The sequence below is a fragment of the Pontibacter beigongshangensis genome, assembly GCF_014332515.1.
In the GTDB taxonomy this organism is placed as follows: Bacteria; Bacteroidota; Bacteroidia; order Cytophagales; family Hymenobacteraceae; genus Pontibacter; species Pontibacter beigongshangensis.
In genome coordinates this window covers 1-115,343 of the sequence record NZ_VFSD01000005.1, presented here as the reverse complement: position 1 = coordinate 115,343, position 115,343 = coordinate 1, and the positions used below count along the sequence as shown (strand labels likewise).

86 protein-coding genes, 1 tRNA gene, 1 pseudogene and 1 riboswitch (1 of these 89 running past the window's edge) are annotated in these 115,343 nt (G+C 48.3%); of the genes and pseudogenes, 54 read left to right on the top strand and 34 right to left on the bottom strand.

Annotated elements, in window-relative coordinates:
- The 13 genes and pseudogenes from FJM74_RS06420 to FJM74_RS06365 form a co-directional block, all read left to right on the top strand.
- Window positions 1-492, top strand: partial view of an AAA domain-containing protein gene (locus FJM74_RS06420; protein WP_187261750.1) — the 3' end only. 2,871 nt of this gene lie to the left of the window's left edge; only the last 492 of its 3,363 coding nucleotides appear in the window; its start codon lies off the left edge, out of view; the stop codon is at window positions 490-492.
- Window positions 493-1,271: 779 nt separating this feature from the next.
- Window positions 1,272-1,703: a very short patch repair endonuclease gene (locus tag FJM74_RS06415; RefSeq protein ID WP_187261749.1), complete on the top strand. Its 432-nt coding sequence runs from the start codon at window positions 1,272-1,274 to the stop codon at window positions 1,701-1,703.
- Window positions 1,684-3,291, top strand: a complete 1,608-nt coding sequence (locus FJM74_RS06410; RefSeq protein ID WP_187261748.1) for a DNA cytosine methyltransferase — start codon at window positions 1,684-1,686, stop codon at window positions 3,289-3,291. Before FJM74_RS06415 ends, FJM74_RS06410 begins: the two co-directional genes overlap by 20 nt.
- A gap of 12 nt (window positions 3,292-3,303) precedes the next feature.
- Window positions 3,304-4,827, top strand: coding sequence for an ATP-binding protein (locus FJM74_RS06405; protein WP_187261747.1), 1,524 nt, complete (start codon window positions 3,304-3,306; stop codon window positions 4,825-4,827).
- 2 nt (window positions 4,828-4,829) lie between these two features.
- A complete protein-coding gene (locus FJM74_RS06400) occupies window positions 4,830-7,961 on the top strand; it encodes a Z1 domain-containing protein (RefSeq protein WP_187261746.1) in 3,132 nt (1,043 codons plus the stop codon).
- 2 nt (window positions 7,962-7,963) lie between these two features.
- Window positions 7,964-8,926, top strand: coding sequence for a PD-(D/E)XK motif protein (locus FJM74_RS06395; RefSeq protein ID WP_187261745.1), 963 nt, complete (start codon window positions 7,964-7,966; stop codon window positions 8,924-8,926).
- Window positions 8,926-11,319, top strand: a complete 2,394-nt coding sequence (locus FJM74_RS06390) for an AIPR family protein (RefSeq protein WP_187261744.1) — start codon at window positions 8,926-8,928, stop codon at window positions 11,317-11,319. Before FJM74_RS06395 ends, FJM74_RS06390 begins: the two co-directional genes overlap by 1 nt.
- A gap of 63 nt (window positions 11,320-11,382) precedes the next feature.
- Window positions 11,383-12,621, top strand: coding sequence for a hypothetical protein (locus FJM74_RS06385; protein WP_187261743.1), 1,239 nt, complete (start codon window positions 11,383-11,385; stop codon window positions 12,619-12,621).
- Window positions 12,615-14,006 carry a hypothetical protein gene (locus FJM74_RS06380; RefSeq protein WP_187261742.1) on the top strand — a complete coding sequence of 464 codons (1,392 nt, stop codon included), beginning with the start codon at window positions 12,615-12,617 and terminating at the stop codon, window positions 14,004-14,006. The genes FJM74_RS06385 and FJM74_RS06380 overlap by 7 nt, the downstream gene beginning before the upstream one ends.
- Before the next feature lie 90 nt (window positions 14,007-14,096).
- The gene (locus FJM74_RS22520; RefSeq protein WP_262890426.1) at window positions 14,097-14,225 is read left to right on the top strand and encodes a hypothetical protein; all 129 of its coding nucleotides are present in this window, start codon (window positions 14,097-14,099) and stop codon (window positions 14,223-14,225) included.
- 102 nt (window positions 14,226-14,327) lie between these two features.
- Window positions 14,328-15,448 (top strand): annotated as a pseudogene (locus FJM74_RS06375) (IS3 family transposase).
- Between the two features lie 816 nt (window positions 15,449-16,264).
- Window positions 16,265-17,020, top strand: a complete 756-nt coding sequence (locus tag FJM74_RS06370; RefSeq protein ID WP_187261741.1) for a ParA family protein — start codon at window positions 16,265-16,267, stop codon at window positions 17,018-17,020.
- 247 nt (window positions 17,021-17,267) lie between these two features.
- A complete protein-coding gene (locus FJM74_RS06365) occupies window positions 17,268-17,633 on the top strand; it encodes a hypothetical protein (RefSeq protein ID WP_187261740.1) in 366 nt (121 codons plus the stop codon).
- Between the two features lie 39 nt (window positions 17,634-17,672).
- Here the strand turns inward: FJM74_RS06365 and FJM74_RS06360 are convergent, their stop codons facing one another.
- Window positions 17,673-19,412 carry a phytanoyl-CoA dioxygenase family protein gene (locus FJM74_RS06360; RefSeq protein ID WP_187261739.1) on the bottom strand — a complete coding sequence of 580 codons (1,740 nt, stop codon included), beginning with the start codon at window positions 19,410-19,412 and terminating at the stop codon, window positions 17,673-17,675.
- A 94-nt stretch (window positions 19,413-19,506) separates the two neighbouring features.
- On the opposite strand from FJM74_RS06360, the gene FJM74_RS06355 reads away from it, so the two are divergent.
- From FJM74_RS06355 to FJM74_RS06320, 8 genes are all read left to right on the top strand, one after another.
- Window positions 19,507-20,268, top strand: a complete 762-nt coding sequence (locus FJM74_RS06355) for a nucleotidyltransferase domain-containing protein (RefSeq protein WP_187261738.1) — start codon at window positions 19,507-19,509, stop codon at window positions 20,266-20,268.
- Entirely contained in the window at window positions 20,259-21,323 is a 1,065-nt protein-coding gene (locus FJM74_RS06350) for a nucleotidyltransferase domain-containing protein (RefSeq protein ID WP_187261737.1), read from the top strand. The genes FJM74_RS06355 and FJM74_RS06350 overlap by 10 nt, the downstream gene beginning before the upstream one ends.
- Before the next feature lie 60 nt (window positions 21,324-21,383).
- The gene (locus tag FJM74_RS06345; protein WP_187261736.1) at window positions 21,384-22,802 is read left to right on the top strand and encodes an RtcB family protein; all 1,419 of its coding nucleotides are present in this window, start codon (window positions 21,384-21,386) and stop codon (window positions 22,800-22,802) included.
- 300 nt (window positions 22,803-23,102) lie between these two features.
- Window positions 23,103-26,774 (top strand): anti-phage defense-associated sirtuin Dsr2, encoded by a 3,672-nt coding sequence (dsr2, locus tag FJM74_RS06340; protein ID WP_187261735.1) that lies wholly within the window; start codon window positions 23,103-23,105, stop codon window positions 26,772-26,774.
- A 132-nt stretch (window positions 26,775-26,906) separates the two neighbouring features.
- A complete protein-coding gene (locus tag FJM74_RS06335; protein ID WP_187261734.1) occupies window positions 26,907-28,424 on the top strand; it encodes a TROVE domain-containing protein in 1,518 nt (505 codons plus the stop codon).
- A 400-nt stretch (window positions 28,425-28,824) separates the two neighbouring features.
- A protein-coding gene (locus FJM74_RS06330; RefSeq protein ID WP_206684007.1) for an IS5 family transposase occupies window positions 28,825-29,576 on the top strand; the annotation gives its coding sequence in 2 pieces (ribosomal slippage) (window positions 28,825-29,163 and window positions 29,166-29,576; 750 coding nt in all).
- A 606-nt stretch (window positions 29,577-30,182) separates the two neighbouring features.
- Window positions 30,183-31,559, top strand: a complete 1,377-nt coding sequence (locus FJM74_RS06325) for a 3' terminal RNA ribose 2'-O-methyltransferase Hen1 (RefSeq protein ID WP_187261732.1) — start codon at window positions 30,183-30,185, stop codon at window positions 31,557-31,559.
- Window positions 31,556-34,102, top strand: coding sequence for a polynucleotide kinase-phosphatase (locus FJM74_RS06320; protein WP_187261731.1), 2,547 nt, complete (start codon window positions 31,556-31,558; stop codon window positions 34,100-34,102). The genes FJM74_RS06325 and FJM74_RS06320 overlap by 4 nt, the downstream gene beginning before the upstream one ends.
- Before the next feature lie 142 nt (window positions 34,103-34,244).
- Here FJM74_RS06320 and FJM74_RS06315 read toward each other — a convergent pair whose 3' ends face one another.
- From FJM74_RS06315 to FJM74_RS22190, 3 genes are all read right to left on the bottom strand, one after another.
- The gene (locus tag FJM74_RS06315; RefSeq protein WP_187261730.1) at window positions 34,245-34,511 is read right to left on the bottom strand and encodes a hypothetical protein; all 267 of its coding nucleotides are present in this window, start codon (window positions 34,509-34,511) and stop codon (window positions 34,245-34,247) included.
- 23 nt (window positions 34,512-34,534) lie between these two features.
- Window positions 34,535-35,959 carry a DUF3987 domain-containing protein gene (locus FJM74_RS06310; RefSeq protein WP_187261729.1) on the bottom strand — a complete coding sequence of 475 codons (1,425 nt, stop codon included), beginning with the start codon at window positions 35,957-35,959 and terminating at the stop codon, window positions 34,535-34,537.
- A gap of 252 nt (window positions 35,960-36,211) precedes the next feature.
- On the bottom strand, window positions 36,212-36,682 hold the full coding sequence (locus FJM74_RS22190) for a helix-turn-helix domain-containing protein (protein WP_206684006.1): 471 nt from the start codon (window positions 36,680-36,682) through the stop codon (window positions 36,212-36,214).
- 462 nt (window positions 36,683-37,144) lie between these two features.
- Here FJM74_RS22190 and FJM74_RS06300 point away from each other — a divergent pair, with 462 nt between their 5' ends.
- Both FJM74_RS06300 and recD2 read left to right on the top strand, forming a co-directional pair.
- The gene (locus FJM74_RS06300) at window positions 37,145-38,254 is read left to right on the top strand and encodes an ISAs1 family transposase (protein WP_241738970.1); all 1,110 of its coding nucleotides are present in this window, start codon (window positions 37,145-37,147) and stop codon (window positions 38,252-38,254) included.
- A 109-nt stretch (window positions 38,255-38,363) separates the two neighbouring features.
- A complete protein-coding gene (gene recD2, locus FJM74_RS06295) occupies window positions 38,364-40,808 on the top strand; it encodes an SF1B family DNA helicase RecD2 (protein WP_241738969.1) in 2,445 nt (814 codons plus the stop codon).
- Window positions 40,809-41,186: 378 nt separating this feature from the next.
- On the opposite strand, the gene FJM74_RS06290 is transcribed toward recD2, so the two are convergent.
- Complete coding sequence (locus FJM74_RS06290) at window positions 41,187-42,083, bottom strand: helix-turn-helix domain-containing protein (protein WP_187261726.1); 897 nt, start codon at window positions 42,081-42,083, stop codon at window positions 41,187-41,189.
- A gap of 172 nt (window positions 42,084-42,255) precedes the next feature.
- On the opposite strand from FJM74_RS06290, the gene FJM74_RS06285 reads away from it, so the two are divergent.
- From FJM74_RS06285 to FJM74_RS06200, 18 genes are all read left to right on the top strand, one after another.
- Window positions 42,256-43,089, top strand: coding sequence for an SDR family oxidoreductase (locus tag FJM74_RS06285; protein ID WP_187261725.1), 834 nt, complete (start codon window positions 42,256-42,258; stop codon window positions 43,087-43,089).
- A 58-nt stretch (window positions 43,090-43,147) separates the two neighbouring features.
- Window positions 43,148-43,999 carry an aldo/keto reductase gene (locus FJM74_RS06280; protein WP_187261724.1) on the top strand — a complete coding sequence of 284 codons (852 nt, stop codon included), beginning with the start codon at window positions 43,148-43,150 and terminating at the stop codon, window positions 43,997-43,999.
- A gap of 52 nt (window positions 44,000-44,051) precedes the next feature.
- On the top strand, window positions 44,052-44,543 hold the full coding sequence (locus FJM74_RS06275; RefSeq protein WP_187261723.1) for a hypothetical protein: 492 nt from the start codon (window positions 44,052-44,054) through the stop codon (window positions 44,541-44,543).
- Window positions 44,544-44,727: 184 nt separating this feature from the next.
- A complete protein-coding gene (locus FJM74_RS06270) occupies window positions 44,728-45,186 on the top strand; it encodes a cupin domain-containing protein (RefSeq protein WP_187261722.1) in 459 nt (152 codons plus the stop codon).
- Window positions 45,187-45,303: 117 nt separating this feature from the next.
- Window positions 45,304-46,290 carry an aldo/keto reductase gene (locus tag FJM74_RS06265; RefSeq protein WP_187261721.1) on the top strand — a complete coding sequence of 329 codons (987 nt, stop codon included), beginning with the start codon at window positions 45,304-45,306 and terminating at the stop codon, window positions 46,288-46,290.
- A gap of 69 nt (window positions 46,291-46,359) precedes the next feature.
- Window positions 46,360-46,857 (top strand): nuclear transport factor 2 family protein, encoded by a 498-nt coding sequence (locus FJM74_RS06260; protein ID WP_187261720.1) that lies wholly within the window; start codon window positions 46,360-46,362, stop codon window positions 46,855-46,857.
- 307 nt (window positions 46,858-47,164) lie between these two features.
- Window positions 47,165-48,274, top strand: coding sequence for an alpha/beta hydrolase (locus FJM74_RS06255; protein WP_187261719.1), 1,110 nt, complete (start codon window positions 47,165-47,167; stop codon window positions 48,272-48,274).
- Between the two features lie 80 nt (window positions 48,275-48,354).
- Window positions 48,355-48,984 (top strand): flavodoxin family protein, encoded by a 630-nt coding sequence (locus FJM74_RS06250; RefSeq protein ID WP_187261718.1) that lies wholly within the window; start codon window positions 48,355-48,357, stop codon window positions 48,982-48,984.
- Window positions 48,985-49,063: 79 nt separating this feature from the next.
- A complete protein-coding gene (locus FJM74_RS06245) occupies window positions 49,064-50,302 on the top strand; it encodes a PQQ-dependent sugar dehydrogenase (protein ID WP_187261717.1) in 1,239 nt (412 codons plus the stop codon).
- A 122-nt stretch (window positions 50,303-50,424) separates the two neighbouring features.
- Window positions 50,425-51,468, top strand: a complete 1,044-nt coding sequence (locus FJM74_RS06240; protein WP_187261716.1) for an alpha/beta hydrolase — start codon at window positions 50,425-50,427, stop codon at window positions 51,466-51,468.
- 74 nt (window positions 51,469-51,542) lie between these two features.
- The gene (locus FJM74_RS06235) at window positions 51,543-52,724 is read left to right on the top strand and encodes an aldo/keto reductase (protein ID WP_206684005.1); all 1,182 of its coding nucleotides are present in this window, start codon (window positions 51,543-51,545) and stop codon (window positions 52,722-52,724) included.
- A 49-nt stretch (window positions 52,725-52,773) separates the two neighbouring features.
- A complete protein-coding gene (locus tag FJM74_RS06230) occupies window positions 52,774-53,514 on the top strand; it encodes a carboxymuconolactone decarboxylase family protein (RefSeq protein WP_206684004.1) in 741 nt (246 codons plus the stop codon).
- Between the two features lie 53 nt (window positions 53,515-53,567).
- On the top strand, window positions 53,568-54,053 hold the full coding sequence (locus FJM74_RS06225; protein ID WP_187261715.1) for a (R)-mandelonitrile lyase: 486 nt from the start codon (window positions 53,568-53,570) through the stop codon (window positions 54,051-54,053).
- 186 nt (window positions 54,054-54,239) lie between these two features.
- Entirely contained in the window at window positions 54,240-56,501 is a 2,262-nt protein-coding gene (locus FJM74_RS06220; RefSeq protein ID WP_187261714.1) for a xanthine dehydrogenase family protein molybdopterin-binding subunit, read from the top strand.
- Between the two features lie 26 nt (window positions 56,502-56,527).
- On the top strand, window positions 56,528-57,004 hold the full coding sequence (locus tag FJM74_RS06215) for a (2Fe-2S)-binding protein (RefSeq protein ID WP_317175538.1): 477 nt from the start codon (window positions 56,528-56,530) through the stop codon (window positions 57,002-57,004).
- Between the two features lie 427 nt (window positions 57,005-57,431).
- Window positions 57,432-57,797, top strand: coding sequence for a hypothetical protein (locus FJM74_RS22345; protein ID WP_241738968.1), 366 nt, complete (start codon window positions 57,432-57,434; stop codon window positions 57,795-57,797).
- 290 nt (window positions 57,798-58,087) lie between these two features.
- Complete coding sequence (locus FJM74_RS06205) at window positions 58,088-58,426, top strand: hypothetical protein (protein WP_187261711.1); 339 nt, start codon at window positions 58,088-58,090, stop codon at window positions 58,424-58,426.
- Window positions 58,427-58,473: 47 nt separating this feature from the next.
- Window positions 58,474-59,109 (top strand): DDE-type integrase/transposase/recombinase, encoded by a 636-nt coding sequence (locus tag FJM74_RS06200; protein ID WP_187261710.1) that lies wholly within the window; start codon window positions 58,474-58,476, stop codon window positions 59,107-59,109.
- On the opposite strand, the gene FJM74_RS06195 is transcribed toward FJM74_RS06200, so the two are convergent.
- The 5 genes from FJM74_RS06195 to FJM74_RS06175 form a co-directional block, all read right to left on the bottom strand.
- A complete protein-coding gene (locus FJM74_RS06195) occupies window positions 59,083-59,901 on the bottom strand; it encodes an IS3 family transposase (RefSeq protein WP_262890428.1) in 819 nt (272 codons plus the stop codon). The two genes, FJM74_RS06200 and FJM74_RS06195, sit on opposite strands and share 27 nt — an antisense overlap.
- A 369-nt stretch (window positions 59,902-60,270) precedes the next feature.
- Window positions 60,271-60,570, bottom strand: coding sequence for a transposase (locus tag FJM74_RS06190; RefSeq protein ID WP_187261708.1), 300 nt, complete (start codon window positions 60,568-60,570; stop codon window positions 60,271-60,273).
- 528 nt (window positions 60,571-61,098) lie between these two features.
- Window positions 61,099-62,058 carry a hypothetical protein gene (locus FJM74_RS06185; protein ID WP_187261707.1) on the bottom strand — a complete coding sequence of 320 codons (960 nt, stop codon included), beginning with the start codon at window positions 62,056-62,058 and terminating at the stop codon, window positions 61,099-61,101.
- Between the two features lie 163 nt (window positions 62,059-62,221).
- Window positions 62,222-62,295: transfer RNA gene (locus tag FJM74_RS06180), tRNA-Arg, on the bottom strand.
- A 66-nt stretch (window positions 62,296-62,361) separates the two neighbouring features.
- Window positions 62,362-63,084 carry a TVP38/TMEM64 family protein gene (locus tag FJM74_RS06175; protein WP_187261706.1) on the bottom strand — a complete coding sequence of 241 codons (723 nt, stop codon included), beginning with the start codon at window positions 63,082-63,084 and terminating at the stop codon, window positions 62,362-62,364.
- A gap of 183 nt (window positions 63,085-63,267) precedes the next feature.
- Here FJM74_RS06175 and FJM74_RS06170 point away from each other — a divergent pair, with 183 nt between their 5' ends.
- Both FJM74_RS06170 and FJM74_RS06165 read left to right on the top strand, forming a co-directional pair.
- Entirely contained in the window at window positions 63,268-64,407 is a 1,140-nt protein-coding gene (locus tag FJM74_RS06170) for a cystathionine gamma-synthase (RefSeq protein WP_187261705.1), read from the top strand.
- A gap of 229 nt (window positions 64,408-64,636) precedes the next feature.
- Entirely contained in the window at window positions 64,637-65,143 is a 507-nt protein-coding gene (locus FJM74_RS06165; RefSeq protein ID WP_187261704.1) for a DUF6141 family protein, read from the top strand.
- Window positions 65,144-65,373: 230 nt separating this feature from the next.
- On the opposite strand, the gene FJM74_RS06160 is transcribed toward FJM74_RS06165, so the two are convergent.
- The gene (locus tag FJM74_RS06160; RefSeq protein WP_187261703.1) at window positions 65,374-66,084 is read right to left on the bottom strand and encodes an OmpA family protein; all 711 of its coding nucleotides are present in this window, start codon (window positions 66,082-66,084) and stop codon (window positions 65,374-65,376) included.
- Window positions 66,085-66,660: 576 nt separating this feature from the next.
- Between FJM74_RS06160 and FJM74_RS06155 the strand changes: the two genes are divergently transcribed.
- Window positions 66,661-67,695: an isoaspartyl peptidase/L-asparaginase family protein gene (locus FJM74_RS06155; protein WP_187261702.1), complete on the top strand. Its 1,035-nt coding sequence runs from the start codon at window positions 66,661-66,663 to the stop codon at window positions 67,693-67,695.
- Between the two features lie 213 nt (window positions 67,696-67,908).
- Here the strand turns inward: FJM74_RS06155 and FJM74_RS06150 are convergent, their stop codons facing one another.
- Together FJM74_RS06150 and FJM74_RS06145 are read right to left on the bottom strand one after the other, a co-directional pair.
- Window positions 67,909-68,277, bottom strand: coding sequence for a SpoIIAA family protein (locus FJM74_RS06150; protein ID WP_187261701.1), 369 nt, complete (start codon window positions 68,275-68,277; stop codon window positions 67,909-67,911).
- A gap of 109 nt (window positions 68,278-68,386) precedes the next feature.
- Entirely contained in the window at window positions 68,387-68,761 is a 375-nt protein-coding gene (locus tag FJM74_RS06145) for a DUF5329 family protein (protein ID WP_187261700.1), read from the bottom strand.
- Between the two features lie 194 nt (window positions 68,762-68,955).
- Here FJM74_RS06145 and FJM74_RS06140 point away from each other — a divergent pair, with 194 nt between their 5' ends.
- Window positions 68,956-70,890: a hypothetical protein gene (locus FJM74_RS06140; RefSeq protein ID WP_187261699.1), complete on the top strand. Its 1,935-nt coding sequence runs from the start codon at window positions 68,956-68,958 to the stop codon at window positions 70,888-70,890.
- A gap of 81 nt (window positions 70,891-70,971) precedes the next feature.
- Here the strand turns inward: FJM74_RS06140 and trxA are convergent, their stop codons facing one another.
- Window positions 70,972-71,298 carry a thioredoxin gene (trxA, locus tag FJM74_RS06135; protein WP_187261698.1) on the bottom strand — a complete coding sequence of 109 codons (327 nt, stop codon included), beginning with the start codon at window positions 71,296-71,298 and terminating at the stop codon, window positions 70,972-70,974.
- Between the two features lie 655 nt (window positions 71,299-71,953).
- Between trxA and FJM74_RS06130 the strand changes: the two genes are divergently transcribed.
- The gene (locus tag FJM74_RS06130) at window positions 71,954-74,386 is read left to right on the top strand and encodes an outer membrane beta-barrel family protein (protein ID WP_187261697.1); all 2,433 of its coding nucleotides are present in this window, start codon (window positions 71,954-71,956) and stop codon (window positions 74,384-74,386) included.
- Window positions 74,387-74,977: 591 nt separating this feature from the next.
- Here FJM74_RS06130 and dnaE read toward each other — a convergent pair.
- Window positions 74,978-78,601 (bottom strand): DNA polymerase III subunit alpha, encoded by a 3,624-nt coding sequence (dnaE, locus tag FJM74_RS06125; protein ID WP_187261696.1) that lies wholly within the window; start codon window positions 78,599-78,601, stop codon window positions 74,978-74,980.
- A gap of 249 nt (window positions 78,602-78,850) precedes the next feature.
- Here dnaE and FJM74_RS06120 point away from each other — a divergent pair, with 249 nt between their 5' ends.
- Window positions 78,851-79,435: a thiamine phosphate synthase gene (locus FJM74_RS06120; protein WP_187261695.1), complete on the top strand. Its 585-nt coding sequence runs from the start codon at window positions 78,851-78,853 to the stop codon at window positions 79,433-79,435.
- A gap of 367 nt (window positions 79,436-79,802) precedes the next feature.
- Here FJM74_RS06120 and moeB read toward each other — a convergent pair whose 3' ends face one another.
- The 6 genes from moeB to thiS form a co-directional block, all read right to left on the bottom strand.
- Complete coding sequence (moeB, locus tag FJM74_RS06115; RefSeq protein ID WP_187261694.1) at window positions 79,803-80,894, bottom strand: molybdopterin-synthase adenylyltransferase MoeB; 1,092 nt, start codon at window positions 80,892-80,894, stop codon at window positions 79,803-79,805.
- Window positions 80,895-81,227: 333 nt separating this feature from the next.
- The gene (gene thiH / locus FJM74_RS06110) at window positions 81,228-82,340 is read right to left on the bottom strand and encodes a 2-iminoacetate synthase ThiH (RefSeq protein ID WP_394353896.1); all 1,113 of its coding nucleotides are present in this window, start codon (window positions 82,338-82,340) and stop codon (window positions 81,228-81,230) included.
- A gap of 523 nt (window positions 82,341-82,863) precedes the next feature.
- Complete coding sequence (locus FJM74_RS06105) at window positions 82,864-83,637, bottom strand: thiazole synthase (protein ID WP_187261692.1); 774 nt, start codon at window positions 83,635-83,637, stop codon at window positions 82,864-82,866.
- 182 nt (window positions 83,638-83,819) lie between these two features.
- Complete coding sequence (locus FJM74_RS06100; protein ID WP_187261691.1) at window positions 83,820-84,482, bottom strand: thiamine phosphate synthase; 663 nt, start codon at window positions 84,480-84,482, stop codon at window positions 83,820-83,822.
- 10 nt (window positions 84,483-84,492) lie between these two features.
- Window positions 84,493-86,355, bottom strand: coding sequence for a phosphomethylpyrimidine synthase ThiC (thiC, locus tag FJM74_RS06095; protein ID WP_187261690.1), 1,863 nt, complete (start codon window positions 86,353-86,355; stop codon window positions 84,493-84,495).
- A 302-nt stretch (window positions 86,356-86,657) separates the two neighbouring features.
- Window positions 86,658-86,861, bottom strand: coding sequence for a sulfur carrier protein ThiS (thiS, locus tag FJM74_RS06090; protein ID WP_187261689.1), 204 nt, complete (start codon window positions 86,859-86,861; stop codon window positions 86,658-86,660).
- A gap of 79 nt (window positions 86,862-86,940) precedes the next feature.
- A riboswitch (TPP riboswitch) is annotated at window positions 86,941-87,047 on the bottom strand.
- A 409-nt stretch (window positions 87,048-87,456) separates the two neighbouring features.
- Here thiS and FJM74_RS06085 point away from each other — a divergent pair.
- Entirely contained in the window at window positions 87,457-88,800 is a 1,344-nt protein-coding gene (locus FJM74_RS06085) for an MFS transporter (RefSeq protein ID WP_187261688.1), read from the top strand.
- A gap of 184 nt (window positions 88,801-88,984) precedes the next feature.
- On the opposite strand, the gene FJM74_RS06080 is transcribed toward FJM74_RS06085, so the two are convergent.
- From FJM74_RS06080 to FJM74_RS06065, 4 genes are all read right to left on the bottom strand, one after another.
- Window positions 88,985-91,489, bottom strand: a complete 2,505-nt coding sequence (locus FJM74_RS06080) for a LysM peptidoglycan-binding domain-containing protein (RefSeq protein ID WP_187261687.1) — start codon at window positions 91,487-91,489, stop codon at window positions 88,985-88,987.
- Window positions 91,490-92,040: 551 nt separating this feature from the next.
- Entirely contained in the window at window positions 92,041-92,685 is a 645-nt protein-coding gene (locus FJM74_RS06075; RefSeq protein ID WP_187261686.1) for an O-methyltransferase, read from the bottom strand.
- A 157-nt stretch (window positions 92,686-92,842) separates the two neighbouring features.
- Window positions 92,843-94,075: a M16 family metallopeptidase gene (locus tag FJM74_RS06070; RefSeq protein WP_187261685.1), complete on the bottom strand. Its 1,233-nt coding sequence runs from the start codon at window positions 94,073-94,075 to the stop codon at window positions 92,843-92,845.
- Between the two features lie 59 nt (window positions 94,076-94,134).
- A complete protein-coding gene (locus FJM74_RS06065) occupies window positions 94,135-95,274 on the bottom strand; it encodes a glycosyltransferase family 4 protein (RefSeq protein WP_187261684.1) in 1,140 nt (379 codons plus the stop codon).
- A 197-nt stretch (window positions 95,275-95,471) separates the two neighbouring features.
- Here FJM74_RS06065 and FJM74_RS06060 point away from each other — a divergent pair, with 197 nt between their 5' ends.
- Window positions 95,472-96,770: an aminopeptidase P N-terminal domain-containing protein gene (locus FJM74_RS06060; RefSeq protein WP_187261683.1), complete on the top strand. Its 1,299-nt coding sequence runs from the start codon at window positions 95,472-95,474 to the stop codon at window positions 96,768-96,770.
- Window positions 96,771-97,166: 396 nt separating this feature from the next.
- On the top strand, window positions 97,167-98,633 hold the full coding sequence (locus FJM74_RS22650) for an OmpA family protein (protein ID WP_187261682.1): 1,467 nt from the start codon (window positions 97,167-97,169) through the stop codon (window positions 98,631-98,633).
- Between the two features lie 480 nt (window positions 98,634-99,113).
- Here FJM74_RS22650 and FJM74_RS06050 read toward each other — a convergent pair whose 3' ends face one another.
- From FJM74_RS06050 to FJM74_RS06025, 6 genes are all read right to left on the bottom strand, one after another.
- Window positions 99,114-99,485 (bottom strand): hypothetical protein, encoded by a 372-nt coding sequence (locus FJM74_RS06050; RefSeq protein ID WP_187261681.1) that lies wholly within the window; start codon window positions 99,483-99,485, stop codon window positions 99,114-99,116.
- Between the two features lie 177 nt (window positions 99,486-99,662).
- Entirely contained in the window at window positions 99,663-100,586 is a 924-nt protein-coding gene (locus FJM74_RS06045; RefSeq protein ID WP_187261680.1) for an aspartate carbamoyltransferase catalytic subunit, read from the bottom strand.
- Window positions 100,587-100,593: 7 nt separating this feature from the next.
- Window positions 100,594-101,142, bottom strand: a complete 549-nt coding sequence (gene pyrR, locus FJM74_RS06040; protein ID WP_187261679.1) for a bifunctional pyr operon transcriptional regulator/uracil phosphoribosyltransferase PyrR — start codon at window positions 101,140-101,142, stop codon at window positions 100,594-100,596.
- Window positions 101,143-101,462: 320 nt separating this feature from the next.
- The gene (locus FJM74_RS06035) at window positions 101,463-102,977 is read right to left on the bottom strand and encodes a hypothetical protein (RefSeq protein WP_187261678.1); all 1,515 of its coding nucleotides are present in this window, start codon (window positions 102,975-102,977) and stop codon (window positions 101,463-101,465) included.
- Window positions 102,978-103,128: 151 nt separating this feature from the next.
- Window positions 103,129-103,533, bottom strand: a complete 405-nt coding sequence (locus tag FJM74_RS06030) for an EVE domain-containing protein (protein WP_187261677.1) — start codon at window positions 103,531-103,533, stop codon at window positions 103,129-103,131.
- Window positions 103,534-103,705: 172 nt separating this feature from the next.
- Entirely contained in the window at window positions 103,706-104,110 is a 405-nt protein-coding gene (locus tag FJM74_RS06025) for a hypothetical protein (RefSeq protein ID WP_187261676.1), read from the bottom strand.
- A gap of 660 nt (window positions 104,111-104,770) precedes the next feature.
- Here FJM74_RS06025 and FJM74_RS06020 point away from each other — a divergent pair.
- Entirely contained in the window at window positions 104,771-106,474 is a 1,704-nt protein-coding gene (locus tag FJM74_RS06020) for a DNA polymerase/3'-5' exonuclease PolX (RefSeq protein WP_187261675.1), read from the top strand.
- Window positions 106,475-106,737: 263 nt separating this feature from the next.
- Window positions 106,738-107,709 carry a glycosyltransferase family 9 protein gene (locus FJM74_RS06015; RefSeq protein WP_187261674.1) on the top strand — a complete coding sequence of 324 codons (972 nt, stop codon included), beginning with the start codon at window positions 106,738-106,740 and terminating at the stop codon, window positions 107,707-107,709.
- On the opposite strand, the gene FJM74_RS06010 is transcribed toward FJM74_RS06015, so the two are convergent.
- Both FJM74_RS06010 and FJM74_RS06005 read right to left on the bottom strand, forming a co-directional pair.
- On the bottom strand, window positions 107,710-109,332 hold the full coding sequence (locus tag FJM74_RS06010) for an IPT/TIG domain-containing protein (protein WP_187261673.1): 1,623 nt from the start codon (window positions 109,330-109,332) through the stop codon (window positions 107,710-107,712). It lies immediately after the preceding gene.
- A gap of 74 nt (window positions 109,333-109,406) precedes the next feature.
- Entirely contained in the window at window positions 109,407-110,549 is a 1,143-nt protein-coding gene (locus FJM74_RS06005; RefSeq protein ID WP_187261672.1) for an outer membrane beta-barrel protein, read from the bottom strand.
- A gap of 104 nt (window positions 110,550-110,653) precedes the next feature.
- Here FJM74_RS06005 and FJM74_RS06000 point away from each other — a divergent pair, with 104 nt between their 5' ends.
- On the top strand, window positions 110,654-111,067 hold the full coding sequence (locus FJM74_RS06000) for a hypothetical protein (RefSeq protein ID WP_187261671.1): 414 nt from the start codon (window positions 110,654-110,656) through the stop codon (window positions 111,065-111,067).
- A gap of 326 nt (window positions 111,068-111,393) precedes the next feature.
- Here FJM74_RS06000 and serS read toward each other — a convergent pair whose 3' ends face one another.
- Window positions 111,394-112,668 (bottom strand): serine--tRNA ligase, encoded by a 1,275-nt coding sequence (gene serS, locus FJM74_RS05995; RefSeq protein ID WP_187261670.1) that lies wholly within the window; start codon window positions 112,666-112,668, stop codon window positions 111,394-111,396.
- 283 nt (window positions 112,669-112,951) lie between these two features.
- Between serS and rho the strand changes: the two genes are divergently transcribed.
- Complete coding sequence (gene rho / locus FJM74_RS05990; RefSeq protein WP_187261669.1) at window positions 112,952-114,805, top strand: transcription termination factor Rho; 1,854 nt, start codon at window positions 112,952-112,954, stop codon at window positions 114,803-114,805.
- Window positions 114,806-115,343: the final 538 nt, after the last annotated feature.

The following is a 115,343-nucleotide window of genomic DNA, read 5'->3' as shown; positions in this document are numbered from 1 at the left end:
AGTGAACTGTTTAAGTTTGGCAGACTTGGGTTAAATTGGGTCCAGGTTGAAGGTGAGATGTCAAATGATAAGAACTTAAATATAGCAGAGGCTACAGCTTGTATAGACTTGGCTAAGAAGTTGAGAAAAGAATTCCAGGATGCTTCCATAGGTATTGTTACACCATTTAGAGATCAGAAGAGGTTTATCTTTGATTCTCTTTCACCTGACCTGCGGGAGGAGATAAAGGTTGATACTGTTCACCAGTATCAAGGAGATGAGAAAGACATCATGATCCTAAGTTTAGTAGTCACTAATAATAGTCCTGAAAGTAAAGCAAGATTCCTGAACAGAAATGAATTCCTGATAAATGTGGCTATAACCAGGGCAAAAAGTAGTCTTTACATAATTGGGAACTGGAATTACTGCATAGGATTGAATGAGACAGGTAGACTGAAATCACCTTTATACCGACTAGCTAATTATGCTAAACAGCTAAATAAGATATATTAATAACAATAAACAGGATGTAATATAAAACTAACAAATAGTAGTCTATATTTAGCAAAGAGAAAAAGCCTGTATCTAAGCTGAATTAAAAAACTATTACTCTTCAGATGCAAAATACATGTGGTTTTACTTTGTTCCCTTCTAAGACATACTTAGTAAAGAGATTATTATCTTTGAAAGAAGCTAACTATGTATATATCCTAAGCCGGTCCAAGCTTGCGTATTACTGATTCCTTAGGTGGTTAGGGTAAAAGGGGATCTAGATTAAGTCTACAGGAAATTATAAACGTTTAAACTTATCAGATGTGGACCAAAATAAATAATTGGCTGCCCAGTACCAAGCCTTTACAGGTGGTCTAGACAGAAATAGCTTGTAAGGAGCGCTCATGTAGAAAGAGCCAGTTGCCTAGGTCTGGCAGGTGTGGAGAGCTGTTCTCACCTCTTCTGGAATTATTTGTATGCTGGAAGACGGAAGATTCATACTGTCTATTTGCTCAACGACACCATTAACTATTACCAGTATTTCGACGCTAGCCTACAGGTGGGATCCCTTTTTGGATGCGTAGCCCAATATATAGAGATCATCGGGGAGATGTACATGCGGGTGTAGGGCGGATCGTATGTGACTTGTATAAACCTCTGGAGCGATAACCACACTCTTTAGAATCTGTGTTTGTTGCAACTTCAACGCGTCCTGCGAGTTAGATACGACTTAATATTAAGATGTAAGACGTATAAATCATATAGTTACGTTTAATTGATTATAACAATCTAAATGCCTTATGTCAGACGTCCACTCTAAAGAAACTCGCAGCTATAATATGAGCAGGATCAAGGGCAAAGACACTAAACCCGAAATTCTGCTAAGAAAATTTCTTTTTTCTAAAGGGTTCAGATATCGTTTACATGATAAAAAACTTTTCGGGAAGCCGGATATTGTCCTTCCAAAATATAAAACCATAATAAATGTACATGGCTGTTTCTGGCATGGCCATACTGGATGCCGTTATTTTGTAATTCCTAAAACAAGGACGGAATGGTGGATGCGAAAAATCGAAAGAAATAAAGAATTGGATAAGATAAATTATTTGAAAAATCACCAAGCAGGCTGGAAAGTTTTGACGATATTTGAATGCGAGCTTAAACCAAAAAGCAGAGACGAGACCTTACAATTTATTTTAGATACATTAAAAAATGGTAATACCAATAGTTGATATTTTTGCGGGCCCGGGTGGACTAGGGGAAGGATTTTCCGCATTTATCAATGAAGAAAATGAGCATCCTTTTAGGATTGCTTTGTCTATTGAAAAAGATCCGCTTGCACACCAAACGCTTCGCCTCCGAAGCTTTTTCAGACAGTTTCCTCATAGTGAGGTACCAGAAGATTACTACAAATTTGTTAGGGGTAACATTAGTATTGATGAACTTTATCGGAGGTGGCCTGAACAAGCAGAGCATTCAGCAGCTGAAGCATGGTGCGGAACCCTTGGTGATCCGGATGAGCAAGATATGAACGCCATTTCCGATTCTGAGGTTGACGAACGTATCAGAACTGTTTTGAATGGTGAAAGAAATTGGGTCCTTATAGGGGGGCCGCCATGTCAAGCATATTCGATTGCTGGCAGATCTAGAAGACAGGAGAAAATCTTAAATGAACAGACTGATAAACGAGTAGGGCTTTATAAACAATACTTACGAATTCTTGCTGTGCATAGTCCGGCGATATTTGTGATGGAGAATGTTAAAGGAATTTTATCTGCTGAAACTTCCGAGAACCAAGTATTTACGAAAATACTTAACGATCTCTCTGACCCTGCATCTTCTTACCTATCTGAGAGTGAAAATGATACAGCAACCATACAGTACCCAAGTTACAGGATTTATTCGTTAGTTAATCCTCCGGATCGAATTGACTTATATGGCAATCCTGAGTACAAGCACAAGAAGTTCATTATCAAAGCTGAAAACCATGGTGTGCCTCAAACTCGGCACCGTGTAATTTTGCTCGGTATAAGAAGTGATATCGATATTCCGCCAGGAGTCATTCCACCTAGGCCAGAGATTCCTGTGGCTGACGTTCTTACAGGGTTGCCGTCGCTACGAAGTGGTCTTTCGAAGTCTAAAGATGATTTCACTTCTTGGGTGGCGGCTTTAAATGACATACTGTCTAACGGTTCTCTTGACGGTGCAGATGCAGCAGTAATCAACCACATCCGCTCCAATTTTAAAGAAATTGCTGAGCCTGCATCAGGAACCGGAGGAGATTTTCTGCCATTTAAAGAGACTGCGGTTAATTACCAAGAAAAATGGTATTTGGATAATCGGATTGGTGGCGTACTAAATCATGCATCACGCACTCACATGCAAAGTGATCTTCACCGTTATCTTTTTGCATCTACGTTTGGCAAAGTAAAGGGTATATCACCAAAGCTGTGTGATTTTCCTGTAAAGTTACTTCCTGCACATGGCAATGTGAAGCAAGGCGTTGAAGAGCAAAAGTTTGCCGATCGTTTCCGTGTGCAACTGGCTGAAAAAGCGTCCAAAACAATTACCAGCCATATATCTAAAGATGGGCACTATTATATACATCCTGATCCTGCGCAATGCCGTAGCTTGACAGTGCGTGAAGCAGCCCGTCTGCAGACATTTCCTGATAATTACTTCTTCTGTGGACCAAAAACATCACAATTTCATCAGGTCGGTAATGCAGTTCCGCCCTTACTCGCTTGGCAAATTGCTGGAATAGTTAATAAAGTTTTTGAAAGAGCATTAGCTCATATTCACGAAGACCTTCGTGTTTGATTCTTTCTATTTATGACCAAACCTAACCTGCGAATTGAATCTGCTGAACCTAACCCAGAATACCTGATTAAGTCAATTGCTGAACAAGGGTATAGCCTTGAAACTGCTTTGGCAGATCTGATGGATAACTCGGTATCAGCAGGTGCTAATAGTATTGAAGTAATGATACGAATGGATAAAGAACCATTTACATTGTTCCTCGCAGATAATGGTTTGGGCATGGATGAAAATGAACTCCGTCAGAACATGCAGTTCCCAAGCAGTTCACCAGAAAGTAACCGGGAGCGAATTGATCTTGGGCGTTTCGGCCTCGGTATGAAAACCGCATCATTTTCCCAAACTCGAAAGTTTTCCGTTATCTCTAGGAAAAAAGGCACAAGTGATTACTTCGGTAGAACATGGGATGTAGAATATCTTAAAAAGGAAGGTTGGAAGCTTATTGTAAATACCGAAGAGGAAGTTTCGGTGATGCTGGCTTCATGGCAGCGTCTTTCCGAAGCTCACCTCAACCGCTTCGAAGACTTTCAACCAAATACACTTATAGTTTGGCACGGATTATTTAAGTTTGAAAGTTACCTTGAGTGCGACAACCGTCAGAGGGCGCTCAAAAAAGAAATTACTGAAGTAACAAGTGAATATCTAGCTCTTGTTTTTCACCGATTCATGGAGCGTACCAGTAATCCACTTCGTATCCGTATTAACAACAGTTTGATAACTCCTTTCAATCCATTCCCCGCAGCCGAAAAGGATTTCCGGCCCATGGAATTCCGGCAGAAGAACTTTCGTAGTGATACAATTAAAATGGAAGGTTTTATATTACCTGCACGGAGTATCGATGAAAGTCAAAACAACCTCAATATTTGGACGACAAAAAATCTTGGTCTTATGGATATGGAAGGTATTTACCTATATCGTGCAGACAGGGTAATCCTTTTTGGTGGCTGGAACGGACTAATACGAAAAGCACCTCGTCTTCAACTGGCTCGATTACGCGTTGAGGTAGGAAACAGTGTTGATCATCTGCTTCATTTGAATGTGGCAAAATCTCAGATTGTAATTCCGCATGACCTTAAAGGTGCATTTGAAAACTATATTACCGAACTTAAAACAGAAGCAGCAAGAGAATTTTACAACCGCGGCGTCCGCAATTTCTCTGGCTACGGCAAGAAAGACAAAGTTCAGCTATTCCAGCGCAGGTCATCTAGTAAAGGCGTTTTACTTGAACTGAATGCTGACTTTACACTTATTAATAACTTATTGTCTTCTCTGAATACGCAACAGCAAACACAATTTCGGCTCATCATGCGCATGATTAATACAGCGGTTAACAACATCAGACAGTCCCATCAGGATGTTGCATTTAATGCGAACAATGTATCGGGTCCTATTGTAAGCAACAGCGATATTAGACTGTTTATTGAAGAACTTAAGGCTTCCGGTATCAATTCAGAACAGATAAAAAAAGAAATACTTCCCGGATTAGGCTTTACGCTCAGTTCTCTTCCGACCGAAATACTAAACCTCTTAAAACTCTAATAATGGCGAAGAATAACAGGGATTTTATTGACCATATGAAGCTGCTTGTCAATGGTAAGGCTGAAAGCTACAAGGTAAATAATGGGGCTATTACCCGAGATTTTTTTGAGGCTTCCGGGTTGCGTGATGAGATTAAATCAAATATGGCCACATTGGCTACCATGGGTATTCCTGTTCCAAGCGATGATAAATTTGATGAGTTATATGATGTGGCGTTAAAGGAAACCCGACTCGCACATACACTTGGTATGACACCAAGTGTATCTCTTATTAGTAAAGAAGCGAGAACGCGCACCTGGCTCACGCCTGAAAGAATGGCTGCACTTAAATGGGACAACGACGAACTGGTTACTTACCGTGCGCGATACATTGGTTATCTAAAGAAAATGAGCCGTCCAAAAGCATATATAAAGGAAACGGAAAGATCAAGTCTGGAAATTGTGAAAAAAATGGGTGATCCAGCTTCAGATGAACCTTTCTTTGTGAGGGGACTTGTGGTCGGTAGTGTTCAATCAGGCAAGACTGCAAATTTCAACGCTGTGATCAATAGTTCTATTGATGCCGGCTACGATCTAATTATTGTGTTATCGGGAATTATGGAAGACCTGCGCAGCCAGACGCAAAAACGTATTGAAAAAGAAGTTGAAGGGAAATACAGGGCAGGGAGTTTTATTGGTGTTGGCGAGGTGTCATCATTTGGCTCTCTCGGTGCATATCCGGAAGTAAAACAAATAATCGTTCCTACATCACCGGATACGGATTTCAGCAAGACAATAAAAGAAGCAGATTTCTCACTGAACAACAAAAATATCCTGATATGTAAAAAGAATACCAGTGTATTAAAAAATTTACTCCTTTGGCTACACAGTTACCTTAATAAAAATAAAGACAAAATTAACATTCCTTTCCTGATCATAGATGATGAAGCAGATAATGCTTCACTGAATAACCTAGGGGAGAAAGGCAAGGAATATGCTTCTGTCATTAATGGACACATCAGGGCCCTACTTGCCTTGTTTAACAGGAAGACATATCTTGGATACACTGCTACACCATTCGGAAACGTCCTTCAAGATCGTAACGATGCACCGGACACAAAATGGACCATTGACGAAAAGGTTAATGGCGAAACAGTTACCACAGAATTCGATCTGGAAAAGAGTCTGTTTCCAGATGATTTTATCGAGTTGCTATTCCCACCACCAAATTACCTGGGACCAAAACATTTCTTCAGAACCCGACTGGAAGAAATCCGCAAAATTGAGCCACTTATCTCACCACCGGTTAGAGACTACATGATGTCCTTTCCTGAGCGGGTTTGGAAGTATGACGCACACTCCGGGCAACCAGGCCAACCGACCTCGGTGCGCAGCAAAGAAACTCGGGCCACGACAAAATCTGATCCTTTTCCAGCAGTTCTGCCTGATTCGCTGAAAGATGCTATAATGTGCTTCTTTGTTTCTACTGCAATCCGCATTAGCCGTAAACCTGATATGGTCGAAGCAGCTGCCTATCAGCCGCACAATACGATGCTGATCCATATTTCCAGGTTTACAGACTGGCAAACCAGAACTAAAAAGCTGGTGCAGGACTTTGTTAATGAACTGACAGAGAATCTCAACTCAGATTTGCCGTCCGATAAAAAGTCCGTTTATGGTATCTTTGAACGTATATGGTATAATTATTATGCCTATATAATGGAAAATATAAAAGGTTATCTGCCTGAAGGATATGATGACCCCTTTCTTGTTCCTAAAACCTTTAAGGAGATTAAACCCCTACTAATGACCGCTGTTACTGGCGTGGAAGTAAAAGCAATCAACAGTGAAACTCAAGATAAGCTCGACTATCCTGATAATATAGAAAAAAAATATATCGCTGTTGGCGGTAACCGCCTATCAAGGGGTTTTACGCTGGAGGGACTGACGATTAATTACTTCATCCGTAATACCAATTTTGCTGATACGCTTCTTCAGATGGGCCGCTGGTTTGGTTATCGTCCAGGTTATCTTGATTGCTGCAAACTCTTCTCTACATCCGATTCGCTGGAGAAATTCGACCAGACTACTTTTACGATGGAAGATTTGGAACAAAAATTCATCGATATGAATCGTGATCCAGAAAACACACCTTCTAAATATGCACTGTTGGTTTTAAAACATCCAGGTACGCTTAAAATCACCCGTCCAGCTATTCTAAAAAATGCTAAGGAAGTGAACTGGTCATATTCTGATCAGTTAGAACAAACTACTTGGTTCAGCCTTGATGCTATTCGTTTGAAGTCGTCTTGGGATGCCTTTCGTGAACATATAATTGCACACAATGAGAAGTTTACCGTTGACAAGAAAGGTTATATGATAATTAAAGATGCCACAACGGAAGACTTAATAAACATCCTGAATCTGCCGAATACTTTTTTGAACGATAGCAAAAAACCAGATGAGACTTATTTTGCTGATTTGATTGCCTTTATTAAGTTAGCAAACCAACACGGTAAACTCACGGACTGGACTATAGGCGTTAAACTTAAGGGAGCTAGTGGTACAATTCTTAAAAAAGATGAAACCGGTTTCCTTGAAGATATTCAGCTAACCCAGCGTAGCGGACCCAATCCGGGTCAACCTAGCCGCTGGCTCGACTACATCAAAAATGAAAATATTTTCAGAGCAGGGGGGAGTTCAGCCAATATTGTAACCGGATCTAATGACATGGCTGTTGCGCTCTCTGATGAAGAAGAAGAAAGAGCAAAAAAAGCATGGCGCGATAATCTTTATGACTCGCTGAAACTTGAAAATCCTGAATGGACTAAGGATCAGTTGCAAAAAGCGGTAAATCGGAAAAATATTCCTGAAAAGGCATTCCGGCAAAAAATGAATGAACGTCAGGCTGTTCTCATGATTTATCTGATCGATCCTGCTGAAGTCTTTAGGTACGATAACAAGGATATCGAGGAGCTCTTGGAAGTGCGTGACAGAGTTGGCACCAAAACGCCATTGATAGGTTATGCCATTGGTATTCCACCTATTAAAGGAAACGTTGGCGGCACCTATCTTCAAAGCAAATACCATATAGAACCAGAACCGTCCTCACCTGATGATGATACTTATGAAGATTACGAAACAGTTCTGGAATAGCTATGACCAACGCACGACTTGAAAAGCTTTGGATCGGACTGAATCATAGCGGCCAATCTGAATTTGAGTTTAAAAGAGTAGACAGTATTTGCATACCGGAACTGAATGTGGGGCTGAGTTCTAATCTTCAACGCTGCCTTATTTTAGAGTTGCCGAAAGGGTTTTCTGGAAATTGGCCGGAAGTCGTTAAAGATAATCTTTCCCTTTTTTGGTATCCAGAAACTGGCTATATTATCATTCAACTATTAGATGCCAACTATAATGATTTGTTCGACGATTTGATACTTTCCATTTATCGGAATATATCGGGGTTGTCCCAACCAAGTGATTACATCACCAATATGATCCGGATCTTCAACAAATGGAGTGGATTCTTTATTGACAGTCAGACTGGCAGAATGCAGACTAATGTCTTGCGTGGGTTAATTGGAGAACTGCTTGTATTAAGAGACATGCTTACTCAAGCAAGTTATGCCACAGTTAATAATGTTTTGTCATCATGGCGGGGGCCTTATGACCAAGCTCGGGACTTTATCTCTGATCGCATAGACACTGAAGTAAAGACAACCGATGGTAATTCCGACATCCACATCTCTAGTGAGTTTCAGCTGCAGCCTGAGCCAGACAAAGAGCTTCATCTGGCCGTTGTCGAACTGGAACTGGATCTAGCCGATGGAATATCACTGCGAATTTTAGTCAATGAGCTTCGTCATATAATCGACAATTTGCTTGGTGATACTTCATTGCTACTCAGGGCGCTTTTTCAAAAAGGGTTGACATACCATAATCTTTTTGAATATGATAATTTAAGGTTCAAAGCCCGCCGGATTATCATTTATGATTGCTTGCAATCTGCATTTCCGGTTCTTATAAATTCTGAACTTCCAGCGCCGATCTATCAGGTATCATACCGACTTCGCTTGGCATCGCTAACTGATTTCATCATTCAAGTAAAGGAGTTGTAATGGAAATTGATGAGTTTCTAATTTATCGCAAAGAGCTGTTGTCAGAATCCACAAATTCGGATGGGTTTGTACAACAGAGCCTGTTACTTTCCGAGGTGTTACCACTGATGGCTGACGCGCGCTTAATTGATTCAGAGGAATGCAATGACGCTTATTACGTATATCCTGCAGAGAACCTGAAAATAAACGGGTATTTGGTTAATGAGTCAGGGGAGCGTCTGCAGCTTTTCCTAGTAGATGAAACATCAATAGACTTACGGGTTACAGACGATAGTCTCAAGATATCGCTGAAATCCCATTACGAGAACCAGTTCCGGCGCGCAGTGCGATTTGTTTCAAAAGCGATAAAGGGTCATCTGACCGAAGAACTGCAGTTATCTAGTCCGGTTCGAGCACTGGCTACCCAGCTTGCTTCTGCTTGTGGTGCCGAGCAATATGATGTGATCGAGGTTTTCCTGATTTCAGCAACTGCAACCGTAGAAACACGCGGGAGTTTACCGCAACCTAAAAGACTCGAATTTGAGGACGAGAAACTGTCGGTAACCTTCAGCCGTGGCCGTGAACGGAAAAGTAAGGAAGTGCTTATTCTCAAAAATCTCATTGATCTCAATTTTATGTACAATGTGGTCATTTCTCAAGGAAGCCGCGAACCATTGGTCATTGATTTTGAGAAAACTTTCAATTACAGGATTGAAGCAATACAGGCGGCGAGCGAAGAAAATTTTGAATCCTATCTTTGCGTGTTACCTGCATTTGTTCTGGCAGACCTATACAAACGCTACAGCTCAAGACTGCTTGAAAAGAACGTCAGGTCTTTTCTTCAGTTTAAGGGTGCGAATGCCGGTATCAGGGATACGATCCGGAAAAGTCCTGAAAAGTTTATTGCTTTCAACAACGGCATTACGGTTACTGCAACCGGAATGGAAAGCGTAGAGGAAGATGGCCGTACATATATACAGACACTTCGTGATTTCCAGATCGTTAATGGGGGCCAGACCACTGCAAGTATTTTTTTCACCAAGAAGGATGGCTATCCGGTTGATAAAGTAAGGGTGATGGCCAAAATTAATGTGGCAAAGAATGTTACAGAGGAAAAGCTTGACGAACTGATATCAAACATCAGTAAGTTTTCTAATTCGCAATCGAAAGTATCTTCAGTAGATCTTGACTCCAGGAACCCTCAACTTACCCGTATAAAGGCCTTGTCCGACAGTGTGATCACGCCATCAGGTAAACGTTGGTTCTTCGAAAAAGCAAAAGGCGATTTTAACACCCGGCTGCGTATTGCCGGTAACAACCGAGGACGACTCGAGCGAGAATATCCGAAGGATATGCGGTTTAGTAAAGAACAATTAGGTAAGTATTTCACTGCTTGGGGAGATCAGCCATATGTCGTAAAGAAAGGTGGCGACAAAGTCTTCCGTTATTTTATTAATACGATATCAGGAGAGGAAACTAAAATTAAGCCGGAAATAGACCGTAATTTTTTTGAAATGCTGATTGCCCGGGTAATATTGTTCAAGTCTTTTGAAAATATCTATGGGCAAGGCAAAAATTCATTAGGTCAGATACGATCTGCCGTTGTTCCTTATGCGCTTTCAGTATTGTATGGAGCAACTGACGGGCTCCGCGGCGGCAAGCCTTTTGACTTGGCAAGAATCTGGCAGCGTGAAGGTCTTGAGGACGACTTTGCTAATTTTTCTCGTGAGCTTATGGTAACAATGAATGCCCTTATAAAAAAGTATGCTCAGAGCGATGATCCTGCTGAATATTCAAAAAGGAAAGACTTATGGGATAACATTTCTGGGAGCCCCGAATTGAGGGCATTCATGAACTCACCAACCGCTAAAACAATTTTGACAAAATATACGGTGTCAAAAGATGGAGCTGGAAGTAAAGAACGGGTAGCGAGAAAGGCAAAAATTAAAGAAGTAGATTTTGCTTTGCTCAGCGATAACATTCAGATCTATTCAAGATCGGCCAACTTTTACAGAAAGCTTGGCTCAGCATTGGCTAACTGGTTACCCCCAGGTCAACGGCAGAAGGTCGATCACCTTATCCATTGCATTGTCGCAAAACTGGATATCACAGCTGAGTATGTAGAATTTGAACGTGAGCTTATCCATAAAGTACGTGCTGCTTGGCCTGAAGTATTGAATAGTTGTATAGATGAAACACAGGAGCGCTGGCTAAACGCATTTGATAAGGTTACTAGCCTGTATAATCAATGTGTTTCCGAATCACTGGATATTTTATCCGAGTTTCAAAAGCAGCGTGAGGTAGCAAAACTCAAAGGTTTAAAGTATTATTCTGTATATGATGAAATAGGGAAGATGCTCACTGCTGGTAAAGCGCCAACTATGCACCAGTTGGATATTATGACTGCGGCCTGAAACAAATAAATGTGTTTAGCGATTAGGTACTTTTTAAAATCTACTAAGAATTGAAATTTGGTAATGAAGGCTGAAGTTAAAGATGTGATAACTGAAGGTAGCTCGTACTGTTATCTGGTGAGTATCAAACTATCCGATTATATTAAAAATCTTCCTGATAACTACATGAACTATGAAGTCCAGCGGGAAATTGTAAACAATACTTACCTCGATAATCTTATTCAGACCATCATAGATAATCGTCACATACCGCTCATGGTGCTTGTAGCGGAAAATAGCGACCTGAAGCCCATCAATAAAATCATAGATTTAGGTGCATTTAAAGTATTAGATGGTTTACAAAGAACTTACAGGCTTAAAGTAATTTATGATACTATTGCTTTGGCAGCAGATGAACTTGCAGTCAATCCTGACATAACAGATGTGGGAAGGTTACAGCTTTCTAGGCAATTTAATGTGAAGCTAGCCTTAATTAATAGTTCGGTACTTATACTAGAAAAATTACTGGCATATGTGAAAAGACAGGAAGTTTCCGTCTCAGAATCCCTTAATAAATTGTATGACCGTCGGCAATGGTTTGAGCTCTGGGTCGGTCTGGAACCCCGTGAGGAAGTTAATAAAATGCTTATTCTAAATGCTGGTCACAAAGCTGTAAAGAATCAACATCAGCTTGAATTGTTGTTTAGCAATATGCTTCCGCTGTTCAAGCAGCTCGGATTCAAAGGATTCACAGTAATTCGGGAAAAAGAGGTTCCTTCAATCACCTACTCAAAGAACCGCATTCCTGGGCAATTCCATTTTTCGCACCTGATAACGGCTATTTTGTCCTTCAATGCCGGAAAGCCAATAACGAATAATGTAAACCTGATTCAAAAAACTCAGGCGGAGGATTTCGATGATTCTATCTTTGACCATTTAATTAATTATAATTTCTTCTATCAGTTTATTGGTACGCTGATGGGTCTGGATAAAAAACTTACCGCTAGGTATGACGGGGCTGCAGTGAAGTGGTTGGGCCGTGAAACATCACTTACGGGTCTGTTTGCCGCCTGCGGTAAGTATGCACAGGAGCACGAAATTTCATCGGTTGAATCGCTGCAAATTCTTGAAAAAAAAATAGGTGATCATCCGGATGTTCTGCGCCTCGATACATTCGAAATTGTTCGCAACTCAATGGACCTTGCTAAGATTAACATCGGTTCGGTAAATAAGCGTGCTGTTTTCCTAGCGACCAACGACATTCTCAATGATATAACTACAGCGGCAGATTGGCTTGCTTATTTCAAAAAGGAACAATGGTAAGCAGGTTAAATATAATCTATACCAATCTGCTGCAACGACTTGCAGATTATACCATTGCTTATGCCGGCTTTCAGTCTTATTACGACAGTTTTTCGACGCAGGCAAAAATGAACAGGCTGTTCGAACTGGCTGAAATCGTAGCCAACAATCAGGCGGCTGTTATCCAGTCAAGGGACGATAACGTTATTCATAATGATTTTCAGCCACTTTCCATTGCTTTGACTGAATTGGCAACAGAGTTTCCAGACTATCCTGCTGGCCGGATTACTGAAACCCTGTTGATGATTAAAATTATTAACGTGATTGAGCAGGAAGTATCTGGAAGCGGCAACCCGTTCAATCTGTCGGTACAGGTTGATGAAAATCTATTTTGCCTTGAGCCTATAACACGCATGATGAAGCCTTCAAATTTTTTGTTTGAAGATGGTACTTCTACTGAAAATTCACTTGTTCTGATTAACCTCTCCGACTTGCAGGAATTGCAGGACTTTTTAGACAATAATCCATTTAGCGTCGAATTGCGGCTGCATTTACTGATCCAACTTGGCCGTCCTGCATTCCCACTGATAGCTGGGCAATATGCTCTTATAAGATTTGCTCAGAAAGGGCACAGCGATGCCATCTATTCCTGTGCGGCATTGCACCTCGTGAAGGCAGGATACCTTATACACCAACCTGTATCTTATTCGGGCGTACCAACAGTAAGTGCTGCGCGCCGTATTTTGTCTGATAAAGAATTTCAGCAATTTTCAGATTCGCTGATGATTTTAAGCGAGTATAACAGTCAACAGGACATACTTGATAAATACCTGAGGATTTACCATTTAATAGAACATTTCATGTTCCGCAAACCTATTGTAGAACTTGAACGCAGAAGGAATAACCGGCCGTTTTCTATTCGTGACTTTCGTAATCTTTATCGCAGTGTTGAGCAAAGTGAAGCTGAGGCGCTGAAAGCTCTTCTAAAGACAGTGATGATTTTGGAGATTGAGCCGGGTATCAGCTTTATCAATAAAATGTTCGTTGAATGGCAGGCTTTACATCCTGTCCTAATTGCTGACGTCAGTCATATTAACCGGCTGTTTGACTTACTGCAAATCAACAAAAATGCCTTTTCTTACACAGCTGTGACCGCTGACAAATTAACCGAAATTTTTCAAAAATTGGTGTATGCTTTCAGAAACTCTATTGTACATAACAAGGCGACAGAGTTTCACCTAAACCATGAGACAATGACAAGTCACCATGAGACCGGTAATGCAGCACAAGTTGTAATTGAAAAATTCCTGCTACCGTGGCTCGAACAAATATCATTTTATCTCATAATTGAGGATAATGACCTTGTTTGGTACCATAACCCGCATCTAATTTTGTTTAATACTTAATTAAAATGTTAATAGTATAGTGCCCCAAAAACTAGACTGTAAAACCCGGTAAGATTAGGATGCTAAACTCAACTACCTAAAATTAGCATCATGACATATTACAAGAAGCACAGCACCAAGCAGAAGATCTCTCTGGCGGCAGTCAAAGAGAACAAGATTTTAAGCCAGTTCAGCTCAAAGTATGGCGTTACCTCTTCACAGATCTCTGCCTACAAATAGCAACTGGTTCAAGGGGCAGAGGAACTGACCTCCCCCCGAAAAACCGGACCGTTGTAAAGTAGAGAAAACGGGCAATATCGTATAGTTTAAAAACGAATTGCCATGAAGAAATCAAAGTTTACCGAGGCGCAGATCATCTTCGCCCTCAAGCAGGCAGAGACAGGTGTCAAAGTGGAGGAGGTGTGCCGCAAGATGGGCATCTCGGATGCCACCTTCTACAATTGGAAGAAAAAGTACGGTGGTTTAGGAGTGTCGGAACTCAGGAAGCTCCGGCAGTTAGAGGAGGAGAACCGTCAGTTAAAGCAGTTGGAGGCAGACCTGAGCCTAGACAAGCAGATGCTACAGGATGTGCTGCGAAAAAAGCTCTGAGACTAGCCCAGTCAAAGCGGCTGGTCTCAGAGCTACAGCAAGACTACCGAGTTTCCATCACCAGGGCTTGTAAGGTGGTGCTATGCCAATGCTCCGGCTGGTATTACCGCTCCAGAGCCAGAGACAGTTCGGTGATCCGGAAGCGGATGCAGGAGATCGCCCAGGTGCGGGTCCGCTACGGCTTCTAGCGTATCTTTATCCTGCTCCGGCGGGAAGGCTGGAGAGACAACCATAAGCGCATGTACCGCCTCTACAAGGAAGAGGGGCTGAACCTGAGGGCAAAGCGCCCGAAAAGAAACAAGGCCGCCGCACACCGGCTGGGGCGCCCAGAACTCTCTACTCACCAAGAGTGCTGGAGTATGGATTTTGTGGCCGATCAGCTCTTCGACGGCAGAAAATTCCGCTGCTTAACTATAGTGGATAATTATAGCCGCCAGTGCCCGGGTATTTTGGTGGGGCAGTCCCTGAAGGGAGAAGATGTGGTAGCCGCTTTGGAAAAATTAAAACAGGAATACAGTGCTGTGCCCAAGCGTATACAGGTGGATAACGGGAGTGAGTTTATCTCCAGGGCACTGGATAAATGGGCATATGACAACACGGTGACGCTGGACTTCTCCAGGCCCGGGAAACCCACAGATAACGCCTTTATCGAATCCTTCAATGGTAGTTTCCGGGATGAGTGCCTAAACGTGAACTGGTTCCTTAGTCTGGAAGATGCAAGGGAGAAGATAGAAGCATGGCGGCAGGAATATAATGGCTTCCGTCCTCATAGTTCATTAGGTGACAGAACACCGGAGGAGTGGGTAGAATATAATATAGTAAAACCCGAATTCTCTACTTTTCACATGTCCTAAAAATGGGAGGAGCTCATCAGAATACATTAGAAGAAATTTTTACACCCCTAAGGTGAGGAAAACTCTAAGAGAGCATCTAAGAGAGCAGGTAATCATAATGGCAGTCTGTCATGATCAATCATGTACTTGTGGTTTTCAGTTAACTGTAATATGTATTAGATGGCTAACGGCAACTCTACATTCAAGTATTAGACATCTGTATTCAATCACGAGACAGGTACCTCATCAACCCTCCCCCCATATTAAATTGTAATTACCCTACCCCCCCTTGTCAGCTCCTCAGTTTTAAAACTGGCGGAGAATAAAAAAATTAAATAAGTTTTAAATCTGGGTGTTCAGGTGCTGCCGGTTCAGCATCTACTGCTATTTAAAGAAACCTTTATCTCCGTCACTTGTTCTAGAGAAAGGAGGGGTAATACGCTCTATATTGTGCATAACGTACATCAATACCTTATCCGGCAAACATTCAAAAATTGTAGAGCTTTTGTAGAGCTTCCGTAGTTCTAAGACTATCCTCAGTAGTTTTAATTCATTAGAACGAGCCTTGCCCACCTCCTGTAATGATTTTCGTTGTTCGCATTCAGTTATTTTTCGATAGACTATTCAGTCATGTTTATGGTGCAAAATCTGTTTTTAGAGGTTTTTATACTTATTGGTGCGAGAAAATAAGCAATGCTGAAATCTATACTTCAAAAAGTCTTGCATTTAAAATTAAACAATACTAAATTGATTTATTAAAATATGATTTTTTGTAGAGGTTGTGCAGGATTTGTAGACCTGGCAAATGTGATATAGTATAAATCTTATAATTCCTGTATGAGTAAAATTGTTTGTATCATTAGTAGTAAAAGTGGTGTAGGAAGAACCACTACAACGCTCAATCTTGGTGCCGCTATAAGTAAACAAGGAAATAAAGTATTGCTTGTCGACATGTGTTGGGAGGCGAATATGACGTTACATTTTAATATCGACTCTAGTACTAATACAGCCGATCTGCTAACTAAGAGGTCGAGATTTGAAGATATTGTCACAACCGTAAAAGACGGATTGGATATTTTGCCTTCAGGAGGTAGTGAAATGTTTAATGCTCTTGAGTTGATTTCTAATGGAAAGAACAGAGAACATGTTCTTAATTACGCACTCAAGGCTCATGCACGATGTTATGACTACATACTAATTAATACTTCTCCTATTTTAAATCTGCTTGCTGATAATGCCTTATATGCTGCGGATTACTACATGATAGTTCAACAGCCTGAGGTATATGCTTATAAAAGTATGGACAGGTTAAATAAATACATAAAGTTTATAAGCAGCGAGACAGGGTTAAAAAATGGCGGTGTGGTAATAACACGGTTTAATGAAAAGCAGTGTAGTAATCTTCACCGTCATATATATGAAGTAGTTCGTGATGATCCGTCCAATAAAATTTTCTCCACTACGATCCGTACAAACATAGAAGTTGTAGAGGCCGCTACATGTAACTTGAGTGTCATTGATTATGCCCCCGCATCTACTGGGGCCAAAGATTATATGCAGCTCGGGTTAGAAGTGCTTGATCGATTTAAATGATCTTAAAATTTGTAGTTGCATCAAACTAAGAAGGTTTAAACTTCAAAGGTTTAACCTTCTTGAATTTTCGAGCCCTAGACTTTTGAAAAGCTAATAATTTATGATGCTGCCAAATGACCATTATTAGCTTTGTGTTCACTTAATCTAACTAAGGAATATATGTTAAAGAATTGCCATGGGGCTGGTATAGCCTTGATTTAATTATCACCTTAATTTAATTAACATTCATTATAAGCACCCAAAAACTATGAGTTATAGAAGGCTTAATAAAGAAGAAGTGATAAAGCTAAAAGAGCTTGTTATGAGAGGAGTTCTTCCAAAAGACATTGCAAACTTTTTTAAAATAGCTATAAGTTCAGTACACAATCATAAAAGATCATTAAGGGAGCAGGGACTAAATATTCCAATAGCGCGGAAGGGGGCATTTGAAAGGTATCACTCTAAGGAGCCTCCACAAGTACATGTTCAAGGTAACCAGTTAGAAGTAGGGGCACAATATTATTTTGATAAAGAAGGTAATGTACATCTTATAATAAATGATGCGTCTATTATTATTGGTTTTATGGCTAACAAGGTTTGTATAACAAATAATCAAGTCATTATAGAAGTATGATGACTTCTATTAAACCCTACAAACAATAATGCGCGTCAACTATATATTCTCTCGCTCCAGCCACTCCAGTTCTCCAGGCAGTTCCTTGTTGTTAAATTCCAGATGAATTACCCGGCGGTGCTTATTATTTTCAGTTTTGGATGAGGCATGCATCGTAAGGGGTTTCATGAGGTGGACACCGCCCTTCTGCACCTTGCAGCACTTACTTTCTGCAGAATCTCTTATCTCAGCTATCTCAGCATCTGAAAGGATATTAAAATGTGTTCTAGGCATCACTTTCAGAGCCCCATTCTGCTCGTCCGTGTCATCCAGATGGATGCGCACCGTGAAGGCGCTCTGCAGGTATTCCACCGGCGGCCGCACGCTCACCAGCCCTGCCTTGTTTGTCCAGCCGCTGAAACCATCTACCTCCTTTTTCTCCACTACATTGATGGGTACATCCTGATGCCAGGTCACGTACCAGTTCGACTTCGGCGGTTTGTCAAAGAAAATGGCCTTGGTCAGGAAGTAGTCTTCTTCGAAACCCTCCCGGATGAGCTTGCACAGATTATCGTTGAAGATGTGCTGCTTCAAATTCGGGATTTCCTTCAGCAGCCCCCGAATGGCGAACAGATCATCGGTTCTGCGGAAGCGCTCCTCGTTCTCAGTCGCCCTGCTAATGGTGGAGAGAATCTTTCCCACTTCCTTGCTGGTGTAGATGTTTTCCAACACGGCATAGCCCCGGCGCTGTACTTTTGTGATGCTGTGGCTGAGTTCCGTCAGATTCAGCTCCTTCTCATACTGTTCGGCCGCATGGCACATCTTCTCATGGATCCTTCGCTTTAGCCTGTGCGGCTTTAGTACTTTAATGCAGTCGCCAAAGCCAAGGATCTCCCGCTCCAGCTCGAAGTTGAGCTGGACGTGCAGCCGAATGATGATGCCGCTGCTGGTTCGCTCCACCAATTGCTGTGAATGGTGCATGGGCTTAGTGAGCACGTAAGGCGCGTTCTCCCTATTGATGTAGAGCTCCACCTCTTCCGGTCCCTCATGAGGGTTCACCGAAACACCGATTACATGCTTAAAATAGTCTCCCAGATTCAAGGTCTCATTCTCCAGGAATGGCTCGTGTGACTCCTCAAGATTCATTACTCGATCCAGCGCCAACACCAGCACAGGCAAGCTTCTCTTTTTGATACCCAACACGAACCAGCGGTTGCGGTACTCTTTTAGCAGGTATGGGTGAAAGACAAAGTCCTGCGCCTCCCGCGCCTTGAAAGACTGGTAGGACATCAGCACGGGCCGCCTCCTGATAATAGCTTGGTAAAGCGCGTCAAGGTGCTCCAATCCCTTCAGGTGATCATTCTTTTCCAGATCAATAACTGATAACTGCTTGGTCTTGGCCGTGTGAATCCTGTCCTCCAAGCGTTGCACCATACCATTCAGCTCATGGAAGTGCGTAAAGCCCTTGAACTGCCGCAGAATACCTGCTACCTCTGTCAGCTTGCCCAGGTCCTGCTCCGTAAGCGGTATATTAGTTATGGAATAATCCGGGTCTTCGTAGCTATAGTATTTCTTGTCGATGACCACAATTGGGGCGTTGTACCCTAGCTTGTCGCTACGCATGAGCTGCAGGTCCATCTGCACGGTGCGGCGGCTCACGCCCTTGTCTATGCCTTCGTACTCGTACAAAGCATCGGAGCAGGCATCGATAAGATCCTCCAGCGTCCATTTCCTGTACCTGTTTCGAAGGCAGTTATCAAGGGTGCGGTAGCGGACAAGGGCGTTGCGGTTAACGGGCATAAGAATATATTTTTTTAAATATAGAAAATAATTTCTGCTGCGCAAAAACACTGCGCAGTGCACCCTTAGCTTTGACGCTTAAACTAACAGGGCCATGCAAGAACTGATACACCAGAAGCTAAGAGATGTGGAGCGGCAATACAACGTGAGCATCCTGCTTGCCTGTGAGACGGGCAGCCGCGCCTGGGGCTTTCCCTCCCCGGACAGCGATTACGATGTGCGCTTTATCTACCGTCACCCGAAGGACTGGTATCTTTCCATAGATGAAAGCCGGGATACCATCGAATACCTGAACGGTGACCTGGATTTGGTGGGCTGGGATATCCGCAAGGGCCTGCGCCTGCTGCGGAAATCCAATGCCGCTATGTTTGAGCGCCTGCAGTCCCCCATCATCTACCTGGAGCGGACAGATTTCCGGCAGCAACTTAGTGTCCTGTTACCAGATTATTTTTCCTGCCGTGCCGGGCTTCACCACTACTTGGGCATGGCCCATAACTACTACAAAGTATGCGAGCCGGCAGATGAGGTGAAACTTAAAAGCTATTTTTACCTGATGCGCACGGCACTTGCCAGCCTTTGGATAGTAGAGAGAAAAAGTATTCCACCGCTACGCTTCCAGGAACTGCTGGTGCTGGTAAAGGATGAGCAAACACTGGCTACCATCGGCAGCCTGCTGGAACTGAAGGCAAAAGTAGACGAGAGATACCTGCACCCCAAGGAGACGGCGCTGGAGGCGTACCTGAAAAGTGTGCTGGACTTCTGCGAGAGCAAAGCTAATGAACTGGAGAAACAGCAGGGCGAGACAGCGCCGCTGAATACTCTCTTTAGAGAAACAATAGACAAACCATGGCACTAACCATAGAAGACCTGAAGGAGAAGAACCTGCTGCTGCTGGAGTGCATCAGCGGCAGCAGGGCCTACGGCCTGAGCACACCTACTTCCGACACGGACATCAGGGGCGTGTTTGTGCTGCCGGAGGAGGAGTTCTTTGGGCTGGACTACGTGGAGCAGATCAGCAACGAGAGCAACGACATCGTCTATTATGAGCTAAAGCGCTTTGTGGAGCTGCTGGCGAAAAACAACCCCAACATGCTCGAGCTCCTGGCCATGCCCAAAGACTGCGTGCTCTACCGGCACCCGCTCTACGAGAGGTTCAGACCGGAAGTCTTCCTCTCCAGGCTCTGCAGGAACACTTTTGCAGGCTATGCGCTTACGCAGGTGAAGAAGGCGCGAGGGCTTAACAAGAAGATCGTGAACCCGGTGGAGCCTGAGCGAAGGGATGTGCTGGATTTCTGCTATGTCGCGCAGGGGCAAGGATCGGTACCGGTTCGGGAGTTCCTGCAGCAACAAGGGCTACAGCAGGAAGCCTGTGGCCTGGCTAGGATTCCGCACATGCTGGATCTGTACGCGCTGTTTCATGCCCCGGACACGCCCCTTAAGGGGATCGTGCGGAGTGAGAAGGCAAATGACGTATCACTGAGTTCCATACCTAAAGGGCTGCCCCCTATAGCGGTGATGGCCTTCAATAAAAACGCCTACTCTACCTACTGCAAGGAATACAAGGAATATTGGGAGTGGGTGGAGAAGCGCAGCCAGACGCGGTATGAGAACACGCTCTCACACGGCAAGAACTACGATGCCAAGAACCTGATGCACACCTTCCGCCTGCTCGACATGGCGGAAGAGATCGCTTCGCAGGGCCAGATCATCGTGCGGCGCCCTAACCGGGACTTCCTGCTACAGATAAAATCTGGAGCGTTTGAGTATGCCGAGCTGCTGGCTATTGCCGAGGAACGCATTGCCGGAATGGATGCGCTGTACGAAACATCTGCCTTGCCGGAAGAACCTGATCTGGAGAGGTTGAATAGGCTGCTTGTAGAGGTGCGAAAAGAATTTTACAAAACAGATTAACTGCGCAGAAAGGCTGCGGACTAGCCCTTTTTCTTTGTCGCATTACTATGAACAAGAAAGATGACGACACATAAACTTTCAGGAAAAGAACTCAAAGGCATCGGTTACGCACCGGGCAAAGCAATAGGCATAGCCCTGGCTATAATGGATATCACTTACAAGCATGTAGCACCAGAAGAGCAGCTGGCCTTGCTGGCGAAGGTGCTGGCCACTCCATCCGATTACCAGGACCACGAGCACCTGGCACCATTGGCAGAGGTCCTTTTGCCTCCAAAAGAGGACGAGACCATTCCGCTCCTTTCTGAGGGGAAAGCCTACAAGATTTATGGTGCGGAAGGCATAGAAGCCGGGGCATTAAACCAGATGGACGTTGCCATGCGCCTGCCTGTCACGGTTGCGGGCGCGCTGATGCCGGATGCCCACCAGGGCTATGGCCTGCCGATCGGTGGTGTGCTGGCAACACAAAATACCGTGATCCCTTATGCCGTGGGAGTAGACATCGGGTGCCGCATGAGCATGAGCGTGTATGCCATGCAGCCGGATATCCTGAAAAAGCAGGCAGAGCAGATGAAACGCCTGCTGCTGGACAACACGCGCTTTGGCACAGCTACTTTTAAAAAGCCAAAGGACCATGCGATTATGGACCGGCCTGAGTTCTCCTATATTGAGATCGTGAAGAACCTGCGGGATCGCGCTTACAGCCAACTAGGTTCCTCGGGCGGCGGCAATCACTTTGTGGAGTTTGGGACAGTGGAGCTGCACGATGCGGAAAATGAGTTCGGTCTGCCGGTAGGGAATTACCTGGCCGTACTCTCCCACTCCGGTTCCCGCGGACTAGGCGCCAGCATTGCCGGGCACTATACCAAAGTGGCGATGGCGAATTGCCGGCTGCCACAGGAGGCAAATCACCTGGCCTGGCTGGACCTGAACACGCAGGAAGGGCACGAGTACTGGCTGGCAATGAACCTTGCCGGCGACTATGCCTCCGCCTGCCACCACCAGATACACGAGCGCCTGGCCATTGCGCTGGGTGAGCAGCCGATCGCGGTGGTGGAGAACCACCACAACTTCGCTTGGAAAGAAAAAGATGCCAAGGGCAACGACGTGATTGTGCATCGTAAGGGAGCAACGCCTGCAGGCAAAGGTGTACTAGGTATTATACCTGGCTCTATGGCCACACCAGGCTTTATTGTGCGCGGCAAAGGAGACGTAAGCTCCTTAAGCTCTGCTTCGCACGGTGCAGGAAGAGTCATGTCCCGCACAAAGGCCAAACAGATGCTTTCGCTGCCACAGGTGCAGCGGTATTTGCAAGAAGCGGGCGTGGAAGTGATCGGATCAGGATTGGATGAGTCGCCTATGGTTTACAAGGACATCCGGCAGGTGATGAACTCCCAAAAAGAGCTGGTGGATGTGGTGGGCACCTTCACTCCGAAGATCGTCCGCATGTGCGGAGATGAGAAGTATATGGGGAAGGATTAGGGTACATAAATCATTGTAAAAAAGCCCCTGCCATAGTAAGGTAGGGGCTTTTGATTTAGAAGATATTGATAATCTATGTGGAATAGATCAATAAAACTGAAAAATGAATAAGGCCTTGACCCTGGCTCAGGAGCCTGATATTGAACCCCTAATAAGTTGCTGATGGAGCGAGAATTTTAGCAGTACTATATACAATAAGTTTTCCTATAGTTTTTGATACAAACAATAAATATTACCTTTAATATATATTGTTTCCAATGTTTACGATGCTCAATAAATACCTTCAATTACTAAATTAATATGACTGATATACCAGTAGAAAATATACCTATTGAAATTAGAAGTTATCTACTAGAAATAGCACAAAGGTTATGGTCAGGTCATGCTGCTGTGATGGTAGGAGCGGGATTTAGCAAAAATGGATTGAAAAGTGACCCTACTAAACGAGATATTCCGAATTGGAACCAATTAGGTGATATTTTTTATGAGAAGATATATGGTTGTAAACCGAGTGTTGATAAACATTACTTAAATGTAATGAAATTGGCGAATGAAGTACAGGCTGCCTTTGGGCGACCTGTTCTAGATCAGATCATGAAGGATTATATTCCTGACAAAGAGTATGAACCCTCAACTTTACATATTCAATTACTAGAATTACCTTGGACAGATATTTTCACAACTAATTACGACACTCTCCTAGAGCGAGCCAGTGTAAATGTAATTAACCAGCGCTTTGATGTAGTTGTTAATAAACAAGATCTTATTTATTCAAAAAAACCAAGAATTATTAAACTACATGGAAGCTTCCCTTATGAACGCCCCTTGATTGTCACAGAAGAAGATTATCGTACTTACCCCAAATTTTTTGCTCCTTTTGTCAATACAGTACAACAGTCATTATTAGAAAATACACTCTGTTTACTTGGATTCTCAGGCGATGATCCTAATTTTTTACAATGGATAGGATGGATCAATGATAATTTAGGTAAAGAAAATTCTCCTAAAATCTATTTGGTAGGTTTATTAGGTTTATCCGATGCTCAGAAAAAACTTTTAGAGTCTAAAAATATTGTACTGGTTGATTTAGCTCTTTGTAAAGAGACAGAAGGTAACCATGGTAAGGCACTATCTCTATTTTTAAATTTTCTTAAATCTGAGAAAAAAAAAGGTAATAATCTTGAATGGCCAGGTAATAAAAGGCTTATTTCAAGCTTTTCTGATGACTTTGATTTTTCAGCAATTATTGAAGAATGGGAAAGCGATAGGCTAAAATACCCTAATTGGTTAATTCTACCTGAAGAACAAAGGGAGGTGTTGTGGAGATCTACAGAAAGTCACATCAATAGATTAAGCGATTTAGAAAAGGTAGACACTCTTACAGATATTAATTTTTGTTATGAATTGAACTGGCGCCTTGAAAGATGTTTATGTCCACTCTTTGATGATTTAGTTCCTACAATTGAAAGGATTCTTCATAAGTATGATCCACAACAAGATGAAATCACTATAGATAAAAATACTTCTAGTAAGGAAAACGTAATTTGGAATAGCATAAAATATAAATGGCTGGATTTACAACTTTCATTACTTCGTTTCTACCGTGAAGAAAACTTTAAGGATAGATGGCACAACACAACTCAAATACTTAAGGAATATTTTCAACATTTTTCTCCAGAACAAATAGCTAAATTTTACTACGAACAATCGCTGTTTGAGCTATTCCAATTAGATGTTTCTGCATTGCAACGAAAACTAGCTGAGTGGCCTCATAACATATCCTTACCCTACTGGGAGGCAAAACGTGCAGCTTTACTCGGTGAGATAGGTAAAGGAGAGGAAGCAGAAAAGCTTTTAGAAACCGCTCTCACTTTTATTAGAGCTCGTTTAAATCTTTCACCTGTTTCGAATGATTATACTTGGGTTTCTCAAGAAGCATATGTAATTGTATTACTAAAAAACATTAGATCCAGCCTCAGATTTGCTTCCACTGAATATAAATCTGAAAATGAAGAAGCTAAAAAGTTAAATCAAGAACGTTTAAGTGATCTTGTTCAGTATAAATGTGATCCTTGGAACGAATTTAAACTTTTTCGGATAAAGCTAGACCGGGAACCTATAGATAAACCTGAACAGTATAGACAGAGCACTTTTGATATCGGCAGAACAACTACTACTTATAACCTTGCCAACAATGAAAACGATACTTTTATAGCTTACTCTTTTTTACGCTTTGTAGAAGAAGCAGGCATTCCCTTTAAAATATCGAATGTTACTTACGAGAAGAAAACAGCAGAGGCTGCAGCTAAGAGAATATCTTCACATTCCCCAAACTGGGCACTAGTTGTTTTATTAAGGCTAGGCGATGCCAAGGTTGTTGATAATATTTTCACACGGCTATTTGTGTTCAAGATGAATACAGGAGAAGCTGACGAATTAATAGATCATTATATCACGGCTTATCATCAAATACAACAAAAGCAACTTTTCAATTTATCTTCTTCAATACCAGAGATATTATCACGTCTTACCGTTAGATGCTCCGATCAAAGTAAGATTAAAATTCTTGAATTTTTAAAGCAACTTTATCTATCAAACCAGAAAAGAAATTTAACAGGAATACCTAATTTGCTGAAAAGGGTGCTAGCCTCAAGCTCATCTGAATTACAGGCTAGTATACTTGTTTCATTATTAGATTTTCCACTTCTGGATCAAGATATTATAGGATTCCCTGAACCTTTTTATTATATAAATTTTGCTAGTGGAGAAATCGATTCAAGCAAAGTCAGAATAAATAAAGATATCATTAATTCCTTGTTGATAGAAACTTCGCAAATAGGTTTTAAAAGGAAAATAGCCCTACTCAGATTAGGTAAGCTAAATGAGTTTAAGTTGCTTGATAAAAATCAGTCAAAATCTTTTGGTAAAGCTTTATGGATGTTTAAAGATGTAGAGTCTGAACTTCCAAGTGACTCGCCTTTTTACGTATCAGCCTACCTACATTTCCCCCATCCTAAAAACATCAATTTAAAAAATATCATTAAAAATTACCTCTTAAATCATCCATTCCCATTAGAAAACACAGAGTCTAAAAAAGGTAAAGGTATTACTATTACTCATGGATATATTCAGATCTTAGAGGAATTTAGAAGAGGCTTATCTACTACAGAATTACAATGGACTGATGAAGAGGTCATAAGTCTATATAATAAAATCATCGAATGGTGGGAGTGTGATAAGAGCTATCTTAAAAAAGAAGATACGAACCCTTTTTTCTCAATATATGAAGAATTTGTCGATAGGTTCGAACATATTAATACCCTCATTGCGACTATAATTAAACTATACCACAAATCACTTATTAATAGTGAAAGTCAAGTTAACTTAGCCCAGTTTATTGATGACTTACAACATCATCAAGTTTCTAACTTATTAGCAAAAACAGCATATACTGCTTTCTTTGATAAAGACAAGGAAAGTTTAATCAATGACATTGAAAAATCATTTGCATCCAAGCAAAATCGTCTCTTTAATGATGCTGCAGAAGCTACCTTAAGCATAGTTGAATTTTATAAGCTTGGTTACTTTACTAATGCTGAGATGATAAAGCCTCTGAGTGTAGTAAGTCATCAAATCAAGTGGCGTATTACTAATACCTTAACTATTTCACTAGAGATAATGAGTAATATTTTAGATAATTATCCTCAAATACTAAACGGGGGAATTCTATCTGATTTGCTTTTAGGCCTTGAACATTTACTAGTGGAAACTGACCTAGGAAACGCCTCTGTAGATGAAAGCTCAGAAAGAAAATTACTCTTTAGGAAGTATGGAGCACGTTTAGCTGCAAAGCTACAGAAGCATTACAATCAAGAAAATTTACCGCTCCCTCAAGTAGTTACTAATTGGCAGACAGCTTGCTGCAACACTCAGGAGTTTGAGGACATAAAAAAAGAATGGGTTCTCCTTTAGGTTTTTAAACACATTAATTATAGAATTAGCATTAGATAATTTTAGTACATATATAAACTAAAAAAATCTTACCTGCGCAAAAAGACTGCGCACCAGCCCCTGAACTTTGGTCTATCATAAAAGAAAAAGGCCATGAAGTTCAACATTCTCTCCTCTAAAAAGCACCAAACCATGAACCACGAAGGGGCGCTGGCTTGGAACATGGGGCCAGCCGCAGAGCTGTATGCAGCTGTTGTTACGGCATCGCTCAGCGACAAATTCTATGAGAGCGGCAACAAGCGACTGGAGCGCATCCGGGAGCTGATCGCCCAGAACGAACCGCTGTTTGTGGCAAAGCTGGCAGTGTATACCCGCACGCAGATGCACCTGCGCAGCGTGCCGTTGGTGTTGCTGGTAGAACTGGCTAAGCTGCACGCCGGCGATGACCTGGTGAGCCGAACGGTTTCCCGTGTGGTGCAGCGTGCCGACGAAATTACGGAGCTCCTTGCCTACTACAGCGTGAGCAACGGGCGCACCGGCACTAAAAAGCTGGGGCGCCTCTCCAAGCAGCTGCAGAAAGGACTGGCCATGGCCTTCAACAACTTCGACGAATACCAATTCGCCAAGTACAACCGAGCCACCGACGTAAAGCTGCGCGATGCGCTGTTCCTGGTGCACCCGAAGTCCAAAGACGAAACACAGAAAGCACTATTCGATAAAATAGCCGCTGACACGCTCGCTACGCCCTATACCTGGGAGACAGAGCTGTCGGCCGTGGGGCAGCAGCCATTCGAAAGTGAAGAGGCGAAAGCCGCCGCCATGCGGGCGAAATGGGAAAAGTTGATCGAGAGCGGCCGGCTGGGCTATATGGCGCTGCTGCGTAACCTGCGCAACATTATTCTGGCAGAAGTATCTGCTGGTCACATGAAGCAGGTATGCGCACTCCTGTCGGATGCTCGTGCCGTGCAGCAGGCAAAGCAGCTGCCGTTCCGTTACCTGGCTGCCTACCGCGAATTGCTTCCCCTTAAATCCGGGTATACCGCCAGGGTGCTGGATGCGCTGGAGAAGGCGGTGCAGGTGAGTGTGCGGAACATGAAGGGCTTCGGTGAAGAGGTGCGCGTGGTAGTAGCCTGCGACGTTTCAGGCTCTATGCAGCGCCCTATCTCCGAGAGAAGCAAGATTCTGAACTACGACATCGGGCTGATGCTGGGCATGCTGTTGCAGCACCGCTGTCAGCATGTGATTACAGGTATGTTCGGCGACAGATGGAATGTGATCAACCTGCCACATAAGCAGGTGCTGGCCAACGTTCAGGAGTTCTACCGCCGCGAAGGGGAAGTAGGCTACGCCACCAATAGTTACCTGGTCATACGTGACCTGATAAACCGCCGTGTGCAGGCAGACAAGGTCATGCTCTTTACGGACTGCCAACTCTGGGATAACACAGGCTATAACCACAGCCTGACACAGGAGTGGAAGAAGTACAAGGCCATCGCACCTAACGCGCGCCTATACCTCTTCGACTTAGCCGGTTATGGCAGCTCACCGCTCAACCTGGTGCAGGAAGACGCGTTCCTGATCGGGGGCTGGAGCGATAAGGTGTTCGATGTGCTGGAGGCGATAGAGAACGGAGGCGCAGCCCTGGACGCTATCGAAAAAGTAGAACTATAAACAAGCAGGAGGTGCCGTAGGTACGTGTTACTTCGGTGAAGTCTTCTAAAGACGAGCAGGTTCAAATCCTGCACGCTGCCAGCAGCGTTGTCACGGGCCGGATTTCGCCCTCCTGCCTAATTACTTGGGTTATAAATGAGCGGTGCCGTAGGCAGGAGTTACTTCGTCAGGGTGCTGGAATTGCAGGTTCGAGTCCTGCTTTCCGCTTCTACCGGAAGTGGAAATAGTGAAAGGGCAACACGCCAGCGAGTACAATTATAAGTCTCCGGCCGCCAGTCGCCTGCTCATTTTACTGAACAAATTACACAGGAAGTTTTGTGTCCGCTTTTGAAGGGGACTAGGTTGTGTTGACAATTACTGAATGAATTACGGCGGTACTTGTTTATAGCTTAAAAAGCTTATGCGACGCTACGAAATCAGCGACCAGGCCTGGCATCGTATCAGTGATTTATTGCCGGGCAAATCCACTGATGTGGGCCGTACGGCCAGAGACAACCGCCAGTTTATCAACGCCGTGCTCTGGATTGCCCGCAGCGGAGCGCCCTGGCGCGACCTGCCCGAACGCTTCGGCCCCTGGAACTCGGTCTACCAACGCTTCCGCCGCTGGGCCCGCAAAGGCGTATGGCAGCAGGTCTTTGAGGCCCTGCAGGAACCGGACTTGGATTGGCTCCTGCTCGACTCGACCACCGTCCGAGCGCACCAGCACGCGGCAGGGCAAAAAAAACAACGGCAGCGGCAGAGTCCTTAGGCCGCAGCCGCGGTGGCTTCAGCACCAAGGTACACGCCTGCTGCGATGCCCTGGGCAACCCTCGCCGGTTTGTGCTCTCAGTGGGGCAGCAGTCCGACCACCAGCAGGCAGATGCCTTATTAGCAGAAGACAACCCTGGGGCAGTCGTGGCAGACAAAGGCTATGACAGCAAATGCTTCGCTCAAGGCATCGCTGCGCGTGGCGCTGAGGTCGTTATTCCTTCCAGAGCCAAGGCCAAAGAGCCTCGTTTGATTGACGAGAACCTCTACAAGGACAGAAACAAAATCGAGCGCTTCTTCAACAGAATCAAACATTACAGACGCATCGCTACTCGATACGATAAAACAGCTGCTTCTTACCTAGCATTTGTGCATGTAGCTGCAGCTATGACGCTTTTACTTTAATTGTCAACACAACCTAGTGGATGATTTACACCTGCGTATAATTTATTGAAATTTCTAAAATGCCTGTGTTATTCTCCTTACACCCTTTAAAGGGGGCATTTCCTGCTATTGATACTTTGTGTGCAACAGCAGTTACTAAGTAATACATAACACAGTGGTGCCGTAAACAGGAGTTACTTCGTGTGCCGCAGGTTCGATTCCTGCCTGTGCCCAAGGGCATGGTAGCTCAGCTGGTAGAGCAACGCCTGTAACAGGTATAGTCTCCTGTTGCCTGTCGCCCACTTATAAATTAGAGTGCCGTAGATTGGAGTTACTTCGCCTGTCACGCAAATCACAGCTCCATTCGTCTGTCGCCTCTATGCTATTGGAACAGGTGCCGTAGACAAGCGTTACTTCGACTCCTAATCGGCAGGTCGCGGGTTCGAGTCCCGTCACCCTAACTAAAAAGACACATTAGGGTGTAGCTCAGTTGGTAGAGCAGCGTCGCTTGCCGCCTGTCGCCCTGTTCATTTTTTACCTGCGGATGCCTTTGGCTGAAAAGCTATGGGTGTCTCAGGCAAAAAAACTATATTGAATTTTGTGCATAGCTGAAGAAGAAAACAAATCATGATAGTAGAAATTACCACTACCCACACGCCGGCCACAGACCTAGGCTACCTGCTGCACAAGCACCCGGACAAAGTACAGTCGGTGGAGCTGGCCGCTGGCAAAGCACATGTCTTCTACACCGAGGCGACAATTGAACGCTGCACCGCCTGCCTGATGCTCGACATCAACCCGGTGGACCTGGTGCGTGTGCGCAAAGGAAACTACGTGCTGCAGGACCAGTATGTGAACGATAGGCCCTATACCACCAATTCGTTCCTAAGCACAGCTATCTCCAAGGCATTCGGGTCTGCCCTGAACGGGAGGTGCAACACAAAGCCGGAGCTGCCGGAGACACAGATGCCCTTCACCTGCAGGCTCACGTCGCTGCGCGTAGATGCAGAACTCGAAGCAGTAGAACGTCTGTTCCACCCGCTTGGCTATGAACTGGAAATAGAGACCATTCAACTGGATTCAGACTTTCCGGGCTGGGGGCTGAGTAAGTATATCAATCTGACAATTCATAAATGCTGTACGCTGCAGGAGCTGCTCTCCCACCTGTATGTGCTCATCCCGGTGCTCGACAACAGCCGCCACAGCTACGTTTCGCAGAACGACATCGAGATCCTGATGCAGAAAGGCCAGGGCTGGCTGGAGCAGCACCCGGAGCGGGACTGGATCACCAGAAGGTTCCTTCGCAACATCCGCGCCATCGCCAACGAAGCTATTTTGCGCCTGGCAGGTGAAGAAGCAGTTACTGCTGAAGGACACAAGTCCCCGCTGCAGGAGAGCCTGCACCAGCAGCGCCTGAACCTGGTCTTTGAGCGGTTGCGCGAAAGCGGAGCGCAAAACGTGCTTGATCTAGGCTGTGGCTCTGGCAAACTGCTGAAGCTGCTGCTAAAGGATGGCCAGTTCCAAAAGATCGCGGGCATGGATGTCTCTTTTTCGGAGCTGCAGCAGGCTAGGGAGAACCTGCACCTGGAGGAGGCTTCTCCCGCCTTGCGTGAACGTCTTTCAATTTTCCAAGGCTCCGTCACTTACCTGGACGAAAGGTTAAAAGGCTATGGCGCCGTGGCCCTGGTGGAGGTGATCGAGCACCTGGACGAGGAAAGGGTGCCTGCTATGGAGAAGGTGGTGTTCGGCTATGCCCAACCGGACACTGTAGTGCTTTCAACCCCTAACTCCGAATACAACGTGGTGTTCGAACGGCTGGAGGCGGAGGCTTTCCGCCACGAGGACCATCGGTTCGAATGGACGCGGGAGGAGTTCCGGAGGTGGTGCCAGCAGGTGTGTGAGCGCTACGGGTATGAGGTATGCATAGAGCCCGTGGGGCAGGAGGAGCCAGCATTAGGCGCTCCCTCTCAACTAGCGGTATTCAATAAGAAAGTAACAGCATGAAAGATATAAAATTACCAGAGTTAGCCCTTGTATTGCTGGTTGGCCCTAGCAGCTCGGGCAAGAGTACCTTCGCTAAGAAATACTTCCTCGGTACAGAGGTCATCTCCTCCGACTATTGCCGTGCCTTGGTGTCGGATGACGAGAACAACCTGGATGCTACAAGTGATGCCTTTGATGTGCTGAACTTCCTGGCTGCCAAGCGGCTGAAGCGAGGAAAGCTGACGGTAGTCGATGCACTCAACCTGCATAAGAACGACCGGGCGAAACTGGTGCGGCTGGCAAAGGACAATTACGTACTGGCAGCCGCTATCGTGCTTGACACCCCTATAAGGAGGCTGCACGAGCGCCACGTGTTGCGAGCCGACCGAAATTTCGGTGGGCAGGTGCTGGAGAAGCACTACGACATGTACCGCCGCACGCTAAAGAGCATCAAGCGCGAGGGATTCAGTTATACTTATGTTGTGAACCCTGAGGAGGAGGTGCGCATAGTACGCCAGCCGCTCTTCAATAACCGGAAGGAAGAGACAGGCCCCTTTGATATCATTGGGGATGTGCACGGCTGCTTTGATGAGTTGGAGGAGCTAATGACGAGCCTAGGCTACAAGGTTATCTTGCTGCCTGACGGGCATTATGACGTGCAGGCGCCAATGGGAAGAAAAGCCATTTTCCTGGGGGACCTGACGGACCGCGGTCCGAAATCGGTGGAGGTGCTGCGCCTGGTAATGGACATGGTGCAGGCAGGTATTGGGATCTGCATCAGGGGCAACCATGATGACAAACTACTGCGTTACCTGCAGGGAAAGAGTGTGAGCCTGGACCATGGGCTGGACAAAACCGTACAGCAATTGGCAGTCACCTCTGATGGTTTCGGAGAGGAGGTTAAGGTTTTCCTTGACGGTCTTATCGCGCATTATGTGCTGGATGAAGGAAAGCTGGTAGTGGCACACGCGGGGCTGCCGGAGGAGATGCATGGCAGGGCCGCTTCCGCAGTGCGAGCCTTCTGCCTCTATGGCGAAACCACAGGCGAAATAGATGAGTTTGGCTTGCCCGTTCGCCACGACTGGGCCCGAAACTACAGGGGAAAGGCCACGGTGGTATATGGCCACACGCCCGTGCCTGTCCTGGACTGGCTTAACAATACGCTCAACTTAGATACTGGCTGTGTGTTCGGAGGCAGGCTTACGGCGTTGCGCTACCCGGAGCGGGAGACGGTGTCGGTGGTCAGCCGCAAGGTATACTGTGAGCCAGTACGGCCTGTGCAATCTCAATCTGAGATAAGGGCCGACGAGAACGCGTATGAAGACATGCTTGATCTCAGCCTGTTACGGGAGAAATACATTGTGGAGACGGGGCTTGGAAAGCGTGTAATCGTGCGGGAGGAGAACGCCGTGGCGGCTCTGGAGGTGATGAGCCGCTTTGCCATCGACCCAAAGTGGCTGGCATATCTACCTCCTACCATGTCGCCACCAGAAACAAGCCAGTTGCCAGACTATCTGGAGCACCCGCTGGAGGTGTTTAGCTACTACCGCAGGCATGGTGTGAGGAACCTGATCTGTGAAGAGAAACACATGGGCTCCCGTGCTATTGCGGTTGTGTGTAAAAAGCCAGAGGTGGCAGTAAAAAGATTTGGCTTGCAGCGTGCCGCCCCTGGTGTGATCTACACACGTACGGGCCGCAGGTTCTTTAATAATATTGGTACAGAGACAGCTTTTCTGGAGGTATTGCACCGTGCCTTGACCGCGGCGGGCTTCTGGGACCGCTTCGATACGGAGTGGGTGATTCTGGACGGGGAGCTCCTACCATGGTCCTCCAAGGCAAAGGACTTGATAGTCAACCAATACGCGGCGGTGGGCGCCTCGGCTTCCAATAGCCTGAGAAGGGCGGGAGAAGCACTGCAGCAGGCTTTGTCACGTGGATTGGATGTAGCGGCTATGCTTCAGACTGTTAATGAGCGGGCGCAGGCTATCAATAAATACATCTCCTCCTATCGTAATTATACTAGTGAAACAGAGGGTATAGAAGGCATGTGCTTTGCCCCTTTCCATGTGCTGGCCACGGAAGGCAAGGTGCATGCGGATCAGCCGCACACCTGGCACATGGAGCAGATCGCCGCTTTGTGCCACCAGGACGAGCGCTATCTGCTGATGACCAACCTCAAATTTGTGGACCTGGAGGACGAGGAAAGCATTCATTCAGCTGTAAACTGGTGGACGGAACTCACAGCGGCTGGCGGTGAAGGCATGGTGGTGAAACCGCTGGAATTTGTGCCGACTCATAAAGACAGGCTGATACAGCCTGCCATGAAGTGCCGCGGCAGCGAGTACCTGCGCATCATCTACGGTCCTGAATATGACCTTTCAGGAAACTTAGAGCGACTGAAGCAGCGCCACGTGAAGGCGAAACGGGAACTGGCCCTGCAGGAGTTTGCCCTTGGGTTGGAGTCTCTGGAGCGGTTTGTGCGAAAGGAGCCACTGAGGCGTGTGCATGAATGTGTGTTTGGAGTACTGGCGATGGAGAGTGAGGCTGTGGACCCCCGACTGTAACCGCTAAAACGTGCCAGTGTTTATGATACCAGATGAAGAAATTTAAAGCTATAATTGGTAAATTAGCTATCAGTCGCATTGTCAAGTAAAATGCCACGCTATAAAAAAATATAGCGTGGCATAAGTGGCATTGGCAGTTATGTTAATAATGATATTCTATAAATTCTCTCGTCTCCTCCCAATCCATCTTACTGTCCGGTGCCTCCAACTTCATTATTTCGAAAAGCTGAATTAACATAGGTTTTGTTGCCCATTTTTTTGCAACTAATTCATATATCCAAAAACTAATTTGCCCTTCAGGATAGTTGTATGATTCTCCCAAATCGCATTTCCGAATGTCATAGATAATGTTGTCATCGGCATCTCTGAAAGAAATATATTTTTCTTCAATTGTAAGAGTAATATTCATTTGTTTGAAATTTCTATTGGTTGTTAAATAGTTGAATTTTCTTTTTTCTCTGCCACTGCCATTACTGCCACAGGGCTTTTTTTGTATAAACCTCTTCCTAATTTTTCCAAAGCACCAGTCTGCACGAACTCACTAAGCCAGCGATCTTTCGTTCGAGTGGGAATCTTCAGCTTTTGTGCTACCGAAACTGCCTCGACCATATTGAAGTCTGACGGAAGGGCTTCGAAAAAATTGAATTGGCGAGTACTGTTTGTTTTAATGGGCGAGGAACTTGGCATTCTTTGAAAGAGCTCCAAAGCCTTTTGGAATGAATATGCCGTAAGTTCCAGACTGATCTTGAAATCAGTCTCAGATGGATACAGTGCTCCAGCAATGTGCGGAACAACACATGCGGCTGGATCAATTTGTCTGAAGAAGGTAATGATGGTACACAATCTGGTAGCCATCAGCACATGTCGTCGTGCCAAGCTAATAGCATAAGCCCCTCCAGCCAAATGAGCAAGCTTCTGAAGATGCTTTCCTTTGTTGTCTAACTCATCCCATTGCTCGTCAGTGAATTTCACCTCTATTGCCAGATTTTGAGTCTGGTGCCATAGCTTTAAAAATTTGTTAGCATAATCTGAATAATGATTTTCTAGTGGCAACTCTCCGGTTCTAGGTCTTGGTGAGACCCATTGCATGCTGCCAACCAAATCTAGAACAAGAAACCGAGAAAGAAGACCATCCTCATTTCCTTTAAAGAGTGCACTTACTTGGTTTTCAGTACCTGAAAGGAGTAAGGCTAATTTGGGCCTTTCCGCAGTTAGTGTCTCTTTGTCTGCTTTGCGTGCGCTTGAAGTAGTTTCGTTATGGAATGCCTGCCTAAGAATAACCGAATTCTGAGCTCCCATTTCGCCTGAAAGCATGCCCGAAACAACGTCAATTTCAGTCTCGGATATGACTAATGGGATGTTTTCACCATTCTCTGCGAGCTGAAGAATTAGTCTTGCACTGGTCGCATTTCCAGCCAAGATAATCTGCTGTAGTTTTGGCGGAGTCGGAGGCAAACCAGATGCTCCGGCCTTCACCCCCTTTTTGTAGATTATCGAATCATGCTGAAATCTCTTCAATGCTTCATCATATTCTTTAGTAAGTTTTTTGTTAATCTCCAATAACAAATTTCTGCTCAGGCTCAAGGCTGATTTTCCATTTGCAGGTGGGAGTAATAGCATCAGAAATAAAAATGGGTATGAACGCTTGCTTCCATAGTGCACAAATACATTGGGTATCAATGCCGCGGAAGTGGTAATGACAGCGAATGTTGCTATCAATACTTCTTGCGGGTCTCGGTGGTGCTTTAGCAATGATTTGTAAAATTCGGGGAGGCCCTCATAAATATCCGCGAGGTTTAAATTGTCATAAGTTTCAGGCAAATCAGGTTTAGAATTAAATATATTTTTCTGTACCATATTATGTGTAGTTGCTTTGATCAAAGGAAATCGGTGTACTACTATACCCTTAGTAGGAAATGATCCATGCGGTCAAGGCTGTTACTTTTGCCATCATCCTGGCAGTGGCGACAGTAAGGTCAGGATCATGTGTATAATGAGTTAAAGTTTATTGAATAAAAAATTCAGTTTAGTTAATCTCCGTCAGAGAGATTGGAAGGTTATGGTCAATCAGGTGATTGTATGTTGTCAATTTGGGTTCACAGTAGTGAACTACCTCCTGCGGCTGGTTGAGGTATTGGTCACTGCCGTATTTTTAATTTCTTCAAAAGTTGCTTTTCGGAAGCGTAGCATCCACTCTGATAAGTCAGCCTTCAAAAAGTAGCATTTTTTACCATTGGGGCAGTAGTAAGGAATTTGCCTGGTGCTAGTAAGTTTATAGACCTGGGATTTGCTCAACCCTAAAAAATATGCTGCTTCATCTAAAGTAAGGATCTCATTTGTCTGTGCACGTTGCAGTGTGAGCATTTTAGTTAGTTCGTCAAGTTTCTCCAAGATTAAAGTTTCCATTATTTTATTCGTTGTTGCTGATACAAACTTAAGGTGAAAAGCGGGTGATTTTTTTGTGTACAATCTCACCTCAGCTTTCACCTCAGGGTTGTCAACATTTAAAAATGCGGCTGTTGGGCTATTAAATTGGTTTTTTAGATTCTGTGTGGCTGTTTTGATTTTGTTGAAATTCATTTTTCCAGAAGTTTTGCGAATAAGGATTCTATGAAATTAAGCTAAAAGGGCATTCCCCCATTTCCTTGATTATGCTTTTCTGAGCTTCTGTAATACTAAAATTTTAAATCAAAACAGCCTTTAAGAAACGAATAGTAAGCATTAGAGGGTTTTAAACCATCTTGACTACTATATGCTAACTTTGTTAATGGCTTGAGTTCGTATTTATCTAATGCCATCATGCATTGTACACCACAGCTATTTTTGAGATAGATGTGCTCCCTGTATGATTATTACTGAAGCATTGTAAGAATATGTTTAACATAATAGTTGTTAAAGATTTACCTCCATTTTTTATTCACTTCTTAAGACATCAGGGCCTATTAACCGTCCCTCTTGCTTTGTGAAGAACTGAAACAGGTCAAACGCATTAAAAAGTAGCGGTTAATGAGCTAAAATGATTTTGTTTGGTGTTAGCCTTGCATGGATTTAACTACCTTTTTTGCTGGAGTTCCTGATTTTGGTTTGAACCGGCGCAAGAAGCATTCAATTGTTGACATTTTAGTTATTGCTCTTCTAGCTATCGTGAGTGGGGCGGATGATTTTAAGGAGATAGCGGCCTACCGCAAGAGGAAGGAGCCTTTTTTGCGCACTTTCCTGGATCTTCCCAACGGCATTCCCTCCCACGACACCTTTAACCGGGTCTTCAAGTTCATGGACAAGGAGGCCTTCGGTGCCTGTCTCTACACCTGGTCCAGGGAGCTTCTCTCTTTTCTGGAGGAGAGGATGTCCCAGATAAACCTGGATGGCAAAGTGTTGCGGGCCACAGCAAAGGTGGGGGCTAAAAAGAGTGGCATCTGCATCGTGAGCGCCTGGGTGGCCGAGCAGCAGCTGGTGCTGGGGCAGGAGACAGTGGCGGCCAAGAGCAACGAGAAGACAGCCATCCCCGAGCTGCTAAAGTCTTTGGACCTGCCGGGGGCGCTGGTAAGCTGCGATGCAGCAGGCTGCCAGACGAGTAACGCCGAGTTGATAGTAGCTGGGCAGGGGGACTATCTGGTAGCTGTCAAAAAGGACCAGAAGAATGCCTATGAGCAGCTCTCCGAGTGGATGGAGAAAAGGGAAGGGGCCCTGCCTGTGGACGAGTGGGGCGATTTTGGCAGCGGCAGGATAGAGAAGCGGCGCTGCTATGTGGAGAACCAGCTGGAACTGCTCGATGGCCTTGCCGGCTGGCCTAAGCTTAAGTCGGTGGTGATGGTAGAGAGCCAGCGCGAGAAGAATAGCCATACAACTACTGAAACCCGCTTCTACCTGAGCAGCCTGGAGGCCAGGCCAGCGCAGTTCAACAAACTGGTGCGCAACCACTGGAGCATTGAAAACAGGCTGCACTGGCGGCTGGACGTCGTGTTCCGGGAGGACATGTCCCGCACCAGGCAGGGAAATGCTCCACAAAACATGGCCACTGCCAGGAAAATGGCGCTGCAGCTGCTAGGCCAGGTACAGGACAAGCAGAGCATGAAGAACAGAAGAAAAATGGCAGGATGGGACGATGAATACCTCCTAGAGGTAGTAAAGGGAATAGTTAAATACGTTTAACCTGGAACTGAAAAGAACTATACCCTTTTTCAATCTTGTTCAGGCATTATATCTTTGGTTTCACCTTTCTTTGTACATGCAGGCACTTGACAGACAAACTTCAGCGGAGTTGGAAAAGTTATCTGGTATTGTAAAGCGCGTGACCTTCCATAGCGCAGAGACCGGCTATACCGTACTCAAAGTAAACAGCTTTCAAAGGCCAAATGAGGAGTTCATTGTTATCGTTCACCAGTCCAAGGTCTTTGCCGGGGCCACCATGGATTTCTACGGGGAGTGGACAAACCACCCCAGCTATGGCTTGCAGTTCAAAGCCAGCAAGGTCATCGAGAGAAAGCCCGCAACAGCCAATGCCCTGGAGAAATACCTGGGCTCCGGCCTGATCAAAGGCGTCGGCCCGGTGACGGCCAAAAGGATCGTCCGGCATTTCGGAGACAAGACTCTGGACGTGTTTAATTCCTGCATCGGAAGGCTCACCGAGGTGGAAGGCATTGCCCGGCTCAAGCTGGAGATGATCAGCAAAGCCTGGGTGGAACACCAGGAGATAAGGAACGTGATGCTCTTCCTGCAGTCCCACGGCATCTCTACTCTGTTTGCTGTCAAGATCTACAAGTCCTATGGCAATGATGCCACTGAGATCGTCCAAGACAATCCCTATCGCTTGGCGACAGACATCTATGGCATCGGCTTCTTCTCTGCCGATAAAGTGGCCTTGAGCCTGGGGCTTGCGGAGGACTCTCCACAGCGTATCCAGGCCGCCATTGGGCATGTGCTGCAAAATGCCCGGGAAGAGGGGCATTGCTACCTCACCCAGGAGCAGATCCTCCGGGCGGTGGCGGAGCTGCTGTCCCTGGTCGATTTTGCGGCCCTGGAGGCTAGTCTCCGAGAGATGGAGAAAAAGGAAGAGCTGAAAGTGAGGCTACTGCCGGATGAGAAGGGGGAGGCGCAAAAGTGCTTCTATGCCCATTCCCTGTATTACGATGAGCAGTACATCGCCACCAAGGTCAAAGAGCTGGCCAGCCAGCAAATAAAGCTTAACAGGGAGCATCTGCAGCAAGACCTGGCGGTTTACTGTCAGCTGCATCATATCTCCCTGAGCGAGGAACAGTGGCAGAGTGTGCTCCAGATAGCTGCCGAGCGCCTCTCCATCCTCACCGGTGGGCCTGGGTGCGGCAAGACCACCACCACCCGCGCCCTGGTGGGCGTGCTGCAGCAGATGGCCAGGAAAGTCATGCTGGCAGCTCCTACAGGCAGGGCAGCCCAGCGCATGAGTGAGGTGATTGGCGTGGAAGCCAAGACCATTCACCGCCTGCTGGAATGGGACCCTGGCAAGGGAGGCTTCAAACGCAATGAGCTGGACCCGCTGCAAACGGATACCCTCATCGTCGATGAGTGCTCGATGCTGGACGTGCATCTTGCTGCCGCCTTACTCCGAGCCATGCCTGCCGCTTGCCAGGTGGTGCTGATAGGGGATGCCGACCAGCTCCCGGCGGTGGGGGCGGGCAATGTGCTCAAAGACATGATCGCCTCCGGAGTAGTCTCTTGCCTGCGGCTGACCAAAGTGTTCCGGCAAGCCCAGGAATCGCTCATCATCTCCTATGCCCATCAGATCAACCGAGGAGAGGTACCCAGGATAGAGTCACCCTTTCACAGGCCCCCTGTCTGGCAGGAGAGAAAGGACTGCTTGTTTATCGACTCAGAGGAAGCCACCACCGAAGAGCTGCGGTTTATTTCCAAGGTGAGGAGACTGGCAGGGGAGGAGACGGCCAAGGCAGCGGAGCCACCGGCCGAATACTATAGCCAGGGCAGTAACTTGTCCATTCCAGCCAAATTTGCTCATGTGGATGTGGAGGCACTGCTGCAGGCCAACAGCCACAGCGAGGAACTTAAAGAGGTCCTCCAGAGGGTTCATCCCTGGTCGTCCCTTCATTATGGCCTTTCAGCCGTGGGGATGGTAGAGAAGCTGTATGAGGCCATCATTCCCAAATACTACGGCAACGGAACGGAGATACAGATACTCTCACCTATGACCAAGGGCAGTTTGGGCACCTCCAACCTCAACAAAGTAATTCAAGAGAAAATAAATCCGGCAGGATTAGGGAAAGCACAGCTGACAGTAGGAGGGAGGCTGTTCCGGGAAGGGGACCGGGTGATCCAGAAGCGGAACAACTATGACCTGAACGTGTTCAACGGTGACATCGGTACGGTCACGGGAGTGGACAATGAAGAAATGGAGCTGATGGTGAGCTTTAAAGCGGGTAAGGAGGAAAAGGAGGTAAGGTATCAAAAGGAGCATCTGCTGGAGCTGGACCTGGCCTATGCCATTACGATCCACAAGTCACAGGGCAGTGAGTTTGAGACGGTCATTATTCCTATCGTCACGCAGCACTTTGGGATGCTGTTCCGGAACCTGGTGTACACAGGCATCACCAGGGCAAAGAAACTGATCGTGTTCGTGGGGACAAGGAAGGCACTGGCCTTGGCCGTAAACAAGCAGAATACCGCCATCAGGCAGACTGCTTTGGCCTACTTACTAAAGCAAAATGGGCCATCTTAATCTTTGCCAGTAGCTCTTACCACAGCTTTTTTTGCGTTGAACCTACGCTGATAGCTTGTCCTATAAAGCGCCTTATGGCCAGTAACACCTGCTTAAACTGAAAAGTTACTGAACATAAAATGTGTTATTAGATAAAGTAGACTACACAGCAGTTGCCATGACATACATTTGTTAATTTCAATTGATGATGAATAGTCTCCTGAAGGACTTCTTAAAGGCTGCAGATGGAACGACAATGGGCCTTTACCTAACTAAGTAGGATAAGAGTCCATTGCCTGCCGGTTACATTTGTGGAATGTCTGCCTATATGTCTAGGATTAGCAACACAACAGTGTCTAGCTCCCTCCCTGTCATTAACTGCATTATTAAATTTAATTATCAATTAAGAATCCGGTAGTCGTTAGGTGATAATCCAACCCGCTGTTTGAACAGCCTTGTGAAATGCTGAGGGTACTTAAAGCCTAGCTCATAAGCGATCTGGCTAACGGATTTGCTTTGGTCAAAGATCCTTTCCTTCGCCACATCAATCACCTTGGACTGGATATATACCTGGGCTGACTGGCCGGTCTCCTTCTTGATCAGGTCCCCGAAATAGTTGGCCGACAGATTCAACTCTCCCGCACAGTATGCTACGGAGGGCAAACCAATCGTCTGGGGTTTTTCCGTCTGGAAGTACTCATTGAGTAAATTTTCGAACCTCTCTAAAACCCCTTTATGGGCATTGTCGCGGGTGATGAACTGCCGGTCATAGAAGCGGACGCAATAGTTGAGCAGCAGCTCGATGTTGGAGGCGATCAACCTTTTGCTGTGCTTGTCAACGGCATGCTCCAGCTCATACTCGATCTTAGAGAGACAATCCATAACAATCCTTCTTTCCCGCTCGGACAGATGAAGCGCCTCGTTGGATTGGTAGCCGAAGAAGGTATAATCCTGAATATGCCGCCCAAGGGCAGTGCCATGAATCAGGTCAGGATGGAAGACAAGGGCGTAACCCTTGGGCTGGTAAACCTCGCCACTGCTGTCAACACTAACCACCTGGCCGGGCGCGATGAACACGAGCGTTCCTTCCTGATAGTCATAAGTTGCCCGGCCGTACCTCAAATCTCCGCATTTCACATCTTTTAAAAAAACGGTATAGCAGCCGAAATACATGTTGGAAGCTGCCCTGGGGTTTGCCTTTGACAAATCGAGCACACTTACCAGCGGGTGCAGCGTCTCCTGGTTGTTGAAGGCGTTGTATTCGCTCACTGTATCAAATCTCCTTAGATTATCCATAATCACAATTGTTTTAAGCATTCAAAAATACTGCTTTCGCCGCCACTTACCTGATGGAATTTCCTGAATCAGTAATAATGGTATGAATACCTGTAATCTATATAACTACCAGGGATATACGACCCTTTACCTTTGCAATAGAAATACAATTGTAGTATAAAGATTAAAGACTATGGTTACTCAAAAAGTTTGGTTGATCACCGGAGCCGGCCGCGGTATGGGGGTAGATATTGCAAAAGCGGCATTGGCTTCAGGTCATAAAGTAGTAGCAACCGCTCGCAATATAGAAAATGTAAGGAAGGCACTTGGTGAGACAGAGAATCTTTTCGTGGTAAAGCTGGACGTAACCAGTTCAGCAGATGCTGCGGCCGCTGCCAGAGCTGCTGTAGATAAGTTTGGGGGCATAGATGTCTTAGTCAACAACGCGGCCAATTTCATTGGTGGTTACTTTGAGGAGTTGACACAGGAACAAATAATACAGCAGCTTCAGACAAGTTTGTATGGGCCGATGATTGTGACCCGTGCCGTGTTGCCAGTTATGCGTAACCAAGGCTCAGGCCACATTATTTCTATCTCATCTACTGCGGGCCTTACCAGCTATGAGTTCTGCAGCGCATATTCATCAGCAAAGTTCGGTTTAGAAGGGTGGATGCTCGCTTTACAGGCAGAAGTAGCTCCATTTGGTATCAATACCACTATTGTCAACCCAGGCTTCTTCCGCACAGAACTTCTCACTGAACAATCCTCGCAATACGCTGACAACCCGATAAAGGACTATAATGAGCGTAGGGCTCAGCAGATGGAATTCTGGAAAGGAGCCAATGGGCAGCAGTCAGGTGATCCTGCAAAGCTTGGACATGCGCTTGTAAAAATTGCCGGCGAAGAAAAACCACCAGTACGTTTCATTGCCGGGGCTGATGCTGTGGGTGCAGCAGAGCAGGTAGCCGCCACGCTTCAGCAGCAAACTGATGCCTATCGTGAGCTATCATCATCACTTGCCTATTAAGGCGAAGAGACAAATTTAAAAATCATAATAGCAAACCTTCATAGAAATACAAAAGACAATGGAAAATGTCAAGTTAAATAATGGTGTGGAAATGCCCCTACTGGGTTTCGGCGTTTTTCAGATACCCGACGCTGAGGAGTGCGAGAGAAGTGTGTACGATGCCATACAGACCGGTTACCGCCTGATTGACACAGCCGCGGTTTACCTGAATGAGGAAGCGGTTGGTAAAGCCATCAAGAGAAGCGGTGTTCCCCGGGAGGAGCTGTTTATCACGACCAAGCTATGGGTGCAGGACGCCGGTTACGAACAGGCGAAAAAGGCGTTCGAGAGGTCGCTGCAGCGACTGGGCTTGGATTACCTTGACCTGTATCTCATTCACCAGCCCTACGGCGATGTCCACGGCGCGTGGCGGGCCATGGAGGAACTCTACCGTGAGGGCAGAATAAGAGCCATCGGCGTGAGTAACTTCCACCCTGACAGGGTGATGGATTTGATCGTTCATAACGAGATCGTGCCTGCTATAAACCAGATCGAAACACACCCTTTTCTCCAGCAAACCGATACGCAGCAGTTCCTGCAGGAGAACAACGTGCAGATCCAGTCCTGGGGACCGTTCGCGGAAGGAAAGAACGATCTTTTCACGAATGAATTGCTGCTCTCCATAGGGCAGAAGCACGGAAAGACAGTGGCCCAGGTGGTTCTGCGGTGGCTTACCCAAAGGGGCGTGATCGCTATTCCCAAGTCTGTGCGCAAGGAGCGCATGGAGGAGAACTTCAGGGTTTTTGATTTTCAACTCACCCAGGAAGACATGGATGCCATAATTGCCTTGGATCAGCAGACAAGCCTCTTCTTTGACCACCGAAATCCAGTTATGGTGAAATTGATTGGCCAGAAAAGGGTTGATATTTGATTTGTTCTTTCACGCGAGCAGCAATCCCTAATATCAGACTAACACAATGGAAATGACAGAATACATCAAGCAGTACTACCATAGCGAAAGGAGCATGGCATTACTTGCTGCTGCGATTGGATTAGCCTTTCTAATTATTGCCTGGGTTGCTTTTCGCCAACCCGGGAGTGGCCAGCTCTATAGAGGGCTTACCTACACGCTTGTTGTTTCCGGGCTTTTGTTTCTGTCTGGTTTAGGTGCCCTGCTCCAGAGTGATAAAAAAATGGAAGAGGTTTCTAACTACACGCAATCGAACAGGGAGTTGCAGGTATCTGAACTACAAAGAATTGAAAAAGTTTTAGCAACAGGTTACAGGATATCAACCATACTGGCGTCAATCGCAGTCCTAGCCGGAGTTGTCTTGTTACTATTTAACTCCGGGAATTTGCACCGGGGAATTGGATTGGGAATCCTACTCTTCGGAACGGCGTTGCACGCCTTAGATTTCTTCTCTATCAATAAACATAAAATATATTATGAATCCATAAAGGCATTGAAGCTCTAAAATACCCCCATCAAAGTATAAAGGGTAGGATTAGTTGAAAAGCAGGGCCAGCGGATCGCATGGATATGGGGTATCTCCCGTAATGATCAACATATAAACCATGTGCCGGCGTACTGCGATTTGAACGGCTTCTTCAGCTCACATGGCAATAGAAATTGAAATAAAATACCTTACAAAGTATAGCATGAAAAAAATATTGTATTTAACCACAGTATTCTTTGCCGCACTGTCTGGTCAGGCAGTGGCGCAGGATGCCCCTATTTTCCCGAAAGGTGAAAAAGCTCCCAATGTAAACCACGTGGGAAATGTTTGGCTCCATGAGTTAAGTGAGCCGGACAGCACTTTCAATTACGGCACCTCTGTTGCCACCTTCGACCCTGGTGCCAGATTAAACTGGCATACCCATCCTGGTGGACAAATTCTATTGATATTGGCAGGCACCGGTTATTACCAGGAAAAAGGCAAGCCGAAGCAAACGGTTCGCAAAGGGGAGGTCGTGAAATGTGCCCCAGGCGTAGTGCATTGGCACGGCGCAACACCGGAAAGCGGGGTTACCTACCTGTCCACTACACCTGCTCAAAATGGCAAAACCATCTGGATGGAAAAGCTGACCGAACAGGAATACCTTGGCGGCAAAAAATAAGCCACCGCAGCTTTCCATACCCTGGATGCCACGGCGAGCTGCTTTGTGATCCGGCAAGGGGACGCTGTGTCAGGCAGGAATAAAATACATTCATCAAATACTTTCATAAGGGAGATTATGCAAAAACGAACGTTAGGCACCAGCGGCCTGGAAGTATCAGCTCTTGGCCTTGGCTGCATGGGCCTGAGTTTTGGATATGGTCCTGCAACAGAAAAGAAAGACGCTGTCAAACTCATCCGAAGAGCTTATGAACTCGGCGTCACTTTCTTTGATACTGCCGAAGCATACGGCCCCTTCGCAAACGAAGAGCTGCTTGGTGAAGCTTTAGAGCCGCTTCGTGATCAGGTTGTCATCGCCACCAAGTTTGGTTTCAGGCTGGAGAACGGTGCTATGACAGGCTTGGATAGTAGACCGGAGCACATCAGGGCTGTAGCGGAGGCTTCTCTCAAGCGGTTAAAAACAGAGGCAATTGATTTATTCTATCAGCATCGTGTAGATCCCCATGTTCCCATTGAAGAGGTGGCAGGAACGGTGAGGGAACTGATCAAAGAGGGGAAAGTAAAGCACTTTGGGCTTTCAGAAGCAGGCGTCCAAACCATACGAGATGCACATGCTGTTCAGCCAATAGCTGCTCTGCAAAGCGAATACTCCCTTTGGTGGCGGGAGCCTGAACAGGAAATACTTCCTGCTTTGGAAGAACTCGGAATCGGCTTTGTACCCTTCAGCCCGCTTGGCAAAGGATTTCTTACAGGCAAGATTGATGGAACTACCGCTTTCGATAAAAATGACTTTCGAAACACGGTTCCCCGTTTCTCGGAGGAAAATCGAAAAGCCAACCAGGCTTTGGTGGATCTACTCGGAAAGATTGCAAAAGAAAAGGGAGCGACATCCGCGCAAATAGCCCTCGCATGGCTGTTGGCGCAAAAGCCATGGATTGTGCCAATTCCCGGCACAACAAAACTGCACCGCCTGGAGGAGAACCTCGGGACGGCTGCTGTTGGGTTAGCCGCGCATGAGCTTCAGGAGATCAATGCAGCCCTGTCAAATATTGAAATTCAAGGTCATCGGTATTCAGAGCAAGCACAGAAAATGATTAACCGTTAAAAAAGAGGGAAAACCGCCCTGTAACAAGGTAAAATACCTCAAAGTAAACAAACACTAAAATTTAGACACATGAAAAAAGTAATTTTTGGATTGTTCTTGTGCATTGCCAGTATGCAGCTATTACATGCCCAGGCGAAACTACCGAATTCAACCACGACCAACACTACAAAAGCAGAGCAGGAAATCCTCCAACTCTCGAAAGACAAGTGGCGCTGGATGGCAGATAAGAAGGTGGATTCTTTGAAGACCTTATTCGATGAAAAATCCGTGTTTGTTCACATGGGGGGAAGCTGGGGGAAGGATCAGGAACTTGGTGTTATTGAAAGCGGGCGGATTCATTATAAGAAAGCCGAAGTATATTCAGCGGCAGTAAATTTCATTGGCAACACGGCCATCCTGCTGAATGACATCGACTTAGTGGCCGTGGTAGGCGGGAACGAAGTTACGAATCCCTTTATGGTGACGGAGGTTTACATAAAGGAAAACGGCAAATGGAAGATGGGCTCACTCACTTTCTCAAGGCTTAGCAGGCCCGTTAAGGATAATAATCAGCCGCCGCAAAACTAACACCAGCCTCTATAGGTATGAATCGACGTGCCTTTTAGAACCTGCCTGACCTTAGCCGGGGTGGACTTTGCTGGCCTCACATACGACAGCTTTCGACTGTGGCCTCACTATTTACGATGCGGCCTATGCTGACGGCCCTCATGAGGTGGAACGGGCCTTCGGTTAAGGTATCGCCTTCTTCCGCGTCAAAGTAGTGATCGCATCGAAGTTCGTGCCCGAGTTTTCTAATGTTGAAGCACCACCCGCAAGCTAAAAGAGGAAAAGTAAACTATTTATTCTGTCAATCAGACGAAATCATACAGTGAAAATGCTCAACTATAAAACACACCTGATTCTATTATGGAGTGCCGCCGCTGTGCTCATGACTGCCTGTAACTCCCAGAAAGAGGGCAACAGCAGCGGACAGCTAGTGATTCAGGAACAAGGCAGCTTTGCAGTGGGCGGTACGGTGGTCACTGCTCCCGGCACCTTCGACCCTCTTGCGCACGGGGCATTCAACCCAGCCGACCAGGCTTCGGAGGGGCAGACACTGCATGGTGACCATGCCTATGTTTTTTACCAGATACCGGAGAAGGCCCGTGAACTCCCGCTGGTGTTTTGGCACGGGTTCGGGCAGTCTGCCAAGACCTGGGAAACCACGCCGGATGGGCGTGAGGGCTTTCAGAACATTTTCCTGCGACGCGGCTTCCCAGTCTATCTGCTTGACCAGCCACGGCGTGGCAGGGCAGCCCGCAGCACTGAGCCTACCGCCATTTCAGCAGCGCCGGACGATCAGCTTTGGTTCGGTATTTTCCGTCTCGGCATCGGTTCTGAATTCTTTCCCGGTGTTCAATTCTCAAAAGACCCGGAAGCCCTGGACCAGTTCTACCGCCAGATGGTACCCAACACAGGCCCTTTTGATATGGAGGTCAGTACCGACGCGGTATCGGCACTGTTCGACAAGACCGGGCCCGGCGTTCTGATTACCCACTCACATAGTGGAGGGCAGGGATGGCGCACGGCGATCAAAAACAGCAACATAAAAGCCATTGCCTCTTATGAGCCTGGAAGTGGTTTCTTATTTCCCGAAGGCGAAGTGCCTGAGCCCATTCCGTATGTAGGTGGCCGTTTGCAGGCTGCGGGTGTTCCAATGGATGAATTTATAAAGCTGACAAAAATCCCTATTATCATCTACTATGGCGATTATATCCCTGAGCAGCCAACACCAAACCCTGGCCAGGAGCAGTGGCGTGCTGCGCTGGCTATGGCTAAACGGTGGAGAGATGCCGTGAACAGGCATGGCGGGGATGTTACGCTTGTTTATCTTCCTGATGTCGGCCTTAAAGGCAACACGCACTTCCCTATGTCAGATTTGAATAATGTAGCGGTAGCGGATTTACTGTCTGAATGGCTAAAGGAAAAAGGTCTGGATCAGTAATATTGGTAGTAACACCAGTAATCCATCTACCATAAAATCCTTTTGATGTTCGGAACTTTGCATAGTGTAAAGAGATGAAAATGAAAAGGATAATAAAACTATGGGTACTGGTGAGCATGGTAGTTTGTATGCTACCGGCTTGTTCAAAAGCACAAAACCCACCCCCTGAAAAAGAGGAAACACCAAAAGATAGAAATGTGCTTATCGTGTACTTGTCCCGAACTAAGAACACGAAAGCCATTGCCGAGATGATACATCAGAAGGTAGGCGGCACCCTGGTAGCGCTCGAGCTGGAAACGCCTTACCCGGAAGATTACCAAGCCATCGTGCAGCAGGTAGCGCAGGAGAACGAGTCAGGTTTTCTTCCCCCTTTAAAAACAAGGATAGACACCATTCAAAACTATGATGTAGTCTTTGTAGGGTTCCCTACCTGGGGTATGCAGCTTCCCCCGCCCATGAAAAGTTTCTTAACGCAACATGACCTTAGCGGGAAAACCATCGTGCCTTTCAACACCAATGCCGGCTACGGAATAGGAAGCAGTTTCGAGACAGTAAAAGCACTGGCACCCAACAGCAAGCTACTGGAAGGATTCACTACCAGAGGGGGCGTGGAAAGAGACGGGGTTTATTTTGTGATGGAGGGAGAAAAAGAAAAGCAGGCCCAGGAGGAGATAACAAAATGGCTTAGGAGAGTTGGTCTGATCAAATAGGCAACCACCCTGTTTATGCGGGGAAAGCTTCTAAGGAGTCAATTAGCGCACATATTTTAAAATACTCAGACTAAACTCAATGAAACAGAGCCTGATTTTCCTCATTAGTTGTTCACTCGCCTTTATGTCGTGCTCTGGCGATAAGGACTTAGAGCCAGATTCAAATCCAGCTCCTACTCCTAATCCTTCAGCGGCACCGGTAGAAACAAACGCCTCGAATACGAATTACCGGCCTGCCTTTACAGGTCAAACCCGGGTGAATGGTGTTACCACCTTAGCCAGATATAAAGTAGATGTGGTTACTACCTCGCTGGCAAGGCCCTGGGGCATATCCAGTCTGCCGGACGGCCGGTTGCTGGTAACGGAGAAGGCCGGCCTTATGCGTATCGTTTCCAATGGCGGCAATATAAGTGAACCCCTCACTGGAGTCCCGCAGGTCAACTCCTCTGGGCAGGGCGGATTGCTGGGGGTATGCCTCGACCCAGATTTTGCGACCAACCGGATGATCTATTGGGCTTTTTCGGAACCAAGCCCGGCAGGTAATCAAACGGCAATTGCAAAAGGCAGTTTGTCTGCTGACGAACGGGCCCTGGAAGGGGTAGCTGTTATTTACCGGGCCGGGCCGGCTTATGCAGGGAATAACCATTACGGGGCCAGGGTTGTCTTTGACCGAATGGGGAACCTGTTGGTCAGCTCTGGAGAGCGCGCAGACCCTGGCATCCGGCAACAGGCCCAATCGACTGATTCCGCTCTGGGCAAGATCATAAGAATTACCACCGATGGGCAACCTGCTCCGGCCAATCCCTTTCTGAGTCAATCAGGTGTCCGTCCCGAACTGTATTCTATGGGGCATCGGAATCCGCAAGGGCTGGCTATCCACCCGGTAACAGGTGATATATGGCAAAGTGAGCACGGCCCCAGAGGCGGCGATGAACTGAACCGGGTCCTGGCAGGGGCAAACTATGGCTGGCCAATCATTACGTACGGTATCGATTACGGGGGACAGCCAGTGGGAAGCGGGATCCAGCAAAGAGAGGGAATGGAGCAACCGGTCTACTATTGGGACCCGGTGGTATCCCCCGGCGGAATGACCTTCTATAGCGGCAGCCGTATGGCGGAGTGGCAAAACAACCTGTTTATAGGTTGCCTGAGCGGAATGCATATTATACGACTGGTTATGGAGAACAACCGGGTGGTAGGGGAAGAGAGGCTGCTGGCAAATGAACGGCAGCGCTTCAGGGATATTACCCAGGGAGCCGATGGCGCTCTCTATGCCATCACGGATGGCGGCAGGTTATATCGGATAGACAGAGACTAAAATTCACCGATCAGCAATACCAGTAAGTAAATCTGTAAGTAATAAGGAAGAAAATCTAAACCTCTTTCTATTCATACAATAACACATCAGCTGCTTGAAAAAGAGAACATAATTACAATAAAATGATACAGATAAGATTAATTATAGTGGCAATGTTTATGACAACAAGTATCCTGTCTTCCGCCCAGACCAAATCGAAAAATCCCTTCGGTCTGGTCTATGGGGATGCGATCACAGAAAATATAAAGGGAAAAGTCAATATCCATCCGGTGGCATATAAACTGAATGGGATTGATATCGCTGCCAATGTTTATACCCCTGCAGGTTATGACCCGTCAAAGAAATATCCGGCAGTGGTGGTTGCTCACCCTAATGGTGGTGTGAAAGAGCAGGCAGCCGGCTTATATGCGCAGCGTTTGGCAGAAGCGGGTTATATTACCGTTGCTGCTGATGCTGCCTATCAGGGTGCAAGTGGCGGACAGCCACGTCATACAGATAAACCAGCTTTCCGAACGGATGATATCCGTGGTATGGCTGACTTTATCACGCAATACAAAGGGGTTGACGCAAACCGTTTGGGTGTTTTAGGTATCTGTGGCGGCGGCGGCTATACTTTGAAAGCAGCGCAGAGCGATAAACGTTTCAAAGCAGTCGCAACCTTGAGCATGTTCAACTCAGGTGAGGTAAGACGTAATGGCTTTCAGGATTCTCAGTTAAATACCATCCACGAACGCCTAAAACAAGCTTCGGATGCCCGTGCGCAGGAAGCAGAGGGCGGTAAGATAATTTATGCAGGTGTGGCGAGCATAACCGATGAAGAAATCGCTAAAACCCCGACCGATCTATACCGTGAAGGATACGAATACTATTACAGAACCCATGCACATCCCAATTCAACCTTTTTATATACCATGAGCAGCCTGCTCGACTTAATGACCTGGGATGCCGCCACTGATATGGATTTGATCAACCAGCCCCTGTTGATGATTGCCGGAAGCAAAGCGGATACAAAATATATGACAGATGAAGCCTTTAGTAAAGCAACTAATGCCAAAACTAAGGAGCTTTTTCTGCTTGATGGAGCCACTCATATACAAAGCTACTGGAAACCCGCTTATGTAAATAAGGCCGTGACTAAATTGGTTGACTTCTATTCTAACCTTTAAAGGTTAGAATAGAAGTCAACCAATACCTGAAAGAGGCAGGGAATAGCAACCTTTCACCACCATACAAATCAACTATGGCTAATCAGACAAATAACGACACGAATAGCGGAATGAAGCGCCGCGAACTGCTTAAGACCGGTTTGGTGCTGGCCGGAGCGGCCATGCTGCCCAGCGCCTGCACAACACTGGCGGCAAGTTCAACCGGTGGTAACGCCCAGGCCTCCGATCAGCAATCCGCTACCGTCACGGGCCGGCGTAAACTTGGGACTCTGGAAGTTTCCAGCGTTGGCCTTGGCGTCCAGAATATGAGCCGCAAGTATACAACGGAGGTTCCCTATCGGCCCGAGATGCATAACATCATTCGGACAGCTTTCGACCGTGGTGTCACCTTTTACGACGCAGCCGAGGCCTACGGTCCTCATGAAGTGGAGCGAATACTTGGGGAGGGAGTCGCACCCTTCCGGGACAAAGTAGTGATCTGCTCGAAGTTCGGCTGGAACATAGACCAGGAGACGGGAGCACGGCGACCCGGGCTTAACAGTCGACCGGAACATGTTAGAAAAGTGGTGGAAGGCATGCTGAAGCGCCTCCAAACCGACCGTATTGATTTATTGTACCAGCACCGTGTAGACCCGGATGTTCCAATTGAAGATGTTGCCGGGTTGATGAAAGACCTTATCAACGAAGGGAAGGTGCTGCATTACGGGCTTTCTGAACCGGGACTTCAGACTGTGAGAAGGGCGCATGCCGTTCATCCTGTCACGGCTATCCAGAACGAGTATTCCCTTCTATGGCGCGGGCCGGAGGATGGAGTTATTCCGCTTTGCCAGGAACTCGGCATCGGCTTCGTCCCGTGGAGCCCGCTCGGCGTAGGCTTTCTCACCGGGGCCATAGACGCAAACACGCGGTTCGCCCCGGGTGACATCCGAGGCATAGAGTCCCGCTTCTCACCGGAGAACCTACCCCACAACCTGGCCTTGGTGGATTTGGTGAAGAGTTGGGCCGCACGTAAGCAGGCCAGCCCCGCCCAGATATCGCTGGCATGGCTCCTGGCTCAGAAGCCGTGGATTGTGCCTATCCCCGGCACGACACAGATGGCACACATGCTGCAAAACAATGGTGCTGACGGTGTGCGTTTTACCGCTGAAGAGATACGACAGTTCAACCAGGAAGTGACCGCCATTGAGATTAAGGGAATGCGCCTGCCACAGGCCGTCCTTGATTTCTCCGGAGTTGAAGCGGCAACAAAAAGATAATTGTGGGAACTCCCTTGATGATGACCAATATTTTAATAAACCAGTCCCTATGAAGAAAATGCATTCCACTTTCCTGCTCGCCTTTACAGCCCTTGTGTTTTGCCTTCCGGGTAGTATGAACGCGCAAGGTAAACCCAAAGGGACAGAAACGTTAGACGCCAGGCAGCAGCATATCGTTACCATATCCTCCTTCACAGCGAAAGGTGATTTGGAGCGCCTCGGCAAAGCGTTGAACGCGGGGTTGGACGCGGGGCTGACCATCAATGAAACCAAGGAGGCACTTGTTCACCTGTATGCCTACTGCGGCTTTCCCAGAAGCATACAGGGACTAAACACCTTGTTAGCGGTACTGGAAGAGAGAAAGGCAAAAGGCATGGTTGATGAGGTTGGCAAAGAAGCTTCCCCGGTAACAAGCACCGATACGAAATACCAGCAAGGGAAAAAAGTCCTGGAAACCCTGACCGGCAAACCGGAAACCGGGCCTAAAAAAGGCTACGCCGCCTTCAGCCCCGAAATTGAGGTATTTCTAAAGGAACATCTGTTTGCAGATCTTTTCACCCGGGATATCCTGAGTTACTCAGACCGGGAAATCGCCACCATCTCCGCCCTGATAAGCCTTGGGGGGGTGGAGCCGATGATGCAGTCCCATATGGGCATCGCGATGAACCTGGGCATGAACGAATCTCAGCTAAGGCACCTGCTTACCCTCGTGGAGACAAACGTCGGGAAGAAGGAGGCTGAGTCTGGCAGGAAGGTCCTTAATACCCTGTTGGCATCAAGGAAGAAGTAGAAACAGTCGAACACTTCGGATACTTATTCACTTACAACATACACTCATTTGACATGAAAAACCTAATAATGATGGCTGCCGTGTTTGCCGCTTTCTGCCTTTCAAGCTGCGCAGTGGCGCAAAACGCGAAGGAAACCGCACAGGCACCAGGTGTCCTTTACGCCAAAGGAGTAAGGGCCCCAGCCGCTAATTTCACAGGCACCGTTTGGGTGAATATGCTGGTGACCTCTGAAGATCGGTTAGACATTGGGGCTGGCAGCGTCACGTTTGAGCCTGGGGCAAGGTCGAATTGGCACCGGCACCCCGGCGGCCAGGTCTTGCTGGTCACAGAAGGAAAAGGCCATTACCAGGAAAGAGGAACACCAGTGAGGATTATGCAAAAGGGGGATGTAGTGAAATGCCCTCCCGGGGTAGAGCATTGGCATGGGGCCTCGCCTGATACTGAACTTACGCATATTGCCATTTCCACCAATGCCGAGAAAGGGGCTGCGGAGTGGGGCAACCCAGTGACTGATGAAGAATACAACAATTTCAAATAAGCTGTTTTGCACTTGAAAGCTCCCCTTTGATCTGGCGGTTTACATTAATTCCTGAAACCCGTCAAACAACCACTTCTTCAGGCGAAGAATTGGTTAAAAAAGCTTAAATTGACCAAAGGGACGCCTTCATAAGGTTCAGAATCAATTCGACTGTAAACAATCATCCGGGTATAAATTATCGCAGCCATGACACAACAAAAGACCTCCATAACCAGGCGATCATTCCTGAAATCTTCGGCACTTGCCGGAGGCGGACTGATGATAAGTTTTACCTGGCTGTCAGCATTCAGCCCTGCCGATACTAAAAATGCCCCTGATGTTAACGAGAACTGGATGGAGATCAACGGGTACATCAAGATCACTCCCGATAACATCATAAAAATCCTGAACCCTAACCCGGAGTTCGGGCAGAACGTGATGACTTCACTCCCCATGATTGTGGCCGAGGAATTGGAGGCGGACTGGCAAAAAGTAGTCGTAGAAATGGGACCACACGACAGTGTGAAACTAGGGCCACAATTTACCGGAGGAAGCAATTCAGTGCGGATGTATTGGAAACCTCTCCGCGAAGCAGGCGCGGCAGCACGGCATGTATTAATGGAAGCGGCAGCCCAAACCTGGGGGGTGCCTGTGGAGGAAGTGACCACTAAAGCAGGGATGCTGTATCATGAAAGAAGCGGCAAGTCAGGCACCTATGGCAGTTTTGCATCCAAAGCAGCAGCTATCCCCATTCCCAAAGAGGTGAAGCTAAAAGAGGTAAAGAATTTCAATGTCGTACGAAGCTCCAGGAAAAATGTGGAGGGTTTGAAGATCGTCTCCGGTAAACCTCTTTTTGGGTTAGACTACCAACAGCCAGGAATGCTGATCGCCATGATTGAACACCCACCTGCTTTCGGGATGAAACTGAAGTCTTTCGATGCAGCTGAGGCACTGAAACTGCCGGGCATAAAGGATGTTTTCAGCCAAAAACTATACGAAGACGGCTTTGAGCAGGGCGGTTTCGATACACGGAGCTTCAACGATCTCTTGGTGGTGGTGGGCAACACCACCTGGGAGGTGATGAAGGCCCGCAAAAAACTAAAAGTACAGTGGGAACCTGCCGGCGACACCAAAGACACCATGGGCGGCAGGGGCGGGAAAAGGGAGGTCCTTGTTCCGGGCGAGCTTGAAAGCACAGACGCTCAGCTTAGGAAGATGCAGGAATATGCAGCAAAACCTGCCCAGCAGCTAAGGAAGGACGGAGACCCGGAAACGGCATTCAAGAACGCGGCTCAGGTCATTGAACGGACCTACAATGCCCCGTTTCTGGCACACAACTGTCTGGAGCCGATGAATTTCTTCGCCCATGTCACAGATGAAAAAGCCTTATTGGTAGGTCCGTTGCAGGCACCGGGTTGGACAGAACCCACTCTCTCAAAGGTGTTGAACCTGCCAGCCGACAAGATAGAGATCCGGATGACCCGTATGGGGGGAGGCTTTGGGCGCAGAGCATACGGGCATTACCTGACGGAGGCGGCCTTGATCTCCAAAAAGGTAAAAGCTCCTGTCAAGCTTGTCTACACCCGTGAGGACGATATGACCTATGGTATCTATCGCCCGATGTACACGGCTACTTACCGGGCCGCTCTGGATGCGAATAAGAATCTGATCGCATTTCATGTAAAAGGCGGCGGTATTCCGGAACACGCCATCCATGCCAACAGGTTTCCTGCCGGTGCAGTTGACAATTATCTTGCGGAAGGGTGGCAGATCCCTTCCAATATCACGATTGGCGCCTTCCGGGCACCGCGATCAAACTTCAATGCGGCGGCAGAGCAATCATTCCTGGATGAACTGGCAGAAGCGATGGGCAAGGACCCCATTGATTTTAGATTGGATCTTTTGAAACGGGCCAAAGAGAACCCTGTAGGAAAGAATAACGAGTACGACGCGGATCGCTATGCTCAAGTGCTGAAGTTGGTGCAGGAAAAATCGGGGTGGAACAAAGCGGAAAACAAGAAATACAGCCGGGGCGTTGCAGCTTACTTCTGCCATAACTCCTATGCGGCCCATGTGGTGGACATGGTGATGAGAGACGGGCAACCTTATGTCGAAAGGGTAGTAAGTGCCATTGATTGCGGGATTGTGATCAATCCCGATGCGGCAACGAATATGGTGCAGGGTGCCGTGGTCGATGGAATCGGGAATGCTTTGTATGGGGCCTTGACACATAAAAATGGTGCCGCAGAGCAGACCAACTTCTATAACTACAGGATGATCCGGATGCATGAGGCGCCCCAAAAGATCGATGTTCATTTTGTGCAAAGTGATACAGATCCTACCGGCTTAGGTGAACCCCCTTTCCCGCCTGTTTTTGGGGCCGTGGCAAATGCACTGTACCAAGTTGCCGGCAAACGTTTCTACCAACAGCCGTTCAGTCTACAACTGAATAGCCTTGGTGTGCTTTGACAGACTGATTTTTCATCATTTATATTTTGGCTATGATCAAACTTACTATCAACCAGAAAAAACACCAGGTAGATGTGGATCCGGATACCCCCTTGCTTTGGGTGCTTAGGGATACGCTTGGCCTTGTCGGAACAAAATACGGCTGCGGCGTAGCCCAGTGTGGTGCCTGCGTGGTGCACCTCAACGGGGAGGCGGTACGCTCCTGCGTTACGAAGGTGAGCCGGGCAGCCGGGCAAAAGGTGGTTACGATAGAAGGCTTGGCAGCAAGGGCTGACCATCCTTTGCAGAAAGCATGGCTGGAGCTGGACGTTGCGCAATGTGGTTATTGCCAATCGGGTCAGATCATGTCAGCTGCGGTGCTTCTTAAAGAAAATAAGAACCCAACTGACGCGGACATTGATGCAGCGATGGCAGGCAACATTTGCCGCTGCGGAACCTATTTGAGGATACGGGACGCTATCCGTCTGGCAGCTGAGATGCAGCGCAACCCGAGCAAGGGATAAAACCGGCAGCGGAGACCAGCCTTGCAGATCTTTCGCCTATAAATACATAGGCGAAAGCAGCATCCGCGAGAAACGGCGTAGGGCTTACCCATACACATCAGCTTTTAAACTCCTTCCTTTTATGAAACAGCATCCTGATAATGGAACACGTACTTCTCTGTTTATGAAAATAATGACTTTGTTGTCGGCCGTTATTTTCATAACTACAGCAGTTACTACGGTATATAGCAGTGAGAACGCAATTTCCGGGGGTACAGAGCCTCAGTTACTTGATAGCGGCCCTGGACCTGAAAAGGCAGACCGGGACAGCGTTGCATCGGTGGAGGCCTTTGGCAAAGTCTATAAAGTCCTGATGAGTCCTCGCTGTATGAACTGCCATCCGGCGGGTGATGTCCCTTTACAGGGAGATGACAGCCATTTACATACCATGCTGCCCAAACGAGGCGTGGATGGCAAAGGCGTTTACGCCATGAAATGCAGTAACTGTCACCAGGCCACCAACACCCCCGGCCTGCATACCCCGCCCGGTAACCCGAAGTGGCACCTGCCACCGGCTGACATGAAAATGGTATTCGAGGGCAGAACACCCCATCAGCTGGCGAAACAACTGGTAGACCCCAAGCAGAACGGCCGTAAATCAATGAAGAAGTTGTTGGAACATGCCGATGACACGCTGGTGCTCGCTGGCTGGAATCCCGGGGAGGGACGTACGCTTCCACCTATGAGCCATGCTGAATTTAAGGAGGCGTGGACTACCTGGATAAAAAATGGAGCCTATGCTCCAAAGCCCTAAAAAGAAGTAGCTGTCTGCTATAAAATGTATGTCTGATGGTTCTGTTATCTTACGAACCCGTCTTACTGCTTCATGTATTTAATCAAAACCAGGCTTAGGCCTTATTTGACCAACTTTGCTTCGGTCACAGGTAAGAGCGGGGTGACTCAATCAGGATTGGCAAAGACATTCATAATTGTGTCCCGGAAAAAGACAGTATCCCGATACAGCCAAAACAGCAGTTGCTTCGCGTTGCCGGACGCTGCTCACTTTGTCTCGTCCTACTATAGGTTGACATAAAGTCGACAGAAATGAAGGAAAGACCATCAAAAGAAAGTATCATTGCCGAGTATCTCAGTGGCGAAACCAGCTACCGTAAAATGGGGGAGAAATATGGCATCAACTTTTACAGCATCCGCCGCTGGGTACTCCGACACCAGGGCCGTATGAAGCAACCACCAAGTGCTAAAACAGTAAAGACTGCACCGGATTTTCTACCAGATGAATCCCCGCCTACGGATGTGAAGACACTGCAGGCCGAGCTGCGGAAAGCCAGGCTTGAGAAGCAGGTGCTGCTGGAGGTGATCAAAGTAGCCGAAGAGGAGCTGGGGATCCCGATCCGGAAAAAGCCTGGTGCCAAGCAATCCTGAGCATAGAGCAAAGAGCGCCCTCCCGAGCTGTCGGGGTGCTTTGCTGCTTGTTTGGTTACAGTAGACAGGCGTATTACCAGCAGATCAGAATACAGGAGCAGCAGGCCCTGCAGGAGGACCTGCTGGTGCAGGAAGTGCTGCGCATCCGCCAAACCCAAAAGCGGTTGGGAGCCCGCAAGCTACTGGTGGTGATGTCAGACTTTATGGCCGAACATGGCATTGGTATAGGCCGTGACGCTTTTTTTGAGCTCCTGTGTGAGCAGGGCCTGCTGGTTCGGAGACGCAAACGCTCCAGGCCTCAGACCACCTTCTCCAGTCATTGGCTGCGCAAGTACAGCAACCTGATCATTGGTTTGGTACCTACCGCTGCTAACCAACTGTGGGTAAGCGACATCACCTACATTCACCTGCAGGAGGGCTTTGCTTACCAGAGCCTGATCACCGATGCCTACAGCCATAAGATCGTGGTTTTTTACCTGTGCCAGGATCTCTCCGCCTGGGGATGCATCCAGGCCCTGGAGATGGCCCTGGAAGGGAACCTGGTGCACAAGGGGCTGATCCATCATTCGGACCGGGGCCTGCAGTACTGCAGCTCCGGCTATGTAAAGCTCTTGCAGGACCATACTGGAATTGCAATGTTTTACTGGAGACTTTTTTTAGGCAGCCACTGTTTGGTTGTATAACTGGTTTTCATATTGGCACGGCGCTAGGTAGCCTAGAGCAGAGTGCCTCCTTTTCCTGTTGTAGAAACCTTCGATATATTCAAACACGGCCAGCCTAGCCTGTTGTCTGGTGGCGAATTTGCAGTGGTACACCATTTCTGTTTTCATTGTTTTGAAGAAGCTCTCGGCTACCGCGTTGTCCCAGCAGTTGCCTTTCCGGCTCATGCTCTGCAGTACCGGTTTGTCCTTTAATTCATCTCTGAACTCCTGGCAGGCATACTGCACACCCCGGTCCGAGTGAAAGAGCAGATCCTGTCTCACCGGCCTGTTTCTCACCGCCATCTGAAAAGCGGCTATCGTGGTTTCCTTCGCTTCCATGGTCTCGCTTAATGCCCAGCTCACCAGGGAAGCCAGGCACTCCGGGTCGCGGGTCCCTGAGAGCATGGCTTCGATAATGGCCATGCCGGACTGACCGGTGATGTCGTTGAGGACCACATCCAGCCGGATGTTCATCAGCCGGAGTGCCTTCTGCATTTTGCTGCTGTAGCGCGCCGACTGCTCCATCAAATGTTGACGGTGATAATAGTAGGTGCGCAGCTGCTGGAACGTGTCGCTGAGTAGCAGGCTGCCTGACAGCAGGCCCAGGGAGTGGAGCTTCTGTATCCACTGGCAATCCAGCACATCGGTCTTCCGCCCCTTCACGTTCTTGGTCTGGCTGCCCGGCACCAGTAGCACCTCAAAGCCCGCCTGCTGCAGGGCATTGAGGTGCTGCTGGTGCCGGTACTCTCCATGGCGATGGTGGTGACCCCACAGGCTTGAAGGTGGCTAATCAGCTGCTCGTGATCTTTAGTATGCACTCCAAACTCACGCACACTTTTAATTGCTCGATAGCCACCATATGGCTGCGCGAGCCCACATCGATGCCGGCGGCATGCGGATGAATGACTCTGAAAGGTATTTCCTGCTTTCCCATAACTGAAACCCATACCTGTGAAAAAATAGTGACTTCAGGGAAGGCCATGAATAGAAAGATTTTTCTGTAAGGGATTCTTCAGAGAAGATCACCAGTTCATTCATCAAATGCCCCTCCAGAGGAGAAACATAAGGCATTCCGGCCCAGATTTTAAGAAGGATTTACCTAGTGCCATTAAAAGCGCGGGACTCACTGAAGTCCCTGCCAATTTAGGGGTTATGTCGAAAAGGTTGTATTGGCCATTCCACTGCGCCAGCGCTGTATACTGATTTTAAGATATCGCGCTCCAACTGCGCCTCTTTCAACTCTTGTTGTAACCGCTTGATCTCCTGTTGCTCCTTGGTTAAACCTTTTGTGGAAGGAACAGGGGAGCGATCCTTCTGTCGCCATTTACTCAGCCGGCCGGGATCTATTCCTAGCTCTTCTGCTACTTCTTTTACCGATCCTCTGGCATAAGAGAGATCAATGGCCATCCGCTTGAAGGAGGCGTCAAATTCGCGTCTGTTCATAACAGTCAAATTTAAACTTTATTTAAATCTGCCTATCAAAACCCTCCAGTCAAAGGTAGCAAGTTCATATTTGGGAAATGACTAGCCGCTGCACAGTTACTTTCCTGTATGTCTGCATCAGTTACAAGCAGGTGCCGGCTGGCAATTTGCTTGAGTCTAACTCCTGCTGCTCTGCCAGGCTATGAAAGAACACCTGGTACGCTTGCTTGTACAGCACGTCTATCACCTAGACTTCTGCCTTAAGACACAGATCCGAGGTTAACAGCGTTACCTCCTCCTCATAAACGTTCGGTGCCAAGGCCAGAGCCTCATCTGCCTGAAGGTCTGCTACGCCTGCCGTTTGAGGCCTCACCAGTAGGGAATCGGAGAGGGAAAAGGAACTCTTATAATTCTGCACACGGACCTGGAAATGCCCCCGGGCGACTCGACGGTTATGGCTTGTGAATTGGAATCTGCCAGCAGTCTGCCACAAAACAGCCACTTAGACGACCTGGAAATGAAAAAAAACAGGTTTTATTTTTTATGAAGTCAATTCTCTAATTTTTTACCAATGCATTTTTTTACTTCTTGAATAATATCATCAAGATCTTTTGCTCTTGATGATATTTTAGGCTTTCCTGAGAAAGTTGTTGTTGACCAGAAGCTACCATCAGATTTACAGAAAGATTGAGTGACTACAGGCCATTTCTTTTTGCTCTCAAATTCTATAATTTTATTTGATTCTAATTGCGTAATTAAATACCATAAATCATCTGATGTTCCTTTCCAAGTTATTGGTTCATGGTGTGAGCCTGGAATAAAAGCCTTTTTAAAATGCCTAACACCTGTTGAATGGTCGATGAAAGGCTTCTTATTATTTAGTAAGAGGTTATGCAATAAATTTAAACATTTCGGCAATATGTCATTGAACTTGTAAACAATACTTGATTGAAATGGGCTTTTTTTTAGCTCCATTTGATAAATTTGAACGAGACATTCTTCTCTAAATATTTCTAAATCTTTGACCTTCCTTTTTAGCTCTTTCTTTATTCTTCTTCTTGCCTTGGTACTTCCATGATCGAAGTCTTTGTATAAGGGTTGATCGTAGCCTACTGGAACTTCATAATGACCTTTATATGTACCTCCTTTCGCTACCTCTTTTTCAGATAAGAATTTTTGTTGTAATGTTTCATTTATAGAGTCAAATTTATCCTCCAAATATTGTGAAAGTTCTTCAATGTATTTAGGTCGAGAATGTAGTTCTATCTTGGAGATTTCTTTTGTTACTTTATCAAAGGAATAAGTAAGCTTTTTCGAAAAATCAACCATGAAGGAGGCCAATGTCGCGTGGCCATTGAAGTTTAGTAAAACCTTATTGTTGTCAAATTCATCAGTGTTAGTATGTGATAAGAGATAGTAGGTGACTTTTACATTTTTGATGTAATCAGCTGCCTCATTAAAATAAGAACTCAATTCTCTTGGAGTCTTTAAAAGACTGTCTTTTCCCATATCGAATTAGTTAATAGGTACTGCTTATAAAAGTTTTATATTATTGTTGCTAAGTGGATCTTTAAAGTGGTTGGCAATTTTGATTATCATGTTTTGTGTGCAAATTGTGTGTACATAAAAAAAGCCACTTAGCAGTTTTACCTGTAAGTGGCTGATTTTCAAGTGGTCGCGAAGGGAGTCGAACCCCTAACCTTCTGATTCGTAGTCAGATGCTCTATCCAGTTGAGCTACGTGACCATTCCGTTATTGTGATGCAAAGTAAATGCCTTTTTTTGTAATACGCAAGCGCTTTTTTAAGATTCCTTAATTTTGGTCCGCAGCTTTTCGCAGCGCTTTCTTCAGGGCACGGTCAAACACGAAGTACAAGCCGCCTATCGATGTGATTATCAGGGCGATCATGAGCAGCTGGCCACTTCGACCGCTTTCAGGGCTTTCGAGCAGACTTATAATATTATTGGCCTGGGTGCCGATCCAGAAAAAAAACAGCGTGCGGGGTAGCATACCCACTATGCTGGCAAGCAGAAACTTTCGCTTGTCGATCTGCAGCAGGGAAAGCACAAAGTTCATAAGCGCGAAGGGCAGCACCGGGGAAATTCGTGTCAGGAAAATCAGGCTCCAGCTCTGGTGCCGGAGCTCCTGCATCAGGATACGCGCCTTTTCAAAGCCGTTCAGGAAACTCATCATCTTACCATGGTCAATCAGGCGGGCGAGGCTGTAGCCGATCAGGGCTGCAACGCCATATGCCACCACCAGCCCCGGAAAACCGACCCAACTCAGGAAAAAGCCGCTGACCAATGCCACAAAGGTAGTAGGGGTAAGGGCGAGGGCCATGGTGAGTGACACTACCGCAAAATAGAGCAGCATGTGCCCCACAGACAGGTTCTGCAACAGGTCCTGGTACGAGTACAGCGAGTAAGCCAGGGTTGAACTGACGATGAGCGGCATGGCCACCAGCAGCAGCATGGATACAAAGGTAGAGGCGTTTTTGCGTATAAAGCTTCTCAGCAGGTTAAATCGTCCGGACATAGGTGCGGTAAGGGTTATTTTACACCAGAAACAAGGCTGGCAGGCAAATTTGTTTTTATGGTGGCAGAAAAAGAAGCCGTCAGCCTAACAGCCTAACAGCCTTGCTGGCGGGTGGCCACTTAAAAATGTAAATTTAGTATCTTGCAGCATATCATTTGTCAGATGAGTTAAAAACAACGCTATATGAAATTCGGAACTAAAGCTATACATGCCGGCGTAGAGCCGGACCCAACCACCGGTGCCATCATGACGCCGATCTATCAAACCTCTACATACGTGCAAGAGTCGCCCGGCGATCATAAGGGCTATGAGTACTCCCGTACGCACAACCCCACACGCACGGCCCTGCAGAATAGCCTGGCAGCACTGGAGAATGGTAGGCACGGCCTCTGCTTCGCCTCGGGCATGGCGGCCACCGACACTATTATTAAACTGTTGCAGCCCGGCGATGAGGTAATCTCTACCAACGACCTGTACGGAGGTAGCTACCGCATTTTTACGAAAATATTCCAGAACTACGGCATTAAGTTCCACTTCACCGATATGAGTGATCTGACTAATGTAGAGGCCCTAGTGAACGAAAAAACCCGCATGATCTGGGTAGAAACGCCCACCAACCCGCTTCTCAACATTATCGATATAAAAGGCTGCGCAGCCATTGCCAAAGATAAAGACATACTGTTGGTGGTAGATAACACCTTCGCCACGCCTTATCTGCAAACTCCCCTCGATCTTGGAGCCGATATCGTGACGCTCTCACTCACCAAGTACATGGCTGGCCACTCCGATGTGGTGATGGGTGCGTTGGTGGTGCAGGACGATGACCTGGTCCAGCGCCTGGCTTTTATACAGAACTCCTGTGGCGGTACCCCCGGCCCGCAAGACTGCTTTTTGGTGCTGCGTGGCATTAAAACGCTGCACATCCGGATGGAACGCCATTGCCAGAACGGGCGCCAAGTGGCTGAGTACCTCCGGCAGCACCCAAAGGTGGAGAAGGTGTTCTGGCCAGGATTTGAGGACCATAGAAATCATAGCATTGCCAGAGAGCAGATGCGCGATTTCGGTGGCATGATCTCTTTTGTTTTGAAAGGCGATAGGAAGGAAGACGCGATTAAAACCCTGGAGCGTTTCCGGTATTTTTCACTGGCTGAGTCGTTGGGCGGTGTGGAGTCGCTGTGCGGTCACCCGGCCAGCATGACACATGCCAGCATTCCTGCGGAAGAGCGGCTGAAGGCTGGCCTCAGCGATTCCCTGATTCGCCTGAGCGTGGGCATAGAAGACGCAGAAGACCTGATTGCCGATCTGGAGCAGGCAATTGGTTAATTTCGGGTACTGGATGTTAGAGGTTAGCTATCAGACTTCCTGTTTGATGGCTAACCTATACCCTTACTTAGAAACTTAATTATTTTAATGAAATCAGCCTTCCAGAGACTTCTTTTGTTCCTGCTGTTGCTGATCCAATCTGCAGGCGACGGTTTGCTTGAATGTACTTAGCTGCCGCCACGCTTCGTAGAAGAGCTCCTGGAAACTTTCAAAATTCAACACCCACCGAATGGCCTCCCAACCTATTCTTTTTCAGGAAAAGCAGCATTTTACCCAGGTATGGTTGTGGGTGGTGTTGCTGGGGGTGGCCTCTATTTTCTGGGTGGGATTTTTTTACCAGCTGCTGTCGGGCCACAATTTTGGGCGGAATCCGGTGGTAGGGGTAGAGGCGGCGCTTTTGCTGGTGTTGGTCGGGGTGGGGCTGCCATTTTTCTTTTACAAAATGCGCCTGGTAACGGAGGTGTATCCGGGCTATATCCGCCTTCGCTTTTTCCCATTCCACCTGAAGGCTGTAGAAATACCGCTGCACCTGGTGCGCGACTATGAGAGGGTGACTTACAACGCTATCCGCGACTATGGTGGCTGGGGCATCAGGTGGGGCCTCAGGGGCAAGGCCTACAACATGTCGGGCAGCCGGGGAGTACAACTGTACTTTTACAACCGGAAGCCTCTGCTTATCGGTTCCCAGAAGCCGGAAGAGCTATTTGAGGCCATCCGGGAGGCCAAAAACCTTTGATTAGTTAAGAGTTAAAAGTTATGAGTTAAGAGTTGAATGGCGTTTTCCGGTTCATCTTCAAATTCCCATAACAACCATTTAACAATCAACAATTAGCACATCAGCACATGAACCCATTAGCACATTAATGAAATTATTCTAATGAAAACAGCCCTCCAGAGGTGCTTAAAGCAGAAAAAGCCAGCGACCTGAGCAGGTCGCTGGCTTTTTCTGCTTTTATAACTGAAAAATTAAGCTTTGATACCCAGGATCTTGTAGATCTCAGAGAAGTCAGGCGTTAAGATAATTTCAGTACGGCGGTTCTTGGCTTTCGCGTCGGCAGAACGGCCAGTGTCTACTGGCTGGAAGAACGCACGGCCGGCAGGCGTGATTCTGTCAGGAGACAGGCCGCGGGTAGCCATCAGGCGCGTAATTTCAGTGGCGCGCAGCACGCTCAGATCCCAGTTGTCAGCAATGTTTTTGGTTCCTGGCAGTACTTCTACGTCATCGGTGTGGCCTTCTACCATTACCCCAACCTCCTGGTTTTTCTTCAGTACAGATACCAGTTGGTCAAGCGCCTTCTGTCCGGTAGCGTTTACTTTGGTGCTGCCAGTTGCAAAAAGCAGTTTGTCAGACAAAGAAACATACACTTTACCGTCGCGGATGTTCACGCTCAGGTCGCCTTGGTTAAAGCCGGCCAGGGCACTGTTCACCTGGTTGCGCAGGTCATCCAGAATCTTTTGCTGCTCGTTCATGGCGCGCTCCATAGAGGCAAGTTTCTGCTCACGCTCCTTTAGGCTGTTTGTCAGCTCGTCAACTTTGGCACGGCTGGCTACCTGCTCTTTTTCCAGGGCTTCTTTGCTGGCCTTCAGTTCGTCATACTTCTTAGAAGACACGCAGGAAGCCAGGAGGCTCGTGCACAGCAGCAACGAGAGGGATGCTCTAAAAAAATTAAACTTCATGGGTTGATTAAGGTTAGGTTGAAAATAATTGGTTTTTAGTTTCGGGTGCAAATATGGCAAAAGTTACTAACTGATACTAATCGTGTTTGGGCTATGTTCTGGCCACCTGGCCAGATTACTAATGTGAGTTCGGAGCAAATATTGTGCAGAATAAATATTAACACACGTTTTCTTCAAAATAAAGTTCTTTTTCAGATTCGCCGCACTATAATCTCTTGTCTTATATAGTTTTATCGCTAAACGGTTGCTGCAAAGTGCTCCCGTGGGTTAGCAACCTGCACAAACAACTTCCAGTTGGCCTGCTTTGATGATCCCTCTCACGATCTTGCATTTCAAAAACAATGCCTGATATATTCAAGCTTTACTATATGTAAAAATATTTCTTACGCACTCTCCATTCGTTTACCGGCACACCGGTGGAGTGAATGGGAATAGTAATATTTTCTGAACCGAGGAGTTGCGTAACCGGGTATTAGCTGTTGTTATAGGGGCCGGGCCTGGTTTCCTGCTTCGCCTAAAAGCTTTATATTCGTAAGTCATACATTCTAGGGCGTTTCTCCTTTGCACATACAATCGATGAAAAAACTTATTGTCTCCTGTATTATTGTTTTAGCTGCTGCTTTTGCTGGCATGGCACAGCAGGCTAAGCCCGACTTCAGCAAAATAACGTTGGTTATTCATGGCGGAGCCGGCACCATTACCCGGGCCAGCATGACTCCTGAAAAAGAGCGGGCCTACCAGGAGGCGCTGAACCTGGCCCTGCAGACTGGGTTTGAGATACTGAAGAAAGGCGGCAGCAGCCTCGATGCCGTGGAGGCCTCGGTGCGCATGATGGAAGATTCGCCACTTTTTAATGCCGGAAAGGGAGCTGTGTTTACAAACGATGGCACGATTGAGCTCGATGCCGCTATTATGGATGGCAAAACACGCCATGCGGGCACTATAGCCGGAGTGACCAACATCAAGAACCCCGTAAGCGGCGCCCGTGCCGTTATGGAGCAGTCGGAGCATGTGATGATGATCGGGAGAGGGGCCGAGAAGTTTGCGCAGGAGAAAGGCCTGGAGATCGTGGACCCGGCTTATTTCCGGACCGAAACCCGCTACCAGCAGCTGCAGCGGTTAAAAGACAAAGAGAAAACTGGGCTCGACCACTCCGGCGGCTCCGGCAGCACCGAGCCTATTTTTATAGAAGGAAATAAGTTCGGAACAGTGGGAGCAGTGGCCCTCGATGCATTCGGCAACCTGGCTGCTGCCACCTCCACAGGTGGCATGACCAACAAGCGCTACGGCCGTGTAGGCGATGTGCCTGTTCTGGGCGCTGGCACCTATGCCGACAACAACACCTGCGCGGTTTCGGCTACAGGCCACGGCGAGTACATTATCCGGTCGGTGGTAGCCCACGATATTGCCGCGCTCATGGAGTACAAAAAGTATCCGGTAAAAAAGGCCGCTGAGGAGGTGGTGCTTAAAAAGCTGGTGGCCCGTGGCGGCGAGGGAGGCGTAATTGCCCTCGACAGGAACGGGAACTTTGCCATGCCCTTTAACTCAGCAGGTATGTACCGCGGCTATATCAAAAACGGCAAAAGAGAAGTAGCCATCTATAAAGAGTAGCTTTTGGGAAGTGTTAACTTGCTGAGTTATTGATTTAGCGTCGACTGCAATTCCGGATATGAAAAGGCCAGGGCAGTTGCTACGCCCTTCGCGCCGGGAAGCACAAGTGTTCAACCCTACAACATTTTAACAATTATTCTAATGAAAAAGCCCCTCCGGAGCTCTGTAAGGATTACTCCTTCAGGGGCGTCATGATAAGAGCAGCAGGACTGATTATGCCTCTTCCTTTTCCTTTACCCAGTTGAGCGCGTGCAGGCGCTGGTTTGGCGTAAAGTGCTTGATCCTGGCGGTGGTAAACGGCGAGGCGGCCAGCGAGAGCCAGTCGAGCCATTTAGCTTCTCCTACAACAGCTACCTTTCCGTAATCGGCGGCGTGCCTGAAATCAAACTTTATCTCTTCCCAGAGCGCCTCCAGCGAAACGTCTTTCATGTCTACCACTTCAACAAACACATGTATCTTTCCATGTTGTTTGATCTTCTCTTCCAGCATCGGAAGCATAAGGTCGTAATCCTGCTTATCTATATGTGCGCTCAGCTGCACAGCAAATAAGTCGCCTTTAGACTCTTCTAGTATCTGAAGCATGTTTTCTGTTGCGGTTATCGTAGGTAGTTTCAGTATGCGAATATATAGATAACGTTATGAAGGTTTAAAAACTTGTATGGTCGGGGCAAAATCGTGCACACCTGCTCCCTTATTTCGATCCAGCCTCTGTCTCGATCCGTGCTAACTCCTGGTGCAGAAGCTTATAGGTTTCGGTGGTGCTGCCGTCTGACAGGCGTATTTTGTAATACTCTCCCGATACCGACGATTTTGTGGCCAGTAGCTCAATAAACTCGTTTGCAGACTTAATCTTGGCATGATGTTTATCGAATTTTGCCCGGAGATGTGCCGCCGCATCCTGAGGTGTATGCTCACTTCCGTTCCTGATGAAGGTGGCCCCCTGCAAATTTTCTACATAGCTAATTAATCCGTCGATTTTGGTTTTTTCGGTTATCCCTTCTGCTGCAGGTATGGCGCTGGTGTCGGAGGCCTCTTGTGCGCTCGCCTTCATAGGAAATGTCAGCACAAGCAGGAGGTATAATAAGATGGGTAGCAAGCCTGATTTACTCGGGTATTTCGTCATTACTTTCTTTATAATAAAACTGGTTTTTTATTTATAACTTGAATGCACTTTATTTAAATTTTCAATGTTTGGCTGTGAGTTCACACACTACCTTTTATTGCTTTAAAACACCCTGCATACCGCCTTTGAAGTAGTATATGAAAAGAGTCCTTTTTACCTTCGTGCTGTTTACGCTGGTCTGGCAGCCTCTGTATGCCCAGCAAGCCATCGAAACCCGCCTGGGCTATACCTATAACGATAAATACGAGTTTTCGGACGAGTGGCAGTATTTGTCTACAGACCTTTTTCTGTTTAACGGCTCCAAATTCAGCCGGGTGCTGAACGAGGTGGAGCGTGGCGTAAAGAAGAACAAGAAAAACTACGGCGACAACCTGGAGTACCTGTTCATTACGGCGCAGCTCAAAAACATAAAGCTTTTCGGCAACGATGAGATCGTGTACCCGCTCTACAATTTCAACGTTACTACCGACAGCAAGAAAGATTACAGCGCCCAGGTGTCAGACCACCTGGAGGTGGTGCGCATTATCGATAAAATGCCGCTCACCACTACCAATAACAGCATCGACGCCCTTATTCAGGCCAAAGCCATCACCAACGACCAGGGCGACCAGATGTTCGGGCTGGTGGCCACCCAGCTCACCAATATCTCTAAGATGGCCACCAGCCCGCCTGCTGCGGTGCTGTCGCTGGTGGGGGAGTTCGGCAACCTGTTGAGCGCCCGCACCAAGAAACGGGAGTATAAGTTCAGCTCCACCATCCGGCTCTACGAAGGCCAGGATTTCGATACGCGCCTCCACTCGGTGCGGGTATATGTGTTCGTGCCAGGCGAGGTAAAAACCGTTACCCTGAAGCCGGCCAGGCTCGAAGGCTTCCTGAACAAAGGAGTGCCAAAACTGGAGCGCAAGCAGCTCGAAGAGCTGATCGGCTACAAAGACTACCCTTATATGGTGGTGGTGAACTACAAATCGCTTTATAAGATGGATGTGCTCACCGGCGATGAGGTAACCCAGGACCTGATAGAGAAGCGCAGGCAGAAGATCGAAACAGCGCACTCCAACCACATGGTAAACAACGAGACCTACCGGCAGGAAAAGCTGTATGTGGAGTTTTTGCGCATATTCGCTGAGATGAAACAACACCTGAACTCTTACCGGCTGAATTACCGCAACAACAGCCCGGAGGTAAACGCCAAAAACCTGTTTGCCATTATGCAGGAGTATAAGCGCCTGCGAGGCACTTTCGATGCCCGGGAGCAGGAGTTTGCCACTAACAGTACCTACAAGTCCATTTTCAGGTCCGAATATACCGCCATTTTGAGCAACGCCGACCTGTATCTGGAGGGCGACCATAACCTGAAAGGAGGAAAAGGCTTGGTAAATACCCTGCGGGAACTGGAAAACAACCCCAAAGCCTGGACAACCCCGGCGCAGCGTGAAGCAGCACTTGTTAAATTATATGCCGTGGAGCTGCCAAAGCCGGAGTATTTGTCGGCGTCTGTGGAGGGCGAGGCGATGGTAAGGCTCACAAAAAAGCTGGAAGACATGCAGTATGCCGAAGTGTTTGCGCAGGATGTTCAGAAAATAGGCCAGCTTCAGGCAAACGACCAGACCATAGACCAGCGCACTGCCCTGCTCGAGAAATCGGCAGCCAGCAAATGCCTTTCCTGTCGCGAGAAAGTGAAAGAGGCGGCAGCCGAATACAACAAGCGCTACGAAGCGTACAAGCTGCAGGAGGAATTGAAAAAGAAGAGTGCCCTGAACAAGGAGGCCGAACAACAGGTGTTTACATACCTGAAGCGCCAGCTTTGTATCCAGAACAACCTGCAGGCCGCCGTTGCTTCGCTTACCGGAGGGGCAGATCAATATATGGCCAGGGTATCTGAAAAGAACACCGAGCTGGCTAACAACATAAAATTGCTCGACGAACACAACAAGCTGGACCTTAACGCCGCCAGCCTGCAACGGGTGCAGGACTACAACCTGAGGTTGGAGCAGTTGATGAAGGACGTGGAGAACGATTATAACATGATCTACAGCATCGATAGGAAGATTTGCCAGTGTGAGGCCGGCTAAGGCAGGACTGACCGGAAATAAAAAAGGCGAGCGCCACTACTTTTGGGTAGTGGCGCTCGCCTTTTTTTGCGTTCCCTGGGCTTAAGCCATTTGGGCTTCCAGTTTCTGAGAAAGTACGTTTTTAGGCACGGCACCTACCTGCTTGTCTACAACCTGCCCGCCTTTGAACACGAGTAGGGTAGGAATGCTGCGGATACCGAATTTAGCAGAGGTCTGTGGGTTAGCGTCTACGTCAACTTTGCCGATCACGGCTTTGCCTTCGTATTCGCCTGCCAGTTCTTCAACGATCGGGCCAACCATGCGGCATGGGCCGCACCACTCTGCCCAAAAGTCTACTAAAACAGGTTTATCTGAATTGATGATCTCATCAAAATTTGCATCTGTGATTTCTATTGCTTTGTTAGCCATAATTTTAACAGTTTGTTATTATAATTCTGTTTGCAATTTATTAAAAATAGATCCGGCAAATATATGCCCAAAGATTTAAAATATGACAAGCTGTCTTATAGCCTGCCTTTACACCTTAAGCAACCATCTTTACTTACGTCAGAACTTGCTGAATGGGTGTGTTTCATTTGTATAAACAAATGTTGTCAATAAAAGATTCAGAAGCAAAAGGAACGAAAGAAATTATTTGAGAACCGGGTAGATTAGTGAAAAGTTGAGCTCTGGATCAGCACTTTCTTCAGTTGAGCAGCAGCAGCAGCGGCAGAGCAAAATGCCTCTGGAGGGGCATTTTCATTAGAATAATTGGCATTCCCTGATGGTTCGCCTGACGCTGCTGTTCCGGATCTCCTAACCCGGAACTACCACTGAAGCGAACTAGGAAGTCCGAAAGAGCAGCTAGAAAATCAAGGATAGCAGAGATTAGGCGAAACAGCTGTGTTTATTCAAAAGTCCGGCCTTCTCTGAAGGCTCACCAGAATATTTTTAAGAATTTTTTAAATTACCCAAGCAACCTCCTGTTCTCTTTTTACATCTCTTTAATTGTAACTGCTTCTCTGGCGGTTGTTTTTGTTTTACTGCACTGCGCCCATTACCCCACTCCATACAAAATAAAACCATGAAAAAATTTTATCTCTTCCTGTTGGCATTTCTGCTCGTAAACGTCTACATCAGTTGCTTTGCCCAATCGGGCGGTATGCTAACCGGAAAAGTTTTGGATGATAAAAAAGAAGGGGCCGGGTTTGTAAACGTAGCTGTCTTAGATGCGGCCACAGCTGCCATTGTAACAGGTGCTGTAGCCGATATGGAAGGCCATTTCCAGATAAAATCGCCTGCTAAAGGTACTTATATACTACAAGTGAGCGGGCTGGGCTTTGCCACGTTCAAAACAGCTCCATTCGAGGTAAGCGGCGAAGGCTTTTCCAGGAAATTTGGTGAAATATACCTGAAGTCGGATGCCAGAGTGCTGAAGGAAGTGAACGTGCAGGCCCTGCGACCAACTATTACCACGCACCCCGACAAGCTGGTGGTGAGTGTGGAGGGTACAGCCATGGCTGCCGGTAACAATGCCTACGAAGTGCTGGAAAAATCGCCGGGCATCTGGATCGACCAGGAGGGGAACATACAACTCAACGGTAAATCTGGCGTGCAGATCATGATCAATGGCAAGCAGACCTTTATGTCAGGCAAAGATCTGCAGAACCTCCTGCAGAGCATGTCGGCCGAGAACCTGAAAGACCTTGAGATCATTACCAGCCCCTCTGCCCGCTTCGATGCGGCCGGTGCTTCGGGCATTATCAACATCAACCTGAAGAAAGACACCCGCTATGGTATGAATGGCAGTGTGTATGCCGGATACCGCTACAACCGCCTGAACCACTACACCGCTGGAGGCAACCTGAACTACAAGTACGGCAAGTGGAGCACTAGTGCCACCCTCGATTTTGGCAGCCGCCACAACTTCCGCAACATGTACATGGGCCGCATCTTCAACAGTGGCAACGAGTCTTTTTACTTCGACCAGAACGGCTACGAAGAAACCAAGCGAATAGTGCCATCCTTGCGTGTGGGCACTGATTACGACCTGAACGATAACCACAGCATCGGCTTTACGACTTATTTATCGCATACCAAATTTGATGGGTCTTTTAACACCGAGTCGTATCTGCGCGAGAGCAACCCGGCCAACAACCTGTTCGTGGAGGCCAGGAACAGCACAGATGAACAATCTGGCAACGGCACCTTTAACCTCCACTACACCGGCAAGCTAGATACAGCTGGCACCACCTTGTCTGCTGACCTGGACTATGTTATCCTGAGCAGCAAAGACAGAGGCTCTTTCCGGAACAGATACGAAGCCTTGAACACCGGTGCCCCCGCCACCAGCGACAGGCTAAGAAGTCATAACCCGAACAGCTTTCATATTTATGCGGCGAAGGTAGATTTTATCAAGAACATCACTAAAAACACGAAATTGGAGACGGGCGCAAAGGCCAGCTATGTAAAATCCGATAACGAAATACTCTTTTACCAAAACGCCGGCGATGCCGAGACTCTGGACCCGAACAGGAGCAACCACTTTATATACAAAGAAAGTATTTTTGCAGCTTACGCAAGCCTTACCGCAAAACTGAGCGAAAAATGGAATGTGCAGGCTGGTTTGAGAGCCGAGCAGACGCTGACGGAAGGCTACTCCGAAACTACCAACCAGACAACCGACCGAGACTATTTTGATCTATTTCCGACCTTGTTTGTGCAGCAGAAGGTGAGCGAGCATTACCAGGTGGGTTACAAGATAAACCGACGCATCAACCGGCCTTATTATGGTGCGCTTAACCCCTTCATCTTCTACCTCGACCCTTACACCTGGTCTGAAGGCAACCCTTACCTGCGGCCACAGTACACCAATACGTTTGAGGTAACGCAAACCCTGAAAAACGACTACACGCTGGTGCTAAGCTATGGCATTACCAAAGACTACATGGCCGAGATCCCGATGCAGTATAGCCCGGACACCACGGTGTACCAGCAGCAAAATGTTGATAACATGAAAAGTGCCGGAGCCACGCTGATCCTGCCGGTTAAGTTTTCTGATAAGTGGCAGGTCAACAACACCATTAACGGGTTCTACCAGGAATTTCTGAAAACCATAGATGGCGCATCCGTGAAAAACGATCAGCTTACCCTTATGTTCCAATCTAACCACACCATACAGCTGCCGCTGGGGCTGAAGATGGAAATAAACGGAGGCTACCAGGGCCCGGCTGTGTATGGTTTGTATGCCATCAAGGCCAACTGGTGGATAGATTCCGGTCTGAAGCGATCTTTTATGAACGACAAACTTTCTGTCGCCCTGAACTTTACTGATATTTTCAGAAGCCGCGAACTCCTGATCACGGCCGACATCAACGGCAATTTCAACACCATCAATCAGTACCAGGGCGCGCAGGGGGTAAGGCTGAACCTGCGCTATAATTTCAACAAAGGCACCAAGTTCGATGCCAAAAGCCGCAATACCAACCTGGATGAGCTGAACAGGACAGGTAACTGATCTGCGGCTTCGCTTAATTCAAAATTAGAAATTCAAAATTAAAATTATGCTGGCGCGAGCGTCCTCGCTCGTGACGACTATTCCGCGGCCACTGGCCGTTTTAAACACCTGGTAGAGCTGAAGAAATTAACAAAAGATTTTGAGCAGCATCCAAACAAGAGCCCCTGGAGCAACGGCTGCTCCAGGGGCTTCTTGTTTGAGCGTGAGAGTTGAATTATGCTAATGAAAATTGCCCTCCAGAGGCATTCCTGCTGCTGCTCCTTAGTCTGAACCTTGATTAGAAGGATTTACCAGATTAACTTGATTTCCTCTCATGCCGCAAGTTTAGCGACAGCGTAACTTGTGGCTGCACATGGCAGCAAGTTTGTAACCTGCGCGTGAAGGAATTCGATCCACGGAAGTTGAAAACTTCCTGTCATTTTTTACCACCAGTTCCCGCTTCGCTCAAACTGGCGGCATATAGCGTCATCCGCAAAATCCTTTTATCCTTTATTGAGAAATTATGCTAATGAAAATGCCCCTCTGGAGGCATCTTTCACTGCTGCTGCACATCTTCAAATTTCCAAATCAAAAAAATCCAAATCAAAAAAACTAAATCAGCTTACACTCTCCCAGCCCCAGCTCCTTAATCTGCTCCAGGAACAGTTTTGGGTCGATGCGGTATTTGCGGGAGTAGGTGGAGAGGGCAAGCTTTTCATCGGGCATGTGCAGCGTGATCTCCAGTCGCTTCTGACCCGGGCTTGTTACAATCGCATTTTCAAGCGCTTCGGCCAAAGCCTGGTTCAGGAGCTGCAGGTTGATGTTGATGTGTACGCCCTGTGCCATTTTGTCGGTGATGTCGCCAAGCAATTGGATGTTCGTTGGCTTCAGCTCCCACTGGTCCTCGGTGCGGTAGCGCAGCTGCACTTTGCCCCTTATAAACAGGTAGAGCCCTATTTTCAGGTAAGGCGAAAACTTCACATAGTCTTCACCGAACAGCGCCATCTGCATGGTAGAGTCATAATCCTCGATAGAGAACAGCGCAAACGGGTTCCCATTCTTAGCCGTCCGAATCACCACATCCGATACCATCCCTGCCACATTAATGTCGCGGTTTTTGTATTCCGCAATTTTATCGAGCGAGCAGGAGCAGTAAGAGTCTATTTCGAGCTTGAACTGGTCGAGCGGGTGCCCGGAGATGTAGAAACCTACTACCTCTTTCTCGCGCCGAAGCATTTCTGCCTGGGTCCAGGGGGCTACTTCAGGTATTTTTGGCAAGGGTGCTGCCACAGCGGCTCCCCCTCCGAACAACGACTGCTGTGCCGCCTGTTGCTCTGCCTGGTAGCTGTTGCCATAGCGCACTGCCTTTTCCAGCAAGCTGATGTTCTCGCCTTCCGGCACCTCTATCAGCTGCGCCCGGTTATACAGCCCCCACGAGTCGAAAGCTCCGGCCAAAGCCATACTCTCGAAGGTTTTCTTGTTCACGGCACGCAGGTTAATGCGCTTCGAGAAGTCAAAAATGTCCTGGTAAAGCCCGTTTTTCTCTCTTTCAGAAATAATAGCGTCTACGGCAGCCTCACCGGTGCCTTTTATGGCGGCCAGGCCAAAACGAATCTGCCCTTGCTCGTTCACGTTAAATTTCAGGAGCGATTCGTTCACGTCTGGGCCAAGTACGGCCACGCCTTGCTTCCGCGCCTCCTCAATAAAGAACGTCACCTTTTTGATGTCGTTCATGTTGTTGGTGAGCACGGCCGCCATGTACTCGGCAGGGTAGTGCGCCTTCAGGTAGCCCGTTTGGTAAGCCACTACAGAATAGGCAGCAGAGTGGGAGCGGTTAAAGCCGTACTGGGCAAACTTCTCCATCACGTCGAACACCTCAGAAGCTTTCTTGGCCGGAATTTTATGGATTTCGCCAGCTCCTTTAATGAACTTCTCGCGCTCTTCAGCCATCTTCTTCATGTCCTTCTTACCCATAGCGCGGCGCAGCAAGTCGGCACCACCCAGTGAGTAACCAGCCAGAATCTGGGCGGTCTGCATGATCTGCTCCTGGTACACCATAATACCATAGGAGTACTCCAGAATCGGCTTGAGCAGCTCGTGCGGGTACTCTACTTCTTCGCGGCCATGCTTCCGGTTAATAAAGTTCGGGATGAACTGCATCGGACCCGGACGATACAGGGCGTTCATGGCAATCAGGTCTTCAATGTTAGTCGGCTGCAAATCCTTGAGATACATCCGCATCCCCTCCGACTCAAACTGGAAAGTACCAATCGTGTCGCCGCGCTGGTAAAGCTGGTAAGTCTTTTCGTCGTCTATTGGAATCTCATCGATATCGATCTCTACCCCGTGGTTTTTCCTGATGAGCTCGATGGCATCTTTGATGATGGTCAAGGTTTTCAGGCCCAAAAAGTCCATCTTCAGCATACCGGCACTTTCAATAACCTTTCCATCGAACTGCGTTACCAGCAGATCGGAGTCCTTGGAGGTAGAGACCGGGATGTAATTTGTGATATCGTCTGGGGCAATGATAACACCTGCCGCGTGTATGCCGGTGTTCCGGATGGAACCTTCCAACTTTTCGGCCAGTTTCAAAACGGCGGCACGAGCATCATTCCCTTCTCGGATGGAGGCCAGGTCCAGGTTCTCCATAAAGGCCTTGGCAAGCGTGGTGCCGGGTGTTTCCGGTACCATCTTAGCCAGTTCGTTTGCCTCAGAAAGCGGTAATGAAGTAGAACGAGCCACATCTTTGATAGACGACTTGGCAGCCATGGTGCCGAAGGTAATGATCTGGGCCACCTGCGTTTTGCCGTATTTATCTACCACATAATCGATCACGCGCTGGCGGTTCACGTCGTCAAAGTCAATATCAATATCGGGCATCGACACACGCTCCGGGTTCAGGAATCGCTCGAACAGCAGCTGGTACTTGATCGGGTCGATGTTCGTGATGCCGATGCAGTAAGCCACGGCGGAACCGGCCGCCGAGCCACGGCCCGGCCCCACGGCCACACCCATCTCGCGACCACGGTTTATAAAGTCCTGCACAATGAGGAAGTAACCGGCAAAACCCATGGTCTGGATAATGCGGAGTTCGTAATCGAGGCGCTCTTCTATTTCGGGTGTAATGTCGGTGTAGCGCTTTTTGGCCCCCACGTACGTCAGGTGGCGCAGAAACGCGTCGGCATCGGCGTGTTCGGGCGGAATCGGGAAGTTTGGCAGCAGGATGTCGCGCTTCAGTTTGGGCGGCGTAATCTTGTCTACGATCTCGTTGGTATTGTCCACCGCCTGCGGCACGTCCTTGAACAGCTCGTTCATCTCGGCCTGCGTCTTGAAGTAGAACTGGTCGTTGGGGAAACCAAATCGTGTTCTGGGGCCGGCATCTTCTATGCGCTGCAGCATCTGCCGAATGTTCTGGCTGTTGCCATACTTGTTACGCACGTTATCTACGGTGTCGTAAATCACTTTCTGGTCATCAGACAGGAAGCGGTAGTAGCGTGTCTGGAAATCACCCACGGGGGTGCTCTGGTCTTCGCCGGTGTTTACGCACAGCAGGATGTCGTGGGCGTTCCAGTCTTCCTGGTCTACGTAGTGGGTGTCGTTGGTGCAGATCACCTTCACGTTGTACTTCACCGCCCACTTCAGTAGCACCTGGTTAATATCTTCCTGGCTTTTGCCGGTGCCGTCTATGTTCTGCAGGCCATGGCGCTGTATTTCAATGTAGTAGTCTTCGCCAAACAGGTCGAGCCACCACTTAAAAATCTCTTCAGCCTCTTCTTCGCTTTTCCAGAGAATAGCCTGGGGCACCTCGGCGCCAATGCAGCAGCTGGTGGCAATCAGCCCTTTGCAGTATTTCTGCAGCAGCTCCTTGTCGATGCGCGGCCATTTACTGTACACGCCTTCTATGTAAGAGAGCGAACACAGCTTGGCCAGGTTCTGGTAACCGTCCTGGTCTTTGGCCAGCAGCAACTGATGGTGGCGCACATCTTTCTGCTCTTTGGTAAAGGTTTTGAGGTGGCGGTCCTTTACCAGGTAAAACTCGCAGCCCACAATCGGCTTCACGTTATACTTGTTTGCCTCGGCCACAAAGTTGAAGGCGGCAAACATGTTTCCGTGGTCGGTCATGGCTACGGCTGGCATGCCATCGGCCTGCGCCTTTTTCATGAGGGCACTGATGCTGGCCTGGCCATCGAGCAGCGAGTATTGTGTGTGCGTATGTAAATGCGAAAATACAGGCAAGGTTTTTCTGAATTAGAAATTAAAAATTATGAATTAGAAATGACTTCTGTATTAGTGGAAAACTATATTCAAAAGCCATTTTAGGGATGTTAAAATTAGGGAAAATAGGCCGGATATAGAAACGATTTGTGGCCGGAGTTGCTACCTTTACAACACCAGCTCTGGCAAAGGCGTTCTGCTTGAGCCTGATAACGTTTTTAAGACAACAGCGCTGTTCTGTCACCGCTCTTGATGCCACACCTGCCGTATATGAAACTCATTCTTATCACCACACCAGTACCTTTTGCAGGCGAGATACCGCTCGTGTGCCAGCTGCTGGAGCTAGGGCTGGAGACGCTGCATGTGCGCAAACCGGGTTTCTCTTATCGGGAGATGCGCGATTATTTGAATGAAATACCCCTTCCGTACCACCGCCGCCTTATGCTCCACAGCCACCACGAACTAGCGCAGGAGTACCAGGTAAAAGGCCTGCATTTTCCGGAAGCAGCCAGAACTGGGACAGCAAACATGCCAAAGCAGCAGCTGCTCTTTTCCACCTCCTTTCATACGCTGGAAGAGTTGCAACAGCCGCAGCCGCTGTTTGACTATGCTTTTCTCAGCCCCATTTTCAACAGCATCTCAAAAGAAGGATATCAGGCAGCTTTTGCCACAGCAGATTTGGAGCATGCCTTGCAATGTGCAAAGTTGCCTGTCGTGGCTTTGGGTGGTGTTAGTATGGATAACCTGGCAGTTGTGCGGGAGATGGGTTTTGCAGGGGCAGCGGTGTTGGGAGCGGTTTGGCAGGCAGTGGAGCCGGTGAGAGTTTTTGAGGAGCTGCAGCGGCAAACCGCATGACCTCGCAGCGTCTTTCAGACCTGAGAGCGTCTTAGTTGCTACAGCGCAAATTATTCTAATGAAATAGGCCTTCCAGAGGTTCTGCTGCTGCTGCTAATGTCTGATTCAGAATTTACAGAATGTTAGAATTTCCAGAATGGGGAAAAATGCCTCATGACGCCGTAAGTGTAGCGATAGCATAATTTTCGGGATGTATGATGGGCTATATGCAGCAGAGGCTTTGGATATTCTGAACATTCTGTAAATTCTGAATCAGACAATCCTGCTTCGTTGCCAGTAAGACGCTCGCAGGTCTGGAAGACGCTGCGAGGTCACACGAGGTGTCTATTTTTAATTTCTAATTTTTAATTTTTAATTTGGCGTAGCCTTAGTAGGGATACCTTTCTATGCCGCCAGTGAGGTTGTAGAAGGTGGTGTTGGGGAAATGCTTCTGCAGGATTCGGACGGCTACGCGGCTCCGGATGCCATTCTGGCAATGCACCACCACTGTTTTCTGCGGCTCCACCTTGTCGAGGTTCTGCTCCAGAATGCCCAGCGGAATCAGGATGCCTTCCAGGTTGTACTGCTCGTATTCGTTCGGCTCCCGCACGTCGAGTAGTTGCAGGTCAGCAGGTTCATCAAACAGGTCTTTCAGTTCATCGGCAGAAAGCTCGTTCACTTCATCAGCAGCGGAAACGGCAGTAGGAGGGGAGCAGAAAGCTTCGTAATCAGATTGCAGTTCAGTTACCTCTGCCTGTGCTGTTCTGCGGAAATTAATGGCGCTGGTCTCCATTGTAAGGGCGTTGAGCATAAACAATCTGCCGGATAAAACGTTGCCCATTTCACAGATGATCTTGATCGCCTCGTTGGCCTGAATGGTGCCGATCATACCAGGTAACACACCAAGCACACCTGTTTCTGCACAGTTGGGCACCTGGTCGGGCAGGGGAGGCTCCGGAAAGAGGCAGCGGTAGGAGGGGCCGTTCTGGTAATGAAACACCGTTACCTGTCCTTCGAACTTAAAGATGGAGCCGAACACCAGTGGCTTCTGCTGTATGGCGCAGGCATCATTCACGAGATAGCGCGTCGGGAAATTGTCGGAGCCATCTACTACCAGATCATAAGCTTGCACAAGCTCCAGCGCATTCTGCTCTGTAATGCCCTGCGCGTGCACCTCAAACTGCACAAACGGGTTTTGTTGTGCCAGTTTCCGGGCGGCTACGGCAGCCTTGAGCTTACCAACGTCCTCGGAGTTGAACAGCACCTGCCGGTGCAGGTTGCTTTCCGACACCACATCAAAATCTGCAATGCCAATGGTGCCCACACCAGCTGCCGCCAAATACTGCAGCGCCGGACAGCCCAGGCCACCCGCGCCGATCATGAGCACCTTCGCCTGTTTTAGCTTCTGCTGGCCAGTGGCTCCCATCTCTGGTAATATAATTTGACGGTTGTATCGGTTGTATTCGGCTGGGGAGAACATCTTTTCGGAGTTAGAATTTAAAGAAGTTAAAGTTAGAAAGTTATGAATAGGGAATCAAGTGGTACAGGTGAATAAGACCTCGCAGTGCGCGCAGCTCCTGCGAGTGTCTGGGCCAGAAGCTTTTTCCGTGGCAAGTCTAAATTATTTTAATGAAAATGACCTTCCAGAGCCTCTGCTGCTCTTGCTGCTGAAGGGGGTAACGTGAATTCTGTACATTTATATATGCTGATTCAGACAAACCTGCTCCGTAGTCCAGACACTCGCAGGAGCTGCGCACGCTGCGAGTGTCTTCAAAGCTATTTACAACTTTCTAACTTTAACCTCCCAAACTTTCTAACTCAAAGAAGTGTCCCAATCTTTCCACACCGCTTCGTAACCCTGGGTGCGGATCATGCTGATGATTTCTGCGGGGGGGCGTTCGTCGCTGATTTCGAACTGCTCCAGCGCATTAACTTTGGAGGCATAGCCGCCCGGATCGGTCTTGGAGCCGGCACTGATGGAGGTGATACCGAGCCGGATTACGTTGTTGCGGAAACTCTGGCTCTCCCGCGTACTGAGCGACAGCTCCACTTCCTCGTTAAAAATACGATACGCACAGATCAGCTGCACCAGCTCCCGGTCATTCATCTCCACTTTGGGTGGCAATCCGCCAGAGAAAGGTCGGAGTCTTGGAAACGAGATGGAATACTTCGTTTTCCAGTACTTTTTTTCGAGGTAGCTCAGGTGCAGCGCCGTAAAAAAGCTGTCGGTGCGCCAGTCTTCTAAACCAATCAGCACGCCCAGGCCAATTTTGTGCACCTCTGCCTGGCCCAGGCGGTCCGGCGTGTCGAGGCGGTACTGGAAGTTCGATTTCTTGCCTTTGGGGTGATGCTTTTTGTAGTCTTCCTGGTGGTATGTTTCCTGGTACACCAGCACCGTGTTCAGCCCCAGCGGTATCAGTTCCTCGTACTCGTGCTGGTCGAGCGGCTGCACCTCCATGGAAATATGCGAAAAGTATGGGCGGATGAGCTGCAGCACATTTTTAAAATAAGGCACACCCACCGTTTTGTTTGCCTCGCCGGTTACCAGCAGCACATGATCGTAGCCATAGCTTTTGATTACTTTCACTTCCTCCAGAATCTGCTCGTCGGTGAGGGTGGTGCGGGGCATGGGGTTGTCGAGGCTGAAGCCGCAGTAGGTGCAGATGTTCTGGCACTCATTAGAAAGGTAAAGCGGAATGTACATTTGCAAGGTTTTGCCGAACCGCTTCTGCGTCAGTTGCTGGCTCAGCTGCGCCATCTGCTCCAGATAGGGCATGGCAGCCGGAGAGATCAGGGCTTTGAAGTCCTCTAAATCGCGCGACGGTTTTGCCAGAGCGCGTTCTACATCGGCGCCGGTTTTGGCATAGATGCTCTGCTTTACCTGGTCCCAGTTCTGCTGCTCAAATATATCTTTGAAAGTCACTATGTATAGTTAAGAGTTAAAAGCTTATTGTTGGTTGTTTACTGCTGATTGTTGAATGGTCAAATGTTTAATTGTTGCTGGATGAGTAAAAAAGATAATTTATTTTTCGCTGGTGCGAGCTTGCAGCCTTATCTTGTCCCATATCTTTTCTGGAAAGAGGCTTAAATCAGCCTGTATTCGATGTATTTCCAGAAGCGATAACATGAGGGTGAATGATTAGAGCAGAAAGAGCTAAAAATGAATCAAAAACTGTAAAAATGGAAGCTCTTTGCCTCTTTAGTTTATCCTCGTTCAGAGAATGTTCATTACTGGAAAAGATATGGGACAGGATAAGGCTTGCAGCTCGTACCATATGCTAGTTGTACCCTTAATAGAAAAACAGCTCAATTACCTTCAGAAGGCTGTTTTCATTAGAATAATCTGCCTTTATCTGAAGGTAATTCCTGTTCTGTACTGAAAAGGTACGAGCTACAAGTTCGCACCAGCAATTTAGCCATTCAACAATTTAACAATCAACAACCAACCATCAGATTTCATCCAGAAAAGAAGTTAACGGACTGCTGGCTTCGGCTAGAGTACCTGCCGGGGCAAGCCTGGCTTCGAAGGCGATGCGGCCTGCCTCAACGGCCATTCTAAATGCTTTTGCCATTTGCACCGGGTTTGGCGATACGGCAATGGCAGTGTTTACCAGCACCGCATCAGCTCCCAGTTCCATGGCCTCGGCTGCATGCGAAGGAGCGCCAATGCCCGCATCTACCACAACCGGCACATGACTCTGCTGAATAATAATTTTTAGGAACTCGCGTGTTTGCAGGCCGCTGTTGCTGCCGATGGGCGAACCAAGCGGCATTACGGCTGCTACTCCCACTTCCTCCAATCGCTTGCACAGCACCGGGTCGGCATGGATGTACGGCAGCACGATAAAGCCCAGTTTCACCAGCTCTTCCGCCGCCTTCAGCGTTTCAATAGGGTCGGGGAGGAGGTATTTGGGGTCCGGGTGAATCTCCAGTTTGAGCCAGTTGGTTTCCAGTGCCTCGCGAGCTAGTTGTGCGGCAAACACAGCTTCGCTGGTATTGCGCACGCCCGAGGTGTTCGGCAACAGGTTAAACTGCTCGTGCGAGAGGTGCTGCAGAATATCATCGTCCTGCTTGTGCACATCTACTCGTTTTAGCGCCACCGTTACCAGCTCCGAGCCGGATGCCAGCAGCGCTTCTTCCATTTGCCGGCTTGAGCTGAACTTGCCTGTGCCGGTAAAAAGGCGGGAGGTAAAAGTTTTATCTGCTATAGTTAAATGTTGCATGTTATTCTTCCTGAAAAATGTTTCTTAAAAGACCTCGCAGCGTCTTCCAGATCTGCGAGTGTCTGTGCCAGTAAATGCTGCTGACCTGTATTGATAGCAACAGTATTTTTTGCTTTCAAAAGCTATTATCATTTACATGAGTGCCCGATCAGTTTCAGCTGTTCTGCTAGCTAAAGACGCTTTCAGATATTGTTTGGTCCGGCATGATCCTGCATCAGCTGCAGCTCCTGCTTAAACATATTTATTACCTGTTCCTTGTCCGCTGCTTTGTTGATAACCGACGACACCGCCACACCATGAACTCCTGTAGCCAGCAAAGGAGCAACGTCTGGTGCCAGGATGCCGCCTATGGCTATAATGGGTGTTGATATACTGGCCACCTGGCACTGGTGCAGCATCAGCTCATAGCCGCTCAAACCTAAAATAGGGCTTAGGTTCTGTTTGGTGGAGGTGAAGCGGAAGGGGCCGAGGCCGATATAATCTACGCCTGCCGCTACCAGCTGCTGCACATCCTCGAAGGTATTCGCCGTGCCTCCTATTATTTTGTCAGTACCTAGTAGCTCCCGCGCCTCCACCGGCGACAGGTCTGTTTTGCCCAAGTGTACACCATCGGCGTTTACCTCAGCGGCCAACTTTGCATTATCGTTTATAATAAAGGTGCTTCCGAAGGTGCGGCAGATGGCCTGCGTTTGCAGCGCCTCCTCCTTCCATAGCTCGTATGGCTGGTCCTTTACCCGCAGCTGCACCCAATCGGCTCTGGCTGCACAGGCGGCCTTGGCAGCCTCAGCGTGGCTTTTTCCTTGCAGCGCCTGCGTAATGTAGTGGAGTTTGGCTATCTTCTTCATGCAGATTCACTTATAGATAAATTTCTGAACCCTGCGCCTTAAATGCCTCCGCCTTTTCGGCCATGCCTTTGTCCAGTACTTCTTCTGTGGCCACGCCTGTTTTTTCGGCATAGTCGCGTACTTCCTGGGTTATTTTCATGGAACAGAAGTTGGGGCCGCACATGGAGCAGAAATGGGCTACCTTGGCTCCTTCGGCTGGGAGTGTCTCGTCGTGGAACTCGCGGGCGGTGTCGGGATCGAGCGACAGGTTGAACTGGTCTTGCCAACGAAACTCGAAGCGCGCTTTGCTCAGGGCATTGTCGCGGTACTGTGCGCCGGGGTGGCCTTTGGCTAGGTCGGCAGCATGGGCAGCGAGTTTGTATGTGATGACGCCATCTTTCACATCTTTTTTGTTTGGCAGGCCCAGGTGTTCTTTCGGGGTAACGTAGCAGAGCATGGCGGTGCCGAACCAGCCGATCATGGCAGCGCCTATGGCCGATGTAATGTGGTCGTAGCCGGGCGCAATGTCGGTGGTGAGAGGGCCGAGGGTGTAGAACGGCGCTTCGTGGCACTCCTTTAGCTGCTTCTCCATGTTCTCCTTGATCAGGTGCATCGGGATATGGCCGGGACCTTCTATGATCACCTGCACATCGTGCTTCCAGGCAATTTTGGTCAGCTCGCCCAGTGTCTCCAGTTCTGCAAATTGCGCGGCATCATTCGCATCGGCAATACAGCCGGGGCGCAGTCCGTCGCCGAGCGAGAAGGCTACATCATAGGCTTTCATAATCTCGCAGATCTCTTCGAAGTGCGTGTACAGGAAGCTTTCTTTGTGATGTGCCAGGCACCATTTCGCCATTATCGAACCTCCACGTGAAACAATACCCGTTACACGTTTGGCCGTGAGCGGCACGTAGCGCAGCAGCACGCCGGCATGTATGGTGAAGTAATCCACACCCTGTTCTGCCTGCTCAATCAGGGTGTCGCGGAAAATTTCCCAGGTCAGGTCTTCGGCTTTGCCATTCACTTTCTCCAGCGCCTGGTAAATAGGCACGGTGCCAATCGGAACAGGCGAGTTGCGGATTATCCACTCGCGGGTCTCGTGAATGTTTTTGCCGGTACTCAGGTCCATGATGGTGTCGGCACCCCAGCGGCAGGCCCAAACGGCTTTCTCCACCTCTTCTTCTATGCTGGAAGTAACGGCAGAGTTACCGATGTTGGCGTTGATCTTCACCAGGAAGTTCCGGCCGATGATCATCGGTTCGCTTTCAGGGTGGTTGATGTTGCTCGGGATAATGGCACGACCAGCCGCTACTTCGGCCCTTACAAACTCCGGCGTAATAAATCCTTTTGGGGTGTTGGCGCCGAAGCTGTGGCCATGGTGCTGGTGCCCCAGCTCCTGAATTTCCTGGATGCGTTGGTTCTCGCGGATGGCGATGTATTCCATTTCGGGCGTGATGATGCCTTTGCGGGCGTAATGCAGCTGGCTCACGTTCTGTCCCGGCTTCGCCTTCAGTGGCTTACGGATGTGCTCAAAACGGAAGGCATTGAGGTTTGTGTCTTCTTTCCGGGCTTTGCCATAGGCTGAACTCACGTCCTGCAACTCCTCTACATCACCCCGGTTCAGAATCCATTCTTCGCGCAGGCGTGGCAGGCCCTGACGCACATCAATCTCCACATTCGGATCGGTGAAGGGGCCGCTGGTGTCATACACGGTAACAGGCGCATTGGTTTCACGCGTTTCTTCACCCAGGAATTTATGTACGGTATCTTCGAGCACAATTTCGCGCATGGCTACTTTTATGTCGTGAAGCTGGCCGGGCACATACACTTTGCGGGAGCCGGTAAAAGGCGCGCAGGTAATGGCGCTGGCGGTTGGCGTTTTTTCTTTTCTCATTTTTTAAATGGACTCAAGTATCAAGACACAAGACGTAAGACTTTTTTTATTGAAGTTATTTCAGCAGAAAGAGGACAGCTACATTACCGCTAGTGCGAGCTTGTAGCTCGTACTTATTATATTTTGGAAGTTGATTCTAAGGTGGTTGCGATCGAAAAGATTTCAGAATAGAAGGTGGAGGTGCGAGCTACAAGCTCGCACCAGCAAATCTTATTAATCCTGATTCAGACAATAGAGCAGCAGCATCTCAGGAGGGCTATTTTCATTCAAATAATTTGTCCGGAGGGGCAGCCGCAAAAAGCTTATCCGCCTTGGGTGGCTTTGATGACAGTGAGTTTGTCGTTTTCCTGCAGCTGATGCGCGTCCCATTGTATTTTAGGCACAATCTGGTTGTTCACGGCTATGGCGATGCCGCGTGTGTGGGGCAGCTGCAGTAAATCTAGGACAGCAGAAACGGTTTGGGGAAGCGTTAGCTCCTCCGGCTGGTTGTTAATAAAGATTTTCATGGATGGCTCGGGTTTGCGATGCAGGTAGCATGAACGCCGGTGCGCCGAGCGGCAACAAGAAGAAGTAGGAAGACTGGTGTGTTTCTCATATACTTTTCCCTTCGTCAGTGCTAACTGTATCAGGTTCAGAGGGTATTTCTCAGTTCTGCGCTTTGTGTTTGTGGCAGAACACCCCTAAAGTGTAAACCAAAGGTAGCCCGTGCCTATGAGAAAAGCAAATACAGCAGTAGCAGCTAGCTCCGGAAGGCCATTTTCATTCAAATAATTTGGTGGTTATTGTGCTAATGGGTTGATGTGCTGATGTGCTAATTTTAATTTAAAGATGTGAGGATTTGGAAATTTGAAGATGAATCGTGAGGCACCTGTTGACTCATAACTCTTAACCTCTAACTCTTCACTCCTAAAAAGTCCTGTGTCTTATGTCCTGTGTCCTGTGTCTCTAAAAAAGCCTCCGGAAGGGCTTTCCCATTCAAATAATTTGGCGGCTGGTTCAGACACAGGCCAGGATTTAGCGGTATTTACAAGTTCCGGCAACAAGAGTGGCGGGAATATCCGTAAGTTAGAGGCGGCTTTGCCGGCGACACGAATAGCAGGAATGGATACAGCATCAATACAGGAGAAAGCTTCTACGGGCAGACTAAGCGGCATGTTCAGAGCCTTGCGCTACCGCAACTACAGGCTCTTTTTTATGGGACAGGGCATTTCACTGATCGGCACCTGGATGCAGCAGATCGCCCTGAGCTGGCTCGTGTACCGCCTCACCGACTCGGTTTTCCTGCTCGGGGCGGTTACGTTCTTTAATCAGGTGCCGGCTTTTCTGCTGGGCCCTATTGCAGGTGTGATATCCGACAAAGTAAACCGCCACCGCTTGCTCATTCTTACGCAGGCGCTCTCCATGCTGCAGGCCTCCACACTGGCCGCGCTTGTTCTTTCTGATTCCATCCAGATATGGCACATCCTGACCCTGAGCGCCATTCTGGGCACGATCAATGCTTTTGATATCTCGGCCCGGCAGGTTTTTGTAATTGAGATGGTGGAGAAACGGGAAGATGTAAGCAATGCCATCGCCCTGAATTCCTCGATGTTTAACATGGCCAGGCTGGTGGGGCCCTCTATTGCCGGCATCCTGATTGCGCTGGTGGGAGAGGGCATGTGCTTTCTGCTGAATGCAGTGAGTTATATAGCGGTTATCGGGTCGCTGCTGCTGATGCGGCTCAAACAGGTGGAGCGCGTAAAGCAGGAACGCAAAATATGGCAATCGCTTACCGAAGGCTTCGGCTATGCCTTTGGGTTTGCGCCGATCAGGGCACTGTTGCTCATTGTGGCGCAGCTTAGCTTGTTCGGGATGCCGTTTAGCGTGCTCATGCCGGTTTTTGCCCGCGATATTCTGCATGGCGGCGCTAACACGCTGGGTTACCTGATGGGGGCTTCGGGCGTGGGGGCGCTTATAGGAGCACTGTTTCTGGCGCAACGGAAATCGGTGCTGGGCATGGGCAAACTGATTGTGTTCACGATGCTGCTCTTTGGTTTTGGGCTAATGGCCTTTGCTTTGTCGGAAGTGCTGCTGGTGTCGCTGGTGTGCATGCTGGTGAGCGGCTTTGGCATGATCGTGTCGATGGCTTCGTGCAATACCTTGTTGCAAACCATTGTGGAAGACGACAAGCGGGGCCGCGTGATGAGCCTCTACAGCATGGCTTTTATGGGCATGGTACCTTTCGGGAGTATGCTGGCGGGAGCAGTGGCTGAGCACGTGGGAGTAGCCTACACCCTGTTGGGCTGCGGGTTCCTGGTCGCCATCAGTATTCTGCCATTTGCCTGGAACCTGGGTAAGCTGCGCAAACTCGTGCACCCCATTTACCAGCGCCTCGGCATCATCCCCGAAATCGCCACCGGGCTCCAGTCGGCCTCTAACCTGACTGCTCCACCCGAGGAAAGGTGAAGCTTAAAAGAAACAAGATAAGATCTTTAGTTGCTCTCTGTACAGCGTAAGCCAGGACTCCGTAAGACTGATTTCATCTGAATAATTTGGCTGTAGAGATCATCTGGCACTTGGACCTGAAACAAAGCCGCCTGCACGGGAAACGGGCAGGCGGCTTTGTATTAGCTGGGGATCTGCAGGAAACTTATTTCTTTCGGATCAGGAGCTTTTCGCCTACCCGCACACTAAAATCGCTTTTGTTGTTCCACTCCATGATATCTTTAATCGTGATGTCGTATTTGCGGGAAATCTGGTAGAGGCTTTCGCCCGTGCCCACGGTATGGTATGCTGATTGGCTGCTTCTGGCTGAGCCAGATGCCGGCGCATCCTCAGTTTGAGCGGGTACTTCAACGGCCTCTTCCGGAGCTGTAACCCGCAGTTCCTGGCCAATAGCAAGCCCCGATGCCTTTATGCTGTTCCAGCTTCGAAGCTCGTCTACGGTTACACCATACTTTTTAGAAATCTGGTAAAGGGTTTCGCCCGGAGCTACCGTGTGTGTAAGAGCGGGCTGTGGTGCGGTACCAGGAGCCGAATTGTCATTATCTGGCAAAACCTGTGGCTCGGCAATCAGGAGTACTTGCCCTACCCTGATAGGTGTCTCTCCCAGGTTGTTCCACGTAGTAATGTCGTGAATAGAGACCGCGTATTCTCTGGAAATACTGTAGAGCGTTTCGCCTTCTTTTACAGTGTGCCGTGCAGGGGCAACGGCCGGTTTTGCGGCAGGCACAGCAGGTTCCGCTGCTTGCGCTGGCCGGGCCTCAGGTTTATAGTCAGCCGGCTCTTTTAAGATGACTTCACTTTCAGGTTCAATTGTCTGCGCCTGCTCTGGGTCTGGCAACTGTATCTGAATGGTGTCGGTGCGGGGTGCGCGAGGCAGTTGCCCAGCTGTAGGTGCTGTCTGAGACTTGGCTGCCGTTCCGGGGGCAGACTCCCAGGTAATGCCAGGCTCAAAAAGCACGGTGTCGGTTACTACTTTTGTTTTTGCTACAGACTCCATTGTAATGGGGCCAGGTTGCTGAAAGGCAGTCGTGTCGGCCTTAGCTCCTTGGCCAGCAGTGCCGGTGGTGGCTTTCTGTGTTTGTGTGCCGGGGTAAATGGCATCATTTTTAACTTCAGACGGGGCGCGCTGCGGAGTTTGGTCTTTTACTGCGGCTGTTTTTTCAGTGGCGGCTGGTGTTGCCGGCGTAGTAGCCACTACCTTCGGCATTACAGGCACCTCAGGCTCTTCCTCCACAGGCTGCTCCATGGGCACCGGTTCCTCTTTTTTGTTTTTCAGGCTGTTGATGAGCCTTGTAAAGAAGTTGTCCTTAGGAGCAGCTTTCTGATGCGCTGGTTTTTGGTGAGGAGCTGTTTGCTTTGGCGAAGCGGCTGGTGCAGCGGCAACCCGGGCCTTGCCTGGGTCGCGGATCTCTACCGGTGTGCTGGCCGGACGACGGTTCCGGAGCCATAGCACGCGGCCCGCCACAGGTGCCTCGCTGCGGTTCATGTGGTTTTTGTACAGCAAGTGGCTAAGCCGGATGCCGTAATGCTGTGAGATCATGTGCATGGTCTCGCCAGGCTGCACCACATGGTATTCGGTTTCGGCAGCGGTTTTCTTTTGTTCTGTATAATAAATAGCGCCTTCCTTCACTTCATCGAAGCTATACAGGTCGTTGTACTTCTGGAATTTCCGCAGGGAGATGTTTGACTGTTTGGCCAGCTTCTCTTTGGTGTCGCCTTTGCGGGCTACGAGGGCATTAAGGCCATGCAGTTTAGTAATGGAGGTAGCCGATGCATAGCCTGCCAGGGGGCCTGTGCTGGCGATCGGTCCTTTAGAGGCCAGCAAGCCGTTGTCCTGGCCGTTACGAACCGGAATCATGACATAATAGTCTTTGCCGGACGGAATGGTGCCTCCAAGCAGCCATTTATTGTATTTTTCGAGTTCTCCCGCGTCTATCTGTGTTGCCAGGGCAATGTCGAGCAGGGTCTGGCCGGGAGTGCAGCGCATTTCGCTGAGTGTGAGGGCTGGCGGTGCGCTTTTACCCACAAAGTTTTCGTAGGCAATTTTATGAGCCAGGTAGGTGAGCAGGTAGGTATGTGTCTTCTCGGTTACCTCCATTCTTTTGCTGCCGATGTCGGAGGTTTTAGTGGCTGCCTTGGCACCGGTAGGCCCCAGGTAATACGACAGAATGGTGTTGAACCAGTTGTTGTAATAGGCGTTGCTGCGCTTAAAATAGCGGGCTGCCCCCCGGCTGGCCTCTACGATATGCCGGCGCTCATCAATAATATGGTCCATGCGGAGGTTAAAGTCGGAGGCTGCCTCTTTTTTGAACTGCCAGTAGCCCACGGCGTTCGATGTGGAAACAGCATCGCCGATCAGGCCGCTCTCTTGCAGCGCCAAATATTTAAAATCGTCTGGCACGCCCTCTTCCTGAAAGGTGCGCTCTATCAGCGGAAAGTATGCATCGGCCAGCTCCACGCGGTTTCGGAAGTAGGTTTGGTTGCGGTGCAGGGCATCCACTTTCTTCTGGATCTCCTGCTGGGCCCTGTCCGAAATTTTGATCTGGATATCGGCCACCGTCACGTTTCTGGGAACAGTTACGACTTGTGCCAGCGTGAGCAACGGCAGGAAAAGCAGCATAAAGAGGAGAAGGGGCAGGTTCTTTCTCATAATTTGATAGATAAGGCTAATTTATGTGGCAAAAGAAAATAAAAATCTCTACTTTCTGTTTAACGATATGCAGGTAAAGGGCTATTATATAAGCTGTTCTATATATAAAAAGAATATTGCGAAATTAACGGAATAACTCCTTCAATTTAAAATCTGGAGGAAAGATATTTGATATTTTTTTCCGAAGGCAGTGCTGACGGGCTGAGAGCACGTCTGGCAGGATGGCAGCAGAAAGTCTAAGGAGCTGTTTTCGATTATGTTGCTGGCTAGGACAGCCATAGGAGAGGGGAGAGCTTTACTTTCTGGCTGCCTGAAATTATTTGAATGAAAAAGGCCTTCCGGCGGCTTAATTAAGGACGCAGGACAGAGGACTCTTCTAAAGTTAAGAGTTAAAAGTTATGAGTTAAGAGTTGATCTGTGTTTTCCCATTCAACCTCAAATCTCCAACTCACCCCTTCAACAACAAACAATAAGCAACCAACAACTAACTAAATTATTCGAATGAAAATGGCCTTTCGGAGCTACCTATTACTGTTGTGACAAGGGGTGGTTTATAGCTTTCGGGCTACCAGCAAACCATCCCTGACAGGCAGGAGAATGTTTTCTACCCGCGCATCCTGTTGCACCTTTTCGTTGAAAGCTATGACGGCAGCTGTGTCCTCGTCGAGTTTCTTACGGAATTTTTCGAGCACTTTGCCGCTCCAGAGCACATTGTCGGCTATAATGTAACCGCCCGGTGCCACTTTGTCGAATACCAGGTCGTAGTAGTTGGTGTAGTTTATCTTGTCGGCATCCAGGAAAACGATGTCAAACGTCGCATCAATGGTCGGGATGATCTCCATGGCATTGCCGATGTGGAGCCTGATACTGTTCTCCAGGCCTGCCTCTGCAAAATAGTCCAGCACCCGCTCCTCCAACTCTTCGTTTTTGTCGATGGTGTGCAGGGTGCCGCCTGGCTGCAACCCCTCCGCCAGGCAAAGGGCAGAGTAGCCGGTATAGGTGCCCACCTCCAGAATCTGCTTAGGCCGGATCATCTTCGAAAACATGGCCAGCAGGCGCCCCTGCAAATGGCCGGAAAGCATGCGCGGCCGCAGCACGTTCAGGTGCGTCTGCCGGTTAACCTTGTGCAGCAGTTCGCTTTCCGCAGAAGTATGGTCTTCGGCATAACGCTGCAGGTCTTCGTCTATGAATTCCATTTTTTTAATGTGCTGATTTATTAATGTGCTGATGTGCTAATTTACTTAATGTGTTGAATTCGACTTAATGCTAATCACGCTGCTAGCCTTTCAAAATTAAATAACTTAAAATCGAAAGGTGGAAATTAGCACATCAGCACATTAACCCATTAGCACATTAAACAGGTACGTAATTCAGGAAGCTGAGCTGCTCTTCGCGCAGGGTGTCGTTGGCGATATCCTGCAGGTTGCTGGCGGTGATGACTTTTATCTGGTCGAAGATCTCGTTCAGGGTGTCGACTTTCTCCTGGTCCAGAATGCTTTTGCCCATCATCATCATCAGGCCGATGTTGCTTTCTTCGGCCATGGCCAGTTGCCCCATCAGCTGCTCCTTAGCAGTGTGCAGCTGCAGCGAGCCCAGTGGCTTCTCACGGAGCTTCTTCAGCTCTTTCAGCACCAGCGAGGTGGTGCGGTTGAGTTGCTTTTTCTCTGTGCCAAAGTAGATCGAAAGCAGGCCTGTGTCTATATACGTGGCATAATTGGCATCGATGGTATAAACGAGCCCGTGCTTTTCGCGCACGGCCAGGTTCAGGCGCGAGTTCATGCCGGGGCCGCCCAGCAGGTTCACCAGCAGAAAAAACGGAATCCGGCGCTCATCGTTGAGCGCGTACGCCGGTCCGCCCAGCACGCAATGCGCCTGCGAAATTGGTTTTTCGATGGTGACGGTATGCGGGGTGTAGCCGGAAAACGGGACACGCTTGCGCTGCTTGCTGATAACCGGAATCTCAGACAGATACTTCTCGGCCAGTTGCACCACCTTTTTAAAGGGCAGGTTGCTCACAGAGCAGAAAACCAGCGTGTCGGTGCTCAGGTTGCGGTCTATAAAGTTAAGGAAGTCCTGCTTCCGGAAGCCTGAAACGCTTTCTTTGGTGCCCAGAATGTTGTTGCCGAGCGGGTGGTTTTTATATACTACATTGTCGAACTCATCTACAATGGCCTCTTCCGGGGTGTCGAGGTACATGGCCATCTCCTCCAGTATCACGCCCCGCTCTTTCTCTATTTCCTTTTCCGGGAAAATCGAATGGAAGGTGATGTCGGTGAGCAGCTCAAACGATTTCTCGAAATGTTTGTCGAGCACGGAGCTGTAAAGGCAGAGCTTTTCTTTGGTGGTATAGGCGTTTAGCTCGCCGCCCACTGTTTCGAGCCTGTTCAGGATGTGGAAAGACTTGCGCTTGGCGGTGCCCTTAAAGGCCATGTGCTCCCAGAAATGCGCCAGGCCCAGCTGCTCAGGCAGCTCGTCGCGGCTCCCGATATCCAGGATAAAGCCACTATGGGCAATCTTTGTGTGCAGTACTTGCTTGTGAACGATGCGGATGCCGTTCGCTAATTTATGAATATGATAATCAAGCATTCAATCGGAAAATTGGAACACAAAGGTACGCAAATTGTGCCACAAACAGATAGGTGTTCTTATTTTTGGAGCACTTGCCTGTAGATGGCCTGCAGTTGGGCCGCAGTTTGCTCAGGCCGGAACTGCTGTACATGGGCGTAACCTGAGCGTATCATTTGCTGCCGCAGTGCCTCATCCTCGAGCACCTTGCGCATGCTGTTGCCCAGTGCCGCCACATCGCCTGGTGCTACATAGAGGCTTTCGGGCCCTCCTGCCTCCCTGAAGCAGGAGCCGGTAGAGGTAATAACAGGCACGCCACTGTTTAGCGCCTCCACGATCGGTATGCCAAAACCTTCGAACATAGAGGGGTACACGAATAGCCGGGCCAGCTGGAAAATAGCAGGCAGCTCCTGAAAAGGAATATAAGGCAGGAAATGCACTTTCTGCTCCAGCCCATGCTGCTGCACACAGGCCTCGAGCTGCTCCGCATAAGGTGTTCTGCGCCCTACAAACACTATTTCTGCTGTGTCTGGCAGCGAACTGCTGTGCCAGGCCTGCAGTAGCTGGAGCTGGTTCTTCCGCTTTTCAAGGGTGCCCACACTTAGTATAAAGTTGTCGGGGAGGCTGTATTTCTCTTTTACCTGCTGCAGTTGCTGCTGGGAGCATTTTTGGTGAAATGCCGGGTCGCAGTCCTGGTACACCACGCTGATGCGGGAGCTGTCGATCCTGAAGATATCGATCAGGTCTTGTTTCGTTTGCTCCGAAATGGCAATAATGTGGTCACTTTGCCGGCAGGCATACATAACTTTCTGTTTATAAATAAGGCGGTCGAGCGGCTTGTATAACTCCGGAAATCGTATAAAGATGAGATCGTGTATCGTGACGATGCTTTTTACCTTGCTGCGGGGCAGGCCAAAAGGCAGTTCGTTGCTCAGGCCATGGTAAATATCGACCGGGAATTTCCGGAGCGTAGCGGCCATGCCAAAAACACGCCAAAGGGAGGCCATTCTTTTTTGAAGACCGGCCGCCGGCGTTACCACCTGCGTGGTGGCCCCTGCAGGATAAAATGCCTCGAAAAGCGCGGAAATCTTTGGCGTAAACAATAAGTAGGACTGCTCCGGGTAGTGCCGGATCATGCTGGATATCACAAACCTGCTGTAGTTGCCAAGGCCCGAAGTGTTGTTGAAAGCACGTTTGGCATCAAAGCCGATCCTGATCATAAGCTGTCTTTTTCGCTGCAAAATTACACTTTATCTCTGTGTTCAAAAAAAGATCGTATGGCGGGTGGCCCAAAGTGGATTTTAGTTTCTTTAAAATCTGATAATAGTTTATTTAATATATTTGTTCTAAATTTGGGCCGACAAGGAGGGGGGCGCAACATATGGGGTGCCTATTTTATCAAGAAAAGCTATAAAACATGCGATACTTGCCCGTTACGAATCAGTTGTTCATCCGAAACAGACAGAACTTCAGAAAGCAGCTGAAACCTGGTTCTATTGCTATTTTCCATTCTAACGATATCATGCCAACCAATGCGGATGGCACTATGGCCTTCCGGCAAAACAACGATATTTTCTACCTTTCCGGCATTGACCAGGAAGAGAGCATTCTGCTGCTTTACCCCGATTCCAAAGACGAAAAAATGCAGGAAATCCTGTTTCTTCGCGAAACAAATGACCTCATCCTGACCTGGGAAGGCTATAAATTAACCAAAGAGCAGGCTGCTGAAGTCTCCGGAATCAACACTGTTTTCTGGCTCACCGAATTTAAGCAGGTACTTAACGTGCTGATGGCAGAAGCCGAGCATGTGTACCTGAATACGAATGAGCACACCAGAGCGGTGGTGGAGGTAGAGACACGCGATGCCCGCTTTATAAAGTGGTGCAAAGCGCAGTACCCGCTCCACAAGTATGAGCGTAGCGCGCCCATTATGCACCACCTGCGGGCCATCAAATCGGAGGCGGAGATTGAGCTGATCAAAAGGGCCTGCGACATAACTGGGCAGGCGTTCCAAAGGCTGCTCGGTTTTATTAACCCGGGTGTGATGGAATATGAGATAGAGGCCGAGATCTACCACGAGTTTATCCGGAACCGCTCACGCGGGCCTGCCTACACTTCAATTATTGCATCGGGGGCAAATGCCTGCATTTTGCATTATGTTAATAACAACCAGGCGTGCAAAGACGGCGACCTGGTGCTGATGGACTTTGGGGCCGAATACGCCAACTATGCGGCCGACCTGACCCGCACGGTGCCTGTGAACGGTAAATTTACCAAACGGCAGCGCGAAGTGTATGAGGCGGTACTGCGCGTGATGAAGGCCGCCACCCAGATGCTGGTGCCCGGCAACTCGCTGAACCAGTATCATGCGTTTGTAGGCACGGTTATGCAAAACGAACTCATAAACCTGGGGCTGCTGAACGAAGGCGATGTGCGCCACCAGGACCCGGCACAACCGCTCTACAAAAAGTATTTTATGCACGGCACCTCCCACTTTCTGGGTCTCGATGTGCACGATGTCGGTAATAAATACCGGCCTTTTGAAGAGGGAATGGTTTTTACTTGTGAGCCAGGTATTTATATCAGGGAAGAAGGAATCGGTATCAGGCTGGAGAATAATATTCTGGTGACCAAGAACGGACCGCTGAACCTGATGAAGGATATTCCGCTGGAGGCAGACGAAATTGAACAGCTTATGGGCAGGCAGCGCCCCTGACCATTTACCATAAGAAGCGTGGCCGGACTGTGAATATAGGACCCTTTATAGAAGCAGCCAGAAATAAACTTTAGAACCCATTTTTAATTTTTTTTGATGAATTAAAACCTTTTTAAAAACAAAGAGTTGAAATAAGAATCAAATTAGGCGGTAGCTGCGCCAGTGGTGCGGCACCTGCAGCTCTTGGCAGACCTTTGTCAAAGAATATCAAACGCTTAACAACCGTTTAGATATAGGAATAATTTAAGGGCTCTTATGAAAAAAAACTACGGCATTTCATTCTTTTATACATTCCCAGACACCTTAAACGTAACTAAACCTGTTTTTTCAGCTATCCACAAAAACTTACCAGTAAACATGTACGTATTGTCATATCAAAATATATTTCATAGAATTATGCGAACACATTTAACGAAACTAAAAAGTACAATTGCATTCCTGCTTGTATTCCTGCTGTCGGCAAGTACAGCCTTACTTGCACAAAATGCAGATCGGCGCACTAACCTGCAGATATACGGTAGTGCACTCCAATATAAGGGTGAACTGGAAGACCAGTTCTTCGAAAGCAACAGGCTTGAGTGGGGTGGTGGCTTATCACTAAACCGCTACCTGAGCCCTTCTTTTGATCTTGGTTTGCACCTGACCTACGGTGGCGCAGAAGCCAGAATAAACGATCAGAATCACTTTGATGCCAAAATTGGTAGTGCCATGCTTGGCCTGCGTTTGAAAATGTATGGTACCATCTTGAAAGAAGATGCCTTTATAGGCCCATACCTGCAAGTTGCCGGTGGTGGTATGCATGCCAGAACGGAAGGAGCCACTAACGGAGCGGTTTTCGCTGAAAACAGCTTCGTAACGGCTGCTGCCATGGGTGGTGCTGGTATCCGCTTCCGTTTTTCTGATGGTGTGAGCGCCTTTATTCAGACAAACTACGTGTTTACAGGCAACGATGGCTTCGACAACGTTTCTGGTAGCGACAACGATCGTTTCCTGATGCACAATATCGGTCTTGGCTTTAACTTAGGCAAAGCCGCTGATGCTGATGGCGACGGTGTGCCAGACAGAAGAGACAAGTGCCCAGACACGCCAACAGGTGTGCAGGTAGACAAAAATGGCTGCCCTATCGACTCTGACGGCGACGGTGTTCCGGATTACCAGGATCAGTGCCCAACTGAAGCAGGTACTGCTGCCACACAAGGATGCCCAGACCGTGACGGTGACGGCGTAGCTGACAAAGATGATCGTTGCCCGGATGAAGCTGGCTCTGCCGCGATGCGTGGTTGCCCAGACACTGACGGTGATGGTGTGCCAGATCTTGATGACAAATGCCCAGACTCGCCAGCAGGCGTACAAGTTGGCCCGGATGGCTGTACTGTAGACTCTGACGGTGACGGTGTTCCGGATGATCAGGACATTTGCCCTAACACGCCAGGACCAGCTGACAAAGGTGGTTGCCCTGAACTTGATGCCGCTACACTGAAACTGATGGAAGAAAAAGTTCGCTTCGAATTTGATCAGTCAAGAGTACAGGACGGATACCAGCAGTTGCTTGACAGCATTATTGTTGCACTTGAGAAATACCCTGACCATGTACTGTTAATCAAAGGTCATGCTGACCATATTGGTTCTGAAGAGTACAACCAGGCACTGTCTGAGCGTCGTGCACAAGCTGTGAAAGACTACTTGGTATCAAGAGGCGTAAGAAATGCTGACCGTCTCGTGACCAGAGGTTATGGCGAAACGCAGCCACTTGTAAAAGTAAACACGCGTCTGTCTAAAGCAAGAACTGCCAAGGCTCGTTCGCAGAACAGAAGAGTAGGCTTCGAGATGAACACACCGGACATGAAGCTTGACTTACCATAAACATTAACAACTTATAAAGCCAAAAAGGGGCTGCAGATTTCTGCAGCCCCTTTTTTATGTGGTTTTGGCTGTAAACCTAGTGCCTTGGCAAATTCAAAATTAGAAATGATGGCAGCTATGCTTGCTGCTTCTTAAGCATCAAACATTTCTAAAAGCCAAATTGGGGGAGCGCTAGAACTGCAGTAGCGATTTTCATTTGCCGAATGCCTGATTTGAAAATGACCTGCCGAAGCAGGCATGTAGCACCATAATCTTTTAAACATTAGTAAAGCTAAGTCCTGATTCAGAGAACAAGTTTAGCATTTAACATCTGGTATCTAAAAGCAGCAGCTCTAAAGAGCTCCGGAGGGCCTAAAACATTAGCATAATTGGGTACCGATCGTTTTGCTGGCAGCAGGGGCTGGTACAGAAACGCTGGTAAACAGACAGGCCCGCACTCCGGATAGGAGGCGGGCCTGTTTATGTGTTTATTTTTAAACTTTACTTGCTCTCGGCCAGAAAAGCTTCTGCTGTTGTAGTTCCTACATAACCAGCTAACTGCTCCGGTTTAAGAATTCTGGAAGCTTCGGCAAGAAAGGCGTTTGTTAAGCCTTCGAGTTCAGCATTCTCCTGAGTAGCGTTTGCAAGCGCTGACACTTCTTTTTGATATTGACTGTAAAGCGTTTTGAGCAATACATACTGGCTCTCATTAAGCTCCAGTTCTAAAATTAAGTTGCTGTTTACTTCTTTCAGCTGAAGAGCAGCTACAGGAGTTTCTGCCACTGTAGAACCATGTAAACCAGCTGCCATAGCAGACGGAGTAGTTGCGGCAAGTAAGATAGCCGATGCCAGGATAGTAAAATGTTTTTTCATGTTTTTGTTGATATTGAAATAACTCATTAAAAAATGAGAGATAGACAATACCGATGCCAAAAACAAGAAAATGCTCTTATGTTGCTGTATTCGACATAAAGAGCATCTTTTATTTGTTAATTGTCCCAAAATGGGATATGCGGTTTTGTTTTGGGAATAATGCTGTACTTAAACAGCTTATGTTTTTGAAGCCAGCAGGTATAGGACCGCCATCCTGATAGCCACGCCATTTTCTACTTGGTTCAGAATGATGGAATGGTGTGAGTCGGCGGCATCGCTGCTTAGCTCTACGCCCCGGTTTATCGGGCCTGGGTGCATCACGGTAATTTCCTTGTCGAGGCTGTCGAGCAGTTTTTTATCGATGCCGTAGTAGAGCGAATATTCGCGGAGTGAGGGGAAATATTTCATTTGCTGGCGCTCCAGCTGTATGCGCAGCACGTTGGCCACGTCGCACCAGGCAAGGGCTTTGCGCACGTCGAGCTCCACTTTTACCCCCAGCGACTGTATGTGCTTAGGCAGCAGCGTAGACGGGCCGCAAACCATTACCTCAGCACCAAGCTTCTGCAAAGCAAAAATATTGGAAAGCGCCACCCGCGAGTGCATGATGTCGCCAATGATCACCACTTTTTTGCCTGCCACATCACCCAGCTTTTCGCGGATGGAGTAAGAGTCGAGCAGGGCCTGGGTGGGATGCTCGTGGGTACCGTCTCCGGCATTTATAATGTTGGCCTTAATATGGCGCGACAGGAAGTGCGGCGCGCCGGGGCTGGCATGGCGCATCACGATCATGTCTACCTTCATGGCCAGTATGTTGTTGACCGTGTCGAGCAGGGTTTCGCCTTTTTTTACGGAGCTTCCGCTGGAGGAGAAGTTGATGACGTCGGCCGATAGCCTTTTCTCGGCCAGCTCAAAGGAGAGGCGTGTGCGGGTCGAGTTTTCGAAGAAGACATTGGCAATAGTGATGTCTCGCAACGAGGGCACTTTTTTGATGGGTCGGTTCAGAACATCTTTAAAATTATCCGCTGTCTCGAAAATAAGGCGAATGTCTTCTGCTGTAATGTCTTTGATGCCTAACAGGTGCCGCGCGCTGAGCTCTTGCATGTTAAATCTATTCTTCGTTTTTGGTAATTAACCAGATATTATCTTCCTGCGTGTCCTGCCCCTGCCACTCCACCAGCACTCTCTGCGACTGAATGGAGTTTACCCTGCGGCCCACATAAGTGGGTTCTATGGGCAGGTGGCGGCTGTGCAGCCTGTCTATCAGCACCAGCAGTTCCACATTGGCGGGGCGGCCAAAGGCGATCATGGCATCCAGGGCGGCCCGCACCGAGCGGCCTGTGTAGAGCACATCATCTGCCAGTATCACTTTCTTGTCTTCAATCAGAAAGTCGATGTGCGTGGCATTGGCGGTAAGGGGCGTGTCTCTTCTCCTGAAATCGTCGCGGTGGAAGGTGGTGTCGAGGTAGCCGGTAGGTACCCGCATGCCCAGAATGGTTTCCAGGTTGGCCTGCAGGCGTTGTGCCACCTGCCTGCCCCGTGGCTGCAAACCAATAATGACGGAATCAGAAAAATCGCCGTGGTTCTCGATGAGCTGGTGGCACAGGCGCATCACCATAATATCGAGCAGCTGGTGGTTAACGATAAGTCTTTTCTGCATAGCCGGAGTTCTAACTGCAAATATAGAGAGTTCAGCTAAAGAATCTAAAATTTTCGGGCAGGTAATCTGCCTGAGGGGCTTCGCCAAATTAAAAATTAGAAATTCAAAATCTGAAATCTTGAAAAATATGCTTTGATATATTGTTTAAAGGATTTTTAGCTGGAGGCTGCTGATTTGTTAGGAGCATTTTTCTGAAGTCCGGGGCCTGGTTATATCGTGCAAATTATTCTAATGAAAACAGCCCTCCAGGCCATTTTTTGCTGCTGCTGCTGCCACAGCTGGGTGATAGCTTAAAAAGAAGTGAGGTAGGGGGAGGGCTATCAGAAGGCAATTTTATTTATGAAATACACGTGCTGCGATTCGCCGCTTATGCGCCTGATGTGCTGGAACCCAAAGGCTACAAAATTGCCATCGTGCCAGGGAATAATGCCTAGTTGCTCTGTGGTCAGCACTTTTTCCTTTTCGTGGTAGGTGAGAATGTCCAGCTTGTTTACCTCGTCTGAGAATTTTTCAGGTGTCATGATCTGGTAAGCGATTTCTTGTTCGTCCGGATACACCATTATTATTCTTCCGTCAGGGGCGTAGACTATTTCTACCGCAGGTGTAAGATTGGCAGAAACCAGGTTTTTGAGCAGGAATATATTGTCCCAAAGCAGCACCCCGTTCTTGTCGAAACCCAACACTACGGCATGCGTTCTTTTGTACTCTTCGTTTTCGCGCATAGTGTGCCGGAAAAATTGTGCGCCATAGAGGCTCGGGTCCAGGTAGCTGGAGCTTCGGCGCCTTTGCGGGTAGTAGATCTCTGCCGCCAGCATATAGCCCTCGGTGGTTGGTATGAGGTCGTGGAGCAGCATGCGGTAGCGGTTAGCAGGTTGTTTTCCGGCCTCTATTCTATTTCTTTCGCGCCGGCGGGTGCGCTCTTCGCGGCGTGGCGACATAAACTTAAAAAAGTTTTTAAGCTGGACAAAGCTGTAGAACTCCCCGTTTACTACCTGCGAGGCCACCGGAGAGGTGAAAAATCCGTTGCTGAGCTGAAAGCCGGAGGTGCTGTACGAGCCGATGAGCAGCCTGGAAAGCGTATCGACAGGGGTGACTTCGGCGGTGAGCAGGTTTTTGTTGTCTTGCTGCAGAATAAAGTGGTTGCTGATGAGTTCACCCTGCACGTTAAAGCTCTTTACCTGCAGGCGCGAAATCTTATTGTTAGATTCTGTGAGCACCACATCCATGCGCTGGTGCTGCGGTACCGGCTGCAGGTCCGAGAAGGTAGATTCGTCGCCGTAGGTGGCCGGCAGGAGCTTCACCAGGTTGGGCGCAGGGTCCACGTAGAGCAGCAGCGGCTTAAAGTCTCTTTTGCTGGTGCCTATCAGAAAGTAGCGGCCGTGCAGCACGCTAAACTGAAATAGGTTCCGGATAGGCTCCAGGGTGTGGGTGGTGGCAATGGCATCTCCGGTCAGGGAGTTTAATCTCAGGAACTTATACTTTTGATCGTTTGTGCCGGCAAAGACCATATACAGGTAAATACCTTCGCTGTAGCTCAGGATGTACTGGTCTTCAGGTGTCAGGTCGTGGGTGCAGCTCCAGACCCTGTCGAGCTTTGCGTTGAGCCGCTCAAAAGTATGGGTGGCTTTCCTGTTCCAGAGGTCTGTTTTTTTGCTGTAGAGCAGCAGGCTGCTGTCGGCCAGCGGAAAGAGCTCAAACTCCATGTTATCGGAGCCGTACTCTATTTCCAGGCGCACGGGCTGCATCGGGCCCTCCTCCTCCTCCTTTTCCTGTGCGAGTAGGGGAGGGGCAGCCAGTATAAAAAAAAGAAACAGCAGTATACGTATTCCGGTCATAAGAAAATCTCTCTTGGTAGATACCATACATACCATGCAATTACCCCGATGTGGCTGTAGTAAGAACATCAGGGGTACCATCAGGTTCACACCTGTGTTAGGAGGCTGGCGAAAGAGAGTGCCGGCAGGGGCTGGTGCCGCTACAGGGCCGCTAATTTCCTAACGACAGCAGCACATCAAACTCTTCCGGGCTCAGGGGCATTACCGACAGGCGCGACTGCCGGAGCAGGCCGATTTGCTCCAGCCTGGCATCTTTCTTTATTTGTTCCAGTGTTACGGGGGCTTTAAAACCACGTTCGGGCACCAGGTCTACGGCCATCCATTTTGGGTCGTCGGCGGTTGGGTCCGGGTAAGCCGGGCGGTCTACTTTGGCAATGCCGACTACAGCCTTCTCCGATACGCTGTGATAAAAAAGCACCAGGTCTCCCGGCTCCATCTTCTGCAGGTTGTTGCGGGCCTGAAAGTTGCGTACACCGTCCCAGCTGGTTCGGCCATCTTTTACCAGATCTCCCCACGAATATGTGTCAGGCTCTGATTTTACTAACCAGTATTGCATTTAATTTAAAACGAAAATAGTATGTATGAATTATCCAGTACGTAAATTAAGCTGCATCCTGTTGTCCGAATCATAATATTTCGGATGTTTGTCATATTATGAGAAGGAAAGCGGCACAAAGGTTCGCTTTTGCCCGGCTGCATCACAACCGGCCTCCAGCCTGAAACAAGGATTATTCGGCCGTGGTAAGCGGAATCTTTTTTACCTTCAGCACCTTATCCCTGATCGAGACAATTTCCAGGCTGTAATCCTGTAGGGCGGGTTTTTCTTCTCTGAAGCGGATGTGCAGCTCTTTGTTACCGCCGTGTGTCCATTGCCCGACATGCTCCTCCAGCCCATCGGTGGGTGCGATCAGGTATTCCTTAAACACGCCATTGTCTTCTATCGCGAAGCCTGTTCTGCCCCGGGAGGGCGGAAAATCAAATGTATTGGGCCTGTATACCAGCGTGTCGCCTTCGTCCTCCTCGAAAGAGTGGAGCCAGGTAACCTGCAGCAGCTCCCGCTCCAGTTTCTCTGTACGACAGGTGTTGGCTAACAGGGCGAGGCACAAGAGGCTTAGCAACAATACGTTTTTCATAGCAGACGGCGATAGGCCCAGTGGTAGGGCATTTGTTCAGGCTAATATAGCAATTCATCTATCAAGTATGGAGCTTCGCCGGATTAAAAATTAGAAATTCAAAATTAGATATGTTGACAAATCTGTTTCCAGAGCAGCACCCGAGGCATTTTGTAGCTGATTTTTTTATTATTGCCTTACCGATTGGTGCTCTCGTATTATAAAGACGGGTACAGTGTTAAACCTGCAGCAGTAACCTCTGGAGGGCTGTTTTTATTCAAATAATTGCTGGTTACGTATTGCTGGTTGTTAAACTGTTGGTTGCTGTTCTCTCCACCTAATTTTTTTGTCCTACTCTTGCCCATCTGTCAAGGAGCTTGTGGGCGAGCGGCAACTGCCTCTGGGTAGTAGAATATCCTGTATGTCCTTACATCCTGCAAATCCTGATTTAGACAGAACAGTCCTGCCAATTGTATCCTTTTCAGTAGCAGCAGCAAAGCCTCCGGAGGTCCCTTTTCATTACAATAATTCAGATTTAACCTTATCTGAGCATGCTACTATTCTGATTCTGGCAAATTATCTCTCTCCGAGTAGAAACAATCGGTGGCTCCTTTTGACGTCCACCTTCTGGCTGGTACGGGGGCTTTTGTTATCTTTGTGCTAACAACCAAAACCCGCACTTTGGAAAACAAGAAGATCATAAGACTCTTTAAGCTCACGGCTGAGCTCATGGAGCTGCACGACGAGAACCCGTTTAAAATCAGATCCTATGGCAATGCTGTGGCAGCGCTCGAACTGGTGGAAGAGCCCCTGGAAGGCAAGCGCCAGGCAGAGCTGGAGAGCATAAACGGTGTAGGCAAAGGTATAGCCGCCAAAATAGTGGAGTTGAACGAAACGGGCTCCTTTGCCGAGCTCGACCAGATGCTGACCGCTACACCGCCCGGTGTGGTGGAGATGCTGCGGATAAAAGGCATCGGCCCCAAAAAAGTGCGGGTCATCTGGAAAGAGCTGGGCACCGAAACCGTGGAGGAACTGCTGGAGGCATGCGAGCAGGACAAGCTGAGCAAAATTAAAGGCTTCGGAGCCAAAACGCAGGAGAACATCCGGCAGGCAGTGCTCTTTACCCAGCAGAACCGGGGCAAAATGCTCTATGCCGAAGCCGAACCGGGCGCCACGGAGCTGTTGCAGGCAATCCGTGAAGCCCTGCCGGAGGCGCAGGTGGAGCAGGTAGGGGCCATCCGCCGCCGGCTGGAGATTGTGGAAAAACTGCAGTTTGTGGTGGCAACCGCCGCTCCGGCAGCCGCCGCCGAGAAACTAAGCCAGGTCGACGTACTGCAGCAGCAGGAGCAGCAGTCGGGGCCGCTGGTGTGGCGCGGCAGCCACACTGTTACTAACCTGGAGACGGAGATAAAGCTCGTGCCGGAAAGCAAATTTGCAGCCGAAGTGCTGTTGCAGTCGGCTGCGGTGGCGCATATAACCACAGTTGTGGCAGACGGTAAAAGCCTCTTAACCCTGGCCCGTGGAGGTGCGTATGCCACGGAGGCAGACATTTACAAAGCAGCCGGCATGGCCTACGTAGAGCCAGAGCTGCGCGAAGGCACCACCGAGCTGCAACTGGCGCTGGAGAACAAGCTGCCCAACCTGCTGGAGCTTGACGACCTGAAAGGCATCCTGCACAACCACAGCACCTACTCCGACGGCGCCAACACCCTGGAGCAGATGGCCACCTACTGCCGCGACCTCGGCTACGAGTACCTCGGCATCTGCGACCACTCCAAAACAGCCTCTTATGCCGGCGGCCTGCGCGAGGGCGATGTGATGCGGCAGCAAAAGGAGATAGACGAACTGAACCAAAAGCTGGCTCCTTTCAAAATATTTAAAGGCATAGAGTCCGATATTCTGGGCGACGGCTCTCTGGACTACGATCCGGACATCCTGGCCAGCTTCGACTTTATTGTGGCCTCCATCCACAGCAGCCTGAACATGGACGAGCAAAAAGCCACCGCCCGCCTCATCACCGCCATCGAGAACCCTTACACCACCATGCTCGGCCACCCGACAGGCCGCCTACTGCTGCGCCGCGAAGGTTACCCGATCAACCACAAAGCGGTGATAGACGCCTGCGCGGCCAACAAAGTCATCATCGAGATTAACGCAAACCCCTGGCGCCTCGACCTGGACTGGCGCTGGGTGCAGTACGCGCTCGAGCAGGGCGTTATACTGAGCATAAACCCCGATGCCCACCACACCAGCGGCTACCACGACATGCGCTACGGCGTATACATGGGTCGCAAGGGAGGCCTCACCAAAGAAATGACTTTCAACGCCAAATCTGCGGAAGAGGTGGAGAAGTATTTCAGGGAGCGGAAGGAGCAGATACGTTGAAATTGTGAATGATTGAATGAGTGGGTGAGTGAATGTTTAATAATATTCAGCGCACGCTATAGTGGCTCAGGAGCGATTATGCTAATGAAAATGGCCCTCCAGAGGCTGTAGTTTCTGCTGTTGCTGCTGCAGTTCACCACTTTATGAATTTTGGTCAGGCCTGCTTAAAGCGCTTCTTGTGCCAGACTTTTCCTGTCGCTAACTTAAAGTGCTCTGCTGCAGACGCCTAATTAACATAAATAAAAATCCAGATTTAACACCCAATGCCCAAAATACTCATCCTCCGTTTCTCCTCCATCGGCGACATTGTGCTGACCACGCCTGTAATCCGTTGCATTAAGCAGCAGGTGCCGGGGGCGGAGGTGCATTTCTGCACCAAGCAGGGCTTTAGGACTATACTGGAAAATAACCCTCATATAGACAAGGTGCATGTGTTGCAGGGCAGCCTGAAGGAACTGGTGCAGGAGCTACAGGCCGAGAACTTCGATTATGTGGTGGATCTGCACAACAACCTGCGCACCCGTGTCATCAAGTTCCGGCTGGGCAAGCCGAACAAAAGCTTTAACAAGCTGAATTACGAGAAGTGGCTGATGGTGAACCTCAAGCTGAGCATGTTGCCTGACGTGCACATCGTAGACCGCTACCTGGAGGCAGCATCTGCCTTGGGTGTGAAAGACGATGGCAATGGCCTGGATTACTTTATACCGGCCAAAGACGAAGTAGCGCTGGAGTCATTGCCGGAGCCTTTCCGGCAGGGGTACACCGCCTTTGCCATAGGCGCACAGCACTTTACCAAACGGTTGCCAACCAAGCGCATCGTAGAGCTCTGCGAGCGCCTGCAGCGACCTGTTGTGTTGCTGGGTGGAAAAGAAGACGCAGCAACCGGCAATGAAATAGCCTCTTATTTTGATGCAGCTTTAGGAAAGGCCGGCACAGTAATTTACAACGCCTGCGGCCAGTACAACCTCAACCAGTCGGCCTCGCTGGTGCGGCAGGCGGAGCAGGTGGTGAGCCACGACACTGGCCTGATGCACATTGCCGCCGCCTTTGGCAAAGACATCATCAGCGTGTGGGGCAATACCATTCCGGAGTTCGGCATGTACCCATACCGCACCAGCTATAAGGTGCTGGAAGTAAAGGGGCTCAGCTGCCGCCCCTGCTCCAAGATCGGCTACAGCAAGTGCCCCAAAGGGCACTTTAAATGCATGTGGGATATTTCCTTTGATGCTGTTTGATCAGGGGGTGTAGGAGTAGAATTGGCTGTCGCCATAGCTCCCGGCTAGATAACTGCCAATATAAAACTTATTCGCTGTGCTAAAACCTGTGAATCGGAGGTACTGGTTGTTCCCATACTGGTGAGGGAAATAAGCTACCTTCTTCCAGACTTTCGTATCAGCCTCATATTGGTGTATAAATTGATTATCTGTCTTAGATAGAAGGAAGAGTTTTGAATCACCTATGGTGATAGCAAAAGGTTTACTTATACTATGCGTAATCTCCTTTTCCCAGGAATTACTTGTCTGGTTAAAAGAAAATATGTCCTGGCCAATTAACAGATGCGCCTTGCCTTTTAGAATAAAGGTATTGCCGGCAGTTACATATCCCGGTAATTGATTTTGAGCCACAACCTGCTGTGTGGCCGGATCATACTGCCAGAGTGTATAGTTATCGTTGCGTGAATTGATGCCGCCACCAAAATATATTTTGCCATCTAAAACAAAGCTCGCTGCGTTATGCACCGAAAAAGGAAGGTTGTCAAGTTTTTTCCAGGTGTTTAGACTGAGATCTAATTCCCAAACCTCGCTGTACCTGGTACTGTGCAAATAGCCCCCAATTACATAGGCTTTGTCGCCAACCCGTTCCCAGATAGGGGAGTTTCGCCAGGGCGCATTACTTTCAGTTTTCCAGGTTTTAGAAGCCGGATGGTAACTCGTGATATTATAATAATCATAAAAATAGCCTTTCCCGTTTACTTCAAAGCCTGGTCTGTATTCAGCATTATAATTTAATCTTAGGTAGGTTTCTTCTTTCAGGTTGGTTGAAACCGTGAAATTGACAGGAGATGTGGCCGTGCCTTTGTCAGTGGAAAGAATAAGGGGGAAAGGCCTGTCAAAATAATCATAAGTATGCGTAGGTACTTCAAGTTTTACCTTCGTGTCGGAAGAAGAGAGGATTTTAAAAGGTTGGTGATTAAGCGAAATCTGCAGGTTATTTCCTTCAAGATCTTTTCCGAAAAGCGTTAAGGTGTCGCCGGGTAGGCCATGAGATCTGCTCAGGCGTGTTATTTCCGGCCCCCATATCCTGAAATGCTGATCAGATTTACCTTCTACTCCATTTATAACCACACGAAGCGGGAAAGACCCATAAATGCCCCACGTATAAACCCGAACAATAATTTTGGTTGGGGTCGAGGATACTACGTTCAACTGCATACCGCCAATATATACGCGCACCTTGCTCTTGTCTACCGGAAAGCTGGTGCCGGTAATAGTGACTTCTGTACCAGAGGGACCTTCTTTGGGAGAGAAGTCTGTAATTACGGGGGCGCTGGTGATCAGGCTTTTTGCCTGCACCAGATCGCTATACACCGTTTTGTCGCCTACCAGAGCATAGGCCCTGAATTCATAAACAGTGTTTTTTTCCAGGTGATCTTTTATCTGATAACTGAATTTAGTGTCAGATGCAGAGGGAGCCTTTACCCTGATTTCCTCCTTAGAAAAATCCCTGAGCTTATAGGCAATACCAAACTCAGTTACCGCAGTTCCGCCTGGTGAGGTAATTTCTGCCGTCACGCTTATTCCTGCATTATCTGTTGTCGCACTACTGATGTTGAGAAGCGGGTAAGGGGTCTGACTCAAAAAATCTTTCTCTTTTGCGCAATGGCACAGGCTAAAGCAGAGAACGAGCAGGAGGCAACGGGTAAAATATGGTCTCATAAATTAACACTAACCCTAACAGATTGATTGCTTACATTGAAATACCTGCTATAGCTCTTCGATTGGCTGAATTGCAGCGACAGGTAATGCTTTGGCAGGAAAAAATAGCTGATGCCGGCTCCTCCTTCGAGGCCAAGCATAGCTTGCTTTACAGAGAATCCCGGCTGCTCCGAAACATACACCTTCTGGCCTTCCAGTACAGCTTGCCTGCCTTGGCTGTCGTGCTTTAGGTGGTAAGTAAAGGTGGGGCCAGCATTTGCAAACAGCCGTAGTTTAGAAAAGCTAAGCGTATATTTCGGCATAAGTGCCAGCCGGGCATAGTCCAGGTTCAGCCTCATGTCGTAGCGGGTGTTCTGCGATTCCACTGTCTCCGCAAACCGCATTTTGCCGTAGGCTGCCTGTGTCAGAAAAGACCAGTTGTTAAAGGCCCAGAAAGGGAAGTCTGCATAAACTCCTGCGCTCATATTCGCGGAGGTTGCCTGATCCAGCTTTTGTATGGCTTTGTAAGTGGTAAACTTGGCTGGCGTGAGTGTTGATGTATTAAAGCTCACAAACAAGCCAATATGGGTAAACATAGTTGTTGGTGATTTTCCTGTGTCCAGGTTTCTGGCAAAATACCGGACTGGCTGCGGTTTGGGCCGGAGCAGATGAAAGTCGCTGTTCCACCTGGTAGCTGGGGCAGAGAGTGAGGTGATGTGAGCGGCAACAGTCTCTTTGCTAAGTGGCTCCATCGGATCGCTGTTTCTATAAAACGTTTTCTCGCTGTGCAGGTAAAAAAGCGAACCTCTGAGAATTTCCTCTACAAACACACGGCGCGACTCCCCTTCCAGCACGACAGTATTAGCCAGGTATTTGATTCTGTCGGCATCAATTCCAAACTCAGTCAGTTCGTCTGCCGTGTAGGTTGTAAGAGTCCCGTGGCGGCCCGTGCTAAACGCCACCTGAGCAGGTTGATTCTTGTTAAAGTATAGAAAGCCCTGGGTATAGATATTGTCTTTCACGATAAAGCCTTTGGCCTCATCTACTTTGTTAAAAGAGGGAAGGCCGAACTTAAAAGCCTGTCCATAACTATCCGGAGCTGATAGGCAAACGATTAGCCACAACAAGGCCGCTGTGGCTATCCTTTTAAATGAAAACATGGGGAAATGTGCTATGTTATAAACGGCGGCAATATAAAGATAATGCGATAATATTGACTGGAAAAATATTGTATTTTTGCGGTGGAATTTCAAAAGACTGGAGTATGTCAAAATTTAACCTAAGCTGGCAGGAATCGGATGTTCAGTTTCTGGAAGCCCTGCTGCTGGCTACCGGCGGAGACGGCGGGGCACCCCTGCAGGAAGTCCTGCTCATGAGCGACGCCCTGGATGGCGTGGTCTTGAGCCTCCAGGAAGTAGAGGATGGAGTCTTGAGGCTGCTTTCTGCCGGGTTTATAGCAGTCCGGAAAAACAAGCTGTCGCTGTCGCCTGAGTTTTTGCTGGCCTACGAAGAAATAACGCTGCGCGAAGGCATGGAGGAAGACGATACCAAGCCCCTCCTGAAACTGCTTCAACAGCACAGCCTGGATGAGCAGCACCTGGAGGAGGTGAAAGCCTCCATACTTAAAAAGTACAAGCTCAAAGAGCAGTACCGGCAATACCTGGAGCAGTTTGGGTAATGTGCTGATTTTTTAATGTGCTGATGGGACAAAGGCCATTAAGTTAAAGAACTAGACTGTTGCATGGTTAACTCATTGGTCTGGCCTCGCAGCGTGCGCAGCTCCTGTGAGTGTCTGGAGCATGGTAGCATAAACGGTAAATTACAAGGTAGGCCAGAGGTCCTGTGTCTTATGTCCTTTTAAGCAGCAGCAAAACCTCTGGAGGGCCTTTTTCATTCAAATAATTGGCTAAAGTCCATAAAACAGGGAAGAGCTTCTGATTTGCACCAGAAGCTCTTCCCTGTTTTAACTTTAGATATGTATTAATTTATTACTGCATCAGCACATTACCCAATCTTCTCAAATCCAAGGTAAGGGTGCAGAACCTTGGGCATATTAATGCCATCCGGTGTCTGGTTATTTTCCAGAATGGCGGCTACAATGCGGGGCAGGGCCAGGGCGCTGCCGTTGAGGGTGTGCAGTAACTGGGTTTTGCCGGTCTCGTTCTTGTAGCGCAGCTTCAGGCGGTTGGCCTGGAACGTCTCAAAATTACTGGCAGAGCTCACTTCGAGCCAGCGGCTCTGGGCGGCAGAGTACACCTCCATGTCGTAGGTGAGGGCAGAAGTAAAGCCCATGTCGCCACCACAGAGGCGTAGCACGCGGAATGGCAGCTCCAGTTTCTGCAGCAGGCCCTGTATATAGCGGCTCATGTCTTCCAGCGTCTCATAAGACTTCTCCGGAAGCGTAATCTGCACAATCTCTACCTTGTCGAACTGGTGCAGGCGGTTGAGGCCGCGCACGTCGGCCCCCCACGATCCGGCTTCTCTCCTAAAGCAGGGCGTGTGGCCGGTGTTTTTTATAGGCAGCTGCTCCACTGGCACAATAGTATCGCGGTACAGGTTGGTAATGGGTACTTCGGCCGTCGGGATCAGGTAGAGGTTATCGGCGGTGGCATGGTACATCTGGCCGTCTTTGTCGGGCAGTTGGCCGGTGCCGTAGCCGGAGGCCTCGTTTACCAGGATCGGGGGCTGCACCTCCATGTAACCGGCCTGTATGGCCTCGTCCAGGAAAAAATTTATGAGCGCCCGCTGCAGCCGTGCCCCCTGTTTTTTATACACCGGGAAGCCGGCACCGCTAATCTTGTTGCCGAGCTCAAAGTCGATGATGTCGTACTTCTGGATCAGTTCCCAGTGGGGCAGTGCCCCCTCGTGCAGTTGCGGTATGTCGCCGTGCTGCAGCACTACCTCATTGTCTTCGGCCGATCTGCCAGCTGGCACACTTTCGTGTGGAAGGTTGGGCAGCCTGTACAGCGCTTTTTGTACTTCTTCCTCAATGGTGCTGAGTTGTTCGGCCAGCGATTTTGCCTGTTGCTTCAGTTCCGAAGTCTGGGCTTTGTACGATTCGGCTTTTTCGCGCTCGCCATTTTTCATCAGCATTCCTATCTCTTTGGAGATGCTGTTGGCTTTTGCCTGCATGTCGTCGTGCTCGCTCTGCACCTGACGGCGCTGCTGGTCCAGGTCCAGCAAGGCGGCTACCTCCTGGGCAGCGTTTTTGTAGTTTTTCTTGTTTAAGCCTGCCACTACCAGGTCGGTCTGCTCTCTTAAAACGGTTAGCTGTAGCATCGTTTGTCGTTAAATAGAGGTACAAAAATATACTTTTTTGGGTAGTATGCCGCTTTTCTAAAATCTTTTAGGCAAATCTTGAAACATTTTTGATAAAAAACACGCTAATATTTGTAAATTAAGCTGTATTGCGATAACATTGCGGTACAAATTGAGAAGGCGCGTATCCTGAGCCTCACATACTCTTTCACAACCGAACCTTTTTCCTATTCTAATATAAAATCTCTCGCTGCGTTCGCACAAGCGCACCTGGCAAGTTAAGCTAACTACCATACCATTATTTATGTACAATATTGAAGAATTGAAAGATAGGCTTCTTTCAGAGCTCAAGGAAATTGCTGAAGACCTGGGTGTTAAAAATTTCAGGAAATTGAGTAAACAAGACCTGATCTATAAAATACTTGACCAGCAAGCCGGTACCCCTCCCGAAAAATTGCCAAAAAAAATCAAACAGACTCCCAGCGCTGTTACTCCAGAAGAATCTCCAACTCCTGAAAGTACAACTAATGAGCAGGCAGCCCCTGCCCCTGCAGCAGCAGCTCCTGCCCCGGCAGCAGAGGCCCCTGTGCCAGCACCTGCACCAGCCAAAGCAGGCCCTGTAGCTAAAAAGCCAGCCCGGGCCAACGTAGCCCGTGCCGAAGCGCAGCCCCAGTTATTTGTTCCGGCAAAGGCGCCTGCCAAAGACCATGGCCCTCAGCAAAGAGAGCGGGTGCAGGTCCGCCGCGATAACCGCGAGCAGGCAGTAGCCGAACCGCGTGCTGAGCGCACTGAACCGCGTACCGAGCGCACCGAGCCCCGTGCTGAAGGGGTAGAGCGGGCAGAGCGGAGCGAGCAGCGGCAGGAACGGCCTGAACGAAACGATAACCGTGAGCCACGTGCCGAACGAAACGAGAACCGCGCTGACGCCCGCCCAGACAACCGCGAGCAGCGCGACTTTAACAGAAGCGACAACCGCAGTACTGATAACAGTCCGCGGAGGGCTAACCAGCAGATAAATGCCAGCACGAGCAATTTTAAGGAGTTCGACGGAATAATCATAAATGAAGGTGTGTTGGAACTGATGCAGGATGGCTACGGCTTCCTGCGGTCCACGCATTATAATTACCTGGCCAGCCCCGACGATATTTACGTGTCGCCCTCCCAAATAAAGCTTTTCGGCCTGAAGACCGGCGATACCGTGAAAGGACAGATACGCCCTCCGAAAGAAGGAGAGAAGTATTTTGCCCTCCTGAAAGTTGAAACCGTGAACGGACGAACAACTGAAGAGATCCGCGACCGCATTCCGTTCCAGCACCTCACACCACTTTTCCCGGATGAGCGCCTGAAACTGACAGGCCGCCCAAGCCAGCTCTCTACCCGTATACTGGACCTGTTTGCCCCCATCGGTAAAGGCCAGCGTGGTATGATTGTGGCACAGCCAAAAACTGGTAAAACCGTGTTGCTGAAAGAGATAGCCAATGCTATTTCTGAGAATCACCCGGAAGTTTACCTCATGATCCTGCTCATAGACGAGCGCCCGGAAGAGGTAACAGACATGGCCCGCAGCGTGAAGGCAGAGGTAATTTCCTCTACGTTTGATGAGACTGCCGAGCGCCACGTAAAAGTATCGAGCATAGTGCTCGACAAAGCCAAGCGCATGGTAGAGTGCGGTCACGATGTGGTGATCCTGCTCGATTCCATTACCCGTCTGGCCCGCGCCTATAACACTGTAGTTCCTTCGTCAGGCAAAATCCTGTCGGGTGGTGTAGATGCCAATGCCCTGCACAAGCCCAAGCGCTTCTTTGGTGCTGCCCGTAACGTAGAAAACGGCGGTTCGCTTACCATTATCGCCACGGCCCTGATCGACACAGGCTCTAAGATGGATGAGGTTATTTTTGAAGAATTCAAAGGTACCGGTAACATGGAGCTTCAGCTGGACCGTAAGCTGGCCAACAAGCGTGTGTACCCTGCTATTGATGTGCCTGCCTCCGGTACCCGCCGCGAAGACCTGCTCATGGACCGCGACGAACTGAACCGCGTCTGGATCCTGCGCAAGTACATGTCCGATATGAACGCCATCGAGGCCATGGAATTCCTGAAAGACAGAATGACCGGCACGAAGAGCAACGAAGAGTTCCTGATCTCGATGAACAGTTAGTGCTTCGCTAAATTAAAAGAGATTCAAAATTTGAAATTGCGGCCCGTTTGCTCCTGTAGCAGACGGGCCGCTTCTGTTTGGATGACGCAAAGTAGCAGTCTTAGAATTATTCTAATGAAAAAGGCCCTCAGGAGGCTTTTCTGCTGTTGCTCTGTTAGTTGGTAGGTAGTAGATGTTATACTTTTCTCTGCCTCAGGATGATGATAAGTTATAATCCTGATCAACCCTCCAACAAATAAAACAACAAAAGTTGTATTCCTGCCGCAAGCTGAAAGCTCGCGGCAGTGGTATTTCTTATCTTTCTGCGCCCAGCACAGGGGGATGGCAGCAATGCATAATTTTGTGAGGGATCAACCATTTAACCAGGAAGCAATCAATAATCAGCAATTATTCCAATAAAAATGGCCCTCCGGAGTTAAACTTGTAGGGAAAAGCAGCGTGCACCAGCGCAAAATCCAGGGAATAGAAGCCTTATTTTTCCCTGCAAGATGAGTTCAGGAGGTTCTGCTGCTGCTCCTGATAGGCGATTGGATGTTAA

Coding starts and splice junctions, on each gene's coding strand:
- FJM74_RS06275 (WP_187261723.1), top strand. CDS start 44,052: ATGACAGAATACATCAAGCAGTACTACCATAGCGAAAGGAGCATGGCA.
- FJM74_RS06390 (WP_187261744.1), top strand. CDS start 8,926: ATGGAAATTGATGAGTTTCTAATTTATCGCAAAGAGCTGTTGTCAGAA.
- FJM74_RS06100 (WP_187261691.1), bottom strand. CDS start 84,482: ATGAAGAAGATAGCCAAACTCCACTACATTACGCAGGCGCTGCAAGGA.
- FJM74_RS06225 (WP_187261715.1), top strand. CDS start 53,568: ATGAAAAACCTAATAATGATGGCTGCCGTGTTTGCCGCTTTCTGCCTT.
- FJM74_RS06345 (WP_187261736.1), top strand. CDS start 21,384: ATGACGACACATAAACTTTCAGGAAAAGAACTCAAAGGCATCGGTTAC.
- FJM74_RS06410 (WP_187261748.1), top strand. CDS start 1,684: ATGGTAATACCAATAGTTGATATTTTTGCGGGCCCGGGTGGACTAGGG.
- FJM74_RS06155 (WP_187261702.1), top strand. CDS start 66,661: ATGAAAAAACTTATTGTCTCCTGTATTATTGTTTTAGCTGCTGCTTTT.
- FJM74_RS06080 (WP_187261687.1), bottom strand. CDS start 91,489: ATGAGAAAGAACCTGCCCCTTCTCCTCTTTATGCTGCTTTTCCTGCCG.
- thiC (WP_187261690.1), bottom strand. CDS start 86,355: ATGAGAAAAGAAAAAACGCCAACCGCCAGCGCCATTACCTGCGCGCCT.
- FJM74_RS06085 (WP_187261688.1), top strand. CDS start 87,457: ATGGATACAGCATCAATACAGGAGAAAGCTTCTACGGGCAGACTAAGC.
- FJM74_RS06280 (WP_187261724.1), top strand. CDS start 43,148: ATGGAAAATGTCAAGTTAAATAATGGTGTGGAAATGCCCCTACTGGGT.
- FJM74_RS22520 (WP_262890426.1), top strand. CDS start 14,097: ATGACATATTACAAGAAGCACAGCACCAAGCAGAAGATCTCTCTGGCG.
- FJM74_RS06000 (WP_187261671.1), top strand. CDS start 110,654: ATGTCAAAATTTAACCTAAGCTGGCAGGAATCGGATGTTCAGTTTCTG.
- FJM74_RS06385 (WP_187261743.1), top strand. CDS start 11,383: ATGAAGGCTGAAGTTAAAGATGTGATAACTGAAGGTAGCTCGTACTGT.
- FJM74_RS06250 (WP_187261718.1), top strand. CDS start 48,355: ATGAAAAGGATAATAAAACTATGGGTACTGGTGAGCATGGTAGTTTGT.
- trxA (WP_187261698.1), bottom strand. CDS start 71,298: ATGGCTAACAAAGCAATAGAAATCACAGATGCAAATTTTGATGAGATC.
- FJM74_RS06240 (WP_187261716.1), top strand. CDS start 50,425: ATGATACAGATAAGATTAATTATAGTGGCAATGTTTATGACAACAAGT.
- FJM74_RS06350 (WP_187261737.1), top strand. CDS start 20,259: ATGGCACTAACCATAGAAGACCTGAAGGAGAAGAACCTGCTGCTGCTG.
- dsr2 (WP_187261735.1), top strand. CDS start 23,103: ATGACTGATATACCAGTAGAAAATATACCTATTGAAATTAGAAGTTAT.
- FJM74_RS06035 (WP_187261678.1), bottom strand. CDS start 102,977: ATGACCGGAATACGTATACTGCTGTTTCTTTTTTTTATACTGGCTGCC.
- FJM74_RS06365 (WP_187261740.1), top strand. CDS start 17,268: ATGAGTTATAGAAGGCTTAATAAAGAAGAAGTGATAAAGCTAAAAGAG.
- FJM74_RS06030 (WP_187261677.1), bottom strand. CDS start 103,533: ATGCAATACTGGTTAGTAAAATCAGAGCCTGACACATATTCGTGGGGA.
- FJM74_RS06395 (WP_187261745.1), top strand. CDS start 7,964: ATGACCAACGCACGACTTGAAAAGCTTTGGATCGGACTGAATCATAGC.
- FJM74_RS06050 (WP_187261681.1), bottom strand. CDS start 99,485: ATGAAAAAACATTTTACTATCCTGGCATCGGCTATCTTACTTGCCGCA.
- FJM74_RS06065 (WP_187261684.1), bottom strand. CDS start 95,274: ATGATCAGGATCGGCTTTGATGCCAAACGTGCTTTCAACAACACTTCG.
- FJM74_RS06025 (WP_187261676.1), bottom strand. CDS start 104,110: ATGAAAAACGTATTGTTGCTAAGCCTCTTGTGCCTCGCCCTGTTAGCC.
- FJM74_RS06265 (WP_187261721.1), top strand. CDS start 45,304: ATGCAAAAACGAACGTTAGGCACCAGCGGCCTGGAAGTATCAGCTCTT.
- FJM74_RS06315 (WP_187261730.1), bottom strand. CDS start 34,511: ATGAATATTACTCTTACAATTGAAGAAAAATATATTTCTTTCAGAGAT.
- FJM74_RS06130 (WP_187261697.1), top strand. CDS start 71,954: ATGAAAAAATTTTATCTCTTCCTGTTGGCATTTCTGCTCGTAAACGTC.
- FJM74_RS06045 (WP_187261680.1), bottom strand. CDS start 100,586: ATGCAAGAGCTCAGCGCGCGGCACCTGTTAGGCATCAAAGACATTACA.
- rho (WP_187261669.1), top strand. CDS start 112,952: ATGTACAATATTGAAGAATTGAAAGATAGGCTTCTTTCAGAGCTCAAG.
- FJM74_RS06185 (WP_187261707.1), bottom strand. CDS start 62,058: ATGGGAAAAGACAGTCTTTTAAAGACTCCAAGAGAATTGAGTTCTTAT.
- FJM74_RS06320 (WP_187261731.1), top strand. CDS start 31,556: ATGAAAGATATAAAATTACCAGAGTTAGCCCTTGTATTGCTGGTTGGC.
- FJM74_RS22190 (WP_206684006.1), bottom strand. CDS start 36,682: ATGAATTTCAACAAAATCAAAACAGCCACACAGAATCTAAAAAACCAA.
- FJM74_RS06150 (WP_187261701.1), bottom strand. CDS start 68,277: ATGCTTCAGATACTAGAAGAGTCTAAAGGCGACTTATTTGCTGTGCAG.
- FJM74_RS06205 (WP_187261711.1), top strand. CDS start 58,088: ATGAAGGAAAGACCATCAAAAGAAAGTATCATTGCCGAGTATCTCAGT.
- FJM74_RS06360 (WP_187261739.1), bottom strand. CDS start 19,412: ATGCCCGTTAACCGCAACGCCCTTGTCCGCTACCGCACCCTTGATAAC.
- serS (WP_187261670.1), bottom strand. CDS start 112,668: ATGCTACAGCTAACCGTTTTAAGAGAGCAGACCGACCTGGTAGTGGCA.
- FJM74_RS06120 (WP_187261695.1), top strand. CDS start 78,851: ATGAAACTCATTCTTATCACCACACCAGTACCTTTTGCAGGCGAGATA.
- moeB (WP_187261694.1), bottom strand. CDS start 80,894: ATGTTCTCCCCAGCCGAATACAACCGATACAACCGTCAAATTATATTA.
- FJM74_RS06255 (WP_187261719.1), top strand. CDS start 47,165: ATGCTCAACTATAAAACACACCTGATTCTATTATGGAGTGCCGCCGCT.
- FJM74_RS06105 (WP_187261692.1), bottom strand. CDS start 83,637: ATGCAACATTTAACTATAGCAGATAAAACTTTTACCTCCCGCCTTTTT.
- FJM74_RS06380 (WP_187261742.1), top strand. CDS start 12,615: ATGGTAAGCAGGTTAAATATAATCTATACCAATCTGCTGCAACGACTT.
- FJM74_RS06260 (WP_187261720.1), top strand. CDS start 46,360: ATGAAAAAAGTAATTTTTGGATTGTTCTTGTGCATTGCCAGTATGCAG.
- FJM74_RS06310 (WP_187261729.1), bottom strand. CDS start 35,959: ATGGTACAGAAAAATATATTTAATTCTAAACCTGATTTGCCTGAAACT.
- FJM74_RS06230 (WP_206684004.1), top strand. CDS start 52,774: ATGAAGAAAATGCATTCCACTTTCCTGCTCGCCTTTACAGCCCTTGTG.
- FJM74_RS06405 (WP_187261747.1), top strand. CDS start 3,304: ATGACCAAACCTAACCTGCGAATTGAATCTGCTGAACCTAACCCAGAA.
- FJM74_RS06190 (WP_187261708.1), bottom strand. CDS start 60,570: ATGAACAGACGCGAATTTGACGCCTCCTTCAAGCGGATGGCCATTGAT.
- FJM74_RS06300 (WP_241738970.1), top strand. CDS start 37,145: ATGGATTTAACTACCTTTTTTGCTGGAGTTCCTGATTTTGGTTTGAAC.
- FJM74_RS22345 (WP_241738968.1), top strand. CDS start 57,432: ATGCTGCCCAAACGAGGCGTGGATGGCAAAGGCGTTTACGCCATGAAA.
- FJM74_RS06285 (WP_187261725.1), top strand. CDS start 42,256: ATGGTTACTCAAAAAGTTTGGTTGATCACCGGAGCCGGCCGCGGTATG.
- FJM74_RS06400 (WP_187261746.1), top strand. CDS start 4,830: ATGGCGAAGAATAACAGGGATTTTATTGACCATATGAAGCTGCTTGTC.
- FJM74_RS06235 (WP_206684005.1), top strand. CDS start 51,543: ATGGCTAATCAGACAAATAACGACACGAATAGCGGAATGAAGCGCCGC.
- FJM74_RS06220 (WP_187261714.1), top strand. CDS start 54,240: ATGACACAACAAAAGACCTCCATAACCAGGCGATCATTCCTGAAATCT.
- FJM74_RS06005 (WP_187261672.1), bottom strand. CDS start 110,549: ATGTTTTCATTTAAAAGGATAGCCACAGCGGCCTTGTTGTGGCTAATC.
- FJM74_RS06290 (WP_187261726.1), bottom strand. CDS start 42,083: ATGGATAATCTAAGGAGATTTGATACAGTGAGCGAATACAACGCCTTC.
- FJM74_RS06165 (WP_187261704.1), top strand. CDS start 64,637: ATGGCCTCCCAACCTATTCTTTTTCAGGAAAAGCAGCATTTTACCCAG.
- FJM74_RS06160 (WP_187261703.1), bottom strand. CDS start 66,084: ATGAAGTTTAATTTTTTTAGAGCATCCCTCTCGTTGCTGCTGTGCACG.
- FJM74_RS06370 (WP_187261741.1), top strand. CDS start 16,265: ATGAGTAAAATTGTTTGTATCATTAGTAGTAAAAGTGGTGTAGGAAGA.
- FJM74_RS06175 (WP_187261706.1), bottom strand. CDS start 63,084: ATGTCCGGACGATTTAACCTGCTGAGAAGCTTTATACGCAAAAACGCC.
- FJM74_RS06170 (WP_187261705.1), top strand. CDS start 63,268: ATGAAATTCGGAACTAAAGCTATACATGCCGGCGTAGAGCCGGACCCA.
- FJM74_RS06245 (WP_187261717.1), top strand. CDS start 49,064: ATGAAACAGAGCCTGATTTTCCTCATTAGTTGTTCACTCGCCTTTATG.
- FJM74_RS06335 (WP_187261734.1), top strand. CDS start 26,907: ATGAAGTTCAACATTCTCTCCTCTAAAAAGCACCAAACCATGAACCAC.
- FJM74_RS22650 (WP_187261682.1), top strand. CDS start 97,167: ATGCGAACACATTTAACGAAACTAAAAAGTACAATTGCATTCCTGCTT.
- FJM74_RS06075 (WP_187261686.1), bottom strand. CDS start 92,685: ATGGAATTCATAGACGAAGACCTGCAGCGTTATGCCGAAGACCATACT.
- pyrR (WP_187261679.1), bottom strand. CDS start 101,142: ATGCAGAAAAGACTTATCGTTAACCACCAGCTGCTCGATATTATGGTG.
- FJM74_RS06070 (WP_187261685.1), bottom strand. CDS start 94,075: ATGCTTGATTATCATATTCATAAATTAGCGAACGGCATCCGCATCGTT.
- FJM74_RS06325 (WP_187261732.1), top strand. CDS start 30,183: ATGATAGTAGAAATTACCACTACCCACACGCCGGCCACAGACCTAGGC.
- thiS (WP_187261689.1), bottom strand. CDS start 86,861: ATGAAAATCTTTATTAACAACCAGCCGGAGGAGCTAACGCTTCCCCAA.
- FJM74_RS06015 (WP_187261674.1), top strand. CDS start 106,738: ATGCCCAAAATACTCATCCTCCGTTTCTCCTCCATCGGCGACATTGTG.
- FJM74_RS06415 (WP_187261749.1), top strand. CDS start 1,272: ATGTCAGACGTCCACTCTAAAGAAACTCGCAGCTATAATATGAGCAGG.
- FJM74_RS06355 (WP_187261738.1), top strand. CDS start 19,507: ATGCAAGAACTGATACACCAGAAGCTAAGAGATGTGGAGCGGCAATAC.
- FJM74_RS06060 (WP_187261683.1), top strand. CDS start 95,472: ATGCGATACTTGCCCGTTACGAATCAGTTGTTCATCCGAAACAGACAG.
- FJM74_RS06140 (WP_187261699.1), top strand. CDS start 68,956: ATGAAAAGAGTCCTTTTTACCTTCGTGCTGTTTACGCTGGTCTGGCAG.
- FJM74_RS06270 (WP_187261722.1), top strand. CDS start 44,728: ATGAAAAAAATATTGTATTTAACCACAGTATTCTTTGCCGCACTGTCT.